Genomic DNA, 115,343 nt, shown 5'->3' on the forward strand with positions numbered 1-115,343 from the left:
GTACCCGGTATCGCTTCGGCTTCGGCTGCAGGGCTGCATGCTGTACTGATCCCTAACGCCATTGATCCAGGCGACGGCAACTGGCGCCGTGTAGATAGCCTAGAAAACGTAGACGTAGCAGAAATGACTCGATGGTTGGTGCAGGTTAGCGCGTGAGCGAATCTTCAGAACAAGCTCCCGGAATTAAACTCGGCCGTATTGGCGGGGTTCCGGTATATCTTTCGAGCTCGTGGTTCATTATCACCGCTGTGATCACCATTTCGGTGGGACTGCAGCTGTCTCGGAGCCAATGGATCCCGGCCCTGAACGCCTACCTGATGGGTTTTGCGTGCGCTGTGGTCATCGCCCTTGCGGTATTGATCCATGAGGTCGCCCACGCCATGACGGCGCGGGCCTTCAAATGGCCAGATGCCCACATTGTGCTCACCCTGATGGGCGGTCACACCCAATTTGGTTCGTTCAAGGCTAAGCCTGGCGCCTCCCTCTGGGTAGCACTATCGGGACCTGTCTCGAACTTTGTCCTAGCTGGCACCGGCTGGTTGGTTCTTGAGAATCTCGAATTGAACGTCTACGCCAAACTTCTTTTGGACTTCTTTGTCTACGCGAACCTGTTGCTCGGTGCCTTTAACGCTTTGCCAGGCCTTCCACTCGATGGTGGACGGCTTGTTGAGTCGATTGTTTGGAAAGCCACCGGGTCCCAGTTCAAAGGCACTATCGCTTCAAGCTGGGTAGGTCGTGTGATTGCGATCGGCGTGGTCTTCTTCTTCGTGGTTTATCCGTACCTTCGCGGACAAGAAGTTCAAATCATCACCGCGGTGGTTGGGCTGATGGTGGCAATCTTCATGTGGCAGGCCACAACTTCGTTGATTGCCCACTCCAAGATGATGCTGAACCTTCCCACCGTGATCGCCTCAGATCTTATGAGCCCGGCCTCGGCCATGGTCTCCCAGGCCATGGTCTCCGACGTACTGACGCGGCAGAATCAACGCGAAGGCTCCATTATCCTTGTTGATGCCAAAGGCATGCCGGTGGGAGTCGTGGATATTCAAGCTCTTTCGCGTGTTGACCCAGCGAACGCTACGACGGTCCCCGCTCTGGCGGTCTCCAGGGCCCTGGGCCAAGGAGCCATCGTGTCCGAGGAGTCGGATGGCCGAGCATTGATCGACTACCTAGCAAGCGTTGACTCTGCAGAGTACGCGGTCATCAACGCCCAGGGGCAGGTTGTAGGACTGCTGCACCAGCGCGATATCGTCAAAGCCGTTACCGGCCGACGCAAGTAAACTTTTAAAGACTGTATAGAGCATTAAGAAAAGGATCACTCCAGTGAGCGAAGCCATCAGCCCGGCACCCCATGGTGCGGCAGCCCGACGTGGACCATTCCGCGTAGGCGACCGCGTGCAGTTGACCGACGAGAAGCGTCGAATCAACACCATCACCTTGCAAACCGGTGGTGAGTTCCATACGCATAAGGGTATGCTCCCGCATGAGGCCATTATCGGCTTGCCCGAGGGCTCGGTTATTGAGAACATCGATGGTTTTCGATACCAAGCGCTACGCCCACTGGCCAAGGATTTTGTGCTCTCCATGCCACGCGGCGCCACGGTGGTTTACCCCAAGGATGCTGCTCAAATTGTCCAGTTTGGTGACATCTTCCCGGGTGCACGCGTGGTGGAGGCCGGCGTAGGATCTGGCGCACTGTCCATTTCGCTACTGCGCGCGGTGGGCGATGATGGTTACCTGCACTCTTTTGAACGACGCGAAGAATTTGCAGATATTGCTCGCGGTAACGTCTCGACCGTTTTTGGCGGGGACCACCCTTCGTGGAAAATCTCCATCGGCGATTTCCAAGACAAAGTAGTTGAACTTGAAGAGCCAGCCAGCGTTGATCGTGTGGTGCTGGATATGCTCAGCCCATGGGAATGCCTTGAAGCTGTGGCCACTGTTCTTGCTCCTGGTGGCGTATGGACCAACTATGTTTCTTCGGTGACTCAGATGTCGCGTGTGGTTGAGGCTATTCGTTCTTCCGGGCAGTTCACTGAGCCTGAGTGCTTCGAAACCCTGGTCCGCGGATGGCACGTTGATGGTCTGGCTGTTCGTCCGGATCACCGCATGGTGGCACACACGGCATTCTTGATCACCTGCCGCCGATTAGCAGATTCCACTGATGCGATTCCAAAGGCTAAGCGCATCAAGGAGCACTCGTACTCTTCTGAAGATTTGAGCGCTTGGACTCGAGATCATGATGAGCAGCAGTGGAGTGCTGAGGCACTAGGCGAGCGTGGAATCTCCGATAAGAAGTTGCGTCGTGCCAATCGGGATGCCCATCAGGCTGTTCGTGTGCGTGAATCCCTGAATTCAGAAGAATCAGCAGACGACTAACTAGCAATACTTTCACATACTGAGACAATGCGTCTCAGTATGTGACTTCGGGCCCTGAGTGTTCTGCACTCGGGGCCCGAAGTTCTTAGGATGGATACAAGACGGTGCGCCAAGCACCGGAAAGCCTCGCTGTTGCTTTGATAGCCAGCGACGTTGCAAGTTGGGAGTTGGAACGTGAACGAACATCACGAGACAGAACAAATGGCCGAGCGTCTGCAAATGACCGAACGCCAAGTTAATGTACTGCGCGATAAGAATCGCAATCTCGACAAGCAACTTTCCGGGCTTAGCGGCAATAACCAGCGACTGGTTGCACTGCTGGAGACTACGCGTGAGCAGATCATTACCCTAAAGTCCGCGTTGGAAAGAGATGGGGACACCCCGTTCAGCTATGGCACGGTCGTAGCCAAGCACCCACGTAAACACCCCGAAGCAGGTCAAGGAATTGAGTCAACGGGTGCCCAAGGCGTTGACGTTGTCTATTCTGGACGCAAAATGCGAGTCGCCGTTAGTCCCTTGATGGACTTCGACTCAGTGCTTATCGGCCAGCAAGTTTTGCTTAACGAAGCGCTGGTTGTTGTAGCTGCCTTAGGTTTTGAAGAAACCGGCGAACTGGTCACCGTCAAGGAACTGTTGGACGATAATCTGGCCGTGGTCATGGCACGAGCCGATGACCAACGCGTTATCGAACTAGCGGACCCGTTGCGCAAAACGCATTTGCGGGTTGGTGACCAGCTCACCGTTGACTCACGCAGTGGCATGGCGGTTAGTCGCGTGCAGCTGACCGACATGCAGTCACTGGTTCTTGAAGAAGTTCCGGAGATTGCCTACTCCGATATCGGTGGTCTGAACTCGCAAATCGAGGCCATCAAAGACTCGGTCGAATTGCCCTTCACTCACCCAGAGCTGTACCGCGAACACGGGTTGAGCGCGCCTAAGGGAATCCTGCTATACGGGCCTCCAGGCTGCGGTAAGACGCTGATTGCCAAGGCTGTGGCACACTCGCTGTCCCAGCGTGTGTTGGAGCGTAAAGAGGGCAACAGTACCCGCAGTTACTTCTTGAACATCAAGGGGCCAGAGCTTCTAGATAAGTACGTGGGCGAGACCGAGCGTCATATCCGGTTGATCTTCGCCAGGGCCCGTGAAAAGGCTCTGCATGGCGATCCAGTTGTTGTCTTCTTTGACGAAATGGAAGCGTTATTCCGTACCCGCGGTACAGGTGTCTCTTCGGATGTCGAGACCACTATTGTTCCGCAGCTGCTGGCAGAAATTGACGGTGTTGAACGCCTGGATAACGTCATTGTTATCGGTGCCTCGAACCGTGAAGACATGATCGACCCAGCCATTTTGCGTCCAGGTAGATTGGACGTGAAGATCAAGATTCGGCGCCCCGATGCAGCTGGTGCGACAGAGATCTTCAGCAAGTATCTAACCACCAAGCTTCCATTGCATCAGACCGAACTGTCAGCTGACTCAGGCGATGCATCAGCGACCATCCGCCGGATGATTGATTCAACGGTGTCCGCGATGTATTCAACGGAGCGGATCAACGAATTCCTAGAGGTCACCTACGTGACCGGCGACAGCGAGATTCTTTACTTCAAGGACTTTGCCTCGGGCGCAGTGATTCACAACATCGTTGACCGAGCAAAAAAGCATGCCATCAAGGCACTGATAACCTCGGGCGAACGCGGTCTGAAAATGGAGTACCTGTTGCGTGCGGTTCGCGAAGAATTTGCTGAACACGAGGACATGCCAAACACCACCAACCCGGATGACTGGGCCAGAATTTCAGGACGCAAGGGGGAGCGAATTAGCAACATTCGCTCTTTGGTTAACCACCAGGCCGCCTCATGAGTGCACGCCGCCTAGTAGGGCTAGAAACCGAATACGGCATTATTCGCCCGCAGATGCCCAAGGCCAATGCCACGGTGCTTTCGGCGCAGATTGTTGATGCCTATGCGCAGTTAGTTGCCGAGCAGAGCACAAGTGCCACAGCAGCCCGTTGGGACTATGCCGACGAATCCCCATTGCAGGATGCCCGTGGTTTTGCCATGGACCGAGATCAGGCACATCCAAGCCAGCTCACCGACGCTGAACCGGGTTTGGACGAGCCTGGGATCTGGACTGCCGAGTCCATCGCTTTAGATGGAAATGATGCGCGCGTAGGGTCAACTCTGTACCAAGAGAAAGATTCCACCGAAGTTGTCATGAACATGGTTCTTGGCAATGGAGCAAGGCTCTATGTGGACCACGCGCACCCCGAGTACTCCAGCCCTGAATCCTTAACTCCACGTGCGGCAGTCTTGTGGGATCAAGCCGGCGATGAGGTGATGCGACGCGCGGCAGTGACGGCGCAACGCTTAGGTGGCGGTGAACTGTTGCTCTACAAGAACAACACTGATAACAAGTCCGTTTCCTACGGTTCGCACGAGAACTATCTCGTTCCTCGCGAGGTCGAATTCTCCTCCATTGTCAAAGGTCTGACCCCGTTCTTCGCCAGCCGACAAATCTTCTGCGGTTCCGGACGAGTAGGGCAGGGCATGCTTGGGCAAAAACCCGCCTTTCAGATCTCGCAACGTGCCGACTTCTTTGAAGCTGAAGTCGGTCTAGAAACGACCATCAACCGTCCAATTATCAATACCCGCGATGAGCCCCATGCAAACTGGGACAAATATCGTCGACTGCATGTGATCATTGGTGACGCGAACCTCGGCCAAATTTCAACGTTGCTTCGAGTTGGAACAACCAATCTGGTGCTCTCGCTGATTGAAGCAAATATGGCTCCGGATCTAGAACTGGCCGAACCAGTTGACGCACTTCAGCAAATTAGCCACGACCCTAGCCTGAAGGCAAAGGTCAGGCTCCGAGGTGGACGTGAACTCACCGCCATTGAGATTCAGCGACTCTATCTAGAAGCCAGTCAAAGGTATTGCACCGAGCGTGGAATCGACGATCCAGACACTGCCGAAATCTTGGAGCGCTGGGAAAATATTCTTGAGCTCCTTGAGCGTGATCCATTTTTAGCCGCGGATCAGGTCGATTGGATTGCCAAGTACAAGCTCATCAACGGGTTTACCCAACGTCACCAGTTGTCATTGGCTGACCCTAGAGTCGCAATGATGGATCTACAGTGGGCTGACTTGCGCACCGACAAGGGTCTGTATTACCGAATGGCAGCCAGAGGCGCGATGCAAACCCTGTTTAGCCAAGAACAAATCAATCAAGCAGTAACTAACCCGCCGGAAGACACCCGCGCATATCTGCGTGGAATGGCCCTGCAACGGTATGCCCCGTATGTGATTGCCGCGAACTGGGATGCATTGTCTTTCGCAGTTCCAGGCGCTCGGCAGATTAGTCGTTTCCATATGGCTGAGCCGCTGTACGGAACGCGAGAGAGCGTGGGCGACTTGTTTGATGCGCAGTTGCAGATTTCAGATTTTATTGATGAATTAGCTCGTCGTCGCTAAACAGCGCAGAATAGACATGAGTCTCAGGTCTTAGTCGAGATTCAAGATTTTAGGAGATAGTAATGACTCAGGAAAGCTTCTCAGCTCGCCGTTCAACTCAGAATCAGTCGCAGGAAACTGAACAGATTCAGGTAAATACCAACGCTCAGTCCGCTGGGGTCGATGACCTGCTTGATGAGATTGACTCGGTTCTTGAATCTAACGCCGAAGAATTTGTTCGCGGTTTTGTGCAAAAGGGTGGTCAGTAGAGCCTTAATGCCCATGGGGCATAGCTCATCTGTCATCAACTCCAAGTAACTGTGCAGTCGAGGGGAAGTAACCACGCGTGGATCGCAGAATTTTCGGTCTTGAAACCGAATTCGGACTGACCTATGTCCCATCGGACGGACGTCGGCTGACCCCAGAAGATGCCGCCAGGCACTTATTTAAGCCAGTGGTGAACTGGGGGAGAAGCTCGAACGTTTTTCTCGAAAACGGGTCACGACTGTATCTGGATGTCGGCTCACACCCTGAATATGCCACGGCCGAATGCGATCAGCTCAAGCAGCTAATTGCCCATGACCGTGCCGGCGAAGCGTTCATGCTTGATTTGGTAGATCAGGCCGAGGACCAGCTGCTAGAAGAAGGCCACGAAGGCCGGATCTACATGTTCAAGAACAACGTTGATTCGGCTGGTAATTCTTACGGTTGCCATGAGAACTATCTGATTCCTCGGAAGATCGAGTTTAAGCGCCTAGCCGACATGCTCATTCCGTTCTTGGTTACTAGGCAGTTGCTCTGCGGTGCAGGGCACCTGATCACCGAAGACGATCAGACAAAGTTTGTCTTCTCTCAACGTGCCGATCACATGTGGGAAGGTGTGTCCTCAGCGACCACCCGTTCTCGCCCCATCATTAATACCCGTGACGAGCCACATGCCGATGCTGAGTACCATCGTCGCTTGCACGTCATCGTGGGCGATTCAAGCATGAGTGAGACAACGCAGTTGCTTAAGATTGGTGCCACCGATCTTGTGCTTCGGCTCATTGAATCTGGCGAAATTTATCATGACCTTCGCCTTGAAAATCCGATTCGTTCGATCCGTCAGATTTCCCATGATTTTGACGGAAAAACCGTCGTCAGGCTGATGGGTGGCGACGAGCCGACTGCACTGCAAATTCAGTGGATCCTTTTTGAGTCAGTCAAAGAATTTGTGGCACGCCACGGCGCCCACCATGATCAAGTGGATACAGTTCTTGAGCTCTGGGAGCGGACACTGACCGCCATTGAGACTCAGAATTATTCATTGATCGACAAAGACATTGATTGGGCCATCAAGCACAAACTCTTGATGGGGTACGCTCAGAAGAACTCTCTGGAGCTTTCATCCTCGCGACTAGCTCAGCTGAATCTGACCTATCACGATATTGACCCTGCACGCGGTCTTTTCCACCTGCTTAAACGCCGGGGACTGGCCAATAGTGTGGTTAGTGATGCCGAGATTCGTCAGGCAGTGGAGAACCCACCTGCAACGACACGCGCTGCGATTCGGAGCAAATTCATTCGCGCAGCACGTGCCAACGGACGCCGTTACAGCGCCGACTGGGTTCACATGAAATATGAGGATGAACCCGGGGGAATAGTGCTGTGTAAGGATCCATTTGCGGTCAACGACCCTGAAGTGGATAGGCTTATTGACTTGATGAGTCAGCGAGCGTAACCAGCGGGCGGAAAGACTTTTCACAGCTACCCTACCTAGGGTGGTAGGCAGTGAGTTTGATACTTGCAGAGCGAGTATCTGAGTAAATTTTCATTTTTTGATTTCAACGAAAGTAGATTCGTGCGAAAAGTATTGGCATTGTGCGCAACCGCTTCGGTTCTAGCCTTAGCAGCTTGCGGTTCAGGTTCCTCTTCAGATTTGTCCAAGATTTCGGTCAAGCCAGCAGCCGACGACAAGACGGCACCTGAGGTTTCCTTCGATACTCCATTTGTCACGGACAAGGACGAGGCAGTAAATATCAAGAAGGGCGACGGCGCTGACGTTAACCCTGGCGATACTGTTTCAATCAAGTCGGGCCTGTACAAGGCGATTGACGGGTTGTCCGCTGGCGAAAACTTCACTGGTGCAGCGACCGACATGACGGTTGATGACACGATGAAGGAGCAGATGCCGGAGCTCTACGAGCGTTTGTCAGACTCTAAGGTAGGCGACTGGATCGCTTACTCCACCGTTGAAGGCACTCAGCAGGCTGATGGTTCGGTCGCAGAACCTGCAGAAGGCGCCAAGGCTGAACGCATCATCGTCTTGCATGTTGAAGACAGCACCACTGCCAGCGGCACCATGAGCAAGGATGACGTCGCCAAGCAGAAGAAGGAAGGCAAGCTTCCTACCGTCAAGGTCACCGACGACAAGCCGACCATCACCATTCCTAAGGACACTGAAGCTCCTAAAGATTTGGCAGTAGACGTCCTTGAAGAGGGTAAGGGCGAAGCAGCCACCGCTACCTCTAAGGTCAAGGCCAAGTACTCGGGTGTTACCTGGGCAGACGGTAAGGAATTCGACGGCAACTTCGGCAAGGATTCCACCGAATTCTCACTTGATCAGGTGATCAAGGGCTGGACCGAGGGCATGACTGGTCTGAAGGCCGGTTCTAAGGTTCTGCTGACCATCCCAGCCGATAAGGCTTATGGAAATACCTCGAGCAACGGTTCGCCAACCGGACCACTGGTATTTTACGTAGAATTGGAATCAGTTACTGCTGCTGACAGCAAGTAATCGTCTTAACCACGACTGAGAAAGGCCGTGACTATGTCGTTCGGAGAACGCAACTACGACCGCACCAAGCCGGAAATCGACTTCCCAGGCACCGACGCTCCTGAAGAACTGGTCATCACCGACCTGGTCGAGGGAACCGGCGCTGAAGTTACTCCTGGCACCACCGTTCAGGCACACTATGTTGGTGTTGCCTGGTCCACCGGCGAGGAATTTGATTCCTCATGGAACCGTGGCGAGACCTTGGACTTCCCAGTTGGAGTCGGTATGGTCATCCAGGGTTGGGATCAGGGCCTGCTGGGTATGAAGGTTGGCGGTCGTCGCCGCCTAGATATTCCGTCCAACCTTGCCTACGGTGAGCGTGGCGCCCCAGGTGCCATCGGTCCTAATGAAGCATTGATCTTCGTAGTGGATCTCGTCGGAACCAAGTAATTCGACGACGTTGTTATGGCCCCGATATAACAATCGGGGCCATGGCTGTCTTAAAAGCTCTCAGTAAGGTAGAAAGTTGGTTAGTCTAAGCACGTGAGCACAAAGCAATCCAGCGGACCAAGCAAGGCAGAACGCCTAACCAGCCTGATCTATGCCCTGGCTACCAAGTCCCGGAAGTTCAACGCCGATCTAATCGGCGAGTACCTCGTGCCAGACGGCTCAGCCGATACCCGCGAGAAGGCCTTAGACCGACTCAAAGACGAGATTCGCAATGACTTTGGTCTGCAGCTGAACAAAGAGTCTATCGACGGCGTGCCGTACTACAGCCTAGATACAACTGACTGGTTCTTACCCCCAGTGAAATTCAGCCCTGCAGAGGCCGGCATGATTGCCCTGGCTGCGAGCCTATGGAAAGACACCAAGCTACAGGCTCTGGGTCTGAACGCGGCGGCACGAGTCACCGGACATCTTGAATCGACGCCACCGGTTTCTCCGCTCGCGGGCTCGCTGGTGCCACGCTTGTCCATGGACGAACCAAATTTCAAAGAATGTGCGCTGGCGGTGTTTAACCGCAAGAGCCTGAAGTTCTCTTACGTTTCTTCGCAAGGCACTCAGACCGAACGCAACGTGGATGTTTGGGGGATCGGGCAGCGCTACGGTAACTGGTACTTCACCGGATTTGATCACAGTCGTGAGGACGTCCGTGTTTTCCGCCTGTCACGAGTGCAAGGAAAATTCACAAATTCCCGGCATAGCGGAACGACGAGCGAATATCATCAGCGGCCCGTTGAATTTTCGATGAATCAGGTGCTGCAAGATTTTGATTTGAAGCACCCGGGACATATTGCCACCATCAAGCTGCACAGCGATGAGGCGATCCCACTACGTGCACAGTCGCTGAACGGGAACAGTGATAACCCGCAACTTCAGATTGGCTATTCGGACCCACAATCATTTGCCGCAGAACTTGCCGCTTATGGGCCGGCCGTCCAAGTCCTCTCACCGGCGCACCTAGCGGAGCAGGTTCAGCTGTGCTTGAGCGCGGCTCGGGCCACCCAGGTCGCACAGCAGGGGATTGATAGCTACTCGCAGGCGAAGTTCCGCCCCAACAGGGCAACCGGGCGTGGAACTACCACCACCCAAGTCATGAGAAATATCGACATGATTCAGTATGTCGCGGCCCATGGTGCGGTAGGAATCGAAGAACTGGCAACACGCTACTCCATGAGCGTTGCCAAGATCCGCGAAGAATTGGCCATGATCATGATGTGTGGTGTCCCGAACGGACAGCACGACGAGTTGATCAACGTCAACGACGGGGATTTAGAGTCTGACACAGTCACTATTTCCAATGCGGCGCTGCTGGCTGAGCCACAAAAACTTGCGCCCATGGAAGCAGTTGCCGTGCTTGGCGGTTTGAACGCACTGGCGAGCATCCCAGAGTTTGAGCATCAAGATGTTCTGGCTTCTGCCCTGGGCAAGGTTAATTCGGCGGTGGCCCGTTTTGAGGGGTGGAACGGCGCGTTGGGCTTCGCTCTGTCCAAGGCTCGTGAGAATGACATCCCGCAACAACTGGTTCAGGCCGTCAAGAAGCAAAACGTAGTTCGCATTGATTACTACTCCGCTAGTTCTCGAACTCACCAACTGCGCGACGTGGAACCTGTACGAATGATCGAAGATGGGTCAGTTCAATACCTGCGGGCGTGGTGCCGAACTCGTGAAAGCATGCTAACTTTCCGTGTCGATCGAGTATTAAGCGCAGAAACGCTTGATGAACAGTTCGACGTCACGCCGCGACACGATGATCAACAAGATGTGCAGCTTCACTATCAGTCACAGGCCGAAGATCTAGAGGTAATTCTCTATGTTGATGCTGATATTCTGCCGGTGATTGAGGCGTTCCATCCAGTTTCATGGTCCACCGGTAAGGTCGAGAATGGCTATCTGGCCACCGTCCGGTTCTCAGATCATCAGGTCGCAGAGCCATTGATCGCTCGCCATGGCGGTAAACTGGCTGTGGTCTCTCCTGACGCTACGCGCGAACAAGTTGTGCTGTGGCTGGACGAGGCCATCGGAATGTATGAGGATTGATAGATGCTTCCTTGGTGGTTTTGGGTCCTATTGTGGACTGTCCTAGCTTTGGCGACATTGCTACTTGCTGTGCTCGCAGGCTTCAGGCTGTTCAAACGCGGCATGTCAGTAGTCGACGCCTTAGGCGCAGCTGCAGATCATGTTAGTGCTGGGCTGAGCCAGCCTGGCACGGTCGTTGCGTACACCGAGAACACGCGACGCTATCCTCACGGCACCGACGCCACGCACGGTGATCCAGAGGAGATTCGTGCCCAGCGCAGCATAGGTAAGGTCGAACGGATCGAGGCCCGCCGGGTACGTCGGGTCACCCGTCGTGCAGAACGTGGCCAAGCTCAGAACATGCGCGATCTTCGCCTGTTCTGACGTAGACTTTAGTTTGAGAGAAGGGAAATCACATGGGTGGTTTACAGGGATGGCACTTAGTCGTCATTATCGTTTTGGCACTGCTTCTTTTCGGAGCTCCAAAGCTTCCAGGTTTGGCTCGCTCGATGGGTCAGTCGCTTCGCATCTTCAAGTCTGAGGTGCGCCAGATGAAGGACGACGATCCCAAATCTGAGACTGTTGACGGCACCGTCAACGAACAGAATCCAAACGAAAAGAACAACTCGTAGACTTCCTCAGTGGCAATAGATAAAGACAAGACACCGCGCACTAAGAAAAAGCGGGTCAAGGACGAAGAAGGGCGGATGTCTCTTAAAGAGCATCTGATTGAAGCCCGGAACCGCCTTTTTATATCGCTCATCGCATTGACGCTGGGCACTGTCGCAGGATTCTTCCTTTACGACTGGCTTCTTGAGCTGATTATCGCTCCGGTTGAGGCCGCTGGCGGGTCAGTGAACTTCACGGCCGTGATGTCGCCATTCGACATCATGATCAAGGTTGCGCTGTTCGTCGGAATTCTGATCTCATCGCCGGTCTGGCTCTATCAGCTCTGGGCGTTTATCGTTCCAGGTCTAAAAAAGAACGAGCGACGCCTCAGTTACAGCTTCGTCGCAGTCTCGGTTCCGCTATTTATCGGCGGCGTTGCGATGGCTTATTTTGTGCTGCCATTCGCACTGCACTTCTTCATCAGCCTGGCTCCGGAGAACTCGCTTAACCTGATCAACATCAACGAGTATTTGCCGTTCATTATTCGGCTTCTGCTCGCTTTCGGTTGCGCAATGCTTGTGCCCGTGCTGATGGTTGGACTGAACTTGGTAGGCGTGCTGCCGGCCAAGGTCATTCTGAAGAACTGGCGTATCACTGTCTTCCTGATTGCCTTGGTCGCCGCAATGGCTGCTCCTGGTGGCGACGCGATTACGATGTTCGCTTTGGCCGGTCCGCTCTTCTTGACCTTTGCAGCAGCTACGGTCTTCTGTCACTTCAACGATAAGAAGCGTGCCAAGAAGCAAGCGGCGTTAGACGCTGAAAACGAGCGGATGGCGCAGGGAAATTCCTCGAACATCCAAGAACCTAGTCCTCTCGACGAACCCAACTCACAGCTGTAATTCATCGGCGAGAAAGAGAACGGCCGCAAGTGACTTCACCCGCGGAACGATACGCGATTTCCAAGACACGGCAGGTCGAGCAGGGCACTGCATTACCTGATTTTCGTGCCAGCATCTCTTTCGAATTGGATCCATTCCAAGCCGAATCCTGCCAAAAGGTCACCGAGGGGCACAGCGTTCTTGTTGCTGCGCCAACCGGTGCCGGCAAAACCGTAGTCGGTGAATTTGCCATCTTCCAGGCATTGCGGGAAAACCGTAAAGCCTTTTACACCACCCCGATCAAAGCCCTGAGCAACCAGAAATATTCGGAACTGGTCAATCGTTATGGTGCGCAAAGCGTTGGCCTGCTCACCGGTGATACCTCAATCAATTCTGAAGCTCAGATTGTCGTCATGACCACTGAAGTCTTGCGTAACATGCTTTACGCCGACTCTCAGACACTGGACGGTCTTGGCTACGTCATCATGGACGAAGTCCATTACCTAGCGGATAAATTCCGTGGCGCGGTGTGGGAAGAAGTGATCATTCACCTTCCCTCGAACGTGCAAATCATCTCCCTGTCAGCCACTGTCTCCAACGCCGAAGAATTTGGTGGATGGCTAGATACCGTGCGTGGACAGACCGACATTATCGTTTCGGAGCACCGACCTGTTCCGCTGTTCCAACACGTCATGGTGGGCTCCAACGTAGTTGACCTATTTGCCGAAGACGTTTCCTTCGACAAGGTGGCAGAAGGCGAAGCGAAGGCCAGCGTTAACCCTGAACTGCGCAAATTGGTCCGTACCCACAATTCCGGTGGACGCGTTCAGCGCGGCCGCGGAAAAGGCAGTCGAGGACCGCAGCGTGGTTCTGGCTTCGGCCAACGAGTCAACCGTCCCTCGGTTATTGGCAAACTAGACCGTGCATCATTGCTTCCAGCGATCTTCTTCATTTTCTCTCGCAAGGGCTGCGATATGGCTGTGCAACAGTGCGCCATGGCCGACCTTCGCCTGACGACTAATGAAGAAGCAGCAGAAATTGCGCAGGCGCTCGAAGAAGTCTCGTATCGGATTCCGAGCGAGGACCTCGACGTTCTCGAATTTTGGGCTTGGCGAGATGGTCTGGTTCGAGGCTTCGCTTCACACCACGCCGGACTACTGCCGATCTTCAAAGAGATCGTGGAAGACCTCTTTGCACGAAACCTCATCAAGGTTGTATTCGCTACCGAAACCTTGGCGCTAGGCGTGAACATGCCAGCCCGTTCAGTGGTGTTGGAAAAGCTAGTCAAGTTCAACGGTGAATCCCACGTACAAATTTCTTCCGGCGAATACACCCAGCTCACCGGGCGTGCAGGACGTCGCGGTATCGACGTAGAAGGCCACTCCATCGTTGTATGGAATCCGGAGCTTGAACCAGAATCCCTCGCAGGTCTGGCCTCAAAGCGTACTTATCCACTGAATTCTTCGTTCCGCCCGACCTACAACATGTCCACCAACCTGCTGGCGCAGTTTGGACGCGAACAAACACGACAAATCTTGGAATCGTCCTTTGCACAGTACCAAGCCGACCGTTCGGTGGTTGGCATGGCACGACAGGTCCGCTCCAAGGAAGAGTCTCTGGCCGGCTACGCCAAGTCCATGGAATGCCATTTGGGCGACTTCACGGAATATCTGAAGTTACAGCGCAATTTAGCCACCATGGAAAAGAACGCCGCAAAGAGCAGGCGCACCGAGCGACGCTCAGCTGCCGAACGCTCCTTGCAGGCAGTAATGCGCGGTGATGTGGTAGATCTGCCAGGTGGCCGTCGATTCGGCCGAGCCGTGGTGATCGAACTTGATACCGCCATGTACAACCCGCGCCACACCGTTCTCACCGAAGAAGGTCAGCTTCGACGTTTGTCCGTTGATGACCTGACCGGTCCGGTAGAGATCATTTCTCGGATTCGCATCCCTAAAGGTTTCAGCGGACGTACGCCCAAGGAGCGTCGCGATCTAACGGCCTCCCTGCACAATGCTGTCTATGAGGAACGTCCACCGCGTCTGGATGCGCAGGGGTTCAATTACGAAGGTGCGGACTCAACCGAGCGCGAAATCAATGAGCTGCGTCTACAGCTCAAAGATCATCCTTGCCATTCGTGCTCCGAGAAAGACCAGCACATGCGTTGGGCTGACCGGTATTGGAAGCTGAAAAAGGATACTGAGAAAGCCCGTCGAGCGATCCGCGGGCGGACCAATACCATTGCTACGGAATTCGACAAGGTCTGCAAGGTTCTGGAGCAGTTCGAATACCTTACTCCTGATGAAGATGATGAAGGTTTCACGCTGACTGATTCCGGCCGGCGTTTGCGAAGGATCTACGGCGATCGAGACTTGCTGACCAGCCAGATCCTAGAAACCGGCAAGCTCACCAAGCTCAACTCTGACGAATTGTGCGCCGTGGTAGCCAGCTTGGTCTATCAGGCACGTCGTGACGGGGACCGTGCAGATCCAAAGATGCCTACCGACAAGATCGCGGACATCTGGAATAGCACGATCAAGATTTGGGGCGAGCTCTCTGACGCAGAGGAAACATTAAGCCTTGATCCAACTGCGCCACCTGAGTCGGGCTTGATCTGGCCAATGTACAAGTGGGCCAGAGGAGCAAGCTTGAACAGCGCATTGCGTGGCACAGATATGGCGCCCGGGGACTTTGTACGCTGGGCAAAACAGGTCATCGACACCCTGGATCAGTTTGCCAAGAACCCTGAGTTGCCTCCGATGCTTGTGCGCAATGCCTATAAGGCTGTCGACCAGGTCAAGCGCGGAGTTGTGGCCTACTCAAATGTCTTGGCCTAACACCTACACGGTTTAGGTGAATCAAAACTAACTAATCGGTGCACGAGAAAAGGGAGCACACTGATGGCAAAAACACTGTACCGAAACGGGGCAGTTTATTCAGCCGCGGATCCGTTTGCGACCGCCATTGTTGTAGATGGCGATACTATTTCATGGCTTGGCGGTGAGGACGCAGCAGACCGCCACGCCGAGAATGTCGATGAGGTCATCGATCTGCGAGGCGCATTGGTGACTCCGGCATTCGTTGAGTCCCACACCCACCTGGCCGCCTTAGGACGCACTCTTTCGGGTGCTGACTTAAGTTCAGCAACTTCGGCAAGCTCTTTGCTGTCCTTGGTTGCCGTTCAGGGTCAGAAATCCAGCAAGGTAGTTCTTGCGCAGGGTTGGGACAATTCCGATTGGGAAGACCAAACTCTGCCAGAGGCTAACGACCTCACCAGCGCCGCCGACGGTCGTGCCTACTATCTTTCGCGCCGTGATGTTCACAGTGCCTTGGTCAACCGGGAACTGCTTGATTTCCTTGGGCTGGGTCACCTGAAGCCTGGCGTGGTAGCCGGAGCTGATCACGACGACGTACGTTTGGCGATTGCCAAGGCACAAAAAGCGGATCATGAATTCCAGCGTTTGGCACTGGCACACTATGCATCGCGTGGTTTTGCCACCGTCGTGGAGATGGCTGCCCCGCACCTTGAGGGTCGCGCTGCCCTAGATCAGCTACTGGCCGATAACCAGCCAAAGCTTCCGCAGGTTTATGGCTTCTGGGGCGAAGCTGTTAGTGACGCAGACACCGCAGACGAGCTCTTCAGCTCGTTCCCTAAGGGACGTTTGCTAGGTATTGGTGGGGACCTGAAAGTTGATGGCTCACTAGGTAGCCACACCGCCTACCTGCGCGAAGACTACAGCGACAAGGCCGGGGAACGCGGCACGCTGTACCTAAACAAGGAAGAAATCGCCGCTCACGTTGTGGCTTGTAGCAGCCGAGGTATCCAGGCTTCCTTCCACGTTATTGGTGATGGTGCACTGGATGAGGTGCTGGACGGATTTGATCTGGCCGCACAAGAAATCGGTGTTCCTAAACTCCAGATGGCCCGGCACCGCCTGGAGCACGTCGAAATGGTTGATGATGTTACGCGTCAGCGACTGCTGCAGTATGCGATCACCGTGTCCATGCAGCCAGTTTTCGATCACGCTTGGGGTGGTTCGAACGGCATGTACGCTCAGAGGCTGGGGCAGCGCGCCGAGTCCATGAATAACCTCTCGGCAATGCTTTCTGCCGGCGTTCCCATGGTCCTTGGCTCTGATGCACCAGTCACCGAGGTTGACGGTTGGCAGGTGGTGCGCGCGGCCATGAATATGTCTAACACCCAGGGACGGGTTTCGGCTCGTGCAGCATTCCTTGCCCAGACTCGATCCACGTATCGTGCGATGGGGGAGATGAACCCGTTGGCCGGACAACTAGCCATTGGCGCGCAAGCAACCTTCGCCGTGTGGACCGCATCAGAACTGGCCGTGCAGACCCCGGACGTTCGCATTAGTTCGTGGAGCACAGATGCCCGCGCTGGTACGCCTATGCTGCCGGTAGTGGACGAGGAAATCCCTGAGTGCCTGCGTACGGTGCGTGCCGGCGTGACGATTTTTGACAACCTCGAAACTCAAAATTAGCTTAAAGTAAAACTTTGACTTCAGCCTTAACATTTTTAGGAAACCTACGTTGACTTGAGTCGTCTAGATAAAGACTGAAGTCATTAGACGGTTGACAGTGTGGGTGGGGTAACCACTAGGCTGAACTAAGCGCCTCTTCGTGATGCACAAGCATTGCGTTCGGTACGACGCAAGTTGAACAACGATCCTCAGTGACCTTAGATAACATTTTGCGTGCCTATGGCGCGCGAGATAGGGCCGAAGTCACTGAGGATCGCTGTTTAATCCAGTGTCTACGGCGGCTTCACGAGCAATTGATGACTATACTTTGAGTTTGGACTATCTCTATCCGTAGCAATATCTGACAATGTTTTGTCTCAACTGCCGGGCAGGGAGAACATTCTTGTTGCATACCCAGAAAGGTGCCGCCGAGTGCGCGTCATTACCATCATCCCGACCTATAACGAGCTGGAGTCGCTCCCGCTAACAGTAGGACGGTTGCGGTCCGCCGTTCCGGATTCGGATGTATTGATCGTCGACGACAATTCACCTGATGGCACCGGTGAACTAGCTGACAAGATGTCAGCTGATGACGCAAACATCCATGTGCTGCACCGTACGGGCAAGGACGGTTTGGGCGCTGCCTACATCGCTGGTTTCGAATGGGCCTTGGCTCGCGACTACGACGTTTTTGTCGAGATGGATGCTGACGGCTCGCACATGCCTGAGCAACTTCCGCGCCTGCTCGAAGCAAGCGCCGCTGGCGCAGACCTGGTGATCGGTTCGCGTTGGGTCAAGGGTGGAGAGGTTGTGAACTGGCCACTGCTGCGTAAGATCATTTCCCGTGGTGGTAGCTTCTACTCCCGCACCATGCTTGGTTTGCCACTGCGTGACATTACCGCAGGCTACCGAGCATTCAAGCGTGAGACGCTTGAAGCCATTGACTTTGACGCCGTCGAATCACGTGGCTACGGCTTCCAGGTTGATATGACTTTCCGCGTAGCCATGCTGCGCAAGAGAATCGTTGAGGTTCCAGTAACCTTCGTTGAGCGTGAACTTGGCGCTTCGAAGATGAGCGGCAACATTGTTTTTGAAGCAATGTGGAACGTGACTCGCTGGGGCATGGGTGCACGCTGGAAGAAGCTCACCTCAAAGAAGTAAATTTGTAGAAGTTGGTGCGCGCCCGGGTAACGGGTGCGCGCCATTTTCTTTTAATCACAGCGCATTGTGAATGCTAGAAACACCTGAGGGGCCGGTGCTGCAACTATTAGTTGCGGCACCGGCCCCTCAAACGATTCTGAAACGGACGCTGCACTCGACGGTGTCCGTTGCTGGGGGAGAAGTTAGGCTGATTCCCCGCGAGCAGCGCGAAGCTGCGTCAGGCGGTCTGCCAGAGTCTTTTCCAGCTCTTCTTCACTGCGACGCTCGAGGAGCATGTCCCAGTGGGTACGAACTGGCTTTTCGTTGCTAGCTTCTTCTGCCCTAGCTTCGCCGTGGACAAGCTTGGCTTCCTTGCCCGTTTTGGTGTGCCAAACGGCTGGAATTTCAGCTTCTGCTGCAAAGACAACGAAGACGGTCTCGCCGTCCTCGGTACGGTATTCCACGCGCTGACGGGCAGCCGGCTCCACACCTGCCTCAGATTCCATGCTCTGTGCACCCAGGCGCATGCCTCGTAGGCTGCGATCGCTCATGTTTTTTCCTCCGCGATGTTTAAAGAATTCGCTACACGTACCAACGTTTGATATCCGGAAATAATTCCAGCCGACAAGCAGCTGACTTTCACTAAGTACCAAAACATCCATTATACGCGTCTGCGGCGAGGCGCAAAGCATGCACCTCGCCGCAGAGCGCGATCTAGTTATTTAAGCTGTTACTACTACACGTCAGTGCGTGGGGCAGCTGGGGAAGTCGGAGCTGAAGCAGCACCGTTTCCACCTAAAGCTCCGCCGATGCCCTTCAAAGCCTCGGTGAGCTCACTTGGGATAACCCACAAGGTGTTTGAGGTACCTTCGGCAAGCTTGGGCAGGGTCTGCAGGTACTGGTAAGCCAGCAACTCTTGATCCGGACGGCCCGCGTGGATTGCGTCGAAGACCTTCTGAATAGCCTGAGCTTCACCATCAGCACGAAGGATGGAGGACTGCGCGTCACCTTCGGCTCGGAGGATCTCAGCCTGACGCTGACCTTCGGCGGTAAGGATCGAGGACTGCTTGGTACCTTCAGCGGTCAAAATCGCAGCACGGCGGTCACGCTCTGCACGCATCTGCTTTTCCATGGAGTCCTGGATCGACAGGGGAGGATCGATAGCCTTCAGCTCAACGCGGGAAACACGGATGCCCCACTTGCCGGTAGCTTCATCCAACACGCCGCGAAGCTGACCATTGATCTGGTCTCGGCTGGTTAGGGCCTGTTCCAAGTTCAAGCCGCCGACCACGTTACGCAACGTGGTGGTCGTGAGCTGCTCGACAGCCTGGATGTAGTTGGCGATTTCGTACGTAGCTGCACGTGCCTCGGTGATCTGGAAGTAGACCACGGTATCAATGGAGACAACCAGGTTATCTTCGGTGATCACCGGCTGTGGTGGGAACGAAACAACCTGCTCGCGCAGGTCCAGCAGGGGCAAGAGGCGATCCACAAATGGGATCAAAATCGTCAAGCCGGGGTTCAAAGTGCGGTTGTACTTGCCGAGACGTTCCACAATGCCAGCTCGTGCCTGAGGCACGATTCGTACGCTGCGCAATAGAACGACAATCACGAAGATTGCCAAAACGACAAGCACAACAGACAAGCCAAAACCATTGTTATTCATGGTCATACTCACTTTCATTGTGCTGGGTGATGAGTGGTAAATAGCAGTTGAGCTAGCTCTAGACGTCCGCTTGATCAGCGGGCTTCGACGTCAGGAAGGCGGTTGCTCCGTCAATGCGGGAAACTACGGCATAGGTACCAGGCGACATTGTCGGCACACTTGGTTCTGCCCGTGCCGTCCAGGTTTCACCTTGAATTTTTGCCGAACCTGACAGGCGCGAAGTTGGTTCAAGGATGAGAGCGTCCGCACCGATAAGTCGTTCGATGTTGGTTCGATAACCGACAGGTGACTTTTTCAGATGTTTCATCGCGATGGGGCGAACGAGCAAAATCATGAGGAGAGAAACAAGGCAGAAAACAACTACCTGTAACCACATGGGGCCACTAAGCAGTGCAACAGTGACACCGCCGAGGGCTCCGACGCCAAGCATGATGAAGTAGAGATCTAGAGAGAGCATCTCGATGATGGCCAGCAGCAAGAACAGCGCGAGCCAAATGACCCACGCGTTACTTATGATCCATTCCGCTGTAGTCATGAAATCCACCTAATTTCTCATAAGACAAGGACCAGAAGCTTTGGCCTTTCTTATATTCTGCCGTACACGCTCCCATAAATGAGTAGTCATTTTGGGGTATCTTCTAGGCGCTCGGAGCGAAAATGTGTACTCCAAAGGATGCGGTGACTTCTTGAGTGCCCAACGCTTCAGCTTTGTCTCGCAACGTATCGGGGGACAGATGGTGGCCTGCCGGTCCCATGAAGGCCAGGTTGAATAGGTCTGAAGAATCCAAGCTCATCGTGTAGCTCAGATTTTCGGATGCGATATGGCGCAACTGTTCGGAGCCGAACTTTTCAGTCAGGGATTCTTGCTTTCCCTCGGCAACAGAAAGCATGCCTAGCGGCTCAATGACTTCTTGGAGATGTCCAGGCTCTCCGGTAACTACTAGGCACAATCCATTGGCCCGTAATACCCGGCGGAACTCAGCAGGATTGTGCGGGGCGAAGCAATTAAGCACGACGTCGCGTGATGCGTCGGCCGTTGGGAGCTTACGCCAAACGTCCCAAACCATCGCCAAAGTAGCAGGCACCTTCGTCGCGCGACGCATCGCGTATCGCGAGATATCCAGGGCAAGAGCATCCTGATGAGTGCTTGGCGAGGCTTTGAGGATTTCAGCTAAGTAGTAGCCGGTTCCGGCACCGGCATCGAGGATTTCCAGTACGTCGCTGTGATGATGCTCGTTGATCAGCGCTGCTAGTCGTTGCGCTAGCGGAGCATAGTGTCCCTTGGACTGGAAGGCATCGCGTGCCTGAACCATTGGGGAAGTGTCTTCAAGGAAGTTCGTCCCCTTCCCGGTAAGGAAGTTGAAATACCCTTGCTTGGCCGCATCAAATCGATGACCGTTTGAACAGATCAACGTCTTACGCTGTTCGTCACTGAAGACCAGCTCTAGCTCGCAGACAGGACAGGTTGCGGTGGTTGAGGCGTTGGTCATTAGAAATTTAGTACCCGTCGGGCAGTAGCGACATCTAGATCATCATGGTGCCAAAGCTCGCTCTCATTGATGAGCGAACGAGTTTCGACTTTGTCTACATAGACCGTGCCAAAGAGGTGGTCAGTTTCGTGCTGAACGATACGTGCCTGCCATCCGCTAAAGGATCTCGACTGTTCTTGCCCCTCACGATCTTCGAAGGTGGCAGTGATGTCTGCTGGCCTGGTTACGACTCCCTGGAATCCGTCGAAGGATAGGCAGCCTTCAAAGAATTCAGCTTGGCGGTCAGAGGTAGCTACGTAGCTCGGGTTGAAGATTTCAAAGTACTCCAACGGTTCCCGCTCACGTTCTAGCGCGCTGGATTCTGGAATTGGATAAAGATCTTCCAACACAGCAATCTGCAGAGGGATTCCAACCTGTGGCGTGGCTAGCCCTACGCCAGGCGCGTCATACATTGTCTGGCGCATCGCCTCGAGAAGTTCTTCAAGCATTTGCGTTGGAAGTTGACCGTTGTAGGCGGTAGCGCGTTGTCGAAGAACTGGATGTCCCAGCTGAACAATCGGCAGTACGCCGTTTTCATCCGCTGCCTCAAGTACTTCGCTAACGAGGTCTTGGATTTCCTGAGCTGTGTAGTCGGTGTTCATCGAGAAGCGCTTGTCCGTTCGTGTTCGCTGCGTTTGAGTTGGGCTAGACGGGAAGTCAGTCGGGCCTTTTCGGTGTCGTGAAGCATGTGGCCAAGCCTGGATAAATCATCTTCAGCGTACAGATGTACTTCGACATCCTTGTCGTAGAAGACGTCTATGAGGTTAGCGAGCCTGCGTTCCTCATCCATTGCCATAGTGTCACTCGATGGAATCTCACTGATGTGCCAATGTGAGTATCTATTGGCGAGTTCTAGATAGTCAGCGGTGTTTCGACGGGTGCGGCACATTTGATCAAAACTGATCCATATCGTGTCGTCCTCGACTCCAGTGGCTTGGATACGGTCATAACCAATCTCAACCCATGTGGCCTGTTCAGAGGCAAGAATTTCCTGGGGGAGTAAGGTCAGTGAGCCGGCTCGGAATCCGGTGCGCTCACCTGAGTGGCCGTTGTCCACGAGCCTATAGTCCAATGAATTATCGAGTTCAAAGACCTCGAAGTTCAAGCGGATGTTCTCGATTATTGGTTTAACTAGATGGTGGAAGGTGTCATCATCCAACAACTTCTCGGGTTCGTAGTTTGAGGTGGTGACCAGTCGGATGCCGTGCTCACGGCAATACTTGACGAGTTTGCCCATGAGCATGGCGTCCCCTGGTTCGGTGCAGTGAAATTCGTCAAAAACGAGCAACTCGACGCCAGCTAATTCTCGCTCGAGTCCTTGGGAGAAGATGGCTCCCATCGGCTGACCCGGGACTCGATTGACCGGGGAATTCAGTTTCTGAAAGAACTCATGGAAGTGAAATCGCTTGGTGGTTCTGGACGATTGAAGCGCGACAAATGTGTTGGTGATTAGTGTCTTGCCGCGGCCTGGTGGCCCGTAGATATATACGCCCTGTCGATCATTGCTGGTATCAGCGTGAATGAATCGTCCCAAGATTCCAACGAGTTCGCGTTGCGCTTGGTCAAGGTCAATTCCTTGAGCGTTGAGGGCATGGAGGATACGGGTGACGCCGAGTTCGGTCACGGGAACATCTGGCAACGAATCGGGCATAGCTAAATTTTGCCACCCTCGCGCTTAGCATCCAATTTCGCAGGTTCGCACGGTGGCGATCCAATCGGTGAAAAGCGCGTGACCAAGTCAGTGGGTCTGTAAAATCTCTAGTCAACTTACCTTTATGTTATGTCATACGGGTTGATTTATGCAGGGGAGTGCTGGCGAGTTTAGTGGGGTGAGCGGAGACTCTAGGCGAATTTCGGCAAGACCTATCGCTTTATCGGCGCGCGTGACCATAATGGACGGACTCGAAAGGACTACCACCTACGGCTCAACGGTGATGATCCTAAGGAATGAATCTAAGGGGCGAGATCGATGACCAGTGACTTTGGCGTCCTGGAGACACAAGAAGGAATGATCCCGAGGGATCTATTGGAAATGAGTGTTCTCGTGCTCAAGACCATGGCTGATCCGTTGCGGCTTCAAATGCTGTGGGTGTTGTGTCGAGGTGACATGTCGTTGCCAGAACTGGCTCAGCAAATTGGTGTGAGTCCAACGGTCGCAGGTCAGTTCTTGACGAAGCTTCGTGCTGCTGACGTTCTGCAAACGTCAAAGGTTGGTCGACACACAATCTATTCAATGCATGACGAACGAACCCGCCAGTTCATTTATCAGACCGTGGACTTTGCTGGACATCGGCTCGCACTACAGGATTCCGAAGCGTAAAAACTTGTTGCTCACGAAGCGTCGTATCCATGTATCTGGGCGGGTGATCACGTACTTCTGCGCAGGTTATCAATAAGCCGATAATCTACATTATGTAAAGTAGTGGAAAACTGGCTGTTCCCCATTGAGGGTCATCTAGGCGTTCAAACGTTGATAAAGCATCTAAACACCGATCACTCAATACCTTCCTCGCGACTGCCTGACGTGTTGGTGAACCTAGATACGCACATGTCCAACGAACGCAGGTCTTGCTGCGCTTGATTCGTGCGGCAGCTCATCGGTTACGACAGTGGTGTGTGCCCGCCAGTAAACGAAACGCTGAACCAGCGACTGAAACCCTAGATCCTTGCCAGTTCACAATCTGGGAGTCGAACGCTCGACAACACCGATCCGGCGACGTATGGGTATGTGTTCGCGGGTCCACGTTAATTGCACTTGCAATGACGTGCACGAGATTGAGAATCTGAGAACTCATAACCAAGACAGTCCGGAACTTACCTTAGCCTCGAGGTGTTGGTTGCTAGGCAGCTATGTGACGGGATCTCTCACAGTCGTTTGATTCAAAAAATTTGTCTCATTCAAAGGCGAGGAGTTCACGCGATAAGGTTGTTGAGAACTCAAACTCGAGTAGTACTCCCCTATCTTTCAAGGACTGACGCCAGACCATGTCACCTAGCGCTCTATACAGAACTGTCGCGCGTGCAGAAGCGATCACTTGGACTCTGTTAATTCTGGCCATGATTCTCAAATACGGAATCAAAGTCGGTGATTGGCCGGTATCAATTGCCGGGTTCATTCATGGATTTGTCTTCCTCTCCTACATCGCCACTGCAGTTCTTGTTGGTATGAACCAACGTTGGAGGAAGCGCCTTATTCTTGGCGCCGCCGCAACGTCCATCGTTCCGTTCCTAACTATCCCCTTCGACAAATGGCTTGAACGCAACGGTAAATTGGACGGTCAGTGGCGCACTACCGCCACGGATCACCCGGGCGATAAGTCCTGGATGGACTCGCTCATGAGGTGGTTAGTGGCCCGTCCAGTTCTCACCGCCGTCATCTTGTTCGTAGTCATCGTTGGGGTGTTTTCCTCCATGCTGGTCATGGGGCCTCCTGGCGGACGCAGCTAATCATCAGTTGACACTATGGCGCACAATTTATGAAATGTGCCCTCATTGCCTCTAGATAAACAGGAAGTGACCTGTCTGAACGCCGTTATGACGTTCAGGCAGGTCACTTCCTGTTTAACGCTAGTTATTTGTTCATGAAAGCGTTCATCTAGATCATTCGAGGAACTATTTTGATCATCAGCAGCACGGCCATCAGCTCTACGAGCGTCTGTGTGACTACAACAGAAGAAGTCAATGCGAATTCAGCGGGCAACGCTAGGGCAATCGGGAGCACAACGAGAGAGTTTCGAGTAACCCCACTGAATGTCAGCGCGCGTAGCGAACGGGTAGTCAGACCGAACGCTTTGCCAGTCAGTACTGAGAGGATCCCGGCTACAAGGGCGAATAAGGCGAAGACGAAGATCGGTGTCAGCAACTCCCCGAGCTGGGATGAAATCGAATGAAATTGTGAAGCAATAACAGCCAGTAATGTCATCATCATGATTGGCGCCATGAGGTAATCGGCAAGTGGTGCGACGCGGCCGGCCCAGCTGAATCGTGAAGCTAATAGTTGCATGGCACAGGCGAGGGCTAGCGGTAGCAGGATTAGCGTGACGAGCGCGTGGAGAAATGGACCCGGTGTGAAAACGGTCAACGACGTTTTCCCAACGATCAGATACATGTAGATAGGTATCAAAAGCATCTGCAGCACGAGCAGCAATGGTGCGGCGGCCAGCAGCTTGTGGTTATCTCCCCCGGCAATGCCAGAAAAGACGATGACGTAATCAACACAAGGAGCCAGCAGCACCAGCACAACACCGATGAGCACAGCAGTCTCGATATGAATAATCCGGGTCACCAGCAGCACAAGGCAGGGAACGAGTACAAAGTTCACCAATAAAAGCGAACCAATGAACTTGATGTCTCGAAGACCATCGAGCAGGCCAAGCAATGGAATGCCCAGAAACGTTGAAAACATTAGGATGCCAAGAAGCGGATTGACGGCTAAGGAAAAGGCTGACGCTGAGCTTGGTGCTACTTCCCCAATGAGACATCCGGCGAGGATAGCAATGAGATAGAGCGCAATCTGATGCTGCTGTATCCACGCGCTGCCCGGCCATGCCTTCATGCTACTAATGCTAGTTGACGTGGGGTTCGGGTATGGCGCCGTAGTCAGCCGCAATGAATCCGCGTCTCGTGTGTCTGAGTCAACAGGCAAGTCTTCGCCATGGCTTTCTTAGCGAAGTGGCTACGACTCTAAGATGAGTGTATGAAGCAAAATCTCAGCAAATGGCCGATGCTGGCCGTCATTGACGTTGTTCTCATTATTCTTTTCGCGACGCTTGGGCGCCGTGAGCATGAACATGGCTTGGGCCTCGGCGGGATCCTGCTGACTGCGTTGCCGTTCCTGATTGCTTACGTCATCATGACGCTTGTGTCCAAGCCTTGGCTGACCATCAACAAGCTCTGGCCCTCGGGAATTCTCGTGTGGCTGGGAACGGTAGCCATAGGTATGGTCGTACGGATCATGATGGGCAAAACTGCGGCGTTCTCGTTCGTCATTGTGACCCTGATTGTCCTCGGGGTCTTCTTGATTGGGCGTCGCGCGGTAACGTCATGGATCGCTAAGCGATCACAACAACAAAAGGCCTAGCCCGTAAGAACCCGCTGCGATCAGCCCGCTGGCAAATGTACCCAGGATGAATTGCTCGGCGGCTCGGTGATCCTTCAATTCTGAGAATCGTCCCAGCCCCTTGATCGCCATGACGATAGCGATGCCTTCAGGCCAGCTAGCCCATAGGGTACTAACAATTGCGGCGCGTTCTAAGAGTCCGATCCATAAACCACCTCGTAGTGGTGATGGGTCGGATTCGTCTTTAACAAGTGTTGAGTCATTCTTGGCTGCTAGGCGGAACACGAGCTCCGTAAAGGGTCCACCGAAGCTGATAGCAAATATTGAGGACAGCACGATGACGTAGAACGCCGGAACGTTTGAGGCCTGTGCCACTGAGTCGGTTACGGCCGCAACGACAGCGGAAACGATTGCTAGGATTCCGGCCGCGACGACCAGAAATTCTCGCGTGCCCGCGCGTTTGCCGATAGATGATCCAAAGTAGGCAGCCAAGCAGGAAAGAATGGTGGCCAGTCCAAGGCTGCTCCACGCGATCCAAAACATCTAAGACTCCCCCAGCATTTTCAGTTGCCTTGTTAGCGACTTGGCCGCTTCATCCATCATGCGGTTAGCTTCAAACCATAACGCGGCAGACAGACGAGATGAGACCGCTTGCTGGGTGATGCCCAGTTCCTTTGCTATTTGCTGTTGGGTTAGACCTTCGTCAGCCAAAGTACCGGCCTCCCACGCGGTCGCTCGTCGCTTGGAAACGATGCAGGCAGTTAGCTGAAGCTCTGCTTCAAGTCGAGTGGCTTCGTGGGACGGGCCATGTACCGCTACGTGAGCGTTGGTATTTTTTGCTCGCTCCACGGCGACGCGGGCGAATTCAAAGGCAGGTCCGCGGCCGGCGCGAGTTTCCTTAGAAAGCGGGGTCTCCACTTGGCCGAAACCTAGTCCGACACTCCAGTCCCCCGAAGCTGCCATCATGACTGCCAGCCTGATTGCTTCGGACGCGTCATCCAATACAGCCTGAACTTCATCACCAGCGGTACGCTCGAATTGGCGGACAACCGCAACGGTGGCGTTCGCCTGCTCGATGAGTGTTTGAACCTTGTCCTCGGAGGATCTGGAACGCCGCTGGTCAATGGTAAGTACAATCATGCAACAATCATATAACTTTGTAAGTGGATATACCAATTTATAATCCTGTAAAGAGCTTTCGATTCGAGTCGGTGCAGGCTCGCTGATTATTCATTTTCGACTAGAGTTGAAACTAAGTAATGGGTCTTCACGATGGAGACCACGTAGTGAAAGGCGCAGCAATGGTCACCGCATTCGTCATGATTCAGACGGCAACTGACAGCATCCCAGAGTGTGCACAGCAGATCTCCTCCATTCCCGGGATCAGTGAAGTTTATTCAGTCGCTGGTGACTGGGATCTGATCGCGGTGGCTCGGGTGCACAAGCATGAAGATCTGGCTGAAGTAATCGCCAATAAGCTCTCCAAGATTCCCGGCATTCGAGGCACCCAAACGCATATTGCCTTCCGCGCCTACTCGGATCACGACCTTGAAGCGGCGTTCTCCCTGGGTCTTGACGACTAATCACAACGCACAAAGGACGCCCCTTAGTTGTTTGTAAACCAAACAACTAAGGGGCTTCCTTGTATGTAGAAGGTGTGGTTACTCCCCTACGATCTCCTGAGTAGTTTTTGACCATGATTCCAGCACGGCCTTGGCTGCGCCTGAATCGATAGAATTGGCTGCCCGGTCCATGGCAGTTCGCATCCGTTCAAGGAAGCTGCCCTCGCTAGAGCTGTCGTAGGCAACCATGCCGGCTGCTGCATTAAGCAATACTGCATCGCGCGCTGGACCAGTGGAACCAGAGACAATGTCCTTTACAACCTGTGCATTGTGTACAGCGTCGCCGCCGCGTAGCTGCTCGATAGTAACCCGGTCGATCCCTAGGTCTGCAGCGTCAAAGGCAAACTGGGTGACCTTTCCATCGCGTATTTCCCAGACCTGGTTAGCTGATGTTGTGGTCAGCTCGTCGAGTCCATCCTCTCCGCGGAATACCAGGCCACGTGAACCTCGGCTGGCTAGAACACCGGCCATGATCGGCGCCATGACGAGGTCCGAACAGCCGACCGCAGAAGCTGAAGGTAGTGCTGGATTGGTGAGCGGACCCATGAAGTTAAACGCGGTAGGGATGCGCAATTGTCGACGGGCCCCGGCCACGTGACGCATCGAGGGGTGGAATACGTTGGCAAAGCAGAACGCAATTCCAACCTTGTCATACACCTCTACAAGTCGCTCGATTGGTACGTCGAGGCGAACGCCTAGAGCTTCCAAAACATCAGCGGATCCGGAGGAAGAAGAAGAGGCGCGATTGCCGTGCTTAACTATGTTGATACCGGCACCGGCGCACACCAGGGTGGCCATGGTGGAGATATTTACGGTGTTCTGACGATCCCCGCCGGTTCCAACAATGTCCAGAGTTTGTTCGTCAATATTTAATGGCCGTGCATTGGCCACCATTGAGTCGACCAAACCGGTCAATTCGGCAACGGTTTCGCCTTTTGAACGCAACGCAACGAGGAAGCCGGCGATTTGAACATCGCTGGCTTCGCCGCTCATGATCTCATTCATGGCCCAAGCGGCCTGTTCGCGACTGAGATCGCCACCGCTGATCAGGGTAGCCAGAAGATCTGGCCACGTTGGGAACTTTTCGTATTCAAGGCTCGTTGACACAAATGAAAGCCTATCTAGCTAGCCGGTAGTAGCCCAATTCGTGAAGCCAGATGGTGTGGCATAAGTCGCTAAATCCCTAGAGGGATCAGGGATAAATAGGACACGCATCTGTTGCTTAAGCGATTGTTTCGCCAGACTCGCCGGTTCAAGCTCTACGAATTGTAGAAAGAGTTTTCTTGATACTTCCGCGTGTTTCCGCGGATGTTGTCCCTATGTGGCGCAAAAAACCTCCGACAACGCCTTTTTGCATTGGTATCTGAGGGGCATTTAGAGACATAATGTCAGTGTGACAACTGCGACTCATGCCCCAAATACGACGGCGCCACATGCGCCGAACCGCCCAAACATGGTGTCGGTGGGAACGATGGTGTGGCTCTCCAGCGAGCTCATGTTCTTCGCCGCCCTCTTCGCCATGTACTTCAGCCTCCGGGCTGCCGCGCCCGAACTCTGGGCGAATGAAACTGCCAAACTCAACGTGCCGTTTGCGCTGGTTAACACCTTGATTCTGGTGTCCAGCTCATTCTCGTGCCAGCTTGGTGTGTTCCGTGCCGAAGAATTCAAGCCTCGTCGTTCCGGCGGACTGTTTAACTTCAAGGAATGGGGAATGATTGAATGGTTCATTCTTACCTTCATCCTTGGTTCCATCTTCGTCTCGGTCCAGGCTTTTGAATACGTCACCCTCGTTCACGAGGGTGTAGCACTAAACTCGAACTCCTACGCTTCGGCCTTCTACATGACCACCGGATTCCACGGCATTCACGTGACCGGTGGCCTGATTGCTTTCTTGCTGATCATTGGTCGTGCAATGTTGGCTAAGAAGTTTGGTCACTTTGAAGCAACGGGTTCCATCGTCGTGTCTTACTACTGGCACTTCGTTGACGTTGTTTGGGTCGCGCTATTCGCGATCATCTACTTCTTGAAGTAGCAGCTTTTAGTAATAGGTTGCCTCAACAAGAAGTACGGCAACATCACACCTAAGAAACTAAGTGAGGAACCAGCAAGTGAAGGCTCTTTCGAAAAAGCGCCGCCACCCGCTCGCCGCTGTGGCCCTGCTTCTGTTTGGATTGCTGATTACCGGCAGTCTCTACACCGCAGCAGGAAACATTAGCGAAGCGAAGGCCGCGGAGACCACCGCAGCATCGCAGTCCGATGTTGACTCTGGTCAAAAGCTTTTCGCCGCCAACTGTGCTACCTGCCACGGCATGCATGCCGAAGGTTCTGACTCCGGTCCTTCGCTGATCGGCGTAGGCGCGGCGGCTGTTGACTTCCAGGTCGGCACCGGCCGTATGCCAATGCAGATGCAGGGCCCACAGGCTCAGGCCAAGCCAGCTCAGTTCGACGACAAGCAGATCTCTCAGTTGGCAGCCTATGTTGCCAGCTTGGGTGCAGGTCCGTCTGTCCCGGATGAAGAGTACCTAGACACCACCGAGGGCGACGCCGCTCACGGTGGAACGGTATTCCGCGTGAACTGCGCAATGTGCCACAACGCTGCTGCAGCCGGTGGTGCACTGACCCGTGGTAAGTTCGCTCCGACTTTGACGGGCGTAACCGAGAAGCACATCTACGAAGCGATGGCTACCGGCCCACAGAACATGCCAGTGTTCAACGACTCCAACATCACCCCAGACGAGAAGCGTGACGTAATCACCTTCCTGAAGACCATTGAAGCTAATGGTTCGGCTGGCGGCGCTGCGTTGGGTTCCTTGGGCCCGGTTGCTGAAGGCCTGTTCACCTGGACCGCTGGTCTGGGTATCATCATCGCCTTCACCATTTGGTTGACCTCGCGTCCTTCCTAAAGCGCGGCGCAAGCCGCAACATCACTACGTACATAAATTCCTAACAAAAGGATGAGAGAGAAACATGGGCGACCATAGTCACGGCAGTCCCGAAAACTCGGGCACCGTTGCTAAGGCTGACGATGTAGCTCAGGATCGTTTCCCAGATCCAGGCTTACCACCCCATCGTCCGCGTCTCGCAGATCGCGATCCGCGCGCAGCCAAGCGACACGAGCGTCAAGTAGCGCTCCTATTTACCATCTCCATCATCGGCACGCTCTTCTTCTTCGTGGCCTACTTCGTCCTGGGCCGCCTAGGCGAGATGTCCTTCGCTGAACTGCGTGTGCAGAACGCTGCTTTGGGCCTCGGCACTGGCTTCGCGATGCTCGGCATCGGTGTGGGTATTGTCCACTGGGCAAAGACCCTGATGCCAGATCACGAGCTCATGGAAATGCGCCACGAGATCACCTCTGAGGCTGACCGCCAAGATGCCGTTGAGATCGTAGACACCATCATCGAAGAATCCGGTATCAAGCGTCGTCCGCTGATCCGCAACACCCTGATTGGCGCCATCGCTTTGGCTCCAATTCCAGCCGTGTTCATGTTCCGCGACCTGGACCGTACCGGTAAGACCGCTCACCAGATGATTGACCAGATGCGCCACACCATGTGGGACACCGGCATTCGTCTGACCCGCGATCCATCGGGCACCCCGATCAAGGCATCGGATGTTCAGATCGGTTCGGCATTCCACGTTGTACCTGAAGGCATCAACGAGACCGAGAACCCTCTCAATGAGAAGGCTAAGGCCGTTGTACTGCTGATGCGTATGGATCCAGCTGAAATGCAGATCTCCGAGGGCCGTGAAGACTGGAACGTTGACGGTATCGTTGCGTACTCCAAGATTTGCACCCACGTTGGTTGCCCAATCGCACTGTACGAGCAGCACACGCACCACCTGCTGTGCCCTTGCCACCAGTCGACCTTCGACCTGACTCAGGAATGCAAGGTTGTCTTCGGACCGGCTGGACACGCTCTACCTCAGCTGCCAATCACCGTTGACGCTGACGGCTACCTGGTTGCACAGAGTGACTTCCACGAGCCTGTTGGCCCAGCCTACTGGGAGCGTGGCTAATCATGAGTGCATCTAACGAATACACCCCAGCGACCACCACCGGTCGTATTGCGAATTTTGTTGATTCCCGCGTTGGTGCCTCAGGCATCGTCAAGGAATTCGGTCGCAAGATCTTCCCAGATCACTGGTCATTCATGTTCGGTGAAGTGGCAATGTACACCTTCGTACTGTTGCTGCTCTCGGGTACCTTCCTCACCTTCTTCTTCGATCCATCAATGGCCCACGTGGTCTACGAAGGTTCGTACGTGCCAATGAAGGGCCTTGGAATGTCCACGGCTATGGCATCCACTATGGACATCTCCTTCGATGTTCGCGGTGGCTTGTTCATGCGTCAGGTACACCACTGGTCGGCATTGCTCTTCGTAGCTTCGCTGTCCGTGCACATGCTCCGCGTGTTCTTCACCGGTGCATTCCGTCGCCCACGTGAATTGAACTGGGTTGTTGGTGGCGTTCTGCTGATTATGGGTATGGCCGCTGGTTTCACCGGTTACTCCCTTCCCGATGATCTGCTTTCCGGTAACGGTCTGCGCATTATCGATGGCGTTATGAAGGCACTGCCAATCGTTGGTACTTACCTGTCGATGTTCTTCTTCGGCGGCGAGTTCCCAGGCGAGCATGTCATCCAGCGTCTTTACTCACTGCACATCATGATTGTGCCTGCAGTGATCATCTTGCTGATCGTCATCCACCTGTTCATGGTTGTGACTCACAAGCACACTCAGTACCCAGGCCCAGGTCGCACCAACGACAACGTTGTTGGCTTCCCAGTTGGTCCGGTTTACGCTGCAAAGGCCGGTGGATTCTTCTTCATCGTCTTCGGCATCGTTGCCCTGATCGCTGGCCTGTTCCAGATCAACCCGATTTGGAACTACGGACCATACGACCCATCCCCTGTTTCGGCTGGTACCCAGCCTGACTGGTACATCGGTTTTGTTGACGGCGCCCTGCGCTTGATGCCAGGTGTTCTTGGAAACTTCAGCTTCGAGTGGAACATCCCATTCCCATGGGGTACCAACACTCTGGTTCTTTCGGTTCTGTTGCCTGCACTGGTTCCTGCTGGCGCAATCTTCATGGTGATGTTCGCATGGCCTTGGATTGAGCGTTGGGTAACCAAGGACAACCGCGAGCACCACTTGCTGGATCGTCCGCGTAACGCTCCGTTCCGTACCGCCATGGGTATGGCCGGTGTGACCTTGTACAGCGTGATGTGGGCAGCTGCATCCTCTGACTTGATCGCAACGCACTTCCATGTGTCACTGAACGATGTGACCTACTGGTTGCGTACACTGTTCTTCCTAGGCCCAATCTTCGCCTTCTGGTTGACCCGTCGTATCTGCCTCTCGCTGCAGCGCAAGGATCGTGAGATCGTATTGCACGGCCGTGAAGCTGGCATCATCCAGATGTCCCCTGAAGGTGCATTCACTGAGAAGCACGAAGAGGTCGACGTGTACAAGCGTTACCTCTTGACCAACTTCGTGGATCGCCAGTACATCCCGGCAGAGCCTGACGCCGCTGGCCACGTCTCCGGTTCGGAGAAGCGCCGCGCAATGATCTCGAAGTTCTTCTTCGAAGATCGTGTTGCTCCTGTTACCCCATCGGAACTGGAAGCAGCACATGCTGCTCACGGTCACCATGAGGTTGAGGGCAACAAAGCAGACTCGATCGAGAAGTAATTCCGACTCGCGTTAGTCACTAAATGAGGGACACACCAAACGGTGTGTCCCTCATTTATTTAACTCCCAAAGCCACAGCGTCCCCCCTGCGCGCCGGTAACGGGGATGCATGAGCCACCGGGTGCTTCGGTGTCTGCGCAGGCTCGTGAAGCGGACCAGGGGCGTCTGAGGAACTGGTGAAGGCTGACCCACCTGCCTCAACGCGACACGGATGCTAATTTCAGGCAGCGAGCAAGTCTGGACCAGGGCAACAGTCCCGATTGGACGTGATGACCAACTCGTCCGTAGTTAGTCTAGGGTGAGCCCGGGAGCAGGCAGCTGAGCCAGGCAGTTCTCTCAGCGTGACTCCCCCAGCTGATTCATCAAAAGCAGCCCACAGCCTTCTAGCTACGAGACGGGAAAGTTTTAGAGCAGTGGTGTCAGTACGCCTCGGTGTAACGCGGCGTACGGGTTCCAACACGCTGTAGCGGTACAAAGAGCTTGTAACGGTCCGAACGGTAGAGCGAGACCGAGTAGTCGGCCAGTCGCTCGCCAATATACGCATAGCGGGTGATCTGCAACAGTGGGAAGCCTGGCTCTACGCCCAGCAAATGCCCCTGTGACTTGCTTGCTGCTGTACTTTCGACCTGATCCTCACCCCACTCCAAAAGGATGCCGTAGCGCTCGTGCAGCGCCTGATACAACTTTGATGGCGGTTCGCCGTCGACAAAGCCTGGAACTAGATCCGCCGGCATATAGTTTTCGTCCAAACTCATGGGAGTACCGTCGGCCAACAGCAGGCGCTTAAACTGCACCACGGGTGCCCCCTCCTCAACCATGAGTTGCAGGGCAAGGTTCGGGCTGGACTTGATCTCCGCGAATGCGAGAACGTGAGCATCCGGGACCATGCCACGGCGCATCATGTCTTCGGAGTAGGAATGCAGCCTGACCCGTAAATCCAGTTTCTCTGGCACAACAAATGTTCCAATGCCAACGACACGCTTGAGCACCTGTTCATCAACTAGGGCATCAATAGCTTGCCTGATGGTCTTACGGGCCACCGAAAAGTGTTCAGCGAGTTCTCTCTCGGGCGGTAGCTTGTACCCTGGCTTGCAGGCTTCGCGCGCGTGGGTCCGCAGGATTTCTCTGATCTGCCGGTATTTGCTCTGCTTGCTCTGCGGATCAAGGTGAGCCTCAACTTTCGGCTGTGGTGCATGGCGCATGCTTGACCCTTCTATTCGAGCTAAGCCGAGACTGTGGTGTCGACCCTACTGATGTTAAAAGACTAATGGGGTGACAAGCAATTGCTTGTCACCCCATTAGGAGTACTGCTTAGTGTGCGTGGTCTCCACGGCTGTATTCGTAAACCCAGCCGGTCAAACCTACAATCGACAAACCTGCGCCGATGAAGAAGACCCACCAGCCAACGGCGATGCCCAAGAAGGCGATCGCTGCGGAACCGGCAAGTACCAGTGGCCACCAGCTCCATGGCGAGAACATTCCGATGTCACCGGCGTTCTCGTGGATCTCACCATCAACGCGGTCTTCGGGACGAAGCCCGACGCGCTTGGCGGTGAACATCAGGTACCAACCAACCATGGCGGACAGGCCCACGAGCATTAGCAATGCCATGAACCCAACCCATTCGCTCCAGTTGGTCATGTAGCCGTAAACGACTGCAATAGGGGCGAAGAAGAAAACGCCACCTAGGAAAATCCAGGATTCAACTTTCATCGTTACAGATCCTTCTGGTCAGCAGGGCCAAAGATCTTTGCAGCCGGCGATTCAGGGGTAACTCGACCGCTCAGTTCCGGGTGGTGCAGGTCCAGAGCTGGACGCTCTGAACGGATGCGTGGAATCGAGTGGAAGTTGTGACGTGGTGGTGGGCAAGAAGTTGCCCACTCCAGCGAAGCACCAAAGCCCCATGGATCGTCTACGTCGATCTTTGCACCATTGCGGAAGGTGGTCCATACGTTCCAGAAGAACGGAATCATGGATGCACCAAGAATGAATGCAAATACGGTCGAAACCTGGTTCATGGTGGTGAAACCATCTTCAGGCATGTAGTCGGCGTAACGACGTGGCATACCCATTACACCCAACCAGTGCTGGATCAGGAAGGTTCCGTGGAAGCCGATGAACAGCATCCAGAAGTGAATCTTGCCAAGACGCTCGTTGAGCATCTTGCCGGTCCACTTTGGCCACCAGAAGTAGAAGCCAGCGAACATTGCGAAGACAACGGTACCGAAGACCACGTAGTGGAAGTGTGCCACCACGAAGTACGAGTCAGAAACGTGGAAGTCCAGCGCAGGTGCCGAAAGGATAATACCGGTCAAACCACCGAACAAGAAGGTGATCATGAAGCCGATGCTCCACAGCATTGGGGTTTCGAAAGTAATCGAACCGCGCCACAGGGTACCGATCCAGTTGAAGAACTTCACACCGGTTGGTACAGCGATCAGCATGGTCATGAAACCGAAGAACGGAAGCATTACCGAGCCAGTGACGTACATGTGGTGTGCCCACACGGAAACCGACAATGCAGCGATCGAGATGGTCGCGAAGACCAGACCCTTGTAACCGAAGATCGGCTTGCGGCTGAAGACCGGGAAGATCTCAGAGACGATACCGAAGAACGGCAGCGCAATGATGTAAACCTCTGGGTGTCCGAAGAACCAGAACAGGTGCTGCCATAGGACTGCACCGCCATTATCAGGATCAAAGATGTGAGCACCAAAGCGACGATCAGCACCTAAAGCGAACAGCGCAGCTGCCAGCGGTGGGAAGGCCATCAGGACCAGCAATGAAGTGATCAAGGTGTTCCACGAGAAGATCGACATGCGCCACATGGTCATACCAGGTGCACGAAGGCAGATGATCGTGGTGATGAAGTTGACGGCACCCAAGATGGTACCGAAGCCCGACAGTGCTAGACCGAAGACCCAAAGGTCTCCGCCAACGCCTGGCGAGAAGGTGGTGTTCGACAGTGGAGCGTAAGCGAACCAACCGAAGCTTGCTGCACCCTGTGGGGTGAGGTAGCCGGCCAGCGCGATTGCCGAGCCCATAGCGAAGAACCAGAAAGCCAAAGCGTTCAGACGTGGGAAGGCCACATCTGGGGAACCGATCTGCAGTGGCATCATGACGTTAGCAAAACCAGCAAACAGCGGGGTTGCGAACATCAGGAGCATGACGGTGCCGTGCATGGTGAACAGCTGGTTGTATTGTTCCTTGGTCTGCAGGATCTGCATACCTGGCTGGAACAACTCTGCACGAATCAGCAGCGCCATAACGCCACCTACACAGAACAGAATGAACGAGCTGATCAGGTACATGTACCCGATCTTCTTGTGGTCAGTCGAAGTAATGTAGTCGACGAAGATGCGACCCTTCGACTTTGGAACCACGGCCGAGGTAACCGACTTGAAGTCGTCAGAAGCGTATTCAAATGTTGACATAGCGATTACTCTCCTTCCCCGTGCTCTACAACTTTGCCGTTTACTGCGTCAGGCTGACGGTCGTACTCTTCACCGATGTGTCCATCGTCCATCTTTGCAAGCTGAGCCTTGAATTCGGACTCGCTTACAACCTTGACGTTGAACAGCATTTCGGAGTGGTACTCACCGCAGAGCTCGGCGCACTTACCGTCATAGTTACCTTCAACCTGTGGGGTGAGGTAAATATGGTTCGTCTTGCCCGGGATCATATCCAGCTTCTGCAAGAAGGCTGGTACCCAGAACGAGTGGATGACGTCGCGGCTGTTCAGATCTAGCTGTACCGACTTGCCAGCTGGCAAGTACAAGGTTGGCAGCTCTTCACGAGCACCTTCTGAACCGTCGGTGTGCAGGTGAGCCTGAGTGCCGGTGAAGTGCTTTTCAGATCCCTGGTAGGTGTAGTTGAAGTCCCAAGACCACTGCTTGGCACGAACGTCTACGACGAGCTGAGAATCAACCGGCTTGTTGATGCTCTTCTCAAGGGTGTTGTTGAAGCTAAAGAAGACTAGAACAAGGACCAAAGGAATGGCCGTGTAGAAGATCTCCAGTGGCATGTTGTAGCTCAGCTGACGTGGGTAACCCGTGTCAGTCTTACGGCGGCGGTAGGCGACGATGCACCAGAGCATCAATCCCCAGGTCAAAACACCGATGACTACCACGGCGATCCACGAGTGAACCCAGAAATCCTGGATTGCACCGGTGTGGTTGGTGGTGTCGCGCTCCACGTTGGGGAGCCAACCGCGTTTTGCCTCCGCTGAACATCCCGTCAAAAGCAGTGCGCCAGTGCCGACTAAAGCCAAAACTTTGGCTTTAGCAGACCCGCGACTGCCGGTTCGGTCTTGCGAACTCACAGACGGCCCTTCCTCTTTGTTGGTGCAGAATGTGGTCTTCATAAGTCACCTCGTGGTTAAACGAGTTGCACAGTGAGGTGGCTCACGAAGAGGAAACATAGTTTTACTACTTAACGTAGAGCTTACCCTCTCAGGGGTCAGAATGCCGAAAAACGCCGCTGTTCTAACGAGAAATTTCTTCAACGTTTGAACAGCGGCGTTAGTTCCCTATGACCTAGTGGAAGGAGTCTCCACAGGCGCAAGAGCCGGAAGCCGTAGGGTTATCGATGGTGAAGCCCTGCTTCGAGATAGTGTCCTCGAAGTCAATGGATGCACCAGCAAGGTATGGGACGCTCATCTTGTCTACGATGACTTCTACGCCATCGAAGTTACGCACAGCGTCACCATCGAGCATGCGCTCATCAAAGTAGAGCTGGTAGATCAGGCCCGAGCAGCCGCCTGGCTGAACGGCGATGCGCAAACGCAAATCGTCGCGGCCTTCCTGCTCCAACAATGAGCGCACCTTGTCTGCGGCCACATCGGAAATGTTTACCTCATGGGTTGGCAACTCGGTTGGGTCACCCTTGGTCTGGTCAACAGTTACAGTCATGATTTCCTCCCATTACTGCTAGTTATGGCTTCAGCTTCAAGGATTGCCCTCAAAGTTCAGCCTCTGCTCTTGGTTCTATCCTACGTCGCAACAGCTAAGATTTCTCCCCCTGTGTCACTTCGTATGACGCGCCTCATAGCCCTTCGACGTTGATCCTTGCCAGTAGAAGCGCTTCGGCCTCGATAGCGTGCTGGAAGTCTCCGATGTGCAGTGACTCGTTCGCGGAGTGCGCCCTTGAATCAGGGTCCTCAACACCGGTCACAAGAATCTGCGCCTTCGGGAAGACTTCGAGCAAATCAGCGATGAATGGGATTGAGCCACCTAAGCCCATATTTACCGGTACAACACCCCAAGCTTGTTCCAACGCCCATCGGGCGGTGTCATTAGCCGAAGCATCAAGATCAGCCTTATAAGCATTTCCGGCTTCGGTTGCCTTGAAGTCCACCTGTGCACCGCGAAGATCGACACCCATTACGTGCTCTTCTAGGGCGGACAGAGCCTTTGCTGGATCTTGTCCCGGAGCCAATCGCATCGAAACCTTAAAACGCGTTTGCGCAATGAGGGTATTCGACGACTGATCAACGCTAGGCATATCCATTCCAATGACGCTCAGCGCTGGTTTATTCCACAGGCGATCGGTGATCTTCCCGGTACCGGCCAATTCGAACGAATCCAGGACGCCCGAGTCATTGCGGAACTGCTGCTCGTCGAAGTCGACGTCCGCAGTTTCATTGGACACCAAGCCCTGAACGGCGACCGAACCATCTTCATTGTGGAAGGTGGAGATGAGCTTTGCAGCGAGTAACGGCGAGTCCAGCACTGGACCGCCAAACATGCCCGAATGAACGGCGTGCTTCAGCGAACGAACGGTAATCTCTGCTGCACACATACCGCGCAATGAACTGGTCAACGCCGGGGTACCCACGGCCCAGTTACTGGAGTCGGCAACAACGATCACGTCGGCTGCCAGCTTGTCCTGGTGTGCTTCGAGGAAGTTGCGGAAGGACGGCGATCCAGCTTCTTCCTCACCTTCGAAGAAGTAGGTAACGCCAACACCAAAATCGCTGACCAGATCAAGCACCGCGCGCAATGCGGCGATGTGAACCATGATGCCGGCTTTGTCGTCGGCAGCGCCGCGGCCAAAGAGGCGGTCCCCTACCTTGGTGGCTTCGAATACCGGCGTGTTCCAATCCGCGTCGTTGCCTGGAGGCTGCACGTCATGGTGGGCATAAAGCAGAACGGTTGGCTTGCCGGGAGCTGCCTTGCGTTGAGCGACAACTGCAGGAGCGCCCATCGTGCCATCGTCAGCTGGTTCGCGCAGAATCTCTACCGATTCCATGCCTGCGTTCTTAGCTAACTCGGCGACCGCTTGTGCGGACTTCTCTAAGTTCTGCGGATCAAAGGACTCCCAAGCGATGCTCGGGATAGAAACCAAAGTCTTGAGCTCTTCGAGGATCTGCTCGAAGTTTGAATCAATGTGGTTCTTGAGTGACTGAATATCGACGCCATTCGTTGCGGCGTCGAAGGTTGAATTTGTGCTCATGTCTTCAGCCTAGCAATTCCTCGCGTATCGAATGTCACGTGGCTAACTATTTCCGGCTAAGATGGTGGGGTGTTTGGACGTAAAAAGGATGATCCTCAATCCCCCGTAAATGTACAGCCCGCAGAGCAGGCTCCGGATTCAACGGATGGCCGTAAAGCGGGACCAACGCCCAAGCGCAGTGCGCAGCAGGCAAACCGTCAGCGCCCCTTGGTGCCTACTGACCGCAAGGAAGCCAAAGAAGCAGAGCGTCAGCGACGCATCGAAGCTCAGAACCGCCTTCGCTTGGCCAATGAGACAGGTGAAGAGCGCTACCTGATGCCACGTGATCAGGGTGAACAGAAGCGCTACACTCGCAACTTCATTGATGCTCGTTGGATGTTCGGCGAGTTCATGATGTTTATCATCCTGGCCTTCTTGGTGATCTCGCTGGTATTCCAACGGAATCTGCCGGTTCAGATGATCGTTCAGATCGCCCTCTGGGTTGTTATCGCCTTGATCATCCTTGAAGCGATCTTCACTTCAATCGTGCTCAAGCGTCGCCTAGTGGCAAAGTTTGGCCATATGGAACGCGGTATCCGCATGTACGCAGCGATGCGTGGAATGCAGTTCCGTAAGCTTCGTTTGCCGAAGCCACAGGTCGCCCGAGGCGCCAAAATCGACTAATTTCGGCTGTACCAGCCACTAAGGGACAAGCTCAAAAGAGCTTGTCCCTTTTCTAATATCCTTTAGCGGCCAGTTACAATGTTTAAAGTGTGTATATATTTTTACAAGGTTTTACTAAGGGTTAGTGGCCTGGCCCTAAAAACCTTGTACTCCCCCGAGCAGACGCATTCCTTATCGACTTGTAGTCGCGGATACAAAAAAGCAGTGGAGAACAAGTTCAAACTCGTTCTCCACTGCTTCACCAAATCATGCTTTTTCCAGCGCAGCTGATTACAGAATGCGCTCTAGGCTCTTGTTGATCGAGCGCGCCCAGAACGGTCCTTCGTAAAGGAACGCGGTGTAACCCTGAACGAGGTTTGCGCCTGCGTCCAGTCGATCCTTAACGTCTTGGGCATTCTCAACACCGCCCACAGCGATCAGTGCCATCTGTTCAGGAACCAAGGAACGCAGCTGGCGAAGTACTTCGAGGGAACGCTGCTTCAAAGGAGCACCTGATAAGCCGCCGGCGCCAATTTCCTGAACCTTCGCAGAATCGCTCTTTAGCCCATCGCGTCCAATGGTTGTATTGGTGGCGATAATTCCGTCGAGCTCAAGTTCCACTGCCAACTGGGCAACTTCAGAAACGTCTTCGTCACTCAGATCCGGTGCAATCTTGACCAGCAACGGAATATGACGACCGGCTACGTTATCTGCCAGCTGTCCAACTTCACTGAGCAGTGGTCGCAACGACTCCACACTTTGTAGCAAGCGTAGACCCGGAGTATTTGGGCTGGACACATTAACCACGAGGTAGTCCGCGTGGATGGCCAGCTGACGTGTTGACGCGAGGTAATCCCCCACTGCATCTTCAAGTTCGACAACTTTAGTCTTGCCGATGTTCACGCCGATCACCGGACGGGTAGCGTCGTAATCACTTTTCAGTGCTTGACGAGCATTGGATACTCTCGCTGCAACGCGTTCGGCGCCTTCGTTATTGAATCCCATACGGTTGATCACCGCACGGTCTTCAACCAGACGGAAGAGTCTCGGCTGCGGGTTACCTGGCTGCGCCTGACCGGTAACCGTACCGATCTCGACGTGTCCAAAACCAATGTCGCTGAGCGCAACGATCCCGGTAGCGCCCTTATCAAAACCAGCCGCGAGTCCAAACGGTGATGGGAAGTCAATGCCCATGACGGTTCGCTTCAGCTTAGGTGCCGGCGCGAAGAATTTACGCGTCACTTTGGTGAGCCCTGCGCGTTGCGCAATCTTGATGGCGTTGAATGCAAAATGGTGTGCCTGTTCAGGATCCATTTTGGTGAACACATGTTTGAAGACCAGAGGGTAAATGCGCATAAAATCATTTTCCCGTGAAGAACCTCAAACAGCCAACTCGAGATGGGTAGTATTCAAGATATGAAGTTGCCGACGAGTCCCTCGAGCGAATCGTGGCCCGATTATCTTTCCTCAACACTTTCGGGCCAATGGACCGCAGATCCTATGGGAGAAGACTTTGAGCAGCTCACTTTAGATTTTGGTGTTGATGACGAAGGTCCGGCTGTTGCAACTCTGGTTCGCTACGTTCCGCCAGGGCGGCGACATAAGCTCGGCAGGAAAGCCCAAGGCATTGTGCTTAGCATCCACGGGTGGAGCGACTACTTTTACAATCGAGAGCTGGCAACTTTTTGGCACGCTCATGGTTACCACTTTTACGCGTTGGACCTACGACGGCACGGCCGCAGCCTGAGGTCTGAACATCAACTGCCAGGGTACGTGGATGATCTTTCGATCTTCGACCAAGACATCGAAGCGGCCCTAGACCTAATGAGTACCGAGCATCACGGCCTTCCGGTGGTAGCCCAGGGCCACTCAACCGGTGGCCTGATCTTGAGTTTGTGGATCGCTCGAACCAATCCAAAGATCAAGGCACTTGTACTGAATTCACCCTGGCTCGAATTTCAGGGAACCGCCTTTTTGCGCATTCCTATTCATGGGCTGATGGAAGCGCTCACCAGAACAAATCCACGTCGAAAACTGATGGGCCCAGAATTTGATCACTACTGGCAGTCGCTGAGCACCCAGGCACAAGGGCAATGGGACGTTCACCGGCTATGGCGACCTCGGCTCGCTTTTCCCAATACGGCCGGATGGCTCAAGACCATATTTGAAGGCCACGCCATGGTCGCCAAGGGGCTGGGGCTAAAGCTGCCCATCTTGGTCATGACATCGGACCGGACGCGCATCGGCACTAGTTACTCCCCCGAGATGCAACATTCCGATTCAGTACTCGATGTTCAACAGACAAGACTCCGGGCGGCAAAGCTAGGTAGCTTTGTCACCCTATGTGAAGTTCCCGGTGCCATGCACGACGTCTTTACCTCGGCCGAGCCTGCACGAGCTTGTGCCTACCAAGACCTTGGTCTGTGGCTTCGAATGGTTGGTACCGCTCGGGCATAAAACCTAGCTCTGAGGCTTGTCCACTGCGCCGCCATAACGACGATCGCGTTGGGCGTATTGCTCTACCGCGGTAAAGAGGGTGCGGCGATCAACATCAGGCCAGAGCTGATCCAGGAACACCATCTCGGCGTACGCGGATTGCCACAGCAAGAAGTTACTGGTTCGCTGCTCTCCGCTGGTGCGTAGGAACAAGTCCACGTCAGGTAATTCAGGGGCATACAGGTACTTGGCGATAGTCTTTTCGCTGACAGCGCTGGCACGAAGCTTTCCGTCAGCAACATCCTTGGCGATTTCGCTCATCGCGTCGCCGATTTCGGCGCGTCCGCCGTAGTTCACGCACATGGTCAGCTGGCAACCTAGGTTTGCTTCGGTCGCTTGCTCGGCAACGCGCAGTTCATTGATCACTGATTTCCACAGTCTAGGTTCGCGACCGGACCAACGGATTCGTACGCCCCACGAATTCAGGGTGTCGCGTTGGCGACGAAGCACATCGCGGGAGAAGCCCATGAGGAAGCGCACCTCTTCGGGACTACGCTTCCAGTTTTCGGTGGAGAAAGCGTAGACAGAAACGTACTTGATGCCCATTTCCACGGCACCAGCAATAACGTCCAGCAGGGCAGCTTCGCCAGCGCGGTGTCCCTCGGTACGAGGCAGTCCACGTTCATTGGCCCAACGTCCGTTACCGTCCATCACGATGGCAACGTGTTCAGGAATCAGCTCACGTGGAACCGTTGGCATGACCGGGTTCGCAGGGTGTGCATAGGGTGCGACGGGGCCTGGTCGGCCGGTAATCTTGGGAAGTTTTTTCAATTTCTCTCCACGAGACGTAGGGAAGTTACTGCGCGCTCAAGGTGCCACTGTAAATAGTTTGCCACGATGTCCGCGGCCTGCTTGCGTGCGCGAGGTCCGGCTTGGGCAACGGTGCCCCAATCGCCGGTCAGCAGAGCTTGCAGGTATTGGATGGTCACCGGATGTGGGGACAATGAACCAGCCGGGCGGCAGTCGGTACAAACGACCCCGCCTAGCTGCACATGTACCGCTTCATGCGGCCCGGGCTTGCCACAACGGACACAATTGGTGAACGACGGTGCCCAACCTGCAATTGAAAGCGCCCGCAAAATGTAGGAATCGAGCACTGCTCCAGAATCCACCCGCTGTTTGGAGAGCAACGCAATGGCACCATGGAACAGCCGGTACTGTTGGGCGATATTATCGCTTTCGGCCTCAAGAAGTTTTTCAGCGATCTCGGCCATCGCATTAGCTACCGTATAACTTGGATAGTCAGCCACCAGCAGGTGCCCATAGGAGTTTTGAAGCTGGGCCTGAGAAACGATATCTAGGTTTCTGCCCATCACCAGCAGCGCCTCGACCTCCATAAAAGGCTCGAGTGTTGCGCCGAGTCGCGAGGAAGTACGGCGCACGCCTTTGGCAACTGCTCGCACGATCCCTTTGGGCGTGAGCAGGGTGATAATTCGGTCCGCTTCACCCAGTTTGTGGGTACGTAAGACCAAACCACGAGTGTGGTAGCTCTTAGAGGCGAAACCTGATCTGGACACGAAGAATATTCTCCCACTACCCAGATCAAACTGCGCAATCAGCAAGGGAGCGAGTGTCGCAGGCAATCAAAACAGCGCACGGCGGGCACGAAGTTTTTTGACTTCGTGCCAGCCGTGCGCTGAAGAGGCTTGTGGCTAGGCGGCGTCGCGGATTGCGCGGTTCACTGCCGAAACCACTGCCTTCAGGGCAGCAATGTTGGTGTTGGTGTCCATACCAATGCCCCACAGGATGCGATCTCCCACAGCACATTCAACAAAGGCTGCTGCGCTAGCATTGCCACCTTCACTCAGTGCGTGCTCGGTGTAGTCCAAGACGCGCAGATCCACACCGTCTTCGTTGAGCAGCTTGACCAGGGCGGACAGTGGACCGTTGCCCTGAGCACTACGCTCGTGGGCTACACCGTCAATAACCAGCTTGGTATCCAGCTGGAAGCTGCCGTCTTCAGCCGAGGTTGCTATGACTGAAGCGATTTCGTAGTAGCCCCATGGATCCAAATCTGAATCCTTGGATACTGGCAGGTACTCATCTTGGAAGACGTTCCAGATGCGCTCCGAGGAGATTTCGCCACCTTCGGTATCGGTGGTGCGCTGGATGACACCAGAGAACTCGATCTGCGCACGACGTGGCAGATCCAGGTTGTAGTCGTTCTTCAGCAGGTAGGCGACGCCACCCTTACCGGACTGCGAGTTCACACGAATCACAGCTTCGTAGGAACGACCAATGTCCTTCGGGTCGATCGGCAGGTACGGTACAGCCCAAACCAAGTCGTTGATGTCCTTGCCCGCGGCATTTGCCTTGGCTTCCATGGACTCCAGACCCTTCTTGATCGCATCCTGATGTGATCCAGAGAAAGCGGTGAAGACCAGGTCGCCACCGTAAGGGCTGCGTTCTGGAACTGGCAGCTGGTTGCAGTATTCAACAGTGCGACGGATGTGGTCCATGTCGGAGAAGTCGATTTCTGGGTCAACACCCTGACCGAACATGTTCATGCCCAGGGTCACCAGGTCCACGTTGCCGGTGCGCTCACCGTTACCAAACAGGCAGCCTTCGATGCGGTCTGCGCCGGCCAGGTAGCCCAGTTCAGCTGCGGCAACACCGGTGCCACGGTCGTTGTGTGGGTGTAGCGAAAGAATGATCGAATCGCGGTTGGCCAGGTTGCGGTGCATCCACTCAATGGAGTCGGCGTACACGTTAGGGGTGGCCATTTCCACGGTGGCTGGCAAGTTCAGGATCATCTTGTTTTCTGGAGTGGCCTCCAGTACCTCGGCCACCGCCTCGGAGATGCGCTTTGCAAAAGCCAGCTCGGTACCGGTGTAGGACTCAGGCGAGTACTCGTAGGTGATCTTGGTGCCGGTCAGCTGCTCTTCGTACTTCTTGCACAGACGCGCGCCCTGAACTGCGATGTCCACGATGCCGTCCTCGTCCTGACGGAAGACTACTTCGCGCTGCAGGATCGAGGTGGAGTTGTACAGGTGAACGATGGCCTGCTTGGCGCCTTCCAGCGCTTCATAGGTGCGCTCGATCAGGTGCTCGCGTGACTGGGTCAAAACCTGGATGGTGACATCATCAGGGATGCCGCGTTCGATCAGCTGACGCACAAAGTCAAAGTCGGTCTGCGAGGCGGACGGGAAGCCGACCTCGATTTCCTTGTAGCCCATCTGGACGAGCAGGTCGAACATTTTGTGCTTGCGCTCAGGACTCATCGGGTCGATCAGCGCTTGGTTTCCATCACGTAAGTCAACGGCGCACCAGCGCGGGGCCTTGGTGATGTACTTATCGGGCCAGGTGCGATCGGGAAGGTTTACTTCGATCTGGTCCTGGAAAGGAACATACTTGTGGATTGGCATGTTCGAAGATTTCTGCATGTTCTGCATTTCGGTGTGTCCCCTAGACAAAAATAGTGCTTAGTTTGTGGGGCCAGACAAGAGCTACTCCGCGACGAGGGGTCGGCCTGTAGACCACTAACGGTCCTTTGGATCCTCGCAGCGGCACAGTAGAAGTAGAAGCTCGAAATGCACGATTTGAGCATAACACCGAGCGTTCGGCAGGGTTCAAACTTATGTCGGACTTGTGTCACATTGTGGACAAGATGCCTCCGGTTGCCGGGCTTAAAGACTTCATCCCTGCCGGTCCAAAGACCGACAGAGATGAGAGTAAGGATGAAGATTTCTAGCTATGCCTAGAAGCCCAAACGTCCCAACTGCTTAGGATCGCGCTGCCAGTCCTTGGCCACCTTGACGTGCAAGTCGAGGTAAACCTTGGTGCCAAGCAGCTTTTCGATGCCCTTGCGCGCGTTGGAGCCAACCTCGCGCAGACGCGAGCCACCACGGCCAATAACGATGGCCTTCTGGCTGGATCGCTCAACAAACAAAGACACGTGAATATCGATCAGCGGGTTGTTCTCGGGACGACCTTCACGAGGGATCATTTCCTCAACAACAACTGCCAACGAGTGTGGAAGTTCGTCACGAACGCCCTCGAGTGCTGCCTCACGGATCAGTTCGGCGACCATCTTGGCCTCAGGCTCATCGGTCAGCTCGCCGTCTGGGTACAGTGGTGGGCCCTTTGGCAGCTGCTCAACAAGTACGTCAGCGACTTCCTGAACCTGGAATTCCTTCACTGCCGAGACCGGGACGATGGCCGAGAAGCCGTTCTCCCCAAAGTTTTGGGTTCCCATTTCGGCTACGGCAATAAGCTGCTGCGCCAATTGTTCGCGGTCTACCAAGTCAGCCTTGGTGACCAGGGCGACGATGGGTTTGCGCTGCAACTGCGCGAGCTGGGTGGCGATGTAACGGTCGCCCGGGCCAATTTTTTCGTTGGCTGGGATGCAGAAGCCAATCGCGTCAACCTCGGAAAGGGTATCTGCTACCAGATCGTTCAGGCGCTGCCCGAGCAGGGTACGTGGACGGTGCAGGCCCGGGGTATCAACCAAGATCAACTGGGCATCTTCGCGGTGCACAATGCCACGAATGGTGTGTCGAGTGGTCTGTGGTTTTGCCGAGGTGATGGCAACCTTCTGGCCAACCAACGCGTTGGTCAGCGTCGATTTTCCGGCGTTAGGTCGTCCCACAAAGGAGGTGAAGCCCGAACGGTAGTTCTCGGGCCACCCACTGGTGGAAAGCAGGTTATGGTTTTCGCTCATGTGCGGAATCCTCGTTGTTCTCATTATGGTCGGATGCGTCCGTCTCCAGACGCTCTACATGGATTTTGCCAATGCGGTTTCGTCGCCCGGCGAGGGCAACTACGGTCAACCGCAGACCGTGCACATCGGCGGTGGAGCCGAGTACCGGCACCGATTCTAGTGCCTTGGACAACAGACCGCCGACCGTGTCGACGTCTTCCTCGTCAATGTGCATTTCGAAGTGATCGGCGATGTCATCGATGGATGCGGTAGCTACAGCAAACAACGACCCATCTGGGTTTTCGATCAGTTCGGCCCTCGATCGATCATACTCGTCGTCGATCTCGCCGACGATTTCTTCCAGTAGATCCTCGAGCGTGACCAGTCCGGCCGTTCCACCGTACTCGTCAATGACCACGGCAAGATGGATTGATTCTTGCTGAAGTTCTTGAAGTAGCTCAGCGGCCGATTTTGACTCCGGAACAAACCGCACCTTGCGGGCTAGATCGCTCAGCGTTTGGGCTTGTTGCAGTCCGTGGATCTCGCGGATCAGGTCCTTGAGGTAGATGATGCCCAGGATGTCGTCGGTATCTTCACCAATCAATGGGATGCGTGAGTAACCCGAAGCGATGAACAGGTCGATCGCGCTATGCAAGGACTGTTCTGAGGTGAACACCACCATGTCGGTACGTGGGACCATCACCGAGCGCACGCTGGTTTCTTCCAGGTCGATGACCGAAGAAATCAGCTCGGCTGATTCCTCATCAAGGTCTTCGCCTTCGGAGGCACGATCCACGAGGTCCCGCAATCGTTCTTTGCCAAGGTAGCCTGCTTCATCGGTACCGCCGGGGCTTAGCGCTTTGGCGATTGAAGCCAGCCAGTTGGTTACCGGGCCGAGAGCAATACGTAGCAAGCGCACCAACGGCGCGGTATTTTGCACCACGCCTTGAGCGTTAGAGCGTCCGTAGCGTCGAGGTGAAACGCTGACCAGCACAAACCCGAGGGCAGCCATAACAATGGTTGAAAGCAATCCGATGAGCCAGACGCTGTCGATCCATTGGGCAACGAGCAACGCCACGGCAACTGCTGAGGCTGTTTCAAACCAGATGCGCCAGAACTTGATGGCTTGCGCGTGTGTTTCGGTGTCATCCAAGATCGCCGAGAGGGCCTTGGAATTTGATTCGGAACGTAGCCGTTCAGCTGCGTGCCGAGATAATGCGTAGAAGGCTGAATCCGCGGCGGTCAGCACGGCAGAGCTTGCCATAAAAACCAGGGCGAGAATCAGCAAAAGTATCTCCACGGGGTTATTCCACCGTTTCCTTCGGTGCAGGGCGTCCCGTGTAGGCCTCGAGCAAATTGCGTTGCAAGGTGAACATCTCTTCTTTTTCTTCTGGCTCCATGTGATCGAAGCCCATCAAGTGCAACAGACCATGGGTGGTAAGCAGCAAGATCTCATCGTGCGTGCTGTGCCCGCCGGCTTCAGCCTGCGCTTGGGCCACGGTAGGGCAGATGACGATATCGCCGAGGATGCCGTTCTCCCCCGGTGCCTTCGCGGTGCCTGGACGTAGCTCGTCCATCGGGAAGCTCATCACGTCGGTGGGACCTTCAAGGTCCATCCATTCCACGTGCAGAGCACTCATGGCATCTTCGTCGATAAAAACGACAGATACTTCGGTCTCAGGATGCAGGAACATTGACTTGAGCACCGAGTCCGCCAAGTTGGATACGTCTTGCAGGTCAACGTCGTACTCAGTTTCGTTATTTACTTCAATGCTCATTTGCTGCGCCGTCCTCGGTTGTGGTCTTTGCGTCGGGTGTCATCCCAACTGTCGTAGGCAGAAACAATGTCTGCGATCAAGCGATGGCGGACAACATCTGATGCATCCAGACGGCACATGCTGATGTCGCCGATGCCTTCAAGTACTTCGCTGGCCATGCGCAGACCGGAGACTGTGTTACCAGGCAGATCTACTTGGGTGATGTCTCCGGTCACTACCATCTTGGAGCCGAAGCCCAGACGGGTGAGGAACATCTTCATTTGTTCGCTGGTCGTGTTCTGCGCTTCGTCGAGGATTACGAAGGCGTCGTTCAAGGTGCGTCCACGCATGTAGGCCAAGGGAGCTACCTCAATGGTTCCCGCCTCCAACAGTTGTGGAATCGTTTCAGGATTCACCATGTCGTGCAACGCGTCGTAGAGCGGGCGGAGATAAGGGTCGATCTTGTCGGTTAATGAACCGGGCAAGAAGCCTAGCTTCTCCCCTGCCTCAACGGCTGGACGAGTCAGGATGATGCGGCTTACCTGCTTGTCCTGAAGTGCAGCTACTGCCATAGCCATGGCGAGGAAGGTCTTGCCGGTACCGGCTGGACCAATACCAAAGGTGATGGTCGAGTCTTCAATGGCATCGACATAGCTTTTCTGATTGACCGTTTTTGGTCGAATGGCTCGGCCGCGTCCGGAAAGAATCTTTAGGCCTAACACATCGGTAGGTGCATCGGGATTGCCAGCGCCGAGCATCTTGATGATCTGCTCAATGGTTTCGGCGCTCATACGTGAGCCACGCGTAGCCAGCGAACGAGCTTCTTCTGTTACTCGTTGAGCTTTGCGGACTTGCTGAGGATCACCAACCAGAACCAGAGTCTGGCCATTGGGGCGGAAACCAACCTGAGGATAAGCACCAGAGAGAATTCGCAAGAGCTCATCATTTGGTCCCAAAGTGGCGATCATGAGTTCAGCTGTTTCAAAACTGATGGTCAGCGATGCGGAATCGATTTCCGCTTGCGTCTTATTCTGTTCAACCTGCATGCAGTGCTTGCTGCCCCTTTTGTGAGCTTGGCGGTGGTGCTACTTTGTCCTTGGTCCCATTCTATCCAGTCATCAAGAATTCGGGTGAAAATTCAGGTCTCAGCGTAAGTGTGAGACCTGAAAGTACCCTTGAATGAATCTATTCGGAGCAGGTCGCGAAGATATAGATTTGGTTACGGATTAGTAGGGAGGGTACTTTTTGGGTCGTTTTGGACAAATCTTATGGCAAGCTATGACAGCGGCTCCAAAATGTTTTGGTGCCCCATAGACAATATTTTCTTCTGGATTGATACGTAGTGCAGTCAAAGTTCACGCAGAAGATTCCACGCCGGATCGGCATTCTTGGAATCACTGCAGCTCTCGTCGTCGCCGCTGGTTGCGGTCTGGCGAATCGTGAGAGTTCTTTTGAGATGCCTGCCAGTGCGAGCTCGGACTCACTGAATCTGCCGGTATCCACCGACGCCAATGAACAGATGGACGTACTGACTCGTTTACCGGTCTACTGGTTAGAAAATACAAAGTCCGGCGTGTTCTTGTACCGCGAGTACATGGATGACACTCGGCATAACGAGCCGATCGGTGATGCGATCTGGACCTTGCTCTCGGCCGATCCCGCTGGTCCCCACCGATACACCCTGATGAAGCCCTCAGATGAGGTCGGTGTATCGATCAGCAATACCAATGTCATCACCTTAGATTTGCCGGCGAAGGTCTTCAACGCCCACCTGGACGAGGGTTTGTCTGAACGCTCCATCCAGCAGTTGGTCTTTACCGCAACGGCGGCCGCGGCCAGCTCCGGACTCCTCGTAGGAGAAACACCGGCGACGGTGAAAATCCTTGTTGATGGCAAGCCGAACGCCAACGTTTTTGGTGGGCATCGCCTCAAAGACGTTTATGAACGCAATGCCAAATTCATGGCACCAATCTGGGTGATCGACCCACAGTTCGGCACCAGTCTGGAAGACGAAAAGGTCACGATCAACGGTCGCACCACAAAGTTTGATATCGGTACGTTCTATTCGCTTCAGAAAAAGGACGCCGACTCAAAGCTCACCGTGATCACTGCGCAAAAGCAGGTCATCGCCGGAAAGATCCAAAAGGATGGGTCATTTAGTATTGTTGAACGGCTTTCGGCTGGCTCTTACAAACTCAATTTCTGGGGCATGGAATCCGGTTCGGACGACAAAGTTGGCGAAGTGTCCAGCGAATTCACCGTCAAGTAGGACCGAACCATCTTTGGCTTGAAATAACTTGACCTAGCAAAAAAATATCGCGAGTACCTGTTGGTACTCGCGATAATTTTTTTGACCTAGATTTCGCCGAGTAAATGCCGAATAAGCACCAACGCTGCCGGCCCAGCTGTGGAGGCACGAAGTACGTGCTGCCCCAGCAAAGCCGCGTGGGCCCCAGCTTCCACGAAGGCCTGCAACTCGGTGTCCGAGATGCCACCTTCTGGCCCGACAATCATCAGCACCTTTTGGCCTGGCTGCGCAGTTTCCTGCCACTTGGACACATGAACTGCTACCGACTGCTCCGCCTGTTCGTGCAAAACCAACACGAGAGCACCAGCGCTGGTTTCAGCAGCGATATTCTTAGCCAGCTCCTTAGAGCTAGCCAGCGACAAGACCTCAGGCTCGAAGGCGCGCCGTGATTGCTTCTGTGCCGAACGGACCTGGGCTTGCCACTTAGCTAAGGCCTTCTCGGCCTTTGCCGCATTCCACCGCACGATGGATCGATCAGCTTGCCACGGGCGAACCGCCAGCACACCAAGCTCCACGGCCGATTCAACGGCCTGCAAGTCACGATCCCCCTTGGACAGAGCCTGCACCAGGGTCACCGGGTGATCGCTGGTGGCCTCTTGAGATCTGCTGACTACCGTAGCGCTGAGGAAATCTTTACCCGTGGTCTGGACTTCTACGCTTAAGCGCAGACCGCGCCCGTCAAGCAGGTCCAGCTGTTCACCGGCGGTGACCCTCTTGACGGTCACCGCATGGTGGGCTTCGGGTCCGGTGAGTTCCAAAGTGTCACCGGGCACCGCGTTTTGTGCCAGATCAGCGTCGATGACAAAGCTGTGGTTGCTCATCTTTAGCGCTGGTTCAGCTTGTCACGCAGACGCGAGAACATGCCGCCGGAGTGCTCAACACGTCCTGCGCTCATTTCCTCACCGCGCAGCTTTGCCAGCTGTTCGAGCAAGTCGCGCTGGGCAGCGTCAAGCTTGGTTGGCGTTTCTACCTGCAGGTGGACGATGATATCGCCGCGCTTGCCACCGCGTAGACGAGGAACACCAAGACCTGGAAGGGTGATGGTGTCGCCGTCTTGTGCACCGGAGTCAACATTGATCGGCTGTTCGCCATCAAAGGTTTCCAGCTTCAGTTCTGAACCGAGTGCTGCCGCGGTCATTGGCATGGTGATCTTGGCGTGAAGATCACTCTGTGCTCGCTCGAAGATCTTGTGGCGTCGTACATCGATCTCAACAAACAGGTTGCCGTTCGGGCCACCGCCCGGGCCAGCTTCACCCTGTCCACGCAGCTGGATACGAGTTCCCGAATCCACGCCGGCAGGAACGTTCAGCGACTTCGAAACGTGTTCGCGAACGCGGCCTTCGCCGTTGCACTCCAAGCAAGGGTCCGGGATGGTGGTACCGAAGCCGCGGCAAGCAGCACAGGTTTCCACCGTCATCATTTGGCCCAGGAAGGAACGCACTGGGCGCTGAACCTGACCGGCACCATGGCAGATGTCGCAGGTGACCGGGCTGGTTCCCTCGCGGGTGCAAGAGCCGTTGCAGGTCTTGCAGGTGACCGCGGTTTCCATCTCCAATGGGTACACGGTGCCCTTGACCGCATCTTCCAGATCGATGGTGATGGTGATCAGTGCGTCTCGGCCTGGCTGGGTGCGCGATGCTGGGCCTTGGGCCTGTCCGCCACCGAAGAACTGTTCAAAGATGTCGCCGAATCCGCCGAAGCCCTGTCCGCCGCCACCACCAAAGCCTGGGTGGCCATTACCGTTTTCATCTCCGGTCGAATCGTAGTTCGAACGCTTGGTCTGGTCAGAAAGGACCTCGTAGGCGTGCGTCACAGCTTTAAACTGCTCGGAGGCATCCGCGCTTGGGTTCACGTCCGGGTGTAGCTTACGTGCCAGCTTGCGGTAGGCACTCTTGATTTCCTGCGGGGTCGCGTCCTTGGCAACGCCCAAGGTCTCGTAATGCGAGCTCACGTTGTTCGCCGTGTCCTTTCCTAAAAATGCAAAATTCAAAAAATGCTGGGTGTGATACCAGCGTTGTTAGTTCGCCAAAATCTTCGACAGGTAACGGGCTACAGCCCGCACCGAGGCCATCGAGGTCGGATAGTTCATTCTGGTTGGGCCGAGCACTCCAAGCTTGTTGCGCACGTCCGAACCATAAGTAGTAGCAATAACCGCGGCCTCAGAGAGCTGACCATAGTGGTGTTCGGTGCCGATGGCTACGGCCACACCACGAGAATCGGCTTCTAGCTCAGAGAACAATTTAAGTAACACTACTTGTTCCTCCAGCGCTTCAAGCACTGGGGTGATGCTCAGCGGGAAGTCGCCTTCCACTCGGGCCAGATTTGCCGTTCCCGACATGATGATGCGTTGAGTATTGGCAGCTTGAGCCATTTCCTCCAACGCAAGCAAAACGCTGTCCACCAATGGATCCGACTGTTGCTGGGCGCTAAGCCCTGCACGGGTTAGCCTTCCACGCAACTCTGCCAGTTGCACACCCTCGAAGCTGTTCAATAACCACAGCTTCAAATCGGCCAGTTCAGTCTCCGAGTACACTCGCGACACAGCCAGCATTCGCTGATCCACGGTCCCATTGGACGCGATCATGACCATCAATACCTGAGCACTGCCCAAGGCAACTAGTTCAAGATTTTTCAGCGAAGCCATGTCGTAGTGCGGCACCTGGATCATCGCGACCTGGTTAGTTAACCGGGCCAATAACCGAACGGTGCTCTTGAGCATCTCGTCGAGGTCATTGGAACTATCGAGGATCTTGTTGATCGCATCGCGTTCAGCCCGAGAGAGCGGTTTAAGTTCGCCGATCTCGTCCACAAAACGCCGGTAGCCCTTTTCGGTGGGGATGCGTCCCGAAGAGGTATGCGGGGCAGCAATCAGCCCCTCCTCTTCCAGCAACGCCATGTCATTTCTGATGGTCGCTGCGCTGACGCCGAGGTTGTGCCGGTCGAGCAGCGCCTTGGAGCCAACTGGCTCCCGGGATTGGACGTAGTCTTCTACGATTGCTCGCAGAACATCCAAACACCTTAGCTCACTCACCACAGCACCTCCTAACAATCCCCATGTGAAGGGTTTGGCACTCTAACCTGTCAAGTGCCAAGTCTAATACGTTCAACGGTTGCTAGCATTGGTTTTTGAGCGTATTCGATCACAGCGAAAGGCCGTACGTGGCAAATTACTCCTGGGGACCGCAAGATCTGAGTGCACCAGCACCCAAAAAACTCCGCCAGGTCCCCATTGAACTGGGCATGATTCTCGAAGATGTCTCTTCCGGCTGGGTGGGTGAAGTCATACGCACCGAAAAATCTGGTGGCATGCGAATCATTGTTTTGGAGGACCGCCACGGCAAGTCTCGCTCATTCCAAGCAGGGTTTGGCTTTTTCCTTGAGGGCGAACCCGTGGAGATGATTGACCCGGTAGCAAAAGTGGCCGCACCTAAAAACCTGGTTTCCGCTTCTGGCTCCCGAGCCGTGTCCGGGCTCAAGGCAAGAGCGGCTCGTGCCAGTCGGATTTGGGTTGAAGGTAAACACGATGCGGAACTGGTTGAAAAGGTTTGGGGCCACGACTTACGTGTTGAAGGCATCGTTGTTGAGCCTCTGCATGGTGTGGACGATCTAGCCGGTGCGATCCGTGACTTCGCCCCATCCCCCGAACGTCGCCTTGGTATCCTCGTGGATCACCTCGTGGCCGGTTCCAAAGAGTCCCACATTGTGGCGGAAGCGCTAAAAGTTCCCGGCGCAGCAAATAACGTTTTGATTCTCGGCCACCCCTACATCGATGTGTGGCAAGCGATCAAACCCGCCACGTTGGGGATCAAAGCGTGGCCGGTGATCCCGAAGGGTACCGATTGGAAGACCGGTATCCTCAAGGCCTTCGGCTGGCCTCACGAAACTGCCGAGGACATCGGCATTGGTTGGCAGCGGATCTTGTCGACGGTTTCACACTATGGGCAGCTAGAGCCTCAACTGTTGGGCAGGATTGAAGAACTAATCGATTTCCTCACCACCGAAGATTACGGTTACCTTACAAATAACTAATAGTTGGATTAGCACGTCGTAAACTCCCAGCCTGCGGCGCAGACCCGGCTATGATTGGTATGACCAACAACCCCACAGCAAGGAATAATAGTGACTTCACGCCAGACGCAGTCTTCGGATGACTCCCGCTTTGAGGGCTCTCAAACTTCTGCGCAGCCATTGACTCCCACTGAGGATCGTCTGTGGTCAACGATGGCTCACTTCGGCGCAGTTCTTGGCTGCATCCCGGCTGCTATTATCTTCGCTGTGTTCCGGGATCGTGGTGCGTTTACCGCTCAGGAATCCAAGGAAGCATTCAACTTCACCTTGCCGCTGACCGTTCTGGCTATCGTGTTAAACGTGCTGACCATCGTGCCGATTGTTGGCTGGGTCTTCTCTGTACTGGCCGTAGCGCTTTGGGTATTCATGACGGTTTCGGGTGCCCTTGCGGGAATCCAAGCCAACAAGGGCAACCCTTACCGTTACAAGTACAACTTGCGCTTGATGAAGTAGAACTTTGCAGATTTAGAAATCGAGAAGTTCGCGCACTACGAGGTCGGCTAATAGCCGGCCTCTTTGCGTTAACACCAAAGTTCCGCCAAAGGCAGCCTTAGGATCGATCAGTGAGTCCGCGATCAAGCCAGCAATCTTTTTGCGGCCAACTTCATCTAGATCGCTGATCTGCATACCGGAACTCAGGCGCGTCAGCAGCATGGTGCGTTCTAGCTGAACTGCATCGGCATCAGGGTACTCTCGACCGTGGCCTGGAGAGATCCCTGCATCCATGCGCTGCTGATAGGCCGCAGGATGCTTCACGTTCCACCAACGCAGACCGCCAACATGGGAGTGAGCGCCAGGGCCTGCTCCCCACCAGTCACCGCCCGTCCAATAGGCGATGTTGTGCTGGCATGCATTGGCTGGCGTTTTAGCCCAGTTACTGACCTCGTACCAAGAGAAACCGGCGGCCGCGAACATGTCATCGGCCATTTGGTACTTCTCTGCGTGGTCATCGTCGTCAATATTAGGTACTTGCCCGCGACGAATCTGCGCCGCAAGTTTGGTTCCTTCTTCGATGATCAGCGCATAAGCCGAAATATGATCTGGCTCGTAGCTCAGTGCTGCCTCGATGCTGGTGCGCCAATCCTCCAAGGACTCCCCCGGAGTTCCATAGATCAGATCAACACTCACATCTAGACCGGCTTCACGAGCCCAAGCAACAGCTTGAGGCACACGCTTTGGGTCGTGGGTGCGTTCAAGGACCTTGAGTACATGAGGAACTGCGGACTGCATGCCGAAGGACACGCGGGTGAAGCCGCCGTCGGCAAGCTCCTGCAGGCTTTCACGCGTCACCGAGTCTGGGTTAGCTTCGGTGGTGACTTCTGCGCCCGGCTTCAGACCAAAATCGTTGCGGATCTGTGCGAGTACCGAAACCAAATCGCTCGCTGGCAACAAGGTTGGTGTGCCGCCGCCAAAAAATACCGTTTCGATCTCGCGGTGAGGCTGGCCGGAACGGTCCATCACTTCACGAGCAAAACTGATTTCTTTGCCCACGGTCGCAGCGTAGGTTGCTTGGCTAGAGCCAGAACCGAGTTCGGTGGCGGTATAGGTATTAAAGTCGCAGTATCCGCAACGAACCGTGCAAAACGGAATGTGCACGTAAAAGGACATGGTCCGCTCCTGCGCCCCATGAGCACATGAGGCGGGGAGCAGACCATCGGCCGGAGCCGGATCGCCGTCAGGTAAAACTGAAGGCATTTACTTCTTTTTCGGTTCGTCGGTGGACAAAGCGGCGATGAAGGCTTCCTGTGGAACTTCCACACGGCCAACCATCTTCATACGCTTCTTGCCTTCCTTCTGCTTTTCGAGCAGCTTGCGCTTACGGCTGATGTCGCCGCCGTAGCACTTGGCCAGAACGTCCTTACGAATAGCGCGGATGCTCTCACGGGCAATAATGCGCGAACCGATTGCGGCCTGGATCGGTACTTCGAACTGCTGGCGAGGAATGAGCTCACGCAGTTTTGAAGTCATCATGGTGCCGTACGCGTAGGCCTTGTCGCGGTGCGTAATAGCGGAGAATGCATCCACCTGATCGCCCTGCAACAAGATATCGACCTTCACCAGATCGGCGACCTGCTCTCCGTCAGCCTTCCAGTCCAGTGACGCGTAGCCACGGGTCTTGGACTTGAGCTGGTCGAAGAAGTCGAACACGATCTCTGCCAGGGGCAGGTGGTAGCGCATTTCAACGCGGTCTTCAGAAAGGTAGTCCATACCGCGCATGGTGCCACGGCGAGACTGGCACAATTCCATAACCGAACCGATGAACTCGCTGGGTGCCAAAATAGTCGCTGCGACCATCGGCTCGCGGACTTCCAAGATCTTTCCATCAGGGAATTCCGAAGGGTTGGTCACGGTGATCAGTTGCTTGTCATCGCCCATGACCTCGTACACCACGTTGGGTGCGGTGGAGATCAGGTCCAGATTGAATTCATTTTCAAGTCGCTGGCGGGTGATTTCCAAGTGCAGCAGCCCCAAGAAGCCGACGCGGAAGCCGAAGCCCAGCGCGACGGAGGTCTCTGGCTCGTAGGTCAGCGCAGCATCGTTGAGCTGCAACTTATCTAGTGCGTCGCGCAGTACCGGGTAATCGGTACCGTCCATTGGGTACAGGCCCGAGAAAACCATTGGCTTGGCTTCGTCATAACCGCCGAGGGAAGTCGCGGCCGGCTTGTGGAAGTTGGTGACGGTATCGCCAACCTTGGACAAGCGAACGTCCTTCACACCGGTGATCAGATAACCTACTTCACCAACACCCAAACCCTTGGTTGGCTCAGGATTTGGTGAAGAAACACCAATCTCCAACAGCTCGTGGGTGGTGCCGGTGGACATCATCTGGATTTTCTCGCGAGGAGAAAGGTTGCCATCAACCACTCGGACGTAAGTAACCACGCCACGATAGGTGTCATAAACGGAATCGAAAATCATGGCCCGAGCTGGAGCATTTGCATCGCCCACCGGAGGTGGAAGCTGCTTGATCACTTCGTCGAGCAATGCCTCGACGCCTTCGCCGGTCTTGCCAGAAACCTTCAGTACGTCCTCTGGCTCGCAACCAATGAGGTTGGCCAGTTCGGCAGCGTACTTTTCAGGCTGCGCGTTAGGTAGATCGATCTTGTTGAGCACCGGAATGATCGCCAAGTCGCCTTCGATGGCCAGGTACAAGTTCGCCAGCGTCTGGGCTTCGATACCCTGAGCTGCGTCAACAAGCAGGATGGCACCTTCGCAGGCAGCCAAGGAGCGCGAAACTTCATAAGTGAAGTCAACGTGCCCTGGAGTGTCGATCATGTTCAGCGCGTAAGCGGTCCCATCTTCGGACTCCCATGGCATGCGAACAGCCTGGGACTTGATGGTGATGCCGCGCTCGCGCTCAATATCCATACGATCCAGATATTGGGCCTTCATGTCGCGGGCCGAGACAACGCCGGTCAACTGCAACATACGGTCGGCCAAGGTCGACTTACCGTGATCGATATGGGCGATGATGCAGAAGTTGCGGATAAGCGACGGATCGGTCGCGGCAGGCACCTGAGCGGCGCGGGCCAATGGAGACACCTAAACAGACCTCACTAGCTGACTAAAAGACGTAGTTGGATTAGCTTCCATTCTGTCATGATTTCCGAGTCATCACGTATTTCGACGTTCCACAGCTGGTAGTTTGTCGTTCATGGCACTGAATCCAGAGAAAATACTCCGTCTTGTAATGCGCGTGATCAAGCAGATCAATAGGACTCGCGCACGTACCTCAGGAAGCAATAGCAACTCGAATTCCGGCTCACGCAGCAACCACACCACCACAACGCCACGCAACCAAAATGGTGGCGCGGCAATTGCCGGCAGTTACCCCGGTGACTACCGAGGCACAATCAATTACGAGTACCAGCCATCGATGGACGGCAACGCCGATCCAGGCGAGATCGTGTGGGGTTGGGTTCCTTATGAAGAGGACTACTCGCAAGGTAAGGATCGCCCAGTGCTGATCGTCGGACGCGATGGCGGATGGCTCTTAGGCCTGATGCTCACCAGCAAAGACAGGAACAACTCGGGCCGACAGGACCCTGACTACCTCGACATCGGAACCGGCGATTGGGATCGTGAACAGCGCCCAAGTGAAGTGAAGCTTGATCGCATCATTCGTTTGAAGGATCAGTCGATTCGTCGCGAAGGCGCAATCTTGGACAAGGAACGATTCACCATTGTGGGGAACGCCCTAAACGAACGTGGCTAAGTACTCGTTGTGAAGCTGTACTTCTGGTAAAGTTAATCCTTGTGTGTCGCGCAGGTTGGGCGACACGCCCCCTTCGGGTCGCCATAGGTGCCCCACACCGCTCAGTCGATGGCCTGAAGGATGAACCCTCTACCGACCGTATTTCGCGATAAACGAGAGAGTTTATTAAAGTGGCAAACATCAAGTCCCAGAAGAAGCGCATCCTTACCAACGAGAAGGCACGTCTGCGTAACGTAGCTGTCCGCTCGGAAGTAAAGACCGTAATCCGTAACGTCAACGAGGCAGTAGTCTCCGGTGACAAGGAAAAGGCAACCGAGGCATTGCGCCTGGCTGGCAAGAAGCTCGACAAGGCTGTTAGCAAGGGTGTTCTGCACAAGAACAACGCTGCAAACCGCAAGTCGGCAATTGCCAAGAAGGTTAGCGCCCTCTAAGCCACGCTTAGACTTCAGCTGGCCCCTCGAAACTTCCGAGTTTCGAGGGGCCAGTCTTTTTAACCTGTCTTGTTTAGCTACCGCTCCCCTAACGTCCGCTACCGGGCGCAGAAAAGTCATCAAACCTACCGGGAGCGCCTCAAGAGGTGAAGCGAAAGTTAGATAGGTAGTTCTACGTTTTAGCGGTTGGGTGCTTTGCCTGCGATGAACATAATGGCGTGTTCCAACGCGTAACCCGGCGAGCGACTTCCACCCTTGACCATTCGATCAGTGTTGGCGATTTCTTCAATGCACAGAGCAAGATCGCTACGTTTCCAACCACGAGCTTGCTGTTGTGCCTGTTGAACCTGCCAAGGAGCCATACCTAGCTCAGAGGCCAAGGTCGCAGCAGGCTCATTCACGCCGAGCACTTTGGCCAGCTGGCGAACCTTCATCGCCAGCGTCGCCACAATGGGGATCGGATCCGTTCCCGTGCCCAGCGAATGGCGCAGAGTGCGCAGTGCGGCTTGAGCATTACCGGAGATCGCAGCATCGGCGACTTTAAACGCCGTCGCTTCCACACGACCGCCGTAGTAACGATCCACGATGTCCTGGTCAATGGTGCCAGTCGTATCCTGAATCAGCTGAGAACAGCTCGATCCAAGCTCTGCCAATGAGTTACCAACCGCAGAGACCAAGGCCTTAACCGCATCATTGGTGATTCTGCGCTTCGCTGCCTTGAACTCTGACTGGACGAACTCAATTTTCTCGGCGTCTTTTTTAACCGGCTGACAGTTCACAATCAACGCGCCTGCTGCCTTGATGGCATCGATGAGCTTCTTACCGCGTGTGCCACCTGAATAATGCAGGATCAGTACGTTCTCTGGAGCCTGATCTTTAAGATAGTTGGTTGCATCCTTGAGGAAGTACTCGTTCATCTGAGCCAGTTCATGAACTTCGACCAAGTTGGCGCTGGAGAACAGCGAGGAGCTGGTAGCCAGTAGCAGTTCGCCTGGCTCGTACTTTGCTGCGTCGAGCCGAGTGACTTGAATATCCTCTCGCTGTGCAGCTTGGGAGCGGAGCAATTCAAAGGCGCGCGCAGCGAGGTAATCTTCGGAACCGGTAAGTAAGATTAGCGGTTGCGGCGTGATATCTCGCCATGAGATTCCGGGGTTTGCTTGGGCGCGTGCCATCGAGCTCCTTCGTACTTCGGTCGATATATTGATCCTACCGAACTGGTGAACCTAAGGAGGAACTCAGAACACCTTGCTCCGCAAATGTGAGAAGCACGGTACCTGACTGGTCAGTTCTAAAAACTTTCGCGCCTACTTCTTGGGCCGCCTTCAGGGTTTCGGGATGTGGGTGTCCATAGGAGTTGTCCTTGCCATCAGAGATGAGCAGCACCTCAGGAGAAATGTCCTCAATGATCTCGGTGCCACCGTTTCGTGCCCCGTGGTGGGACGCCTTAAGAACTGCAGCCGGACCCTGTGGAAATTTCTGCAACAGCTGATGCATTGCTTCCGTCTCCATATCTCCGGCCGCGAAGAAATCTATGTTCCCAGTTGCCCGATGAAAATGGAACCGCATAACAAGCGAAGTGTCATTGGGCTCGGCCGTTTTTGCCGCTCTGGAATCTGGGCCAAGTACCTGGTAACTGATGCTTCCGTAGGTCTGCGAGAATCCTGAAGCGATGACTTCTGCTCCGGGCCACTTGTTAATATCGAATCCGGCCGAAACCACCCGGCGACCGATCTTGATGCCAGATGACTCCAATTGCACGACTCCCCCGAAATGATCAGCGTGCGAATGCGTGATAAACACTGTTGGTAGTTCGTTGATGTTCAATCGTCGCAAGCATTGAACAACTCCACTGTCTGGCGGGCCAGCGTCTATTAACCAGCCTTGGTGATTGCCTAGATTGATCACCAGGGCATCACCCTGACCAACGTCGCACATGGCAATGTTCCAGTCGGAATCCACGGGAACGCGGTAGAACAGGGTCGCAGGAAGAACAAGTGCTGCGACAAAGACCAACAGTGCACCCGCGAGTCCCAAAGAAACGTGGCGGATCCTGACCTGCTCAGTCTCCCGACCGGTGATGAGCAGGATACACAGCACCGTGGCTAGGAATATTGCCAGAATGATTCCGGGTAGGCCTGTTGGCCAGGGCCGAGCTGCGCCAGGAAGTTGGGCCGAGAAGTGGGCAGTTCTGCCAATTAGCTCAGCTGGTAGCCCTGGAACCCATAGCAAAATATGTGCGACGGACGGCAATGGAGTACACAGCAAGAGGCACACCATGCCAACCGCAGTGATCAAGGGCAGCAATGGACCGACCACCAGGTTTGTAGGTAGCGAATACAGGCTGAAGTTTGAGTTCAGGGCGATGATCACCGGCAGACAAGTGAACTGTGCTGCGCAACAAATGGCGGTGAGCTCGGCTAACCAGGACGGAAGGAACTGAATAAATATTTCGGTCAGGGCCGGCGAGAGCATGATGATACCGAGCGTCGCCAACACTGACAGGGCAAAGGCTGGTTCCACGCCTAACCCGGGGTCAACCAACAACAAGATCGTTGCACTGAGCGAAAGGATTCCCAGGGAAACCTGTCCCCTGCCGGCCAGCAAGGAAAGCACCGCAATGCTGCCCATCAAGCTGGCTCGAAGCACACTTGGATCCGGGCCGACAAACCAGGTGAACAGCGCCACCGCACCAATCATCAGTACGGCGCTAGGTATCCGAGCAATCGAGAACACCCGGAGCAGTGACAGGACAATGGCAGCGAGCAATGCAATATTTGACCCGCTTACTGCCGTCAGGTGGCTCAGGCCACTGGTCTTCATCGCGGTGGACAGTTCCTCGTCTTGCCCCGAGCGGTCTCCGTAGAGCATGCCCGGAAGCAAGGCACGAGCGTTGCTGGGCAAATCTTGCAGCGAGTGTGTGAATCGCTGCTTCAGGTAGTCTGCCGCAGTTAGTTTTGCTAGCGATATCACCTTGGGTTCGCTGGTTGCTCGAGCCCACCAGGCAAAGGTTCCAGCGTCGGCCGGCTGAAGGTTCACGATGGTTTCAAATTCCCCGGTCTGCACTGGCATCGGGTACTCAACGGTGAGGTATACCGGCACTTCACATTGCACCCACGCATCATCGCGCCAGTAGCGTTGGATGCTGGCGCTGCCTTTAAACACGCCTTCGACGGGTTTAGGCGAGCTATCTTCAAAGCTGAGAATGGCGCGACGTTGCTGTTCGGAACCGCTCGGAAGTGTGCACGGGCTATGGGTGGTACCGAGAAAACTTACGGCAAGCAATCCAAGCAGCAGCACGATTGGTCCGGTGAACCACGGAGTGGAATGCGCACCGTCATGTCGCCGGCGCAGCAACAGAGCCAGCAGCAAACCGAGGACAACGATCAACGCGACCAGCAACGCTGGCGGCATCGTGAAAGAGGCGGCCATCCAAGCGCCTGCCAACAACCACAGCCCACGAAAGTCGGTATTCACGGCACCACCAATTCCGTGAGCTTTTCGAGCATGGCCGGCCCAATTCCGGACACCGCGTCCAGCTCTTCTACGGTATTAAACGGTCCGTTTTTGGTGCGGAATTCAATAATCCGTTCCGCCAAGGCCGGTCCGATGCCAGGTAGTTCTTGCAGCGCCTCGGAGTCCGCACTATTGATCGAAACTTTGGCGTCTTGGGATGGCGCAGGAAGTTGTTGAGCGGAGGTATCTCCACCGGTGCCGGGCATGATAATTTGCTGGCCGTCGACGAGCTTGGCAGCAAGATTCACCAGTGCCGGATGAGCATTGTGGCTCAGGCCGCCAGCTTTTTTCACCGCATCGGTGATCCTCGAGCCTTCAGGCAGCTCGTAAACCCCCGGCTTTTTGACTGCACCGACCACATGCACGGTGACTTTAGGACCAGCAGGACTTGAGGATGCGGTCGAGGTGGTGGAGCCACTGGCGGTGGGGTTGGCGTCAAGTGGAACGGTTTCTAGTTCATGCGTAGCCGGTGGCGGGGCCAGAAGGATCGAGATCGCGATCCAGCCAAGCACCACGATGACCAGGGCGAGCACTGCCACGCGCGACACAGCAAACCGCAGGCGGCCGGGACGCGGCGCGTACTTGCTGAAAAAATCGTGACGGCCCATGCCCCACAGTATGGGTTAGGGCGTCCGGTGCCCCGCAGCTTCACTATCCGGTTGTGGATCAAGCGCTGCGACGGCCACAGCCAACACACCCATGCCGGTATGCGCGGCGAGGACCGCGGGCAAGGACTCGATCACCACTGGCTGGCAGCTAAAGGGGGCCAGCTCGGTGGCGATTTCGGTGGCCAGTTCTTCGGCGCCAAAATGCATCACCCCGAGCCGCGCGTTGCTACCCACTTCGCGAGCATCGCGTAAGGCCAAGCAAACTAAGCGGGCCTGCGCACGAGCAAAGGACCGAGGTTTTTCCAGCGCGGTGATGCTGCCCTGATCAATGGTCAGGATCGGTTTGACGTTCAGCAGGTTGCCAAGCACCGAGGACAGCGCGCTAATCCGGCCACCGCGGCGCAATTGCTCCAAGCTGGGCACGGCAAAGTACACGGTGTTTAGGGTTGACTGTTCGGCAATGGTTTTTAGCACCACGAGCGGGGCGCCGGCATCTCTGGCGTCGAGCACGTCGGCCAACGCAAATCCCAACGGCAGGGCCACGGTTTGTGAGTCCACCACGCACACCGCAGAGCCAAAACTTGCTGCGGCCAATCGGGCAGCGTCGGCGGTTCCGGATAACGCGCCAGAAAAGTGAATGGAGAGCACTTGATGACATCCGGCATCAAGCAGGGCGCGGTAAGCGCGAGCAAATTCGCCAGGTGCCGGGCGCGAGGTTTTGACACTCTTGCCCATGGCCAGACCCATCATCAGCGCCTGAGGGTCATCACCCTGCAGGTGGTTGTCCACGATGATCGGGACGGTGACTTCAATTAGGCCGGCACGATCGCGGTAAGACTGCGGAAGGCAGGAGGCAGAATCGCTGACGATGCCGATCAGCGGACGCGAAAGCCCGCGCGGGGCCAGCCATTTAGGCAGCCAACCCGCGCGCGAGCTTTTCTGTCGTTCGTTCATGTACCGAGCCTACGGTGCAGGAACCACGTTCACCAGTTTCGGCGCACGCACAATGACCTTTAGCGGTGCCTTGCCATCAAGCATCTTCACCACTGCCTCATGGGCTAGCGCCTGCTCGCGCAGTTCATCTTCGCTAATGTCTACCGATACCTCAAGACGTGCACGAACCTTGCCCTTGATCTGCACGACGGCGGTGACGGTGTCATCTACCAGCAGGTTTTGATCAACGGTTGGCCAGGCGCTAGTGACAACGCTTGGGGCGTAACCCAAGGCTTCCCACATGTCCTCGGCGGTGTACGGTGCGAACATGCTCAGCAGCTGAGCAACTACGGTGGCTGCTTCACGTACTGCAGGATCCGCTGCGCCGGCACCGGAGTCGATGGTCTTGCGGGTCGCGTTGACCAGCTCCATCGTCTTGGCGATGACCACGTTGAACTTGCCCGAATCCAGCAGCTGCGCCGATTCGTGCACGGTGCGGTGGGTGACCTGGCGCAGGGCCTTGTCGCCCGAAGCGTAGTCCACGCCGGCTTCGCTGGTGGTGTCCTGGGCGATGCGCCAAGCGCGAGCCAGGAACTTCTGCGAACCCGATGGGGATACGTCGGCCCAGTCCACGTCGTCCTCTGGCGGCGAAGCGAAGACCATGGTCAGACGCACTGCGTCCACGCCAAACTTGTCCAGCTGTTCGCCCAAGTCAACGCCGTTGCCTAGCGACTTGCTCATCGCCTTGCCACCGTTGAGCACCTGGCCCTGGTTCAGCAGCGCGCTGAAAGGCTCGTCGACGTCGATCAGACCTAGATCATGGACGACCTTGGTGAAGAAGCGCGAGTAGAGCAGGTGCAAAATTGCGTGCTCAACACCACCGACGTACTGTCCCACTGGCATCCAGTCACGCACGGCCTGCGGATCAAAGGGTCCCTCGGTGTAGTTCGGGGAGACAAAGCGCAGGAAGTACCACGAGGAGTCCACGAAGGTATCCATGGTGTCGGTGTCGCGCTTGGCTGCGCCGCCACACTTAGGGCAGGCCACGTTGACCCACTCTTCAACGGCAGCCAGCGGGCTGGTGCCCTTAGGAGCCAACTGCTCGCCGCGCAGGTTATCTGGCAGGCGAACCGGCAGCTGGTCATCGGGAACCGGGACCTCGCCACAATCAGCACAGTGGATGATCGGGATCGGCGTACCCCAGAAACGCTGGCGGCTCAACAGCCAGTCACGCAGGCGGAAGTTGATCGTGTGCTTACCGGTACCGGCAGCTTCCACGATGCTGATCGCCTTGCTGATGGCTTCGGTCTTGCCCAGTCCGGACAGCTCGCCCGAGTTGATCAGTTGGCCTTCGCCAGTGGCGGCGGTGCCGGTTTCATTCGGATCGTCCAAACCGGTTTCAACAACTACACGCACCGGCAAGTTGAAGGTGCGAGCGAAGTCCAGGTCGCGCTGATCGTGCGCAGGAACCGCCATGATGGCTCCGGTGCCGTAGTCGGCCAGCACGTAGTCGGCAGCCCAGATTGGCAGCTTTTCGCCCGAGAGCGGGTTGATGCCGTAACGGCCGGTGAACACACCGGTCTTCTCACGCTCGGTGGACTGGCGCTCAATTTCGCTCAGCGCCTTAACCTGCTCCTGGTATTCCTCCAGGGCGCCACGGTGCTCATCGGTGACCAGTTCACTGGCCAGATCGGCATCCGCAGCGACCACCATGAAGGTTGCACCGTAGAGGGTGTCCGGGCGGGTGGTGAATACCGGAATCTTCACCGCGGCCTTGGCTTCGGTGGCTTCGATCTCGAAGGTCACTTCTGCGCCTTCAGAGCGGCCGATCCAGTTCTTCTGCATCAACAGCACACGCTCAGGCCAGTGGCCCTTGAGCTGTTCCATGTCGTTGAGCAGCCGATCGGCGTAGTCGGTGATCTTGAAGTACCACTGGTTCAGGCTCTTTTTGGTCACCGCGGTGCCACAACGCTCACAGGCGCCATTAACAACCTGCTCGTTGGCGAGCACCGTCTGGTCCTTAGGGCACCAGTTCACCGGGTGATCCTTGCGGTAGGCAAGGCCCTTTTCGTAGAACTTGTTAAACAGCCACTGGGTCCAGCGGTAGTACTCAGGATCGGAAGTATGTACTCGACGATCCCAGTCGGCCGAGATGGCATAGCGCTTAAAGCTAGCGGCCTGGGTGTCGATGTTTTTGTAGGTCCACTCTGCCGGGTGGGTGTTGCGCTTGATCGCAGCATTTTCTGCTGGCAGGCCGAAGGAGTCCCAGCCGATCGGGTGCATCACGTCGTAACCGCGCAGGCGCCAGTAGCGCGAGACCACATCGCCCATGGCAAACGCTTCCGCGTGGCCCATGTGCAGGTCCCCCGATGGGTAAGGGAACATGTCCAAAACGTAGCGACGTTCCCGACTGCCATCATCGGCGGGCTTGAACACTTCTAGCTCGTCCCATACCGGCAGCCACTTGGACTCGATGTCCTTGAAGTCGTAGGTCCTAGGTTCGTTCGTCGATGATGTCACGCTGCTCTTCTCACACGCCTTGCAGAAAATTTCCGATAGGAAAAAACTTGTTTTTGGTTCCAGACATAACAAAAGCCCCCAAATTTCCACTCGGGGGTACGGCCTGTTGGCCGTGCTTAGGCTAGGTTGTGCTGGCAATTCATACCGCGATTCTATCGCATTGGGCCCTGTCCCGGGTGCATCGGTGAAGGGCAAGATTGAACACAGCTGAATTTTCTGGGCCGCACTGATTGTCCACAACCGGTGCCCGATCGCAGCCGCGCTGTTTTTTGAGTTCGATCATGGACCCATGAACAGCTCAGCACTCATCGCCGCACTACGCACCGCGTGTCGCTCCTGCCTCATTTTCGGGCCGGAGCTCACCGCCGGGATGCTGCTACGCGTGGGTTACCTACTGCTTGTTTTGTTCACGGCGTTAGGGTCGCTGGCGCATCGCACCGGCGATCCGCGCTTGATCCTCGCCCACGGCGAATTGGTGGAGCGCTTCGCCCAGCAAATTCACCTGTCTCAGCTCACGTTCGCCCTGGACGCCGAGGTCAGCGGCGCCCATGCGTTGAGCTTGGAAACTTATGCTGCGCTAAGACGCGCCGCGCCGCCTAATTCACCGGCGACTTCACCGATGGCTACCGCGCCGGATGGGGTGTTTGAGGGTGACTTCGAGGGATGTTTCGACGACGAGATTTTTGCTGGCGAGCCGCACTTTATTGCCGGCCGTCCCTGTTACAAAAACGCGGGCGAACTTCTGGCGGCGTGGACGGGTATTAGTTACTTTGAAGCGCAGCAACGGATCGACGACGCCCACCTGCTGATCGGTCGACGAACCGCCGAGGGCACTATTTGCGTTCCTCGCCTGCCTGAACTAGCACAGCTTTACAGCCAAGGGAGAACGAACCGACGAGCAGTGGTGTCTGTGGCTCGCCAACTTAACAGCTTGGAGCCACCGGACACCACCTTCGAAGGGACCGAATGCGAAATCGTGGCGCGAGGTACCGATGGCAACACGCTTGATGCGTGCGCTGCCAAGCACTTGAGCGGGCTTTCGCCGCTGGAAGCTCGCAAGCAGATCAACGCCGAAATCAAGATCTACAAAGACCTCAATGGCAAGAAGCTACCACCAAAGCTTGGGCTGTTTATTGGCTCGGTCGTCAATGGGGTGCATTGTTTTTCGCTACGCACCAACGCGAGTGACGCACAGCTGATCCGTTCCATTGCAGCCCGCGCTGGCAACCCGCGGACCCAGGCTGGACGAGCCGATCGCCAGTCCGATCAGGACCGGACGGGGAAAAACCAGGACGGCGCAAACGGGTCTGATGCCAATCACGACGTTCCAGACACCGCAGCCGACGACCATGGCACACCAGATTGGCTGCGCAGCGAGGAACCCATGCCACCGTGGGCCGATTCCGACCCCGAGGCCGACACCGCTGATACCGATTCGACCGGTTCCACCGAGACTCAGGAATCAGCAACCACCGGTCCCGACGTTAATGTACGGCGGCTCAACGCGCTCATGTCCCTCCTCGCCGCGCCCTACGTGGGCGGAAAACGAAAAGTCGTGGTTCCTAAGTTTATCGTTTACCTCTGGCTAGCAGATTTGCAGAATCTGGCCGATGCTCATGGCATGACCTCCAACGGGGTGGACATTCCGCCCGGCGAACTGCGGCAGTTGCTGTCCAAAGCGGACATCATCCCGCTGGTGCTCGGCGGCAATAGCCAACCTTTAGATATGGGGCGCAAGATGCGTTACCACAAGGGCCCGATTCGCGAAGCGATCATGGCTCGCGATCGCGGCTGCATTGTGCCCGACTGCACCGCGCCTCCTGATCAAGTGGAAACCGATCATTACGAGATTCCGTGGTCCGAGGGCGGCGAAACCAGTGTCTGGTCCGGTGCCGGAATGTGTACCGGGGATCATCACAAGCGCCACGCTGGGCAGATCAAAGTCATCAACGTGGAGGGGCTTCCCCATGTGATCCTGCCCGAGCATGAGGATCCCGAACAGAAGCCACGTCGCAACACCTATTGGGGCGCCCGCCAAGCAGGTGAGTCTCCGCCGCGCCGTCATCCCGTTCCTCCCGACCAGCTAGAGCAGCCCGACCAAGACGCCTAAAGTCAGACACAGAACCCTGGCTCAGACGCACAACGAGCATAAAAAGTACGACGCTCGAACCAGCAAATGTGGTTCGAGCGTCGTCGTTTTTCTCCGGTAAAGGTCAACCGTTGGCGAATTACGCCTTCGTGTCCTCGTCTACCCAATCGAAGGTGCGGGTTACCGCTTTCTTCCAGAGGCGCAGATTACGTTCACGGGTTTTTTCATCCATTTCAGTCTCCCAACGCTTGTCCTCAGACCAGTTGGACTCCAGCTCGCCGAGGTCCTTCCAGAACCCAACAGCGAGACCTGCTGCATAAGCTGCACCCAGCGCCGTGGTTTCAGTGACCTTCGGGCGGACCACTGGCACGCCCAAGATGTCTGCCTGGAACTGCATCAACGCTTCGTTGGCAACCATTCCGCCATCAACCTTGAGTTCGGTCAGTGGCACCTCGGCATCGGCGTTCACCGCATCGAGTACTTCGCGAGTCTGGAACGCGGTGGACTCCAAAGCTGCACGAGCGATGTGGTTTTTGTTGGCGTAACGAGTTAGGCCCACAATCGCACCGCGTGCGTCCGAACGCCAGTAAGGGGCGAACAAACCCGAGAAGGCAGGGACAACGTACACGCCACCGTTGTCATCAACCTTGGCTGCGAGCTCTTCAATTTCTGGTGCCGAAGAGATCATGCCGATGTTGTCGCGCAACCACTGAACCAACGAGCCGGCCACAGCAATCGAGCCTTCCAGTGCGTACACCGGAGCTTCATCGCCCAGCTTGTAGGCCATGGTGGTCAGTAGACCATTGGTTGAGTTCACGATTTCGGTGCCGGTGTTGAAGATCAGGAAGCAACCGGTGCCGTAGGTGTTCTTCGCGGTACCGGCGGTAAAGGCTGCCTGTCCGAAGGTTGCTGCCTGCTGGTCACCGAGAATGCCGGCAACTGGCACTTCACGAAGTAACTGCTTGGTATGCACGGTGCCGTACACCTCGGAAGAGGAACGAATCTCGGGCATCATGGAGGCCGGAACACCAAAATCAGCGAGGATCTTCTCGTCCCACTGCAGGGTCTTCAGGTCCATGAACAGGGTGCGCGAAGCGTTGGTCACGTCGGTGACGTGCACACCGCCATCAGTGCCACCGGTCAGGTTCCACAAAACCCAGCTATCAGTGGTGCCGAATAATAGGTCGCCAGCTTCAGCCCGCTGACGAGCACCGTCGACATTATCGAGAATCCACTTGATCTTGGTGCCAGCGAAGTAGGTTGCCAGCGGCAGGCCCACGGTTTGCTTGTAGCGGTCCAGCCCACTGTCGGCAGCTAGTTCGTCGACGATGTCCTGGGTGCGCGTATCCTGCCAAACGATCGCGTTGTACACCGCTTCGCCGGTGTTCTTGTCCCACACGACGGTGGTCTCACGCTGGTTGGTGATACCGACGACCTCGATGTCGTGACGGGTCAGATTGGCCTTGGACAGTGCCTGGCCGATCACTTCGCGCACGTTGTTCCAGATTTCTGCTGGATCATGTTCCACCCAGCCGGCGGCCGGGAAGATCTGTTCGTGCTCTAGCTGGCCAACCGAGTGCACATCACCTGCATGATTGAAGACAATCGCGCGGGAGCTGGTTGTGCCCTGGTCAATGGCGATCACAAATTTTTCGCTCATGATTTACTGCTCACTTTCTAGAACATTAGAGCGGCAACAAGACCGCCAAGAATACCGCCGACAGCTGGCCCGGCCAATGGAACCCACGAGTAGGCCCAGTCCGAGGAGCCCTTGCCCTGAATTGGCAAGATGGCGTGGGCAACGCGTGGACCAAGGTCGCGGAACGGGTTGATGGCGTAACCGGTGGCACCACCCAAAGACAGGCCGATGGCTACAACCAACAACGCAACTGCCAGTGGGCCAAGCTCATGCGGAGTGTGTCCCAGTCCGGCGATCACAAAGACCAAGACGAAGGTACCAAAGATCTCGGTGACCATGTTCCAGCCATAGGAACGAATTGCTGGACCGGTAGCGAAGACACCCAGCTGGGTGCCCGCGTTCTGTGGATCATCCAGGTGCTTCTTGTAGGTCAGCCAAGTGCCTACGGCGCCAAGGAAGGCACCGATGAACTGCGCCAAGAAGTACAGCAAGGTGTTGGCCAAGGTTTTGGCAACGCCGGGTGCGTATTCTGCAACATCGGGGTTGACCAACAGACCCAAGGTAACAGCCGGGTTCAGGTGGGCTCCGGAGATCCCCGCGATCCAGACACCACAGTAAACGCCAAGGCCCCAGCCGAAGCTGATAGCGACCCAGCCTGCGGCACTACCGAGGGTTCCTTTGAGGGCAACGTTCGCGCAGACGCCGCCACCCATCAACAGGAGAATAAATGTGCCGACAAGCTCGGCAAGAAACACGTGAGTGGACATCTTTGACCTCTTAGTGATTTCGACTGCCGGCGGCTCCTTGCCGCCGACCACGTGGCAGATTAGCTCAGGATGACTCCATGGCGTTCTGCGAGAACCGAGAGCGAATGGTCGATTTCGGCTTGTAGTTGAGATTGATCCCAACCCATTGGGTCAGCTAGGTAATGTGCTACCTCGTTGACCAAATCCTTTGTCACCAGGCCACGGAAGGCCAGGTTGGTGCGGCGAATAAATACGTCAATCAGGCGTCCGACCTGCTCGTTTTTAGCCAGGTAGGCGATTTCTTGAACTGAGAGCTCGTTGGTGTTTTCCAGCAGCTGCTCATTGTCACCCAATTGTGCCATCACCTGATCAGCACGGGTACCGTAGCGTTCAAACAAAATGCGCAGGCGGTCATGCGAAGCCTTTGACTCGCGAGCTGCGTACCATGCCGACAGAGCCCCATCGTTCATCGGGAAGTTCTTACCGCCGCCGATGGCAACTCCAGCGGTGGACTGCACCTGGCGTTCACCCAAGAACTCTAGCGCCTTGCTACCAAGGGTCTCGCTCAGCGCGCGGAAGGTAGTCCACTTGCCGCCGATCAACGAGAGCATCGTGGTCTGGTCTGTCAGGCGAGTTTCCTTGACCTGGTAGTCGCGGGAGACAAATCCTGGCGCCGTGTCATCGTGGTTCGGCAGCGGGCGGACTCCGGAGAACTTGTAGACGATGTCCTGCTCGTTGACCTTGATGGTCGGGAAGACGTGGCGAATCAAGTCGAAGAAGTACTGGACTTCTTCGTCGGTGCACACCGCTGGCTCGTTCATGTCGTGCTCGAGGTCGGTGGTACCAACCAATACACGGCCGAGCATTGGGTAGATCAAGACAACGCGGCCATCTTCGTGTTCGAAGAAGATCTCACGCCCGCCGGTAGCCTCAAGCAGCTCAGGGTGATCGAGCACGATGTGCGAACCCTTGGTGCCACCAGTCCACTTGGTCTCTCGGCCCAGCTCCTTGTTGGTCAAGTCGACCCAGGCGCCGGTGGCGTTGATGATGACCCCGGCGTCGAAGTCGAATTCTTCGCCCGTGAGTACGTCGCGCAACTTCGCGGTACCACCATCCACACCAGTAAGTTCGATGTAGTTGCTGGCACGGGCGCTCTGGTGAGCATCCAGACCTTCACGCAGGACGTCCAAGGTCAGGCGCTCAGGGTTGTGTACCGAAGCGTCGAAGTAGGTGGCGGTGTACTTCACGTCGTTGCGAAGCTTTGGCAGGTCCGCGCGGGCGGCCTTGCCCGACTTGAATGTGTGCCATGGGGTGTTGCGTCCACCAATGCCGGCGAACACGTCGTACATGATCAAGCCGGCTTTGATGAGTGCGGCGCCGCGCTCGGTTGGCTTGCCGGACTTGTGGGTGAGGAAGCGCGTCGGCGCGCTGAGGATTCCGGAGAAGGTGGAGAAGATCGGGATCGTCGTCTGTAGCGGCTTCACGTAGTGTGGTGCGATTTCCAGCAGCGAGTTGCGTTCCTGAACGGATTCGTGGACCAGCCGGAATTCGCCGTTTTCAAGGTAGCGAATGCCGCCGTGAATCATGTGCGAGCTGGCCCCAGAAGCACCTTGGCTGTAGTCACCACGCTCGATCAGCGCCACATCGATGCCCTGCATCGCGAGGTAGCGGAAGGTCGCTACGCCGTTGATGCCACCGCCAACAACCAATACCCGCGCCTGCGGGCGTTCGCGCAGTTTGGATAGCTGTTCACGAATCACGATTTGTGCCCCTTAGTAACAATTGAATAAGTCTGAGGCTAGTCTTGTAACAGAACGGCCATTCGGTCAAACAAATTGCACAAATGTGCAGAAACGGTCAGATTGATGATGAAAACACCGTCCGGAGGAACCTATAAACGGGGTGCGCCTGGCACATCCGTGCACACGACTCCCCGAGCCAAGGACGCGCTGCGAGCAGCCCAGCTGTATTACCTGCAGGATATGAAAATGGAGGTCATCGCCAAGGAGCTGGGCACCTCACGTTCGACGGTGTCCAGATTGCTGACCCACGCCAAGCGAACCGGCATGGTTTCGATCAGCATCACCCCCAGCGCAAATATGTCCGCACTTTTGGGCAATCAGCTCAGCGAGCATTACGGCATCAACTTCAACGTGGTGCCAACTGATGGCTCAATGGATGACTCCGAGCTGCTCTCTCGTGTGTCTGCTCATGCCGCATACCTTTTGGCTGACATCATTTCCTCGTCGATGACCGTCGGGGTGGCCTGGGGTTCAACAATGCAGGCAGTGTCCACAGCGCTCGCTCCCCACCCGACACATGACACCAAGATCGTCCAACTTAATGGGGCGGCAAACCCGGTGACCAGTGGCGTGAGCTACGCCAGCGATATTCTCACCCGCTTCGGCCATGCGTTTACCGCCCGAACCGAACAGTTCCCAGTTCCGGCCTTTTTTGATCGCGCTTCGACACGCGAGGCGATGTGGCAGGAAACCTCCATCAAGCGCGTGCTGAAAGTGCAGCAGGAAATGAACGTGGCCGTGTTTTCACTCGGTTCGGCTGGCTCCGCGGTGATCTCGCAGGTTTATCGCGGCGGATACCTGACCAAAAATGAGACTCAGGAGCTACGCGTCATGGGTGTCGTGGGGGACGTGGCCACGGTGTTTTTTGACAAGGACGGCAACAGCTCGAACATTTCGCTTAATTCCCGCTCCACCGGCCCGACCCTGGACTCGCTACGCAAAGTCCCTACACGCTTCTGCGTTGTCGCCGGTCGCGGCAAGCTCGAGGCGGTGCGCGGAGCGCTAAAGGGTGGGCTGATGACTGACTTGGTCATCGATGAGGGCACCGCGTTGGCGTTGCTCGACGGGTAGGATTTCACTTATGCACCAACGACAACAGCTAATATCCACGCACCAGATTAATGGTTCGACGCTCAAGGTCTTCATCACCACGGCGCGCAAACCGGCACAGGGCGTAATTTTTGCGGTACATGGCTTCCGCGGGGACCACCACGGTCTGGCCCGCATCGTCTCCCACCTTGAGCACTACACGGTGATTGTGCCCGATCTGCCCGGTTTTGGTGCGTCCACCTCAATGCGCGACATTGAGCACGATGTTTCTGGCTATGCGCAGATACTCAATGAGCTGGCTTCGCAATTGCACCTTGATGGCCGGGTGCACTTACTTGGGCATTCCTTTGGCTCGATCGTCGCCGCAAAATTGGCTACGCAGCGAGAATTTGCATCGCTGGTTTTGCTTAATCCCATCTCCGAACTCGCACTGGATTCTTCGCAGGCGCTGCTGGCCAAGCTCACCAGCGCTTACTACGAGGTGTGCGCCAAACTGCCCGCCGCCGTGGCAGAACCTGCGCTGCGATCGAAGCTTTTCAGTGATGCCATGAGCTTGGTGATGACTAAAAGCAAGGATCCGGCGATCCGCGCCTATGTTCGCGATCAACACCGCGCATACTTTGGTGGATTCCAAACGCGCAGCATCCTGGCGCAGTCCTATCGTGCGTCGATCACCGCCACGGTTGGGGACTACTCCCCCGAGCTTAAACTGCCCACCCTTATGGTGGGCGGGATGCAGGACGAACTGGGCACCCCGGCAACTCAAGAACAGCTGCGGCGTAGTTTTGCCAACGCGTCGTTGGTGATGCTGGAAAATGTCGGGCACCTGATCCACTACGAGAAGGCGCTAGAAACTGCCGACGAAATCGCACGTTTCCTAGCGGCAGTGGCCACCGCGGATTCTGCGCCCAGCGGCGAACCGCTCGCCTAGAGCACATCGTAGGGGTCGATCGTTATAGTCACGATCGGGTCCTTCGCTGCAGACATGCTCGAGCGCAGATGGCGCAGGGCGCCAGTGACCTCGTGTCCATCGGCGTAGGAGAAGAACAGTACGTAGCGGTGCTGAATTGGCGGACCGTCGATCACCGTCGGGCCATGAATTTGCACCCGGGCACGGGTTTCAACGTCGAGGGCCGCGATCAATCGTTGCGCGCCAGGACCGGAAATGATCGCGCTACGTACTGCTGGCGGTAAACCAACCTCCCGGCGTTCAGCCAATTCGCGATCGGCAAATCCGGCCGGGTCATAACGTACCAGCGAGGCCCCGGCCGGGCTGGGGTGCCCGGTGAGGACTACGACGCCGTCGCTTCGGGCCATGGAGGCGGCGGTAAACCAGCGGGCGAGTACTTCTTCGGAGTTGCGCAAGGAGTCATGGGCGAGCATCTTGTCGGCGTCGAGCAATAACACCGCTGCGTAGCCGCCTTCAACCAACGGTTCTACTCCTGGTGTGGCCACCACCAGCGCCGGTTTATCAGGTATTTTTTCGACCGGTTTTGCTCCGGTGGAGGAAATAACGCTGACCTTCGGGAAGGCCAACCCGAGTTCGTCGGCGGTGCGTTCGGCCCCGATGCTGGCTGCTCGGATGCGTGGTGATGAACAATTCTGGCACCGGTAGTCGTGGAACTGCTCGCCACACCAGCGGCAGGCCACATGAGAATCCTTGCCGGCGATGTGTAGCGGTCCCTGACACCGAGTGCAGCGCGCTAGTGTGCGGCAGTCCTGGCAGGCCACGGCCGGGACAAAGCCGGTGCGTGCTACCTGCACCAAAACCGGACCGGTTTCTAGCGCCTTGCTTGCTTCCCGCCAGGCCAGTGACGGAATTCTGGCGCGGGCTAGGGTCGGATCGCGCTCGAGTTCAAAATCGTTGGTTGTTGCCGTGACCCGTGCGGTGAGTTCCCGCAGCGCTGCTCGCGGCATTTTCAGCTCGGTCGCCCAGCCCGTGCTGACCAATCGCTGTGCCTCAACCGATCGGGAGGCACTAGCGATCAGCAGAGAAATGCCGGCTTGGGTGCTGCGCAGTAGCAACACCTCGCGGCTGTGCTGGTACGGGGCGCGCTGTTCGCGGTGCGATTGGTCCGCATCCTGCCACAGAATCATCAATTCGAGCTCTGGCACGTGGCAGAGTGCCGCCGAACGGGTGCCGATGACGATCTGCACGTGTCCGCCGATGGCACGCAGGAAGTTCCGGTAACGCGGGGTTGGCCCGTCGTCGGCTTGCAACCGGGCATAGGACTCCGGGCCAAAATGATCGTCGAGGTACTGGCTGAGGATTTTTACATCCCGCGCATCGGGCACAATGAGCAACACCCGCTTGCCGCGTTGAAGCACAGGCCGGGCCGCGTCCATCAAGAACCCGGGCCAAAAACCGTGCATGTTGGGTACCCAAGTTGCCACAGCTCGCAGCAGCTGCCCACTTGACCACACCTCCATCGCCCTAGGCCCATTTTCGTAGCGCTCGATCTGGTTCTGCGTCTCCTGCAGTTCCGGGTTAACGGTGGCCAGTTCCTCTTTTTCTACCTTTGCGGCGCGCGCGGGAACCGCCGAGCGCACCACATCCCACAAAGTTCCAGCATAGCGGGTGGCCACCTCGCCGGCTGCGTGGAGTACTTCAGGGAACAGCGTGACTTGTTCGCTGACGATTTTGCTCAGCGGCTTAAGCTTCATCGCCGTTGCATGGTCCTCGAGAATTTCGACGATGAACCCGGCGGGCTGTTGGTGCCCAAAAGGGACCTTGACCCGGATACCCGCAACGGCCTGGGTGGCCATGGAGTCGGGAATTTCGTAGTCGAAGAGCCGGTCCAAATGTGGAACCGAAGAATCAATCAGCACCCGAGCAACCCGCGTACGGCGGGTCAGCTCGGGTGCTGCGATCAGAGCGTCTTGCTGCACTGCGTAGATCCTAGGCGTTGAACCAGTTGCGCAACGCGTCCACTCGGTCCAGCTTCTCCCAGGTAAAATCGTTGTCGTCGCGGCCAAAGTGGCCGTGGGCAGCGGTTTTGCGGTAGATGGGGCGCTTCAGATCAAGATCTTCGATGATGCCCAGTGGGCGCAGGTCGAAAACCTCGTTGATGGCCTTGGTGATCTTCGCCGGGTCAACGGTTTCGGTACCGAAGGTCTCGACGTAGAGTCCGACGGGACGAGCCACACCGATAGCGTAGGCAACTTGGACCTCGGCACGACGTGCCAGGCCGGCAGCGACCACGTTCTTAGCTACCCAGCGCATGGCGTAGGCGGCCGAGCGATCAACCTTCGATGGGTCCTTGCCGGAGAAGGCGCCACCACCGTGGCGAGCGAAGCCGCCGTAGGTGTCAACGATGATCTTGCGTCCGGTCAAACCGGCGTCTCCTACCGGACCACCAATAATGAATGGACCCGATGGGTTCAAGATGACATTGGTCTTGGACACGTCCAGGCCTGAGCGTTCCAGAATCGGGGTGACCACCTCTTCATACAGGTCAGCCTTGAGGGTGGCCAGCTCGTACTCAGAGGCATGCTGGCTGGAGACAACCACGGTGTCTACCGAAACCGGCTTATCCCCGTCGTAGCCGATGGTCACCTGGGTTTTGCCGTCCGGGCGCAGCAACGGCATGCGGCCGTTTTTACGCACCTGGGTAAGACGCTCGGACAGACGGTGCGCGAGGAAGATCGGGGTCGGCATCAGCGAGTCGGTTTCATCCGAAGCGTAGCCAAACATCAGGCCTTGGTCCCCGGCGCCCTGCAGGTCGCGCGGGTCCTTAGCGGTACCTTCGCGCGACTCCAGCGAGTTGAAGACGCCGTCGTGAATCTCTTGGGATTGCTGGCCGATCGACACGGAGACACCGCAACGCGCGCCGTCAAAACCGTTGGCCGACGAGTCGTAGCCGATGTCCAGAATGGTTTTGCGGACGATCTCAGGGATCTCGACATAACCGTTGGTGGTCACCTCACCGGCCACGTGCACCAGTCCGGTGGTGGTCAGGGTCTCGACGGCGACCTTGGAATCGGGGTCCTGCGCCAGCATGGCGTCGAGGATCGCATCCGAAATCTGATCGCAAATCTTGTCCGGGTGTCCCTCGGTCACGGATTCCGAGGTGAAAAGACGAAGTTCAGGGGTTGTTGAAGTCACCTTGTTACTCTATCTGGTCTGGTGGACCGTTAAGCAGTTGTTGCGACAATACGTGACCAAGCCGCACATGGCTCAGCTCACTATTCTTGCGCAGCATGTCCTTTTGTTGCGTGGGAAATCTGTTCGATGACTACCCGGGCCACCTCTAATTTGCTTCCGGCAGCATGGACCGAGTCGCTCGAGCCGGCAAAAAGCACGTGAATGCTGTTGGTGTCCTGGCCAAAGGTCAGCGTGGCACCAACTTCATTCACGACCAGCATCTCGCATCCCTTACGGGCGAGTTTGGCGCGTCCATAGTCAAGAACCGTGCCCTGCTCATCGCCCGTTTCAGCGGCGAATCCCACGATGAAGGGCGGAAGCTGGGCGTTGGTGGCACGTTGCGCCACCACTTCGGCCAAAATATCTGGGTTCCGCACCAGTTCGATGACGGGGGCGGAATACTCATCGCGCTTCTTGATTTTCGAATTTTCGATCGTTGCCGGTCGGAAGTCAGCGACCGCGGCGTTCATGATCAGCACGTCCTGACCAGGTGCATGGGTGAAGACCGCCTCGTGCAAGTCCAGTGCGCTGGAGGCTTCGATCAGCGTCACCCCGTGCGGGGCGGGCACCTCCAAATGGCAGGCGATCAGTGTGACTTCGGCGCCAGCTGCCCTTGCAGCTTCTGCCAGAGCCACACCTTGGCGTCCCGAAGAACGGTTGCCCAAGAACCGCACCGGGTCAAGTGGTTCACGAGTACCGCCGGCGGTAATCAGCACCTTGGTCCCGGCGAGTCTCGCATCGCCGAGTAGGTCCTGAACGGAAGCGAAAATTTCTTCGGGCTCAGGCAGGCGTCCGGGGCCAGAATCCTTGCCCGTGAGGCGCCCGGTGGCCGGATTAATAATCCGCACTCCCCTGTCGCGCAGGGTTTGTACGTTAGCGACCGTGGCTGGGTGCTGCCACATCTCGGTGTGCATGGCCGGAGCCATCACTACCGGAGCGCGGGTAGCCAGCAAAGTGCCGGTGAGCAGATCGTTGGCCAAACCGGCGGCGGCCTTAGCCATCAGGTCTGCGGTGGCTGGGACAACAAGGACCAGATCGGCCAGCTGACCTAGTCGCACATGGTTCACGTCCTGAACCCCGTCAAAAACATTGGAGGTCACGCGGTTGCCCGACAGTGCTTCCCAGGTGGCGTCGCCGACGAAGTTTTCGACGTTGCTGGTGGGGATCACGTCAACGTGGTGTCCGGCTTCGCGCAGTAGACGCAGGAGCAGGACCGACTTATAGGCAGCGATTCCTGCCGAGACGCCTAGAACGATTCGCTTCACTAGGGACTTCCTTGAAGTGTCGGTGCTAATTGACGAGCCGCCGGCTGGCAGAAACTGCCACGGGACTCAACGGCTTGTGCTTAAAGGTGCTTAACCAAAAAGAAGGCGCCCTAATCAGGGCGCCAACTTTTGAATTAGTCCTCGACGACCTCTGCAGGAGTGACCTTGAGTAAGGTTTCATCCAGTTCGCGCAAGGCGATGGTCAGCGGCTTCTCGTTCAGCTTGGTCTCGACCAATGGACCAACATACTCGAACAGGCCTTCGTTCAGCTGTGCGTAGTAAGCGTTGATCTGGCGTGCTCGCTTAGCCGAGTTGAGCACGATGGCGTACTTCGAGTCGTTGGTCTCAAGCAACGAGTCGATCGATGGGTTAATGATTCCCTCTAGGTTGGACACAGGACTCCCTATTAGTCGTTCTTAAGCCCCATGAGGGCTACAAGCTCTTCGGCGGCACGTGCCACATCGTCATTAACGATGGTCACGTCGAATTCAGATTCCGCCGCAAGTTCTAGTTTAGCGGTTTCTAGGCGACGTTGCTGTTCTTCGGGCGATTCAGTGCCACGTCCCACAAGGCGACGTACCAATTCATCCCACGAAGGCGGGGCCAGGAAGACAAATTTTGCCTCCGGCATCGACTCCTTCACCTGACGTGCACCCTGCAGATCGATCTCTAACAGGACCTTTTTGCCGTCAGCCACTGCATCTTCAACCGTCGATCGGATGGTGCCGTAGCTATTCTGGCCGTGGACTACAGCCCACTCCAGCATTTGCCCATCTTCGACGAGCTCATGGAAACGATCAGGGCCCACAAAGAAGTAGTGAACTCCGTCCTGTTCCCCTGGTCGAGCGTTTCGTGTCGTTGCGGACACCGAGAGCCAGACATCTGGGTAGTTGTCACGGATGTAGGTGGAGACAGTTCCCTTACCTACGGCCGTGGGGCCGGCTAGAACAGTTACCGACGCAGCGGTCATTGACTACACTTTCGTTTTTGGCGGGCTTTGCTTGAAGTGCTCGGTGATTGCGGTGCGCTGCTTGCGCCCCAGTCCACGCAGTCGGCGGGATGGGGAAATGCCAAGGCGTTCCAACAAGTTTGCCGCGCGTACTTCGCCGACGCCCGGCACCGATTCCAGAAGGTCCATGACACGCATGCGTCCCACGGCTTCATCTTCGTATACCAAGTCTAGTACGTCGGTGATGGAAATTTTGCCGGCGCTGAACTCAGCCTTGATTTCCGCACGACGTGTGCGGGCAGCAAGGGCTTTGGCGCGGGCCCGGATACGATCTTCGTCAGAGAGTTCTCGCAGTACCATCGTTCAGCCATCCTTAATGTGTAGTTGACTAAGGCTATGTTGAGAAACATAGCTTTCAAACGCTGCTTTTGCAAGACTAAACGCGTCGTGGCTACCAGAAACTCTAGTAGCCACGACGCGTTTGTGTCACGAACCTATTTTTCAACTACCCCGCGGCGATCAATTCATCGCGTACGCTGCGTGCTTTCTCGCGAAGGGCCGCTACATTCGGCCCGACTTTGAGAATGTCTCGACTGCTGGTGCCCAGCACCTGCGAGTAGCTCGAGGCGAATGACTTGGCGATATCTTTCGCGGTCGCACCCTGAGCACCGAGGCCCGGAGTGAGCAGCGGAGCTTTGCTGGCACTCAGGTCGATGCCCAGTTTTTGTGGTGCGTCCCCGATGGTGGCGCCAACTACCAAACCGACGTGACCCAAATCTACTGCAGCAGCATTTTCCCGGGTGACTTGGTCGATAATTGATTTAGCAACCGAGTTTTCACCACCAACGTGCTGCACCGAGGGGCCTTCTGGGTTGGAGGTCAGCCCGAGGACAAACACTCCCCTGCCGGTGGCGGCAGCCAGATCGAGCGCCGGACGCAGGGACTCGTAACCCAAGTATGGGCTCAGAGTTACTGCATCGGAAGCCAGCGGAGATTCATCATCGAGCCAAGCGGTCGCATAGGCGGCCATGGTCGAACCAATATCCCCACGTTTCGCATCGGCCAAGGTGAGCAGCCCGGCAGCCTTGGCCGCAGCCAAAGTTTCCTCGAGGGCAGCAAAACCGGCCGAACCGAAACGCTCGTAAAGGGCAACCTGCGGCTTGAGGATCGCGGCGGCACCGGCCATGGCTTCCACCACGGTCAGTGAGAAAGATCGCACACCTTCGGCTGTATTCTCCAGCCCCCAGGCTTCCAGCAACGCCGGATGCGGGTCGATTCCCACACACAGCGGGCCGTAAGCCTGCATGGCAGAACGCAGGCGGTCACCAAATGGGATCGGGCTAGGCATTGCGCGCCGCATTCAGGTGAGCCTCGTGCTCCTGCAAGCTGGTGACATCCCACGCGTATTCGCGCAGGGCGTCGATCGCCTGAACCGAGGCGCCAAATTCGGCCACCGTGGTGATCACCGGGGTGCCCACTGAGGTAGCTGCAGCGCGGATCTCGTAACCGTCGCCACGGGCGTCGGAACCCGAAGGGGTGTTCAGGATGAGTCCGATTTCGCCAGCGTTGATCAGATCGACGATCGAGTCGCCACCTTCATGCAACTTGCCCACAACCTTGGTTGGGATGCCGTTGCGACGCAGAACCTCGGCGGTGCCACCGGTGGAGATGATCTCAAATCCGTTGTCCGACAGGTGCTTGACCGGAAGGACGATCGAACGCTTGTCGCGGTTGGTCACCGAAACGAAGACCTTGCCGGAGGTTGGCAGTGGGTTGTTCGCGGCGGCCTGGCTCTTGGCGAAGGCCGTGTCGAAGTACTTATCGATGCCCATCACTTCACCGGTGGAGCGCATCTCTGGGCCGAGCAAGGAGTCAACTACCTTGCCCTCTGGGGTGCGGAAGCGAGCGAATGGCATAACCGCTTCCTTGACCGCGATCGGCGCCGAATCTGGCAGGTGTGCGCCGTCGCCCACCGCTGGCAAGTAGTTGCCACGCAGTTCGGCCAGGGTCTTACCCACGCCGATCAACGCTGCAATCTTGGCCAGCTGCACGCCGGTAGCCTTCGAGGTGAACGGCACGGTGCGCGAGGCACGTGGGTTCGCTTCGATCACGTACAAGATGTCCGATGCGAGCGCAAACTGGATGTTGATCAGTCCGCGCACACCAACACCCTGGGCGATAGCCAAGGTGGCGGCCTTCACGCGGTCGCGCACATCTGGGCCGAGGGTGATCGGAGGCAAGGTGCAGGCCGAGTCGCCGGAGTGAATACCGGCTTCCTCGATGTGCTCCATAATGCCGCCGACGTACAGATCGGTTCCGTCGTAGAGTGCGTCAACGTCGATCTCGATGGCGTCTTCGAGGAAGCGGTCAACCAAAACCGGGTGGTCGACGGTAATTTCGGTGGCGTTGGTGATGTAGCGCGAGAGGTTGGCCTCGTCGTACACAATCTCCATGCCGCGCCCGCCCAGCACGTAGGAAGGGCGAACCAAGACCGGGTAACCGATGGAGTCGGCGATTGCCTTGGCATCGGAGAAGGACACTGCGGTGCCGTTCTTTGGTGCGATCAGCCCGGCGTTATCCAGTACACGCTGGAAAGCGCCACGGTGTTCGGCCAAGTCAATAGCCTCAGGCGAGGTGCCAAGAATAGGAATTCCGGCAGCCTTCAGCTCGGCAGCAAGCTTCAGCGGGGTCTGACCGCCCAGCTGTACAAACACGCCCAATACACCGCCGGTCTGCTCTTCGGCGTGGATTACTTCCAGCACGTCCTCGAGGGTCAACGGCTCGAAGTAGAGGCGATCGGAAATGTCGTAGTCGGTGGACACGGTTTCCGGGTTGCAGTTGACCATCACGGTCTCGTAGCCTTCGGCGCGCAAGGCCATCACCGCGTGCACGCAGGAGTAGTCAAACTCGATGCCCTGGCCAATTCGGTTTGGACCCGAGCCAAGGATGATGACCGACTTCTTCTCGTGCGCCACCACCTCAGTCTCTTGATCGTAGGTGGAGTACATGTACGGGGTGAAGGCTTCAAACTCGGCCGCGCAGGTATCAACGGTCTTGAACACCGGGCGGACACCTAGGGCGTGGCGAATACCGCGAACCACGGCCTCGGACTTGCCGGTCAGCTGTGCCAGCTGAGCATCGGAGAAGCCGTGGTGCTTGGCTTCGCGCAAAATGTCTTCAGGCAGGTGCTTATTGGCGGCAACCAGCTGTGCGGTCTCGTTGATCAGCGCCAGCTGATCCAGGTACCAAGGGTCGATCGACGTCACTTCGTACAGGCGCTCGATCGAAACACCCGAGTAGAGCAGGCGTTGGACCAGCGACAGGCGCTCGGTGGAGCCCTTGACGATGGAGGCCAGTACGGCTTCGTGCTCGGATTCGTCAATGGTCTCGAAGCTCAGCTCCGAGCCCTTCTGCTCTAGTGAGCGCAGGGCCTTTTGCAGTGCCTCGCTGAAGTTACGGCCCAGGGCCATCGCTTCGCCGACCGACTTCATGGTGGTCGTCAGGGTCTTGTCCGCTGCCGGGAACTTCTCGAAGGCAAAGCGTGGGACCTTGACCACAACGTAGTCCAGAGCCGGTTCGAAGGAGGCCGGGGTCTTCTGGGTGATGTCGTTCGGGATCTCATCCAAGGTGTAACCCACGGCCAGCTTGGTGGCGATCTTGGCGATCGCAAAGCCGGTGGCCTTGGAAGCTAGTGCGCTGGAGCGTGAAACGCGGGGGTTCATCTCGATAACCACTACGCGGCCGGTGTCCGGTTCAATAGCAAACTGGATGTTACAGCCACCGGTGTCCACGCCAACTTCGCGGATGACGGCGATCGAAATGTCGCGCAGGTTCTGGTATTCGCGGTCGGTCAGGGTCATCGCTGGGGCGACGGTGATCGAGTCGCCGGTGTGTACACCGACCGGATCGAAGTTTTCGATGGAGCAGACGACTACAACGTTGTCGTTCTTGTCGCGCATCATCTCCAGTTCGTATTCCTTCCAACCCAGGATGGACTCCTCCAGGAGCACCTCGGTCGTTGGCGAATACTGCAGGCCGGCACCGCAGATGCGGCGCAGGTCTTCTGGGTTGTAGGCCATGCCCGAACCCAAGCCACCCATGGTGAACGATGGGCGGACAACAACTGGGTAGTTCAGTTCCTCGACGGCAGCAAAAGCTTCGTCCAGGGTGTGTACGATGACCGACTTGGCCGATTCGGCGCCGCAGCGCTCCACCACGCCCTTAAACTTCTCGCGGTCTTCACCGAGCTCGATGGCTTCGATGTTCGCGCCGATCAGCTCCACGTTGTACTTTTCCAGGGCGCCGGACTTATCCAGTGCGATGGCGGTGTTCAGTGCGGTCTGGCCGCCCAGGGTTGGCAGGATCGCATCCGGGCGTTCCTTGGCGATGATCTTTTCGACGACCTCTGGGGTGATCGGCTCAACGTAGGTGGCGTCGGCGAATTCCGGGTCGGTCATGATGGTGGCCGGGTTGGAGTTCACCAGAACAACTCGCAGCCCCTCTTCCTTGAGCACACGAAGTGCCTGGGTGCCGGAGTAGTCGAATTCAGCGGCCTGTCCGATAACGATCGGGCCCGAACCGATGACGAGAACTGATTTCAGATCGGTGCGCTTAGGCATTACTTGCTGTCCTTTTCTGCGGCGGAATCCAACGCGGTGATGAAGCGGTCAAAGAGGTAGGCGGCATCGTGGGGACCAGATGCGGCTTCTGGGTGGTACTGCACTGAGAAGGCTGGAATGTCCAAGCAGTTCAGGCCTTCCACCACGTGGTCGTTCAGGGAGTAGTGCGAAACTTCGACCTTGCCAAAACGCTCAACCGGGGCCAGCTGTGAGCCCTCGATCGGCGCGTCAACGGCGAAGCCGTGGTTCTGGCTGGTGATTTCTACCCGACCGGTGGACTTGTCCAGGACCGGCTGGTTGATGCCTCGGTGGCCGAAGCGCAACTTGTAGGTATCAAAGCCGAGCGCGCGGCCCAGCATCTGGTTGCCGAAGCAGATTCCGAAGTATGGCAGTCCGGCGTCGAGCACCGAACGAACTAGCTCCACCTGCTTGGTGGCGGTGGCTGGGTCACCAGGTCCGTTGGAGAAGAACACGCCGTTGGCGCCGGTGGCCTTGATATCTTCCAGGGTGGCATCGTGCGGCAAGACGTGCACACGCAAACCACGCTCGGCCAGGCGGTGCGGGGTCATCGACTTCATGCCCAGGTCGATCGCGGCCACGGTGTGCTTGATGGCACCGGTGTAGCCGTGATCGGCTGGCTCAACGATGTAGGCCTGCGCGACGGAGACCTCAGCGGAGATGTTTCGGCCGGCCATCGGTGGCTGTGCCTTGACGATCTCGATAAGCTCGGCGTCGGACTTGGCCGCAGCATCGCCGGAGAACACGCCGGACTTCAGCGCGCCAACTTCACGCAAGTGGCGAGTCAGTGCACGGGTATCCACACCGCGGATGCCCACGATGCCATATTCTTTCAGGTCATCGTCCAAGGTGCGCTCGCTGCGCCAGTTGCTTGGTCGACGAGCAGCATCGCGCACTACATAACCGGCAGCCCACATGCGGGTGGACTCCGGATCCTGCGAGTTCACGCCGGTGTTACCCACGTGTGGGAAGGTCTGCACGATGATCTGGTGTGCGTAGGAAGGGTCAGTCAGGGTTTCCTGGTAGCCGGTCATGCCGGTGGTGAACACTGCTTCACCCAGGGTTGTGCCCACGGCGCCATAGCTGCGCCCGCGGAAGATGCGGCCATCTTCGAGTACCAACACGGCTGGTAGGTTGCTCAGAGAATTCACTTATTTGTCTCCTGCTCGGCTTACGTCGGTGTGCGACGCCAGCAACTGATAAATCTTTGGGGTGTCCTCGGCATAGCGGGGACGGAATCCGGTGTCGAAGGTGAATCCTTCGCGATTCCAGGTGATCACGATCAGCCCGTTCTTCTCGACAAATTTGCCGATCATCCCGCTGGACCGCTTAACGTTTTCGAAGTGCTCCCACCCGATGTGCAGATCGCGGCTGCCGGATCGGATCAGGTGAATGCCGTGGCTTCCCAATTCCAAGGTGGCATTGGTTCGCACGCCCAGATCATGCACGGCAATGCGGTCCAGCCAGTCATCAAACTTGGTGGTGGCCACATACATTCCGGTGAAGCTGTGTTCGAGCGTATCGGCAAACTCAGCGTAGGGCTCCGGGATGTCCGATTGGCGGGCTTTGAGGTTCCGCCAGCCCAGCAAAATCATGGTGATGCCGGCTGCGATGATCAGCACCGTAATGATGATCGGGCCTAGTGCTCCCTCAGGCATGGACCGGCCTTGGGGTAGCGAGCTTGGAGTCGAGCACCGTGGCGTGACCGTGCAGGAAGGTGGCGCGTATCGAACCCGGTAGCTGCATTCCGGCAAACGGTGAGTTCCGGCCCTTGGTGGCCATAACGCTCGGGTCAACCGTCCACGTAGCAGCCGGATCAACCAGAGTCAGGTTGGCTGGCTCCCCTACCGCGATTGGTCGGCCCTGATCGGCAACACGGCCGATCTGCGCAGGCACGGTGGAGGTAATCCGGGCCACATCGGCCCAGGAGAGCAACCCGGTATCCACCAGCGTGTGCTGGACGATGGACAGCGCGGTCTCCAGACCGGTCATGCCCATGGCCGCAGCTCCCCATTCACAATCCTTGGATTCGGAAGGGTGCGGGGCGTGGTCGGTGCCGATCACGTCGATGGTGCCATCGGCGAGGCCCGCACGGAGTGCCTGCACGTCGGCTTCGCGACGCAATGGCGGGTTGACCTTGTACACCGGATCGTAGGTGCGAACCTTTTCGTCGGTCAGCAACAGGTGGTGCGGGGTGGCTTCGGCGGTGACGTTAATTCCGCGAGCCTTGGCCCAGCGGATGATTTCTACCGAGCCGGCGGTGGAGACGTGGCAGATGTGCAGGCGCGCACCCACATGCTCGGCAAGTAGTACGTCGCGTGCGATGATCGACTCTTCGGCGACCGCTGGCCAGCCTGGCATGCCCAAGATGGAGGAAACTTCGCCCTCGTTCATCTGGGCACCCTCGGTCAGACGTGGTTCCTGGGCGTGCTGGGCGATCACTCCGTCGAAGGCCTTCACATATTCCAGTGCACGGCGCATCAACAGTGGGTCCCAGACGCAGATCCCGTCGTCGGAGAACATCTTCACGGCAGCGCGCGAATCGGCCATGGCGCCGATTTCGCTCAGCTGCTTGCCGGCAAGGCCTACGGTGACCGCACCTACCGGACGGACATCCACCCAGCCGGCCTGACGGCCCAGTTCGTACACTTGCTCAACCACGCCGGCGTTGTCCGCCACCGGGGTGGAGTTGGCCATTGCGTGCACGGCGGTGTAACCACCAAGGGCAGCAGCCTGAGAACCGGTTTCCACGGTTTCAGCGTCTTCGCGGCCTGGTTCGCGCAGGTGGGTGTGGGTGTCAACCAGACCTGGCAGGAGCACCAGGTTCTTCGCGTTGATGACCTGTACGTTCTCGGTGGCTTCGATGCTGCCGATCTGCGCGATCTTCCCGTCAACGATGAGCACATCTTGCACGGTGTCACCGAGTACGGCGGCCTGTTGGATCAAATAGTTCATGGGGTCTTCTTTCAGATCAGGTCGCCGGAGAGGAGCATATAGAGGCTGGCCATGCGCACGGCCACACCATTGGTGACTTGGTCGAGCACCGTGGAGCGCGGTGAATCGGCGGCAGCCGAGGAGATTTCCAGGCCACGGTTCATCGGGCCCGGGTGCATGATCAACGTTTCGGCGCCCGAAGCGTCAAGGGTGGCCAGGCGGGCATCGTCCAGTCCCCAGTAGCGTGAATATTCGCGTGGGTTCGGGAAGTAGGCAGCGTTCATGCGCTCACCTTGGACGCGCAGCATCATCAGTGCGTCGATCCCGGACGCGATCACTGCGTCGAGGTCGTAGCTGATGGTGCACGGCCAAGCGTGGGCGCCCACTGGAAGCAGGGTTGGCGGGGCCACCATGGTGACCTCAGCGCCGAGGGTGTTCAGCAGCCACAGGTTGGATCGAGCCACGCGGGAATGCAGAATATCCCCGACGATCGCGACCTTCAGACCATCAAGGCCTTTGCCCAGCGGGTTAACACCTTCGCGTAGTGCCACCTGGCGGCGCAGGGTGAATGCGTCCAGCAGCGCCTGGGTGGGGTGTTCGTGGGTTCCGTCGCCAGCGTTGACGATCGGCAGGCCGATCCAGTCGGTGGCAGCAAGTCTGGCCGGGGCACCGGAATCTGGGTGGCGGATGACTACTGCGTCGGCACCGATAGCCAGCAGGGTTTGGGCGGTATCCTTCAGTGATTCGCCCTTGGAAACGCTCGAACCCTTCGCAGAGAAGTTGATGACGTCAGCGCTCAATCGCTTGGCGGCAGCTTCAAAGGAGATGCGGGTTCGGGTGGAGTCCTCAAAGAAGAGGTTGACCACGGTGCGTCCGCGTAGCGCGGGAAGTTTTTTGATGGCTCGGGTGCCGGATTCGCGCATTTCTTCGGCGATATCCAAGATTGAGATGGCTTCTTCGCGGGTTAGATCCGCGGTGGATAGCAGGTGTTTCATGCGGCGCCCTCGATAATCACTTCGTTCTTGCCATCAATTTCTGCAAGGTGCACACGCACCTTTTCGCTCTTGGCCGTGGGCAGATTCTTGCCTACATGGTCAGCACGGATGGGTAGTTCACGGTGGCCTCGATCAACGAGGACTGCAAGGCGCACGATGCGCGGCCGTCCCCAGTCGGAGAGGGCATCCAGCGCTGCGCGAATGGTGCGCCCTGAATAGAGTACGTCGTCGACCAGGACCACAACTTTTCCGTCGGTCCCGCCGGTCGGAAGGCGGGTTGGGGCCGGGGTGCGTGTGGTGGAGTGGCGCAGATCGTCACGGTACATGGTGATGTCGAGCTGACCTACAAGAGTTGCTGGGTCCAAATGTTCAGGCGCGGAAGCTGCGATGCGTTGCGCTAAGCGCTGCGCCAGCGGGAAACCACGGCTGGGAATGCCCAGGAGCACAAGGTCATCTGTGCCCTTGTTGGCTTCGATAATTTCGAAAGCCACACGAGTGAGTACACGATCAATATCGTCGCCGGTCAGAACCGTGCGCGACACATCTGGCACTGAATTTTCATTCATGCTGTGCACCTCTCCCTTCTCCGCCTCACGGGACGGCATTTAAAGGAATATTGCTAATTCAAATTATCACGATCCGGGGCCGATTCCCTAGCGGAAAGCTATGCATGACACTGAATGGCCAGTGAAATGCATCACTCGATGTATAGCTCTGCGCCCACGCACCCTGAGAATTAGGCACCTTAGCCCCCGCAGCAGCTAAGTGAGGCTGCCAGTATTGGCCTTGGCACACCGTGATCGAGAGATTAATACAAGCCTGATGCTGGTAATAAAGTGGCGTCCCACTCCCCCGTGGCAGCGTGCGGTAAGCGCAAAAAAGCCTGGGCCCGATCTCACAATGGAGATCGGGCCCAGGCTAGAAAACTGAGGATCGCGGTTAGTTGACCAAAGTATTAGTCAACCAAGGTGTCCTTGACGCTTTGGATTCGACCCAAAACGCCGTTGACGAATTCAGGTGACTCGTCAGTGGATAGCTCGCGAACGTTAACCACGGCTTCTGCCACGGCTACGGCGTCGGGAACATCGTCGTTGTAGAGCAATTCCCACACACCGATGCGCAGGGCGCAACGGTCAACGGCAGGCATACGCTCAATGGTCCAGTCCTTGACGTAGCTCTCTAGAACTTCGTCAATACGGTCCAGATGGGCCATGACGCCTTCGAGGATCGTCAGCGAGTACTCGTTGAGTACGATGTCCGAGTTTTCCCGGCGAGAGATAGCGACACCCATTGGATCAACGTCACGGGCTTCAGCTTCAAACAGGAATTCCAGGGCTCGGCGACGGGCTTTGGCGCGGGCTCTCACTAGTTGACACGACCCAGGTAATCGCCGGTGCGGGTATCAACCTTGACCTTGGTGTTCTGCTCTACGAACAGTGGAACCTGAATTTCCTTACCGGTTTCCAAGGTAGCTGGCTTTGTGCCAGCCGAGGAGCGGTCGCCCTGCAGGCCTGGCTCGGTGTAGGTGATTTCCAAAACAACCGAAGCTGGCAGTTCCAGGTACAGTGGGCTGCCGTCGTGCATGGCGATGGTCAGTTCCTGGTTTTCCAGCATGAAACCGGCGGTCTCGCCTACGGTCTCGCCTGGAACGGTGATCTGGTCGTAGTCTTCCAAGTTCATGAAGACGTAGTCATCGCCATCTTGGTAGAGGTACTGGTAGTCGCGACGGTCAACAGTTGCGGTCTCGATCTTGGTGCCAGCGTTGTAAGTCTTGTCGACTACCTTGCCGGTCATCACGTTACGCATCTTGGTACGGACGAAAGCGCCACCCTTACCTGGCTTGACGTGCTGGAAGTCAATGATGGTCCAAAGCTGGCCCTCAATCTTCAGCACCACACCATTTTTGATGTCAGTTGTATCCGCCACGTTTCCTCAATCCTCTATTTACACCAGCATGCACTGGCATTATCAAAAAACCATCTATAACTTTACCCTACCGACCGCTTCTGCGTTAGGGTTTGACCCGGTGGCGCTCGTTACTGCCTGGCTTACTGCTCGACGCGCTCTTCGGCAATGTTCAAACAAATGCTCGATGCATTCACCAAGTAGGCGTCGTCGCCGAGCTCGAGGCGAAGGTCCATAGCCTTACGGAAACGAGTCGCCGCAGCCTTGTAGTCGCCCTTGGCGTAGAACGAAAGTCCCAAGTGGTGATGCATCAGTGGCTCGTAATCGGTGCCAGCAAATTCTTCGGCCAGCTTGCGCAGGCGGTTGATCGCACGATCAAAATCACCCTGCATGCGGGTTAGCTCGGTGTCCAATACACGAAGGTGTGCGTTGGTTGGGTCAATCAAGCGGGATTCGGCGATCAGCTCGCCGGCTTCAGCCAGGTGGCCTCGGGCCAGCAGGATCATGACCTGATCGGTCGGCGAACCAACCTGCATCTGGTGCTCGGCGGCCTGCTCGTCGGCGACATAGGGCTTGAGGGTTTCAGGATCGACCAAAACGCCTTCGACCGAAGTTCCGACGCCCTGACGGTTTACCGATGCGACGTCAATGGCGTATGCGGTGTAGTCACCCATTTTCATTCCCCGATTTCCTGGTAGGCCGCAAAGAGCAGCGAATTATCCGGTACTTCGTAAATCCGTGGCTTGCCAATGGCTTCAAGAACAACAAAGCGCAGCTGGTCGCCACGGGCCTTCTTATCGCGCTTCATTCCATCAAGCAGTGCCGCCCAACGGTCGTTGCGGTAGGTCGTTGGCAACCCCAGTGACTTCAAGATGTTCACGTGGCGATCGGCAACCTCATCGGAGGTGTGCCCCACCGAACGTCCCAGTTCAGCAGCGAAGCACAGACCGATGGATACGGCTGCGCCGTGACGCATCTGGAAGCGCTCGGCAAGTTCGATAGCGTGGGCCAAGGTGTGACCGTAGTTCAAGAACTCACGATCGCCAGCTTCCTTCAGATCCCGGCTGACCACGTCAACCTTGACCGCGATGGTGCGCTCGATCAGTTCACGAAGGCGTGCGTTGCCTGGCTCGATAGCCTCGGCTGGGTCTTCTTCGATCAATTCCAGAATGCGTTCATCTGCGATGAAGCCGGTTTTGACGATTTCGGCCATGCCCGTAACCAGTTCGTTCTTAGGCAACGTCGCCAAAGCATCAAGGTCAGCCAATACGGCGGCAGGTGGGTGGAAGGCGCCAACCAGGTTTTTGCCTTCTGCTGTATTGATTCCGGTCTTGCCGCCCACGGCTGCGTCAACCATCGCCAACAGCGAGGTAGGAATGTGGATGACCTTCACGCCGCGAAGCCAGGTGGCTGCAACAAAGCCAGCGAGGTCGGTCACCGCGCCACCGCCTACGGAGATCACTGCGTCGGTGCGGGTGAAATCGTTCTTGCCCAGCACCTCCCAGCAGAATGATGCAACCTGGATGTGCTTGCCCTCTTCGGCATCCGGGATTTCAGCGGTTAGTGCCTCAAGGCCAGCATTGGCCAATTCGTCACGAACTACGTCGCCGGTGGTGCGCAAGGCGCGGGGGTGAATAACCAAAACCTTTTTAACCGAAGATCCAAGTAGCTCTGGCAAGTGAGACAAAAGTCCGTTGCCAACAAGTACTGGATACGATTCGGCGGGGGTGTTTCCCGAGACCTTAAGAGTGGTCGGTGCCAATGGCATCAGTCTATTCCTCCTGATGGTGATGATTTTTCTAGCGTACGCGTGCAAATGAGCAGAACTTGCATCTCGTGGTCCTAATCACAGTTGCTCAAGTTGCGGCAAAATCTCTTCGACAATTTGTAGAACGGACTTGCCGTCCACCACAACATGCACGTCAGCTAGCATTTCGTAAATGGGGCGACGCTTTTCGTAGACCTGTGCCCAGACGGTGAGTGCTTCGTCACCTGCCAGCAAAGGCCGGTTGGAGTCTTGGCGAATCCGTTCCGAAGCGGCCTCTTGGCCAAGCTCGAGATAAACCACGGTGCCTCGGGAAAGTAGCTGCTGGTTTTCTTCACGCAACACCGCGCCGCCGCCGGTAGCGACCACTCCGGTGAGTAATCGGGCCAGGGCCTGAACCTCTAAGTCGCGGAAGTGCTGCTCACCGTGTTCGGCAAAAATTTGCGGAATGGTCCCGTGATGGGACACCACCGCAGCATCGGAGTCGGCAAAACTAGTGGATAAGGCCGTGGCCAGCGACCTGCCCACGGTGGACTTGCCACTGGCCATCGGACCAATGAGGTAAATCATTACCGAATGCTTCCTAGACGCCGGTCGATCCCAGATTATCCGGGATGTTAGCTAGGTAGGAGTCGATATTGCGCTTGGTTTCGGTCACCGAGTCGCCGCCAAATTTCTCCAGCAGGCTCTGTGCAAGAACCAGCGCGACCATAGCTTCGGCAACAACACCGGCGGCTGGAACCGCGCAGACATCCGAACGCTGGTGGTGGGCGGTGGTCTCTTCGCCGGTGGCCGTATCGATGGTGCGCAACGCACGTGGAACGGTCGCAATTGGTTTCATACCAGCGCGTACACGCAGTACTTCACCGATGCTCATGCCACCTTCGATGCCGCCTGCGCGGTTGGAGTTGCGCTTGATGCTGCCATCTTCGGCGTAAACAATTTCGTCATGGGCAGCGCTGCCACGTCGGGCTGCGGTAGCAAAGCCGTCGCCCACTTCAACACCCTTGATGGCCTGGATGCCCATCAGGGCTGCGGCCAAACGGGAATCTAGTCGGCGATCCCAATGTACGTAGGAGCCGATACCCGGAGGCAGGTTGTAGGCCAAAACCTCAACCACACCACCCAGGGTCTCCCCTGCCTTGTGCGCGTCGTCAACTTCGGCAACCATAGCTTCGCTGGTCGCGGCGTCAAAGCAACGCAATGGATCGGCGTCCAGTGCGGCAACATCGGCGGCGGTAGGCAACGGAGCACCTTCTGGGGACGACACAGCACCAACAGCGGTGGTGTGCGAGACCAGTTCGATGCCAAGATCGTTCAAGAATCGTGAGGCAACCGCGCCCAGGGCCACACGGGCCGCGGTTTCACGGGCGCTAGCACGTTCTAGAATCGGACGAGCGTCCTCAAAACCGTACTTCTGCATGCCGGTGAAGTCGGCGTGGCCTGGACGGGGGCGAGTCAGTGGCGCGTTGCGCGCCATGGATGCCAGCTCGTCCAGATCAACGGGGTCAGCGTTCATCACGCGTTCCCACTTAGGCCATTCGGTGTTCCCGATTTCGATGGCCACCGGGCCACCCTGGCTCTTACCGTGGCGGACTCCGCCAAGGAAAGTAACCTGGTCCTTTTCAAACTTCATACGCGCACCGCGGCCATAGCCTAGACGGCGACGCGCCAACGCTTCGCGTACTACTTCGCTATCTACCGATACTCCGGCAGGTAGTCCTTCGAGAATTCCAACAAGTGCCGGGCCATGCGATTCGCCCGCGGTCAACCAACGCAACATGTCCTCTATTTTGCCATGACATGACGTATTTACTGGTGTCGAGTCAGGCCCAGAGAGTCAAACATCGCATTTGTGACGTCAACACGACGCTGCTCATCCCATGCCTCGTGCGCAAAGAGGCGGACTTGTTCCACTGCTTGATGCACCAACATGTGCAACCCGGAAATCACCGGTCCAGCCCAGTTTTTCGCCAACTGCGAGGGCCACGGATCGTAGGCGACGTCTAGCAGGATGCCGGTTCCCGGACCAAGGGTTGAGACCCAAGTATCGGCCGCGCGTGGCGGCAGGGTACTAAAGACCAGCGGCAGTTCTCGGAGCTGAGCTCCAACTTCTTCGGTGATGCCTGAGATTTCGTGGAAGACCGGGTTGAGCGACAGCTCATTAGCTAGGTCCAGGGCCCGGGAGGCGCTGCGAAGAGAGCGAACCACCAAAAAGACTTGCTGTACGCCCAGCTCAGCGCAGGCCTGCAAGGCTGCCAACGCGGTATTGCCCGATCCGAGGATCATGGCTTGGCCGCAAGGAGCCTGGGAAAAATCCTGAACCGCGCGGATAAGCCCGTCAACATCGGTATTTTCCCCAAACAGTGTTCCGTCGTCACGCACCACAATGGTGTTCAGCGCACTGAGGCGTTGGACTCGGGTGGAAACTTCGTCCATGTAGGGCAGGAACACGTCTTTGAGCGGCATGGTCACCGAGCAGCCGGCCCAATCTTCAGTACGCAGTCGAGCTATGTGCGCAGCGCTTTGGCCAGGCTCCAGATCGATCGCCTCGTAGCTCAGATCGGCCCCGAGTAGCTGGTAGGCACGCTGATGCAATACTGGTGACTTCGAGTGGCTCACCGGGTGGCCCAGAACCGCAGCCTGCTTCATCTTTTCCTGCACTTTCTGCTGTGGAGTTACTGCGGGTGGTGTCTAGCAGACGCCGGGATTTTCTGAGCACCAGGTTCGGAACTGTGCCTGGTTCTGCTGGTGTTCTGCATAGGTGGAGGCAAATTTGGTTTCGCCGGTACTGATATTGACCGTCACCCAGTAGTAGTAACCGTTATCTTCCGGATTAGCTGCCGCCTTGATCGCAGCATCTGCGGGAGAGCCGATCGGCGTCGGAGTTAGGCCGGTATGTACATAGGTGTTGTACTTGTTGGCCTTGTCCTTTTTCTCCGACGGACTGAACTGCAGGCTGTAGCGCTTGAGACCGTAGATGACCGCCGAGTCCACCTGCAATAAGCCGTGGGTTTCCTTATTGCCTGGGTCCAAACGATTTTCGATCGCTCCGGCTACGGTGGCGTAGTCCTTCTCGCGCGCCTCGGCTTGGAGGATGGAGGCAACGGTTAAGGTCCGGTAACCCTGTTTCAGATCGGTGATTCCAGCGTTTTTCAACGTTGTTTTGGTGCCCTTAACCATCTTGGCGAGAACGGTTTTGGCGTTGGTGCCCAGCTCAAAGCGGTACTCCCCTGGGTGCAGCCAACCTTCAAGGTTGGGCACAGATGAGGGAAGCCCGAACTTTTCTGGCTGATTGGCCAGCTTTTTCAAGTCCGCTAGTTTCAGCCCTGAGCTCTTGGAGATCTCGCTCAGTGCTGCGTCAAGGCGGAGGTTAGCTTTCAGCCCAATGTAGAAGACCTTGCCCGGCTTGTTATTAACCAAAACCTTGGCCGCGTCCGCTGCCGGCATCTGCGACTTAAGCAAGTAGGTGCCGGGGTGAATGAACTTGTTTGTGGATTCGGAATCCTCAATTGCTTTAATGAGCAGCTTGTCGTTGGAAATCACGTCCATCTCTTCAAGCTTGCGCGAGATCACTCCCACGCCCCAGCCATCTTGAACGGTGAATTCCACGGCGGATCCGCCTGGGCCCGGATAGTCGTCGGGGTTAAATTGCTTAACCAGAGCCTTAACGAAGAACAGGGACCCTGCGACGATCAGGGCAAAAATAATGACGGTGGCCAGCATGACGACGTTGCGCTTGCGCCGGGTTTTTTTGCGTCGTTCGCGCTTAGACACGGAAGGGATTTCGCCGGTCAAAGAGCTGGCAAACATCGTTTCTGATGCTTGCTCTCCCGTGGTTTGGGTGCCCTGCGCAGGTGCCAAGGCGGGGAGGAACCGGGTGTTGGTATTCTCCCCGTCCTGGCTTTCTGGTGCGCTCGTGCTTGCCGAGGCAGCGGCGGTTTGCTGTGCAGCGCCACCGCTGTAGTGATTCAGGCCGGTTAGTTCCGGAGCCGAAGGTTCTGCGATCGGCGGACGTTGGCCCGCCGAGAAGCTTTCGTATAGCGCGCGATGTGTATCGCGTTGGCGCTCATGACGGGCTTCTTCTCGCATTGACTCTCGTTTCTCGGGGCGGTTCGTACTAAACCTAGGATCGCTAGGTTTACTTCAGTACGATCCGGCTGGCCCGCACGCGGACGTTGTTCCGGCGCATTTCCAGCACCTGCTGCAGGATTTCAGTGGCTGCAACTTGGTCGACAACCTTGCGATGATCCTCCATCTTACGTCCCGAAGCATGCAACGCGCGGTGCGCATTAACCGTGCTCAAGCGTTCGTCAACCAGAAAAACCGACAGCTCGATATTAGCCTCTGAAGCTTCTTCTGCCAAAGCAATAGCGTAGTCACGAGCCATTTTGGTGGATTCTGTGGTGTTTCCGGCCAGCGATTTTGGCTCCCCGATGAACACCTCGGTGGCATTTCGATCGGTGATGATGCGCAAAAGCATTCGACGGTCCGAATTTTTCTTCACATCGCGTCGAAGGGTCATCACAGGGGTCGCCAGAATGCCCGATGGGTCAGACGCGGCAACGCCGACGCGGGCTAGGCCCACGTCGACGCCGAGTGCAACATTAGCCATTAGCTAAGGCCGCCCGGATAGCATCCAGTGCTTCGTCAATCTTCGAAGCATCCTGGCCGCCGCCCTGAGCCATATCGTCCTTGCCGCCGCCACCGCCGCCGAGTACACCGGTCGCGGTACGGACCAAAGCCCCAGCCTTAAATCCATTGGCACGTGCGTCATCGTTGGTCACTGCTAGCACCAGTGGACGGCCGTTGGATTCGCCGATCAAGACGATCACCGCCGCTTCACTGCCTAGCTTGCCGCGCAGATCCAAAGCCATGGTGCGTAGCGCATCAGCCGAATCGATCTGGCCGGCGTTGTGTGCCAGCAGACGGGTCGAACCGATGGTGACGACCTTCTCCAACAGCGATGCGGACTGTGCAAGCATTGCCTGGCTCTTGAGTTCAGCGATCTGCTTTTCAGCCGCCTTGAGCTTGGCAACGGTGTCGTTAACACGCTCGGAGACCTGGTTAGAAGGCACACGGAACAAGCCCGAAAGCTCAGAAACCAAAGCACGCTCAGCTGCGCCGTGACGGAATGCTTCCATACCGACCAGCGCCTCAACACGGCGGTTGCCCGAGCCCACCGAAGCTTCGGAGAGCAAGGTCAGCTGACCAATGCGGGCGGTGTTATCCACGTGGGTACCACCACACAGTTCGCGCGACCAAGCACCGTTCATTTCAACCACGCGAACGTCGTTGGAGTACTTTTCGCCGAACAGGCTCATAGCGCCCAGCTTCTTCGCCTCTGCCAGAGCCATTTCGTTGGTGACAACCTGGTAGTTCGAAGCAATTGCGAGGTTCACAACCTCTTCAACTTCGCTGCGAGCTGCTGGCGAAAGCGCCTCTGCCCACGAGAAGTCGAAGCGCAGGTAGCCTGCCTTGTTGAAGGAACCAGCCTGGGTGGCCGTTGGGCCAAGCAGCTCGCGCAGTGCAGCGTGCACCAAGTGAGTGGCGGAGTGTGCCTGCTCGCCGGAGCGACGGCGTACCGCGTCAACTTCGGTGCGGACCAAAGCCTCGGCTGGAAGCTCGCCCTCACGCACGATCACCTTGTGTACGTTCAGACCCTTAACCGGAGCCTGCACATCGGTGACCTCGAGAACAAAGCCATCACCGGTGATCAGACCGCTGTCGCCAGCCTGTCCGCCGGACTCAGCGTAGAACGGGGTCTCGTTGAGCACCAGGTCAATTTCCTGACCCTGCTCAGCGTAAGGAACAACCTGGCCGTCGCGGATAATGCCACGGATCGACGACTCACCCTGAAGGGTGTCATAACCGGTGAAGTGCACATTGCCGGCCTCAGCCAGCTGGCTGTAGACAGAAAGGTCAGCGTGGCCGGCCTTCTTGGCCTTAGCATCCTTCTGCGCGCGGGTGCGCTGTTCGTTCATCAGTTCGCGGAAGCGCGGCTCGTCAACGGACAGACCAGCTTCTGCTGCGATCTCTAGGGTGAGGTCGATCGGGAAACCGAAGGTGTCGTGCAGGGTGAAAGCGTCGTCACCTGAAAGGTTCTTGCCCTCGTCCTTAGCGTGACCCAGCGCTTCATCAAGACGGGTGGTGCCCGAAGCGATGGTGCGACGGAATGCGCGCTCTTCAGCGTAAGCAATGCGCGCAATACGCTCGAAGTCGTTGGCTACCTCTGGGTAAACACCCTTCATGGCATCGCGCGAGACTGGAAGTAGCTCTGGGAGTACTTCGGTATCCACGCCCATCAGGCGCATGGCACGCACGGCACGACGAATCAGGCGGCGCAGCACGTAGCCGCGGCCTTCATTGCCCGGAGTGACCTGGTCGGAGATCAGCATCAGCGAGGAGCGGATGTGATCGGCGATCATGCGCAGGCGCACGTCGGTGGCGTGGTTAGGGTCAGTTGGATCCTCGGTGGAGGTGTAGGTGGCGCCAGCGAGTTCTGCAGCCTTGTCGAGCACCGGACGGACCTGATCGGTCTCGTACATGTTCTCCACACCCTGCAAGATCATCGCAAGGCGCTCAAGGCCTAGACCGGTGTCGATATTGCGCTTTGGCAGTTCGCCGGCAACATCAAAATCGGTCTTGGAGCGTACGGCCGAAAGGCGGTACTGCATGAACACGAGGTTCCAGATTTCGATGTAGCGGGTCTCGTCGACAGCTGGGCCGCCTTCTTGACCGTACTGTGCACCGCGATCGTAGTAGATCTCCGAGCAAGGACCGCCGGGACCGGGCTGGCCGGTGTTCCAGTAGTTATCTTCCTTACCGGTGCCTACAACGCGCTCGGTCGGGATGCCGATCTCTTCTTCCCAGATCCGTCGTGCTTCAACGTCCTTCTCATCGCCGTCTTCATAGACGGTGACCCAAAGGCGTTCCTTGTCCAGACCGTAGCCACCATCCTCGAGCGAGTTGGTCAGCAGTTCCCAGGCGTAGTGAATGGCTTCACTCTTGAAGTAGTCACCGAAGGAGAAGTTACCGCACATCTGGAAGAAGGTGCCGTGACGTACGGTCTTACCTACTTCTTCGATGTCGCCGGTACGGATGCACTTCTGCACCGAAGTCGCACGGTTGTACGGAGCCTCTTCGCGGGCGGTGAGGTACGGAATGAAAGGAACCATACCGGCCACAGTGAACAAGAGTGAAGGGTCGGCTGATACCAGCGAGGCGCTGGGCACCGCGGTGTGGCCCTTCGAGACGAAAAAGTCGACCCACCGACGGGCAATTTCCTGCGTTTTCATCGTGTTACGGATGATCCCTTCACTTAGCGGCGTCCACGCCCAAGGCGGAACGTAATTCTTCTTCGCGGGAGCTCATTCCTTGATGGAAGGCTTCCAAATATTCCGCGACGCGGTCAGTGTATTTGCTGACCTGGCGATTAAGCGCTGCCCCGGACTTTACTTCAGCGTATTTCTTGGTGGCGAGCATTCCTACGCCCACACCAATAGAAACCCACAAGAGCTTTTTCATTCTAGTCTCCTTGGCGGCCATCAGCTGGCCGACGGTCTGATCATGCGTCGATACGTGTTCGATCGAACAGGCTCTGACTTAGCGGCTGCGACGTGCCTTGCCACTTGGCTTGGTGTTCATTGCAACCTTCACGCCTTCGGTGAACGCGGCGACCTTGATCAGCGGCTTGCCTACGGTGGCAGCAACTAGCGAGGACAGCGCGGAAACATTGGCACTGGTATCAGAAACGTTATTGGTGATCGTGTCGACCTTTTTGAGCTGGTCATTGGTGGTGGCGACCGTGTTGGCGACCTCCCCTAGCAATGGGGTGGTTCCGTCTGCCACGTCCTTGATCGTGGTGCGAAGCTCATCAAACACCTTGCCCAATTTAATGATCGGCACTGCCAGCAGTACGACCAGTACTACAAACGCGCCGGCGGCGATAAGCCCTGCAATATCCGAACCCGACATGTGCTTCCTCTTCTGCTTTGGTTTTTGGTGCCAGTCCACCTTATCGAAGTCTGAGCTCCAACAGGTAGTTAAGCGACAAGCCCGCAACCGAAATCGGTTGCGGGCTTGGAACTAGCGCACGGATTTAGCGTGCGTAGTCTGATGCGTATTAAGAGGGATAGATGTTTTGGCCTGCGCTTATGCGGAATTCCGGGGCAAAACCGTGAATTTCGTTGGTGCCCAGAATTGCCTCAGTACAGTCATTTCAAGCCTGAATCAGCCGCCTACCGGGAGCCAACCGCCACAGAACCGCCACAACTCCCCTACCATTCCCGATCCACCATTATGCTGAGGCGAACTGCTCCATCGGGCACCAACTCGGAGGCTTGGTCTCGGGCTGCCTCGTAGTCATCGCCGACGGCTGACGTGGCCATGATTTTCCCGTCTTGCAGGTAATTTACTTTTACTTCCACATGGCGAATTCTAGTCGGTTTCTGGAAGGGCTGCTGTCCACGGGTCTGCCCGGAAACTGATCTTGGCGTCTTCGCGTTCGTGCCAGGTGTGATTGTCTTCGGTGCTGCGCCAGATGCTGTCGGCTCGCTTGATTCGAGTTGCCGAGGTGGTGGGTACCCACTTCACGTCTAAGCGCCCGTTGTAGACCCAGCGGGCCCCGTTTGGTGGGTATTCAATGAACAGTTCGCCTTGCACCCATCCACGCAACCTAGCGTGGATCTTCCCCAGCTCAGTGTCGAACACTTGAACGTACGGGTACTCGCCAGTCATGTATGTACGCATGCGCTCGAAACGATTATCAGCAAACTGAGGCATACGACAATTTTAGTGGTGGATATTCGATTGACGTAACTACGTAGTGCGCTTATGCTTAGCTGGGTAAGCATGAGCGCGCAACTTCACTCGTAGAAAACCGCTTTCGCTCACTAAATAGTGCTTGACCTGCACGTACTCACAGCGCGCAGGCTCGTCTAGATCGAGATAGAGGGAATCAAGATTTCAGCTAAGCATGAGTTCGACAAAGATTCAGCCACAACGAACGGTTCTAAGGGCGGAAAAGCTAGAGCTGCCAAAACCACGGCAACCCAGAGAAGCCTTATCGCGCAAAAGGCGGCCGACGCGAGGTGGGGGAAACTAGTTCATAAGGCGGAATTTGTCGGATCCATAGACATCGCCGGATTGTCCTTGGAATGCGTTGTGCTGGAAGACGGCCGGCGCGTCATATCTCAGGGTTCAATTCTAGAATCGCTAGGCCGATCATCCTCAAGTGGCCGGCGAACAAGAAATGACAACCGTCCACCTTTTGCCGAAGCAGGTAACCTGGTTCCATTCTTCACAGAGGACCTCATCAACCTGTTCGACCGTCTCGAATACCGTCAAGAAGGGTCGAATCTTACTCGTCTCGGTTACGGGGCAGAGATCCTTCCACTAATATGCGACGTTTATCTAGCCGCCCGAGAAGCTGGAGTGCTCACTACGCAGCAGCAGGCTACCGCGAAACACGCAGAGATTCTTGTGCGTGGTTTGGCCCGCGTCGGAATTGTCGCACTCGTTGATGAAGCGACTGGGTACCAGTCGAAGCGTGCTAAAGATGAACTGGCTAAGATCCTCGAAGCCTATGTGAACGAGGAATATAGGAAATGGGTCAGGAAATTCCCTGAAGTTTTCTTTGAAGAGCTCTATAAACTACACAGCTGGGACTTCAGGCCGGGGAATCACAATCACCCTGGCTACGTAGGTAAGTTCATCAACCAATATGTGTACGATGCATTGCCCGATGGAGTCCTCGAAGGGTTGCGCGAGGTGAACCCCAAGAACTCGTCGGGCAACAGAACGAGACGGCACCATCAACATCTGACTGAAGAACAGGGACTGTCGCATCTTGAAGATCAGATCAAAGAGACCGTGACTCTAATGAAGCTTGCCGATTCAAAAAAGCAGTTCCACGCAAGCTTCAACAAACTACACCCGACCAATCCGGAACAGTTCGAGTTGGATCTGAACCTAGACTGATCGAATGGTTAAATAAAGTAAACCGCCCCACTCGTAATGAGTGGGGCGGTTTACGTTTTGGCCAGGCTCCCGGAGTACGGCCGTCTCCGGGAGTCCAGCGGTGCGGTGGTCTTGCCCTGCCACCGCGCAGGGGGTTTATTCGGCTACGTGGTCGCCGGGGTCTTTGCCAGTTGGTACAAGGTAGCCGGCAATGATGACTAGCAACGTGGTTACCGCGCCTTGTACTTCACCGGGTGCGTCAATGCCGAGCAGTCCGAGGATGTAGAACACGATGGTGGTTACGGCTGCCGCTGCGGTTGTTGCGCCGGTGACTGGTCCGATAGTGCGTGATGCCATGGTTAGACTCCTAGTCGTCGTTGTTGTCGTTGAGCCAGCGCTGGATGGCTTCGTAGGTCATCTTCTTCGGCTCGCCGTCGAGGATGCCCTTGTAGAACTTGCGGTCTTTGAGGTAGCGCTGGAATTCGTACCAGAACCACTGGCCCGGCTTGCCGTCCACCTTCAGCGGAGTGCCCTTGGGTACGCCCCACTTCGCGACAGGGGTCTTGATGTAGTACGGCTTTCCGTTCGGGTCGCGTACGTCGCGCAACCAGTTCTGCAAGTCGGTGTAGCCGAGTTTCCGGATCTTGCCGTCCCACTGCTTGTTCGACTTATAGCCGAGCTGGTGCATGAGAATCTGGATAGCACCCTGCTCCCACGACTTGTAGTTGCCGTTGATCTTGAGCTCGGCATAGTCGGTCGGGAAAGTGGTGGAGCCGTTCGGAGTGTTCGATGGCGACTGGTCTTTGACCTTCTTCACCTTCGCGGTTTCAGGCTTGCCGACTGGCTTCACCTCACCCTTCACAAGTCCCCACGAGCCGGACTTGGCCGCAGCGGAGGTGTGTTTGATCGACACATGAACATGCTTGGTGTGGGCGTTGGCGCCTTCGTACTTGCGCCACCTGGTGCCACCCCAGATGCGGTAGTTGTAGATGCAGTAACTGGTGCGGTTGTCGTAGATGACGGCGTTCAGGAAGTCAGTGACGCTGATGCCGTCCTTGTCAACGTCGATGGCACGGACGATGCCACCGTCTGCATAGTCCGGGTTGTGATCGGAGACGCGTGCCTGGTGAGAGGTATCGCCCACCCAGCCATCTGACGCTTTGTCACGATCAGGCCATCGGGTATTAGTTTCGCTGCGGAGATCCACGAGCGAAGGGGCAAGGTAGAAACTCATTGCCAAGTCCTTTCGGGCATAAAAAAGGCCCCGCTGTGAGATGCAGGGCATAAAAAATGGACTAGCGTTTGCTAGTCTTTGTTGGTTTGTGGTTTTTCTGGGGGTGTAGGCCATGCGCCGATTTGCTCGATCGTCGCACCGTGTTCGATCGCTATCCGGCGCACGTGTGAACAATGCTCAGCGGTTAGCCGGCGATAAGTAGCCTCCCACTCGCGCCACGCTTCAGCAGTAGCTACACGTTCAGCAAGAGACAAGTTCTCTTTACGTTCCGATTCAGCACGGCCTGACCGCCACTTAGCGAACTCTTGAATCCCGACAGTGAGGAAACCGCCACTGCCCACCATGATGGCGAGCGTCGCCCAAATTTGAGGGCCATCCATAATGGCCTCCTACTTGCCAGGCTCATACGAATACGGTTTGATCCGCCAGTACCTATTCACAAAGTGCAGTAAGCCGATGAGCACGAAAACAAGCTGTGGAATCCGGTTGCCTGACTCAGTGATATGCAATGAAATGAGGATGCTTGCGTATAGTGTGATTGCCGTAGCGCAGGCGATGATCGCTGGTTTCTCAATCAACCATTTCCCGGTCGGTGCTGAGTATGCACCCATCGCACCACCGACCAGCGCGAACAGACCCCACGCTAGTGTGATGCCGTTGCCGAATGCGCCCTCGATACTGCGTGGTGGATCCAATATTGTCACCAGCCCGCCAGTGAAACAGAGAACGTAAATGAGTGTTTGAACAACGGACACAAGGCGAGGTTCCTGGATACGATTCCAGAGGCTCACCGTCCAATGCGGTTTAGACATAAGATTGCCTCTTTCGTAAATAGGGCGCGCCTACACTGCGTTTCCTGGCAACGTTGAAGGCATGTTCTCTTTCGTGTACCAGTGAATGGTGAAGTAGATCTGCGCGCCCGTTGTCACTCCGAGAATTTGAAGGTTCCCGTCTGACCTGACATTTACGCGCTCTCCGGCAGGGTTCCCATCACCATAGACTGCTTCGTTGAATAGCCGAATGTCTGGTGGGCGGAACCCTGCTGGGACTTGCATCTGATATTGGTTCGCGCTCACATATGGCACGCCCCATACGGATAGTTCGACCCAATTGCCTGATCGAGTTAGCGTTACTTTTCCGCCAGTTCCACCCCATAGGGAACGAACGTCTCGCGGCCCTGTTTCCTTGTTTAGTAGCACGTGCGCCTCACCTTCGTAGGTTCGCGTAACTGCATAGATAGGCAGGTCAGTCAGGTTGACTGGTGTCGTCAAGTTCGGCACACCGACAATAATCGAGTGCTGGACACCGCTAAGACTATGCATGGTCACACGGTAGGCCCAAGGGATCGTATCCCCCTCGGGCGTCGGCTCCACAGCAACGAGTGTTGCTACTCCGGCGTTCAGTTCCACCTGCTGCGGAGAGGGCAAGACGGTGGACGGCCCTGCGTTGAATGGTTGGGTTGGTTCGATACTTACCGAGCCCATGAGGTTGTCGGCTGTTCCTCCGCTGCCGTCGCGCAGGTTTATGTTGATATTTCTCGCCATTGCTTCCCGTTGTTTCTATCGGGTCTGGACGGAGAATTTCGCCCAGCGCATTTCGGGGACCATTGATCCACATCGGAAGCCGACTTTTGTGTTTCCACGCAGCGGGTCGTAGTACTGTGCCGAAGGCGTGTACTGTGTGATGTACTGTCCGTCCAAGAATATGGTCAACGCTCCGGAACGTGCCACAACACGAATCGTGTGCCATCCTGCGCTGATACTCTTGGGAATTTCGAGGCGTAGTCCCGTAGCTCCTGCGATGGTCGTGTAAACGCCGATTCGTTGGGTTGATCCCGCGTCGATGAATACGCCCATACGGTTGTCGTTGTCTTTAGCCCAGAACACTAAACCGGAGAGAGTAGAAATATTGCCTGGATGGTAAATATCGAGGGTTGCGTCAAAGTCGTGCGCTACCGATTCAATAAGGCAAGTTCCAGGTGAAACGATGCCTACTGAGTTGCCCATGACTTCAAATTCTCCCGATACTGCACGCCACGGTTGCCCCGTGTCGGCTACACCCAGTGGGCCATTGGCACGCAGGAAGTCATCTTTCACGACTACCTTGTACTTGGGCGCTTCCACGGGGGCTTCTAGTGCACGTCCGATAAGTCGCGCTTGCATGTCATGGCCGGGCGGGGTGAGGTGCACTTCGTCTGGCTTCAGGTAGTCGAGCGGGTCAGTTCCGGGGATTCCTATGGCTTTAAAGTCGTAGGAAACATCTACGAATGCCACGTTGGAGCGTGTTTCGGCGAGCTCGCGAAGTACTTTTCGGTATGCGTCCCAGTAGCTCGTAATGTCCTTGTTCTGCCGTTGGTGGGCGTGAATGAGAACATGAACGTGCGGCACGGTAACTACTGCATCAATCTGGTCGAGGACAGCGACTAGACCGTTTCGGTATCGTTCCTCCGTGAAGCTCAGGTTTGCGTCATTAGAGCCGACCATGTGGGTGATGAGGCTCGGCTGAATCTGTCCGATGCGCGTAATTTTCGATGCTGGCATGTAATCTTCGACGGTAGTTCCAGACTGGCCGAAGTTGTAACCATGCAGACCGGGCAGGTCGTAGATTTGAGTGGTGTGATCACCCACAGGCGTTTCTCCGCCAGGACCCGAAGCGTACTGCGCCTGCATGCCGGTATGGAGTTTATTTACCCACCTATCTGCTGGTCGCTGATCAGATCCTTCGGTGGAGGATGAACCGCAGTAGACGTGCGAGACAGGACCGATTTGGGCGCGTGCATACCCTGCGAACATGGCTCCAAGTGCCGGGTTCGTGGTTTTTTGAATAACGCCGTATACGCTATCTCTCGCCGGTCCGTTAGCAGTGATCGCAGCAGAAATGACATTACCGGCTGGTGCACCGATTAGCGCTGCTGCTGCTTCAGCAGCGATCCGTGAAGCTTCGGAATCTTCTGCTGCGTTCCGTGCATCTGATGCGATGCTGTTGAGGTCGCCCTCAACTGGTGGGGTCCACTCGTAGACTGGCAGGCTATTGAAGTTGATAGCGGTAGTTCCGTCTGGAACTCCTACGACCCAAGTCCAAGTCTTTTCTGTGTTTGAATCGAAAACGGTTACCCGGTGCGCCCATTCAGGAATTGGGCCGGGAGGTGTGATCGACGCATCGGTGGCCACCGCTATACCATTGACCAGCGGGATGGTGCGCTCAAAAGGCATAACCCAGGAAGCACCTAGTTTGTATGGGCGAGTCGCTTCGATGGTGATTTTACCGTAGAGGACTTCCACGGCTGATCCCCCACCACGGCGGAAGTTGAAATTAATTTGACGGCCCAATGCTGGACTCCTTCTTTAGTTGAGTCGGAATACGACTGTGGCGACGGGGTTGTTTCGTGCCGCCCCGCTTTGTTGTGCGATTGCGACGATTCCGCCTGCTGTGATTCGGACTACGCCTACATATCCGCCGTCGAAGTAGGCTGCACCGGTTGCTCGGCCTTGGGTTGGCCCTATACCAACCGGTAGGCTGCCAACGATTTCGAGGCTTCCTGATGCCAGAGAGCCGCCTAAGTCGATTTGGACGATGACGATCTTGCCGTATCTCGTGTAGGCCATAGTTCCGCTCATGCCAGCCAGAGTTACCGGAACGTCGACCCATCCTGTGTCGAACACTGTTGATCCTGCTGGGGAGAGCGCTTTGATCCAGTCGTTAATGCCCGACCACCAGCGCCTGATTCCGCCGATTCCTGACCACGGGTTGTCGGATGCTTCGGGGCTTACTGGTGCGACGATCTGTTTTGGTGTGCTCAAAGTGTTCCTCCGAAGTCTTGGCCCCATTCGTCTAAGTCGTTGAATGAGCGGATTTGTTGTGCTTGCAAGAAAGCGTCAAGTGCCGTAAAGCTGTCCAAACTGTTGGGCTGCATGAACTGATCCCAGTCATCGAACGTCACTGCCACCAATGTGAGATCAAGCTCTTGGCTGTACTGAGAGTGGTCGCCATTCAAAGTGATGCCGGTTATGAGCGCCTTAGATCGCAAGTTAGTGATCGGGTCGATAATCCGGACCAGATCACCTAGCTGCCGTGCGAGGTTAGGCACGACGCGCATTCCTTGCAGCACAGGTTGAGCTACTTCTGTTTGTGAAGCCGCCCAGTGCAATACCGTTTGAGCTGCGTCAGCGTCTTGAATCCACGCGCCGGTTGATAGCTCTAAAGGGCTGACCGCTTGGTTGGCTGAGACACCTTTGGATATTGTTACGGGATCTCCGGCTGTTACTAACAGGCTGGTGCGCAGGGTGATTGCAGGGTTGCCGTTTCCGTCAACCATCCAGATCGCCGAAGTGTTCTTGTTGGTGATAGTGATCTTGATGCGCGAGCTGCTGACCATGCTGGTCTTGATACTCACTGAGTCATCGGCGGGTCGTGAACCTGAGCCATCGAGGGCAAATGATGCAGCCCAGCGCGATAAGCTACCCTCGGGATACCGGGTATCCCATAGAGGAACCCACCGTGAGAGTCGGTCTGTGGTTCCGTCGATGTCTACGAATAAGACTTTGGGCGTGCCCACCCTGATAAGTAGTGGACTGTCTGATTCCCAGATTGTTGTTTCATCAGCTGATTTTGTGACAATGGTCGGCTTGTAGGTTAGCTCCACTCGGTCCGCTTGGTCGGCTGGGTCTATGATCCATCCAAGAGTTTCGACCTGTTCCAGCGCTTCGATGGTTTCACCATAGTTACCAGTTCCGCGCAGTAGATCACGTGACCGGAAAATTAGTGTGCCAGTCTCATCCATCCATACGGCGCCACCGGTTGACGAAGCGATCTCTTGGAGTAGATCCCATCCTGGTGCAACTGGTACGTCTAACAGTCCGGTGAGTATCGACCCTGTGGAATTGATTTTCGCTTTGTTCCCGCGCCCGAAAATCTCTGTGGCGGTCGTGGTACTGAACTGCACGCCACGGGCCACCGCGTCTCCCACTCCACGAACCTGGCCTCGTGGTGGGGATACGCGTACTGGGGTCCATGTTTTACTGCTGTATGCCCCGTAGCTCGTTCCCTCAGCACGTGCCCTCATGGAGAAGCCCTTGAGGTTCACTTGGAACTGGATACGTCGCCAACCTGAACTAGCAGACGGTGCACCTAGTATGGGAACCTGTAAAGTCTCCACACTGTCGCGTGTTGCAGTGACCGATGCTGCTGCCACCGTAAAGGTAATGTTGTCGCATCCAGGAACTTTGAGGACAACACTCCCTAGCCCGTTATGGTCTAGCGTTACGTACCATGCGTCAGGGTCATCCGAAGCATTAGCCAATACTGTTGCACCTGATGCGAGTCCAATCTGCCCGTCGTGGTCAGCCCATGCCAATTCCCCAGTCACGTTTGTGTTTGGGTTAGTTGCAGAACGGTCGGGGACACTGGAACCCATGAGCGGGAAGCTGAGCAGTGTTGTCGAAATAGGCTCAGGAACCGCGTAATATCCACCGGCTCTTGCTACCTGATGCACAACCCAAGCAGCGTCAAGCCGGTCCGTTTCCGAGTACGTCCACTTCAGGGTGAATGGTTTGCGCAGCCGCAGGGAATATTCATCAAGATCTAAAGAAACTTTCGCTTCAGTCGAAGCTCCACTAATCGGCGCGACCGTGAACTCACCCAACGCAATACGACGATCAGGAACTGTTGTGTAACCGCCAAATTGCGACGCATACACGGTGCACCGGCCACCCGGCCCGAGGCGGTATTGACCAAACCCCCAAGGCGACATGTGGGCAGGTAGCTGAGGAATACTCACCTGACCAGAAGCGATACTGTGCCCAGAAGCGCCTCGCACCTGAGTCGGCAACATACCCCCGGTAAGCTGCCGAGAAATAGACCAATCCCCTACAGGGCTAGTTCCCTGTGGCGCTTCCACTGATTTTGGCGGCCAGGTTGATTCGTGAAACTCACTGAATATTTCAGGGATGATTTCTAGCGCCGATTCGCCAGGCCAGTTTGAGGGCTTCTGCTGCAAAGTTTCCTCCTAAATATTGGGTCGGCCAACCTCCATGAGGGTTACCTCATAGTCAGATCGAGAATTGTTATCAAGTAGCATCTGGAGGACGCGCTGAGGGTCCTGCACTGCTACACGGCAGGGGGTTCCTGCTGATGCGTAGAAGTCACCGCGAGGCGGTCCTTCGTGGATGGTCGCCCCTGATGTGCCTGTGTTTGTTATTTTTAGGGTGATTGTTGAGTCGGAGAGAGGTGTGAAGCTGGCGGCGCATTGGCGGTATCCTGACCCCGTTGGTGCGCTGATGTTGATCATGGTTCCCGTGCCCAAGCGGTATTGCGCCACGGTGGTCCCTGCTTCTGCCTGTGACCAGACTGCGACCGTGTACACCATTCCACGTAGCGTTGGTACGGTGATTTCTCGGCCTGGCTGAATCCCACCCATCGGAACGCCATCCACGATGACCGCCGATTCTCCCCCCGCGCTTAGGCGGGCAGGGATCATGTTTTCTCTCGCTTTAGCAACGTCATAAAGCCAGCAGTCCCCCAGCAGCCCGTTTGATGCGTAATTGAATAGTTTTGCCCACGCCGGCTTCTGCCACAGTCTCCCCACTGTCCAAGTGCGGGGTGCTGAACGCCCTATTTGCGCGTACCTCACCCCGCCCGTGGTAACCAGTTCAGATCCCCTGCGATCAGAGGACACCTCGACACCAGCGGACACTTCCACTGGTTGCATTGCTCCGAGTGGTCCAAAATAAAAACCGCTCACGGGGGATCCTCCTACTTGTGTGTTCCGTTGAATCGCTCGCCAGCCTGAACCAGAGTTCCGGCTTGCTTGCCACTTACTTGAAGAGCGGCGCTGAGCTGAATGCTGGACATTGCTTGAGCTAACTGTTGGTAGTCGATAGCCACAGCTGGAGCTGATTGCGATGACGCGTAACGCGACACCTCAACAGACGGCGGAACCATGAGCGCCGGTGGAGTCATCAGGTTCTCGGCAGCAGATTCAACATCGCTAACCTTAGACAGCAGACCAAGCTCCACGCCGTCGCCAGCATCCACGCCAGCCTTGAACAGTGTGCGTGAAGGTGAGTGCATGTCCAAGGACTTACGGAATGCTTTCTCTGCGTTCTTGCCGAGCTTGTAGAACGCGTTTTCAACAACGTCATTCTTCTTCTCCAAGCCGTCCACCAAACCCTGCGCGGCATCAATACCGCCCTTAGACATGGCCTTCGTCAAAGACTCGCCCGTGTTCAACCCGTACTTCTCAACAGACCTGAACGAACTCAAGAAGCTCTTACGTTCGCCATTGTTCATGGACAGCATTGCGTCGGCCAGCTCGAACGTTCCCGATTGGGTCCATTCGTCGATTACCTGCTGGATCATGTTCTCGTTGAAGCCCAACTTTTGAAGCTTCGACACCTTACCGGACAGCTTCTTAGCACCGGACGCGAGAGACTTACCAAAGGACAGTAGACCCTTCTTGCCTACGTACTTCTGGTATCCCCACTTGTCCGTCTGCCCTGTCAGCCCACCGAGATCGAACGCGCCAACCATCGAGGATTGGACACCCTTCTGAGCTGATAGGAGATCGTCACGCTTCGAAACAGCCTTGTCCAGCTTCTTCGTCAAAGACTCAGAACGCTTCTCCAAGCTGAGCAACTGAGACTCCATGCCATACGCAGTAGACCGCAAAGAAGACCGCTTACCCTTAGACAAGTCCTTGTTGCTCGACTGCTCAAACAGGCGATCAACAACGCTCATACCAGATCCTGAAGTGAAGCTGTCCGTGATTTCGCCACGCTTCAAATCACGTCGCAAATCAAACCGCGCCTCAGACAAACGACCCTGACGCTCACGCTCAGCCTTAGCCGCCTCCTGCGCCTTCTTCCGTGCATCGTCAGCACGCTTCTTAGCTTCCTTAGCAGCCTTATCCGAAGCCTTCTTAGACGCATTACTAGACTTCTTAGTAGCCGAAACTTCAGCCTTGAGTTGCTTCAACTCGTACTTAGCGTCGTACAAGTCAGCCTTGAGAGCTGCCTTGCGCGCCTTGTTCTTTTTGTCCCCAGGCATCAACGAGAACTGACGTTGCAACCGGTCAACCTTCGACTGAGCCGAACCAACACGACCGCCTGATGCGAGGCCAGCAAGGTGCTGTACTGCAGGGTCGTCGCGGTTGATCGCTGACAGGATGCCGTTGTATTTGTCGGAGCTCTTGTTGTTGATGATCCATTCGCGGTCATCCACCCAAGCGATTGGGTTTCCCTTAGAGGTCATCGCTAGGATTTGGTCAGTACCCAGCCCGGTGGAGGGAAGTTGCCCGCCCTCGGTGTAGCCAGGCAAACTGGCCCGACCGCCGTTAGCATTCTCAGTCAGCCCGCCACGACCACCGCGCCCCGTGGAAGTCTGACCTCCACTGACGACTACGCGGGTGTGGATGGTTGACCAACGGTCAGCGGCCGCTGCGTTCAGCGCCGCAATAGCTCCACCAACAATTGGGTTAGCGGTGATCGTTGCAGTTCGAGCCTGAGCGACCGTATCCAACTCTCCGTCTGCCGTACCAGTGTTCGTAGCTTGCGCCTTGATCTGAGCTTCACGGTACTTATTAGCGACAGCGTCAGCTTTCTTGCCGGTCACCTCAGCTGTGCCGTTGTCAGTCACTTCGATGCGACCGTCAGGCAACGTGGTGACCTTGTAACCCATAGCTTCAAGAGCAGCAATAACTTGCGGGCTGTTCTCGTCGATCTGGATCTTGCCGTCAGGTGTAGCCTTGACGAGCTCGTGAATACTAATCAGCTTGGCGCCGATGTCGTCAGTGTTCGAATCGAAGCTGATGTACACAGAGCCGGGAATTAGGTTCAGCGAGTCAGCCAACGCCGCGGCCTTTTCGCTACTCATACCCATTGCTTCAGCATTAGCTATGAAAGCTTCGCGACCTGCAGCGATGGTTGCCCCGAGTTCGCCGGCGCTTGCACCCGCTTCCCGTTGCGCTTCCATAGCCGACAGTGTTGACGACGCGATACCGTCGAGGGCCGACTGGTTGGCGCGGCCCTTCTCAGTGGTGATGTCGAGAGTCTTGCCGTTCTCAGCGATAGAAGCTGTGGCGGCATCGAATGACTCTTGCATTCCGCGGAGTGCTTCACGTTCGTTGAGTACGACCATGCCAGCGTTGACCATTGCTTGGTAGAAGTCATCGACGGCTTGTGCGGCTTCTTCAGCGGACACTGCAGTGTCACCGAGTGCGCCTTCAACGCTTTGCATTCCCTCGGAAGCGCCAGGCGCGGAAGTTTGGATTCGACCGAGAGCCAAGTCAACCAAACCAAGCTCGTTGTTAGGGTCAATCTGAATACCGTTCTCGGTTGCCAAGTTAGTCAAAGCCGACTTCAGCTCGGGTGAGCTGTTGATCAGCGTTGCGACGTTTTCGTCGGTGAGCTCTAGCTCAGACTGCAACCCTTGTAGCGCTTCGATGCCTAGATCGGATTCGCCCATGTCGAATGCACGAGCGATACCCTTCGCGGCTTCTTGGAGCTGTAGCGCATCTTCAGTAGCGGCGCGAACGTCACCGAAGGAAAGGTTCTTTGAGAACCATCCGGTGATACCGGTCATTCCGTCGGTCATGTCTAGTGCTTCAAGGGCACGCTTAGCGTTGGCGGCCTCAATACTGACGGTGCCGTAGTAGTCCTTAGCATCCTTGGCAGCGTCACCAAATACCTGCCCGGACAGGCCGTCTAGTTCGTCGAGGTTCAGCGTGTCCTTGACGTTGCCGCCGGTAGCGATCAGGTTGAAGTACGCCTCAACGTCAGGCTTTCCGGAGCGGACAGCATCGTTGATGCCTTCAATGACTGTCTTGCCGATAAGGATGCCAGCACCGACTGCGGTGATACCGCCCAGCGTCTTGCCGAGC

At 56.2% G+C, this 115,343-nt stretch carries 109 protein-coding genes (2 of these 109 only partly in view); 35 read left to right on the plus strand and 74 right to left on the minus strand.

The features are described from left to right. The 16 genes from ACT3RW_RS07805 to ACT3RW_RS07880 all read left to right on the plus strand — a co-directional run. Nucleotides 1–156: the 3' portion of an HAD family hydrolase gene (locus ACT3RW_RS07805; protein WP_444613378.1), read on the plus strand. It extends 558 nt beyond the left edge of the window; the window shows 156 of its 714 coding nt (coding positions 559–714); its start codon lies off the left edge, out of view; its stop codon occupies nt 154–156. Next, nucleotides 153–1,280 carry a site-2 protease family protein gene (locus tag ACT3RW_RS07810; protein ID WP_444613379.1) on the plus strand — a complete coding sequence of 376 codons (1,128 nt, stop codon included), beginning with the start codon at nt 153–155 and terminating at the stop codon, nt 1,278–1,280. The genes ACT3RW_RS07805 and ACT3RW_RS07810 overlap by 4 nt, the downstream gene beginning before the upstream one ends. A gap of 43 nt (nt 1,281–1,323) precedes the next feature. Continuing rightward, nucleotides 1,324–2,379: a tRNA (adenine-N1)-methyltransferase gene (locus ACT3RW_RS07815; RefSeq protein WP_131088183.1), complete on the plus strand. Its 1,056-nt coding sequence runs from the start codon at nt 1,324–1,326 to the stop codon at nt 2,377–2,379. Between the two features lie 201 nt (nt 2,380–2,580). Next, the gene (gene arc, locus ACT3RW_RS07820; RefSeq protein WP_131089762.1) at nt 2,581–4,236 is read left to right on the plus strand and encodes a proteasome ATPase; all 1,656 of its coding nucleotides are present in this window, start codon (nt 2,581–2,583) and stop codon (nt 4,234–4,236) included. Further along, nucleotides 4,233–5,849, plus strand: a complete 1,617-nt coding sequence (dop, locus tag ACT3RW_RS07825; RefSeq protein WP_262197794.1) for a depupylase/deamidase Dop — start codon at nt 4,233–4,235, stop codon at nt 5,847–5,849. Before arc ends, dop begins: the two co-directional genes overlap by 4 nt. Before the next feature lie 62 nt (nt 5,850–5,911). Then, nucleotides 5,912–6,097 (plus strand): ubiquitin-like protein Pup, encoded by a 186-nt coding sequence (locus ACT3RW_RS07830; protein ID WP_131088185.1) that lies wholly within the window; start codon nt 5,912–5,914, stop codon nt 6,095–6,097. 77 nt (nt 6,098–6,174) lie between these two features. Then, complete coding sequence (gene pafA / locus ACT3RW_RS07835; protein WP_444613380.1) at nt 6,175–7,548, plus strand: Pup--protein ligase; 1,374 nt, start codon at nt 6,175–6,177, stop codon at nt 7,546–7,548. A 120-nt stretch (nt 7,549–7,668) separates the two neighbouring features. Then, on the plus strand, nt 7,669–8,604 hold the full coding sequence (locus tag ACT3RW_RS07840) for an FKBP-type peptidyl-prolyl cis-trans isomerase (RefSeq protein ID WP_131088187.1): 936 nt from the start codon (nt 7,669–7,671) through the stop codon (nt 8,602–8,604). A gap of 33 nt (nt 8,605–8,637) precedes the next feature. After that, the gene (locus tag ACT3RW_RS07845; RefSeq protein ID WP_131088188.1) at nt 8,638–9,033 is read left to right on the plus strand and encodes an FKBP-type peptidyl-prolyl cis-trans isomerase; all 396 of its coding nucleotides are present in this window, start codon (nt 8,638–8,640) and stop codon (nt 9,031–9,033) included. Nucleotides 9,034–9,126: 93 nt separating this feature from the next. Next, a complete protein-coding gene (locus ACT3RW_RS07850; protein ID WP_444613381.1) occupies nt 9,127–11,124 on the plus strand; it encodes a helix-turn-helix transcriptional regulator in 1,998 nt (665 codons plus the stop codon). Nucleotides 11,125–11,127: 3 nt separating this feature from the next. Further along, nucleotides 11,128–11,487: a hypothetical protein gene (locus tag ACT3RW_RS07855; RefSeq protein WP_131088190.1), complete on the plus strand. Its 360-nt coding sequence runs from the start codon at nt 11,128–11,130 to the stop codon at nt 11,485–11,487. Between the two features lie 32 nt (nt 11,488–11,519). Next, a complete protein-coding gene (gene tatA, locus ACT3RW_RS07860) occupies nt 11,520–11,735 on the plus strand; it encodes a Sec-independent protein translocase subunit TatA (RefSeq protein WP_131088191.1) in 216 nt (71 codons plus the stop codon). A 9-nt stretch (nt 11,736–11,744) separates the two neighbouring features. Further along, nucleotides 11,745–12,611 (plus strand): twin-arginine translocase subunit TatC, encoded by an 867-nt coding sequence (gene tatC, locus ACT3RW_RS07865; protein ID WP_131088192.1) that lies wholly within the window; start codon nt 11,745–11,747, stop codon nt 12,609–12,611. 29 nt (nt 12,612–12,640) lie between these two features. Beyond that, nucleotides 12,641–15,424 carry a DEAD/DEAH box helicase gene (locus ACT3RW_RS07870; RefSeq protein ID WP_444613382.1) on the plus strand — a complete coding sequence of 928 codons (2,784 nt, stop codon included), beginning with the start codon at nt 12,641–12,643 and terminating at the stop codon, nt 15,422–15,424. Nucleotides 15,425–15,487: 63 nt separating this feature from the next. After that, nucleotides 15,488–17,086, plus strand: coding sequence for an amidohydrolase (locus ACT3RW_RS07875; protein WP_444613383.1), 1,599 nt, complete (start codon nt 15,488–15,490; stop codon nt 17,084–17,086). 411 nt (nt 17,087–17,497) lie between these two features. Next, a complete protein-coding gene (locus ACT3RW_RS07880; RefSeq protein WP_444613384.1) occupies nt 17,498–18,226 on the plus strand; it encodes a polyprenol monophosphomannose synthase in 729 nt (242 codons plus the stop codon). 182 nt (nt 18,227–18,408) lie between these two features. Here ACT3RW_RS07880 and ACT3RW_RS07885 read toward each other — a convergent pair whose 3' ends face one another. The 6 genes from ACT3RW_RS07885 to zapE all read right to left on the minus strand — a co-directional run bounded on the left by ACT3RW_RS07885 (nt 18,409) and on the right by zapE (nt 23,051). Then, nucleotides 18,409–18,756 (minus strand): RNA polymerase-binding protein RbpA, encoded by a 348-nt coding sequence (locus tag ACT3RW_RS07885; RefSeq protein WP_131088196.1) that lies wholly within the window; start codon nt 18,754–18,756, stop codon nt 18,409–18,411. 185 nt (nt 18,757–18,941) lie between these two features. Continuing rightward, nucleotides 18,942–19,871, minus strand: coding sequence for an SPFH domain-containing protein (locus tag ACT3RW_RS07890; protein WP_444614628.1), 930 nt, complete (start codon nt 19,869–19,871; stop codon nt 18,942–18,944). A gap of 58 nt (nt 19,872–19,929) precedes the next feature. Beyond that, a complete protein-coding gene (locus ACT3RW_RS07895) occupies nt 19,930–20,406 on the minus strand; it encodes an NfeD family protein (protein WP_444613385.1) in 477 nt (158 codons plus the stop codon). 103 nt (nt 20,407–20,509) lie between these two features. Further along, a complete protein-coding gene (locus tag ACT3RW_RS07900; RefSeq protein WP_444613386.1) occupies nt 20,510–21,361 on the minus strand; it encodes a putative RNA methyltransferase in 852 nt (283 codons plus the stop codon). Further along, nucleotides 21,361–22,002: a peptide deformylase gene (gene def / locus ACT3RW_RS07905; RefSeq protein WP_444613387.1), complete on the minus strand. Its 642-nt coding sequence runs from the start codon at nt 22,000–22,002 to the stop codon at nt 21,361–21,363. Before def ends, ACT3RW_RS07900 begins: the two co-directional genes overlap by 1 nt. After that, nucleotides 21,999–23,051 carry a cell division protein ZapE gene (gene zapE / locus ACT3RW_RS07910; protein ID WP_444613388.1) on the minus strand — a complete coding sequence of 351 codons (1,053 nt, stop codon included), beginning with the start codon at nt 23,049–23,051 and terminating at the stop codon, nt 21,999–22,001. Before zapE ends, def begins: the two co-directional genes overlap by 4 nt. A gap of 318 nt (nt 23,052–23,369) precedes the next feature. On the opposite strand from zapE, the gene ACT3RW_RS07915 reads away from it, so the two are divergent. Both ACT3RW_RS07915 and ACT3RW_RS07920 read left to right on the plus strand, forming a co-directional pair. Next, a complete protein-coding gene (locus ACT3RW_RS07915; protein WP_131088201.1) occupies nt 23,370–23,720 on the plus strand; it encodes an ArsR/SmtB family transcription factor in 351 nt (116 codons plus the stop codon). 665 nt (nt 23,721–24,385) lie between these two features. Continuing rightward, nucleotides 24,386–24,847, plus strand: coding sequence for a DUF3817 domain-containing protein (locus ACT3RW_RS07920; protein WP_131088202.1), 462 nt, complete (start codon nt 24,386–24,388; stop codon nt 24,845–24,847). A 148-nt stretch (nt 24,848–24,995) separates the two neighbouring features. Here ACT3RW_RS07920 and ACT3RW_RS07925 read toward each other — a convergent pair whose 3' ends face one another. After that, nucleotides 24,996–25,955 carry a bile acid:sodium symporter gene (locus tag ACT3RW_RS07925; protein WP_444613389.1) on the minus strand — a complete coding sequence of 320 codons (960 nt, stop codon included), beginning with the start codon at nt 25,953–25,955 and terminating at the stop codon, nt 24,996–24,998. Nucleotides 25,956–26,096: 141 nt separating this feature from the next. Here ACT3RW_RS07925 and ACT3RW_RS07930 point away from each other — a divergent pair, with 141 nt between their 5' ends. Continuing rightward, nucleotides 26,097–26,480, plus strand: coding sequence for a DUF3054 domain-containing protein (locus tag ACT3RW_RS07930; protein ID WP_131088204.1), 384 nt, complete (start codon nt 26,097–26,099; stop codon nt 26,478–26,480). Here ACT3RW_RS07930 and ACT3RW_RS07935 read toward each other — a convergent pair. Then, the gene (locus ACT3RW_RS07935; RefSeq protein WP_131088205.1) at nt 26,460–27,002 is read right to left on the minus strand and encodes a hypothetical protein; all 543 of its coding nucleotides are present in this window, start codon (nt 27,000–27,002) and stop codon (nt 26,460–26,462) included. The genes ACT3RW_RS07930 and ACT3RW_RS07935 overlap by 21 nt on opposite strands. Further along, nucleotides 27,003–27,599, minus strand: a complete 597-nt coding sequence (locus tag ACT3RW_RS07940; RefSeq protein ID WP_444613390.1) for a sigma factor-like helix-turn-helix DNA-binding protein — start codon at nt 27,597–27,599, stop codon at nt 27,003–27,005. A gap of 161 nt (nt 27,600–27,760) precedes the next feature. Here ACT3RW_RS07940 and ACT3RW_RS07945 point away from each other — a divergent pair, with 161 nt between their 5' ends. Beyond that, nucleotides 27,761–28,042: an Lrp/AsnC family transcriptional regulator gene (locus ACT3RW_RS07945; RefSeq protein ID WP_131089764.1), complete on the plus strand. Its 282-nt coding sequence runs from the start codon at nt 27,761–27,763 to the stop codon at nt 28,040–28,042. A gap of 78 nt (nt 28,043–28,120) precedes the next feature. On the opposite strand, the gene trpD is transcribed toward ACT3RW_RS07945, so the two are convergent. Next, the gene (gene trpD, locus ACT3RW_RS07950; protein WP_131088207.1) at nt 28,121–29,188 is read right to left on the minus strand and encodes an anthranilate phosphoribosyltransferase; all 1,068 of its coding nucleotides are present in this window, start codon (nt 29,186–29,188) and stop codon (nt 28,121–28,123) included. Between the two features lie 286 nt (nt 29,189–29,474). Between trpD and ctaE the strand changes: the two genes are divergently transcribed. From ctaE to qcrB, 4 genes are all read left to right on the plus strand, one after another. Further along, nucleotides 29,475–30,113 carry an aa3-type cytochrome oxidase subunit III gene (gene ctaE / locus ACT3RW_RS07955; protein ID WP_262197783.1) on the plus strand — a complete coding sequence of 213 codons (639 nt, stop codon included), beginning with the start codon at nt 29,475–29,477 and terminating at the stop codon, nt 30,111–30,113. A 76-nt stretch (nt 30,114–30,189) separates the two neighbouring features. Then, complete coding sequence (qcrC, locus tag ACT3RW_RS07960) at nt 30,190–30,984, plus strand: cytochrome bc1 complex diheme cytochrome c subunit (protein WP_131088209.1); 795 nt, start codon at nt 30,190–30,192, stop codon at nt 30,982–30,984. A gap of 64 nt (nt 30,985–31,048) precedes the next feature. Next, nucleotides 31,049–32,098, plus strand: coding sequence for a cytochrome bc1 complex Rieske iron-sulfur subunit (gene qcrA, locus ACT3RW_RS07965; RefSeq protein ID WP_131088210.1), 1,050 nt, complete (start codon nt 31,049–31,051; stop codon nt 32,096–32,098). Nucleotides 32,099–32,100: 2 nt separating this feature from the next. Next, nucleotides 32,101–33,771 (plus strand): cytochrome bc1 complex cytochrome b subunit, encoded by a 1,671-nt coding sequence (gene qcrB, locus ACT3RW_RS07970; protein WP_131088211.1) that lies wholly within the window; start codon nt 32,101–32,103, stop codon nt 33,769–33,771. Between the two features lie 419 nt (nt 33,772–34,190). Here qcrB and ACT3RW_RS07975 read toward each other — a convergent pair whose 3' ends face one another. From ACT3RW_RS07975 to ACT3RW_RS08000, 6 genes are all read right to left on the minus strand, one after another. After that, nucleotides 34,191–34,973, minus strand: coding sequence for a GntR family transcriptional regulator (locus tag ACT3RW_RS07975; RefSeq protein WP_444613391.1), 783 nt, complete (start codon nt 34,971–34,973; stop codon nt 34,191–34,193). Nucleotides 34,974–35,082: 109 nt separating this feature from the next. Continuing rightward, nucleotides 35,083–35,484 (minus strand): cytochrome c oxidase subunit 4, encoded by a 402-nt coding sequence (locus ACT3RW_RS07980; protein WP_131088213.1) that lies wholly within the window; start codon nt 35,482–35,484, stop codon nt 35,083–35,085. 2 nt (nt 35,485–35,486) lie between these two features. Continuing rightward, entirely contained in the window at nt 35,487–37,205 is a 1,719-nt protein-coding gene (gene ctaD / locus ACT3RW_RS07985; RefSeq protein WP_131088214.1) for an aa3-type cytochrome oxidase subunit I, read from the minus strand. Between the two features lie 5 nt (nt 37,206–37,210). Next, nucleotides 37,211–38,092, minus strand: coding sequence for an aa3-type cytochrome oxidase subunit II (gene ctaC, locus ACT3RW_RS07990; protein ID WP_131088215.1), 882 nt, complete (start codon nt 38,090–38,092; stop codon nt 37,211–37,213). A gap of 214 nt (nt 38,093–38,306) precedes the next feature. Continuing rightward, entirely contained in the window at nt 38,307–38,681 is a 375-nt protein-coding gene (locus tag ACT3RW_RS07995; RefSeq protein WP_131088216.1) for a HesB/IscA family protein, read from the minus strand. A 133-nt stretch (nt 38,682–38,814) separates the two neighbouring features. Beyond that, complete coding sequence (locus ACT3RW_RS08000) at nt 38,815–40,224, minus strand: dipeptidase (RefSeq protein ID WP_131088217.1); 1,410 nt, start codon at nt 40,222–40,224, stop codon at nt 38,815–38,817. A 69-nt stretch (nt 40,225–40,293) separates the two neighbouring features. Between ACT3RW_RS08000 and ACT3RW_RS08005 the strand changes: the two genes are divergently transcribed. Beyond that, entirely contained in the window at nt 40,294–40,887 is a 594-nt protein-coding gene (locus tag ACT3RW_RS08005) for a DUF3043 domain-containing protein (protein ID WP_131088218.1), read from the plus strand. 270 nt (nt 40,888–41,157) lie between these two features. Here the strand turns inward: ACT3RW_RS08005 and ACT3RW_RS08010 are convergent, their stop codons facing one another. Beyond that, nucleotides 41,158–42,222 carry a quinone-dependent dihydroorotate dehydrogenase gene (locus tag ACT3RW_RS08010; RefSeq protein WP_131088219.1) on the minus strand — a complete coding sequence of 355 codons (1,065 nt, stop codon included), beginning with the start codon at nt 42,220–42,222 and terminating at the stop codon, nt 41,158–41,160. A gap of 60 nt (nt 42,223–42,282) precedes the next feature. Between ACT3RW_RS08010 and ACT3RW_RS08015 the strand changes: the two genes are divergently transcribed. Then, nucleotides 42,283–43,323, plus strand: coding sequence for an alpha/beta hydrolase (locus ACT3RW_RS08015; protein WP_444613392.1), 1,041 nt, complete (start codon nt 42,283–42,285; stop codon nt 43,321–43,323). 3 nt (nt 43,324–43,326) lie between these two features. Here the strand turns inward: ACT3RW_RS08015 and ACT3RW_RS08020 are convergent, their stop codons facing one another. The 7 genes from ACT3RW_RS08020 to ACT3RW_RS08050 all read right to left on the minus strand — a co-directional run bounded on the left by ACT3RW_RS08020 (nt 43,327) and on the right by ACT3RW_RS08050 (nt 50,804). Further along, a complete protein-coding gene (locus ACT3RW_RS08020) occupies nt 43,327–44,061 on the minus strand; it encodes an isoprenyl transferase (RefSeq protein ID WP_131089765.1) in 735 nt (244 codons plus the stop codon). A 68-nt stretch (nt 44,062–44,129) separates the two neighbouring features. Beyond that, nucleotides 44,130–44,879, minus strand: coding sequence for a DNA repair protein RecO (gene recO / locus ACT3RW_RS08025; protein ID WP_444613393.1), 750 nt, complete (start codon nt 44,877–44,879; stop codon nt 44,130–44,132). A gap of 135 nt (nt 44,880–45,014) precedes the next feature. After that, nucleotides 45,015–46,754, minus strand: coding sequence for a 2-isopropylmalate synthase (gene leuA, locus ACT3RW_RS08030; RefSeq protein ID WP_262197769.1), 1,740 nt, complete (start codon nt 46,752–46,754; stop codon nt 45,015–45,017). A gap of 305 nt (nt 46,755–47,059) precedes the next feature. Then, on the minus strand, nt 47,060–48,022 hold the full coding sequence (gene era / locus ACT3RW_RS08035; RefSeq protein WP_131088223.1) for a GTPase Era: 963 nt from the start codon (nt 48,020–48,022) through the stop codon (nt 47,060–47,062). Beyond that, on the minus strand, nt 48,006–49,301 hold the full coding sequence (locus ACT3RW_RS08040) for a hemolysin family protein (RefSeq protein ID WP_131088224.1): 1,296 nt from the start codon (nt 49,299–49,301) through the stop codon (nt 48,006–48,008). Before ACT3RW_RS08040 ends, era begins: the two co-directional genes overlap by 17 nt. Nucleotides 49,302–49,305: 4 nt before the next feature. Further along, the gene (gene ybeY, locus ACT3RW_RS08045; RefSeq protein ID WP_131088225.1) at nt 49,306–49,779 is read right to left on the minus strand and encodes an rRNA maturation RNase YbeY; all 474 of its coding nucleotides are present in this window, start codon (nt 49,777–49,779) and stop codon (nt 49,306–49,308) included. Further along, entirely contained in the window at nt 49,776–50,804 is a 1,029-nt protein-coding gene (locus ACT3RW_RS08050) for a PhoH family protein (protein ID WP_131088226.1), read from the minus strand. The genes ybeY and ACT3RW_RS08050 overlap by 4 nt, the downstream gene beginning before the upstream one ends. 296 nt (nt 50,805–51,100) lie before the next feature. Here ACT3RW_RS08050 and ACT3RW_RS08055 point away from each other — a divergent pair, with 296 nt between their 5' ends. Then, nucleotides 51,101–52,027, plus strand: a complete 927-nt coding sequence (locus ACT3RW_RS08055) for a GerMN domain-containing protein (RefSeq protein ID WP_444613394.1) — start codon at nt 51,101–51,103, stop codon at nt 52,025–52,027. 86 nt (nt 52,028–52,113) lie between these two features. Here ACT3RW_RS08055 and ACT3RW_RS08060 read toward each other — a convergent pair whose 3' ends face one another. From ACT3RW_RS08060 to hrcA, 3 genes are all read right to left on the minus strand, one after another. Then, entirely contained in the window at nt 52,114–52,887 is a 774-nt protein-coding gene (locus ACT3RW_RS08060) for a 16S rRNA (uracil(1498)-N(3))-methyltransferase (RefSeq protein ID WP_444613395.1), read from the minus strand. Nucleotides 52,888–52,889: 2 nt separating this feature from the next. Next, the gene (gene dnaJ, locus ACT3RW_RS08065) at nt 52,890–54,017 is read right to left on the minus strand and encodes a molecular chaperone DnaJ (RefSeq protein WP_131088229.1); all 1,128 of its coding nucleotides are present in this window, start codon (nt 54,015–54,017) and stop codon (nt 52,890–52,892) included. A 66-nt stretch (nt 54,018–54,083) separates the two neighbouring features. Next, a complete protein-coding gene (hrcA, locus tag ACT3RW_RS08070) occupies nt 54,084–55,097 on the minus strand; it encodes a heat-inducible transcriptional repressor HrcA (protein WP_444613396.1) in 1,014 nt (337 codons plus the stop codon). A gap of 128 nt (nt 55,098–55,225) precedes the next feature. On the opposite strand from hrcA, the gene ACT3RW_RS08075 reads away from it, so the two are divergent. Together ACT3RW_RS08075 and ACT3RW_RS08080 are read left to right on the plus strand one after the other, a co-directional pair. Continuing rightward, entirely contained in the window at nt 55,226–56,095 is an 870-nt protein-coding gene (locus ACT3RW_RS08075; protein WP_444613397.1) for a DUF3097 domain-containing protein, read from the plus strand. Between the two features lie 90 nt (nt 56,096–56,185). Beyond that, complete coding sequence (locus tag ACT3RW_RS08080; RefSeq protein WP_131088232.1) at nt 56,186–56,587, plus strand: DUF4870 domain-containing protein; 402 nt, start codon at nt 56,186–56,188, stop codon at nt 56,585–56,587. Between the two features lie 12 nt (nt 56,588–56,599). Here the strand turns inward: ACT3RW_RS08080 and hemW are convergent, their stop codons facing one another. After that, entirely contained in the window at nt 56,600–57,829 is a 1,230-nt protein-coding gene (hemW, locus tag ACT3RW_RS08085) for a radical SAM family heme chaperone HemW (RefSeq protein WP_444613398.1), read from the minus strand. Next, nucleotides 57,830–59,677: a translation elongation factor 4 gene (lepA, locus tag ACT3RW_RS08090; RefSeq protein WP_131088234.1), complete on the minus strand. Its 1,848-nt coding sequence runs from the start codon at nt 59,675–59,677 to the stop codon at nt 57,830–57,832. 112 nt (nt 59,678–59,789) lie between these two features. Here lepA and ACT3RW_RS08095 point away from each other — a divergent pair, with 112 nt between their 5' ends. Together ACT3RW_RS08095 and rpsT are read left to right on the plus strand one after the other, a co-directional pair. Then, complete coding sequence (locus ACT3RW_RS08095) at nt 59,790–60,350, plus strand: type II toxin-antitoxin system PemK/MazF family toxin (protein WP_444613399.1); 561 nt, start codon at nt 59,790–59,792, stop codon at nt 60,348–60,350. Nucleotides 60,351–60,520: 170 nt separating this feature from the next. Beyond that, the gene (gene rpsT / locus ACT3RW_RS08100) at nt 60,521–60,781 is read left to right on the plus strand and encodes a 30S ribosomal protein S20 (protein WP_131088236.1); all 261 of its coding nucleotides are present in this window, start codon (nt 60,521–60,523) and stop codon (nt 60,779–60,781) included. 179 nt (nt 60,782–60,960) lie between these two features. On the opposite strand, the gene holA is transcribed toward rpsT, so the two are convergent. From holA to leuS, 5 genes are read right to left on the minus strand one after another with little or no spacing between them, the layout of a single operon-like run. Further along, nucleotides 60,961–61,953, minus strand: a complete 993-nt coding sequence (gene holA, locus ACT3RW_RS08105; protein WP_131088237.1) for a DNA polymerase III subunit delta — start codon at nt 61,951–61,953, stop codon at nt 60,961–60,963. Nucleotides 61,954–61,987: 34 nt separating this feature from the next. Continuing rightward, on the minus strand, nt 61,988–64,255 hold the full coding sequence (locus tag ACT3RW_RS08110; protein ID WP_444613400.1) for a ComEC/Rec2 family competence protein: 2,268 nt from the start codon (nt 64,253–64,255) through the stop codon (nt 61,988–61,990). Then, complete coding sequence (locus ACT3RW_RS08115; protein ID WP_444613401.1) at nt 64,252–64,902, minus strand: helix-hairpin-helix domain-containing protein; 651 nt, start codon at nt 64,900–64,902, stop codon at nt 64,252–64,254. Before ACT3RW_RS08115 ends, ACT3RW_RS08110 begins: the two co-directional genes overlap by 4 nt. 15 nt (nt 64,903–64,917) lie before the next feature. Next, the gene (locus ACT3RW_RS08120; protein WP_444613402.1) at nt 64,918–65,856 is read right to left on the minus strand and encodes a DegV family protein; all 939 of its coding nucleotides are present in this window, start codon (nt 65,854–65,856) and stop codon (nt 64,918–64,920) included. 9 nt (nt 65,857–65,865) lie between these two features. Then, nucleotides 65,866–68,355, minus strand: a complete 2,490-nt coding sequence (gene leuS, locus ACT3RW_RS08125; protein ID WP_444613403.1) for a leucine--tRNA ligase — start codon at nt 68,353–68,355, stop codon at nt 65,866–65,868. A 289-nt stretch (nt 68,356–68,644) separates the two neighbouring features. Between leuS and ACT3RW_RS08130 the strand changes: the two genes are divergently transcribed. Beyond that, nucleotides 68,645–70,465, plus strand: coding sequence for a hypothetical protein (locus tag ACT3RW_RS08130; RefSeq protein WP_444613404.1), 1,821 nt, complete (start codon nt 68,645–68,647; stop codon nt 70,463–70,465). A gap of 118 nt (nt 70,466–70,583) precedes the next feature. On the opposite strand, the gene glpK is transcribed toward ACT3RW_RS08130, so the two are convergent. Genes glpK through ACT3RW_RS08145 form a run of 3 tightly spaced genes read right to left on the minus strand, consistent with a single transcriptional unit; the run spans nt 70,584 to nt 74,589 of the window. Further along, on the minus strand, nt 70,584–72,104 hold the full coding sequence (gene glpK / locus ACT3RW_RS08135; RefSeq protein ID WP_444613405.1) for a glycerol kinase GlpK: 1,521 nt from the start codon (nt 72,102–72,104) through the stop codon (nt 70,584–70,586). 17 nt (nt 72,105–72,121) lie between these two features. Continuing rightward, nucleotides 72,122–72,850, minus strand: a complete 729-nt coding sequence (locus tag ACT3RW_RS08140; protein WP_131088243.1) for an MIP/aquaporin family protein — start codon at nt 72,848–72,850, stop codon at nt 72,122–72,124. Nucleotides 72,851–72,909: 59 nt separating this feature from the next. After that, entirely contained in the window at nt 72,910–74,589 is a 1,680-nt protein-coding gene (locus tag ACT3RW_RS08145) for an FAD-dependent oxidoreductase (protein WP_444613406.1), read from the minus strand. 159 nt (nt 74,590–74,748) lie between these two features. On the opposite strand from ACT3RW_RS08145, the gene ACT3RW_RS08150 reads away from it, so the two are divergent. Both ACT3RW_RS08150 and ACT3RW_RS08155 read left to right on the plus strand, forming a co-directional pair. Continuing rightward, nucleotides 74,749–75,702, plus strand: coding sequence for a sugar-binding transcriptional regulator (locus tag ACT3RW_RS08150; RefSeq protein WP_315973677.1), 954 nt, complete (start codon nt 74,749–74,751; stop codon nt 75,700–75,702). Nucleotides 75,703–75,712: 10 nt separating this feature from the next. Then, nucleotides 75,713–76,612 (plus strand): alpha/beta fold hydrolase, encoded by a 900-nt coding sequence (locus tag ACT3RW_RS08155; protein WP_444613407.1) that lies wholly within the window; start codon nt 75,713–75,715, stop codon nt 76,610–76,612. On the opposite strand, the gene ACT3RW_RS08160 is transcribed toward ACT3RW_RS08155, so the two are convergent. The 27 genes from ACT3RW_RS08160 to ACT3RW_RS08290 form a co-directional block, all read right to left on the minus strand. Continuing rightward, the gene (locus ACT3RW_RS08160; protein WP_444613408.1) at nt 76,609–78,570 is read right to left on the minus strand and encodes a primosomal protein PriA; all 1,962 of its coding nucleotides are present in this window, start codon (nt 78,568–78,570) and stop codon (nt 76,609–76,611) included. The two genes, ACT3RW_RS08155 and ACT3RW_RS08160, sit on opposite strands and share 4 nt — an antisense overlap. Nucleotides 78,571–78,580: 10 nt before the next feature. Next, nucleotides 78,581–79,786: a methionine adenosyltransferase gene (gene metK / locus ACT3RW_RS08165; RefSeq protein WP_262197758.1), complete on the minus strand. Its 1,206-nt coding sequence runs from the start codon at nt 79,784–79,786 to the stop codon at nt 78,581–78,583. Nucleotides 79,787–79,866: 80 nt separating this feature from the next. Beyond that, entirely contained in the window at nt 79,867–81,090 is a 1,224-nt protein-coding gene (gene coaBC, locus ACT3RW_RS08170; protein WP_444613409.1) for a bifunctional phosphopantothenoylcysteine decarboxylase/phosphopantothenate--cysteine ligase CoaBC, read from the minus strand. Between the two features lie 134 nt (nt 81,091–81,224). Next, nucleotides 81,225–81,485: a DNA-directed RNA polymerase subunit omega gene (gene rpoZ, locus ACT3RW_RS08175; protein ID WP_131088250.1), complete on the minus strand. Its 261-nt coding sequence runs from the start codon at nt 81,483–81,485 to the stop codon at nt 81,225–81,227. A gap of 11 nt (nt 81,486–81,496) precedes the next feature. Further along, a complete protein-coding gene (gene gmk / locus ACT3RW_RS08180) occupies nt 81,497–82,060 on the minus strand; it encodes a guanylate kinase (protein ID WP_131088251.1) in 564 nt (187 codons plus the stop codon). Between the two features lie 3 nt (nt 82,061–82,063). Then, on the minus strand, nt 82,064–82,399 hold the full coding sequence (gene mihF, locus ACT3RW_RS08185; protein ID WP_131088252.1) for an integration host factor, actinobacterial type: 336 nt from the start codon (nt 82,397–82,399) through the stop codon (nt 82,064–82,066). 145 nt (nt 82,400–82,544) lie between these two features. Continuing rightward, nucleotides 82,545–83,387 (minus strand): orotidine-5'-phosphate decarboxylase, encoded by an 843-nt coding sequence (gene pyrF / locus ACT3RW_RS08190; protein ID WP_444613410.1) that lies wholly within the window; start codon nt 83,385–83,387, stop codon nt 82,545–82,547. Beyond that, nucleotides 83,380–86,658 (minus strand): carbamoyl-phosphate synthase large subunit, encoded by a 3,279-nt coding sequence (gene carB, locus ACT3RW_RS08195; protein WP_444613411.1) that lies wholly within the window; start codon nt 86,656–86,658, stop codon nt 83,380–83,382. The genes pyrF and carB overlap by 8 nt, the downstream gene beginning before the upstream one ends. Continuing rightward, nucleotides 86,658–87,827 (minus strand): glutamine-hydrolyzing carbamoyl-phosphate synthase small subunit, encoded by a 1,170-nt coding sequence (carA, locus tag ACT3RW_RS08200; RefSeq protein WP_444613412.1) that lies wholly within the window; start codon nt 87,825–87,827, stop codon nt 86,658–86,660. The genes carB and carA overlap by 1 nt, the downstream gene beginning before the upstream one ends. Beyond that, a complete protein-coding gene (locus tag ACT3RW_RS08205) occupies nt 87,828–88,334 on the minus strand; it encodes a PH-like domain-containing protein (RefSeq protein WP_242632439.1) in 507 nt (168 codons plus the stop codon). After that, nucleotides 88,327–89,631 (minus strand): dihydroorotase, encoded by a 1,305-nt coding sequence (locus ACT3RW_RS08210; RefSeq protein ID WP_444613413.1) that lies wholly within the window; start codon nt 89,629–89,631, stop codon nt 88,327–88,329. The genes ACT3RW_RS08205 and ACT3RW_RS08210 overlap by 8 nt, the downstream gene beginning before the upstream one ends. Before the next feature lie 11 nt (nt 89,632–89,642). Continuing rightward, nucleotides 89,643–90,605: an aspartate carbamoyltransferase catalytic subunit gene (locus ACT3RW_RS08215; protein WP_444613414.1), complete on the minus strand. Its 963-nt coding sequence runs from the start codon at nt 90,603–90,605 to the stop codon at nt 89,643–89,645. Then, nucleotides 90,602–91,171, minus strand: coding sequence for a bifunctional pyr operon transcriptional regulator/uracil phosphoribosyltransferase PyrR (pyrR, locus tag ACT3RW_RS08220; protein WP_444613415.1), 570 nt, complete (start codon nt 91,169–91,171; stop codon nt 90,602–90,604). Before pyrR ends, ACT3RW_RS08215 begins: the two co-directional genes overlap by 4 nt. Before the next feature lie 389 nt (nt 91,172–91,560). Then, entirely contained in the window at nt 91,561–91,971 is a 411-nt protein-coding gene (gene nusB, locus ACT3RW_RS08225; RefSeq protein ID WP_131088259.1) for a transcription antitermination factor NusB, read from the minus strand. Then, nucleotides 91,971–92,531, minus strand: a complete 561-nt coding sequence (gene efp, locus ACT3RW_RS08230) for an elongation factor P (protein ID WP_131088260.1) — start codon at nt 92,529–92,531, stop codon at nt 91,971–91,973. Before efp ends, nusB begins: the two co-directional genes overlap by 1 nt. Nucleotides 92,532–92,653: 122 nt before the next feature. Beyond that, nucleotides 92,654–93,184, minus strand: coding sequence for a tetratricopeptide repeat protein (locus ACT3RW_RS08235; RefSeq protein ID WP_131088261.1), 531 nt, complete (start codon nt 93,182–93,184; stop codon nt 92,654–92,656). A 2-nt stretch (nt 93,185–93,186) separates the two neighbouring features. Next, nucleotides 93,187–94,278 (minus strand): 3-dehydroquinate synthase, encoded by a 1,092-nt coding sequence (aroB, locus tag ACT3RW_RS08240; protein WP_444613416.1) that lies wholly within the window; start codon nt 94,276–94,278, stop codon nt 93,187–93,189. 78 nt (nt 94,279–94,356) lie between these two features. Next, the gene (locus ACT3RW_RS08245) at nt 94,357–94,845 is read right to left on the minus strand and encodes a shikimate kinase (RefSeq protein WP_131088263.1); all 489 of its coding nucleotides are present in this window, start codon (nt 94,843–94,845) and stop codon (nt 94,357–94,359) included. A gap of 13 nt (nt 94,846–94,858) precedes the next feature. Further along, on the minus strand, nt 94,859–96,058 hold the full coding sequence (gene aroC / locus ACT3RW_RS08250; protein WP_131088264.1) for a chorismate synthase: 1,200 nt from the start codon (nt 96,056–96,058) through the stop codon (nt 94,859–94,861). Between the two features lie 29 nt (nt 96,059–96,087). Then, nucleotides 96,088–96,927 (minus strand): shikimate dehydrogenase family protein, encoded by an 840-nt coding sequence (locus ACT3RW_RS08255; RefSeq protein WP_444613417.1) that lies wholly within the window; start codon nt 96,925–96,927, stop codon nt 96,088–96,090. Between the two features lie 42 nt (nt 96,928–96,969). Then, a complete protein-coding gene (gene mltG / locus ACT3RW_RS08260) occupies nt 96,970–98,367 on the minus strand; it encodes an endolytic transglycosylase MltG (protein ID WP_444613418.1) in 1,398 nt (465 codons plus the stop codon). A 49-nt stretch (nt 98,368–98,416) separates the two neighbouring features. Next, nucleotides 98,417–98,890 carry a Holliday junction resolvase RuvX gene (gene ruvX, locus ACT3RW_RS08265; protein ID WP_444613419.1) on the minus strand — a complete coding sequence of 158 codons (474 nt, stop codon included), beginning with the start codon at nt 98,888–98,890 and terminating at the stop codon, nt 98,417–98,419. Further along, on the minus strand, nt 98,883–101,573 hold the full coding sequence (gene alaS, locus ACT3RW_RS08270) for an alanine--tRNA ligase (RefSeq protein ID WP_444613420.1): 2,691 nt from the start codon (nt 101,571–101,573) through the stop codon (nt 98,883–98,885). Before alaS ends, ruvX begins: the two co-directional genes overlap by 8 nt. A 19-nt stretch (nt 101,574–101,592) precedes the next feature. Beyond that, nucleotides 101,593–101,802 carry a hypothetical protein gene (locus ACT3RW_RS08275; protein WP_131088269.1) on the minus strand — a complete coding sequence of 70 codons (210 nt, stop codon included), beginning with the start codon at nt 101,800–101,802 and terminating at the stop codon, nt 101,593–101,595. 78 nt (nt 101,803–101,880) lie between these two features. Continuing rightward, nucleotides 101,881–102,252: a DUF948 domain-containing protein gene (locus ACT3RW_RS08280; protein ID WP_444613421.1), complete on the minus strand. Its 372-nt coding sequence runs from the start codon at nt 102,250–102,252 to the stop codon at nt 101,881–101,883. Between the two features lie 302 nt (nt 102,253–102,554). Further along, nucleotides 102,555–102,704 carry a hypothetical protein gene (locus ACT3RW_RS08285; RefSeq protein WP_444613422.1) on the minus strand — a complete coding sequence of 50 codons (150 nt, stop codon included), beginning with the start codon at nt 102,702–102,704 and terminating at the stop codon, nt 102,555–102,557. A 10-nt stretch (nt 102,705–102,714) separates the two neighbouring features. Continuing rightward, nucleotides 102,715–103,059, minus strand: coding sequence for a hypothetical protein (locus ACT3RW_RS08290; protein ID WP_444613423.1), 345 nt, complete (start codon nt 103,057–103,059; stop codon nt 102,715–102,717). Between the two features lie 651 nt (nt 103,060–103,710). On the opposite strand from ACT3RW_RS08290, the gene ACT3RW_RS08295 reads away from it, so the two are divergent. Beyond that, nucleotides 103,711–104,256, plus strand: coding sequence for a P63C domain-containing protein (locus tag ACT3RW_RS08295; protein ID WP_444613424.1), 546 nt, complete (start codon nt 103,711–103,713; stop codon nt 104,254–104,256). Between the two features lie 135 nt (nt 104,257–104,391). Here the strand turns inward: ACT3RW_RS08295 and ACT3RW_RS08300 are convergent, their stop codons facing one another. The 10 genes from ACT3RW_RS08300 to ACT3RW_RS08345 all read right to left on the minus strand — a co-directional run. Next, nucleotides 104,392–104,592 carry a hypothetical protein gene (locus ACT3RW_RS08300; protein ID WP_444613425.1) on the minus strand — a complete coding sequence of 67 codons (201 nt, stop codon included), beginning with the start codon at nt 104,590–104,592 and terminating at the stop codon, nt 104,392–104,394. Between the two features lie 10 nt (nt 104,593–104,602). Beyond that, on the minus strand, nt 104,603–105,469 hold the full coding sequence (locus ACT3RW_RS08305; protein ID WP_444613426.1) for a hypothetical protein: 867 nt from the start codon (nt 105,467–105,469) through the stop codon (nt 104,603–104,605). 71 nt (nt 105,470–105,540) lie between these two features. After that, the gene (locus ACT3RW_RS08310; RefSeq protein WP_444613427.1) at nt 105,541–105,849 is read right to left on the minus strand and encodes a hypothetical protein; all 309 of its coding nucleotides are present in this window, start codon (nt 105,847–105,849) and stop codon (nt 105,541–105,543) included. Nucleotides 105,850–105,858: 9 nt separating this feature from the next. Beyond that, a complete protein-coding gene (locus ACT3RW_RS08315) occupies nt 105,859–106,281 on the minus strand; it encodes a hypothetical protein (RefSeq protein ID WP_444613428.1) in 423 nt (140 codons plus the stop codon). Nucleotides 106,282–106,311: 30 nt separating this feature from the next. Further along, nucleotides 106,312–107,013: a hypothetical protein gene (locus ACT3RW_RS08320; protein ID WP_444613429.1), complete on the minus strand. Its 702-nt coding sequence runs from the start codon at nt 107,011–107,013 to the stop codon at nt 106,312–106,314. 15 nt (nt 107,014–107,028) lie between these two features. Continuing rightward, nucleotides 107,029–108,798, minus strand: a complete 1,770-nt coding sequence (locus tag ACT3RW_RS08325; RefSeq protein WP_444613430.1) for an SGNH/GDSL hydrolase family protein — start codon at nt 108,796–108,798, stop codon at nt 107,029–107,031. A gap of 15 nt (nt 108,799–108,813) precedes the next feature. Further along, entirely contained in the window at nt 108,814–109,269 is a 456-nt protein-coding gene (locus ACT3RW_RS08330) for a hypothetical protein (RefSeq protein ID WP_444613431.1), read from the minus strand. Beyond that, nucleotides 109,266–111,464: a hypothetical protein gene (locus ACT3RW_RS08335; RefSeq protein ID WP_444613432.1), complete on the minus strand. Its 2,199-nt coding sequence runs from the start codon at nt 111,462–111,464 to the stop codon at nt 109,266–109,268. Before ACT3RW_RS08335 ends, ACT3RW_RS08330 begins: the two co-directional genes overlap by 4 nt. 9 nt (nt 111,465–111,473) lie before the next feature. Further along, the gene (locus tag ACT3RW_RS08340; RefSeq protein WP_444613433.1) at nt 111,474–111,944 is read right to left on the minus strand and encodes a hypothetical protein; all 471 of its coding nucleotides are present in this window, start codon (nt 111,942–111,944) and stop codon (nt 111,474–111,476) included. Nucleotides 111,945–112,219: 275 nt separating this feature from the next. Further along, nucleotides 112,220–115,343, minus strand: the 3' portion of a protein-coding gene (locus ACT3RW_RS08345) for a phage tail tape measure protein (RefSeq protein ID WP_444613434.1). The gene runs 1,394 nt beyond the window's last position; the window shows 3,124 of its 4,518 coding nt (coding positions 1,395–4,518); its start codon lies beyond the right edge, outside the window; its stop codon occupies nt 112,220–112,222.

The organism is Glutamicibacter sp. AOP5-A2-18, assembly GCF_052446055.1.
GTDB lineage: Bacteria > Actinomycetota > Actinomycetes > Actinomycetales > Micrococcaceae > Glutamicibacter.

Excerpts from the sequence above, each read along its gene's own strand:
- arc (WP_131089762.1), top strand. The coding sequence starts at position 2,581 with ATGGCCGAGCGTCTGCAAATGACCGAACGCCAAGTTAATGTACTGCGC.
- dop (WP_262197794.1), top strand. The coding sequence starts at position 4,233 with ATGAGTGCACGCCGCCTAGTAGGGCTAGAAACCGAATACGGCATTATT.
- ACT3RW_RS07830 (WP_131088185.1), top strand. The coding sequence starts at position 5,912 with ATGACTCAGGAAAGCTTCTCAGCTCGCCGTTCAACTCAGAATCAGTCG.
- ACT3RW_RS07845 (WP_131088188.1), top strand. The coding sequence starts at position 8,638 with ATGTCGTTCGGAGAACGCAACTACGACCGCACCAAGCCGGAAATCGAC.
- ACT3RW_RS07855 (WP_131088190.1), top strand. The coding sequence starts at position 11,128 with ATGCTTCCTTGGTGGTTTTGGGTCCTATTGTGGACTGTCCTAGCTTTG.
- tatA (WP_131088191.1), top strand. The coding sequence starts at position 11,520 with ATGGGTGGTTTACAGGGATGGCACTTAGTCGTCATTATCGTTTTGGCA.
- ACT3RW_RS07875 (WP_444613383.1), top strand. The coding sequence starts at position 15,488 with ATGGCAAAAACACTGTACCGAAACGGGGCAGTTTATTCAGCCGCGGAT.
- ACT3RW_RS07885 (WP_131088196.1), bottom strand. The coding sequence starts at position 18,756 with ATGAGCGATCGCAGCCTACGAGGCATGCGCCTGGGTGCACAGAGCATG.
- ACT3RW_RS07890 (WP_444614628.1), bottom strand. The coding sequence starts at position 19,871 with ATGAATAACAATGGTTTTGGCTTGTCTGTTGTGCTTGTCGTTTTGGCA.
- ACT3RW_RS07895 (WP_444613385.1), bottom strand. The coding sequence starts at position 20,406 with ATGACTACAGCGGAATGGATCATAAGTAACGCGTGGGTCATTTGGCTC.
- ACT3RW_RS07900 (WP_444613386.1), bottom strand. The coding sequence starts at position 21,361 with ATGACCAACGCCTCAACCACCGCAACCTGTCCTGTCTGCGAGCTAGAG.
- def (WP_444613387.1), bottom strand. The coding sequence starts at position 22,002 with ATGAACACCGACTACACAGCTCAGGAAATCCAAGACCTCGTTAGCGAA.
- zapE (WP_444613388.1), bottom strand. The coding sequence starts at position 23,051 with ATGCCCGATTCGTTGCCAGATGTTCCCGTGACCGAACTCGGCGTCACC.
- ACT3RW_RS07915 (WP_131088201.1), top strand. The coding sequence starts at position 23,370 with ATGACCAGTGACTTTGGCGTCCTGGAGACACAAGAAGGAATGATCCCG.
- ACT3RW_RS07920 (WP_131088202.1), top strand. The coding sequence starts at position 24,386 with ATGTCACCTAGCGCTCTATACAGAACTGTCGCGCGTGCAGAAGCGATC.
- ACT3RW_RS07925 (WP_444613389.1), bottom strand. The coding sequence starts at position 25,955 with ATGAAGGCATGGCCGGGCAGCGCGTGGATACAGCAGCATCAGATTGCG.
- ACT3RW_RS07930 (WP_131088204.1), top strand. The coding sequence starts at position 26,097 with ATGAAGCAAAATCTCAGCAAATGGCCGATGCTGGCCGTCATTGACGTT.
- ACT3RW_RS07935 (WP_131088205.1), bottom strand. The coding sequence starts at position 27,002 with ATGTTTTGGATCGCGTGGAGCAGCCTTGGACTGGCCACCATTCTTTCC.
- ACT3RW_RS07940 (WP_444613390.1), bottom strand. The coding sequence starts at position 27,599 with ATGATTGTACTTACCATTGACCAGCGGCGTTCCAGATCCTCCGAGGAC.
- ACT3RW_RS07945 (WP_131089764.1), top strand. The coding sequence starts at position 27,761 with ATGGTCACCGCATTCGTCATGATTCAGACGGCAACTGACAGCATCCCA.
- qcrA (WP_131088210.1), top strand. The coding sequence starts at position 31,049 with ATGGGCGACCATAGTCACGGCAGTCCCGAAAACTCGGGCACCGTTGCT.
- qcrB (WP_131088211.1), top strand. The coding sequence starts at position 32,101 with ATGAGTGCATCTAACGAATACACCCCAGCGACCACCACCGGTCGTATT.
- ACT3RW_RS07975 (WP_444613391.1), bottom strand. The coding sequence starts at position 34,973 with ATGCGCCATGCACCACAGCCGAAAGTTGAGGCTCACCTTGATCCGCAG.
- ACT3RW_RS07980 (WP_131088213.1), bottom strand. The coding sequence starts at position 35,484 with ATGAAAGTTGAATCCTGGATTTTCCTAGGTGGCGTTTTCTTCTTCGCC.
- ctaD (WP_131088214.1), bottom strand. The coding sequence starts at position 37,205 with ATGTCAACATTTGAATACGCTTCTGACGACTTCAAGTCGGTTACCTCG.
- ACT3RW_RS07995 (WP_131088216.1), bottom strand. The coding sequence starts at position 38,681 with ATGACTGTAACTGTTGACCAGACCAAGGGTGACCCAACCGAGTTGCCA.
- ACT3RW_RS08000 (WP_131088217.1), bottom strand. The coding sequence starts at position 40,224 with ATGAGCACAAATTCAACCTTCGACGCCGCAACGAATGGCGTCGATATT.
- ACT3RW_RS08010 (WP_131088219.1), bottom strand. The coding sequence starts at position 42,222 with ATGCGCATTTACCCTCTGGTCTTCAAACATGTGTTCACCAAAATGGAT.
- ACT3RW_RS08015 (WP_444613392.1), top strand. The coding sequence starts at position 42,283 with ATGAAGTTGCCGACGAGTCCCTCGAGCGAATCGTGGCCCGATTATCTT.
- ACT3RW_RS08020 (WP_131089765.1), bottom strand. The coding sequence starts at position 44,061 with ATGCCAACGGTTCCACGTGAGCTGATTCCTGAACACGTTGCCATCGTG.
- leuA (WP_262197769.1), bottom strand. The coding sequence starts at position 46,754 with ATGCAGAACATGCAGAAATCTTCGAACATGCCAATCCACAAGTATGTT.
- era (WP_131088223.1), bottom strand. The coding sequence starts at position 48,022 with ATGAGCGAAAACCATAACCTGCTTTCCACCAGTGGGTGGCCCGAGAAC.
- ybeY (WP_131088225.1), bottom strand. The coding sequence starts at position 49,779 with ATGAGCATTGAAGTAAATAACGAAACTGAGTACGACGTTGACCTGCAA.
- ACT3RW_RS08050 (WP_131088226.1), bottom strand. The coding sequence starts at position 50,804 with ATGCAGGTTGAACAGAATAAGACGCAAGCGGAAATCGATTCCGCATCG.
- ACT3RW_RS08060 (WP_444613395.1), bottom strand. The coding sequence starts at position 52,887 with ATGAGCAACCACAGCTTTGTCATCGACGCTGATCTGGCACAAAACGCG.
- hemW (WP_444613398.1), bottom strand. The coding sequence starts at position 57,829 with ATGCCTTCAGTTTTACCTGACGGCGATCCGGCTCCGGCCGATGGTCTG.
- ACT3RW_RS08095 (WP_444613399.1), top strand. The coding sequence starts at position 59,790 with ATGGCACTGAATCCAGAGAAAATACTCCGTCTTGTAATGCGCGTGATC.
- holA (WP_131088237.1), bottom strand. The coding sequence starts at position 61,953 with ATGGCACGCGCCCAAGCAAACCCCGGAATCTCATGGCGAGATATCACG.
- ACT3RW_RS08115 (WP_444613401.1), bottom strand. The coding sequence starts at position 64,902 with ATGGGCCGTCACGATTTTTTCAGCAAGTACGCGCCGCGTCCCGGCCGC.
- ACT3RW_RS08120 (WP_444613402.1), bottom strand. The coding sequence starts at position 65,856 with ATGAACGAACGACAGAAAAGCTCGCGCGCGGGTTGGCTGCCTAAATGG.
- ACT3RW_RS08130 (WP_444613404.1), top strand. The coding sequence starts at position 68,645 with ATGAACAGCTCAGCACTCATCGCCGCACTACGCACCGCGTGTCGCTCC.
- glpK (WP_444613405.1), bottom strand. The coding sequence starts at position 72,104 with ATGAGCGAAAAATTTGTGATCGCCATTGACCAGGGCACAACCAGCTCC.
- ACT3RW_RS08140 (WP_131088243.1), bottom strand. The coding sequence starts at position 72,850 with ATGTCCACTCACGTGTTTCTTGCCGAGCTTGTCGGCACATTTATTCTC.
- ACT3RW_RS08155 (WP_444613407.1), top strand. The coding sequence starts at position 75,713 with ATGCACCAACGACAACAGCTAATATCCACGCACCAGATTAATGGTTCG.
- gmk (WP_131088251.1), bottom strand. The coding sequence starts at position 82,060 with ATGACCGCTGCGTCGGTAACTGTTCTAGCCGGCCCCACGGCCGTAGGT.
- mihF (WP_131088252.1), bottom strand. The coding sequence starts at position 82,399 with ATGGTACTGCGAGAACTCTCTGACGAAGATCGTATCCGGGCCCGCGCC.
- pyrF (WP_444613410.1), bottom strand. The coding sequence starts at position 83,387 with ATGCCTAGCCCGATCCCATTTGGTGACCGCCTGCGTTCTGCCATGCAG.
- carB (WP_444613411.1), bottom strand. The coding sequence starts at position 86,658 with ATGCCTAAGCGCACCGATCTGAAATCAGTTCTCGTCATCGGTTCGGGC.
- ACT3RW_RS08205 (WP_242632439.1), bottom strand. The coding sequence starts at position 88,334 with ATGCCTGAGGGAGCACTAGGCCCGATCATCATTACGGTGCTGATCATC.
- ACT3RW_RS08210 (WP_444613413.1), bottom strand. The coding sequence starts at position 89,631 with ATGAACTATTTGATCCAACAGGCCGCCGTACTCGGTGACACCGTGCAA.
- ACT3RW_RS08215 (WP_444613414.1), bottom strand. The coding sequence starts at position 90,605 with ATGAAACACCTGCTATCCACCGCGGATCTAACCCGCGAAGAAGCCATC.
- pyrR (WP_444613415.1), bottom strand. The coding sequence starts at position 91,171 with ATGAATGAAAATTCAGTGCCAGATGTGTCGCGCACGGTTCTGACCGGC.
- ACT3RW_RS08235 (WP_131088261.1), bottom strand. The coding sequence starts at position 93,184 with ATGGGTGACTACACCGCATACGCCATTGACGTCGCATCGGTAAACCGT.
- aroB (WP_444613416.1), bottom strand. The coding sequence starts at position 94,278 with ATGCCATTGGCACCGACCACTCTTAAGGTCTCGGGAAACACCCCCGCC.
- ACT3RW_RS08245 (WP_131088263.1), bottom strand. The coding sequence starts at position 94,845 with ATGATTTACCTCATTGGTCCGATGGCCAGTGGCAAGTCCACCGTGGGC.
- aroC (WP_131088264.1), bottom strand. The coding sequence starts at position 96,058 with ATGTTGCGTTGGTTGACCGCGGGCGAATCGCATGGCCCGGCACTTGTT.
- ACT3RW_RS08255 (WP_444613417.1), bottom strand. The coding sequence starts at position 96,927 with ATGAAGCAGGCTGCGGTTCTGGGCCACCCGGTGAGCCACTCGAAGTCA.
- mltG (WP_444613418.1), bottom strand. The coding sequence starts at position 98,367 with ATGCGAGAAGAAGCCCGTCATGAGCGCCAACGCGATACACATCGCGCG.
- ruvX (WP_444613419.1), bottom strand. The coding sequence starts at position 98,890 with ATGGCTAATGTTGCACTCGGCGTCGACGTGGGCCTAGCCCGCGTCGGC.
- alaS (WP_444613420.1), bottom strand. The coding sequence starts at position 101,573 with ATGAAAACGCAGGAAATTGCCCGTCGGTGGGTCGACTTTTTCGTCTCG.
- ACT3RW_RS08275 (WP_131088269.1), bottom strand. The coding sequence starts at position 101,802 with ATGAAAAAGCTCTTGTGGGTTTCTATTGGTGTGGGCGTAGGAATGCTC.
- ACT3RW_RS08280 (WP_444613421.1), bottom strand. The coding sequence starts at position 102,252 with ATGTCGGGTTCGGATATTGCAGGGCTTATCGCCGCCGGCGCGTTTGTA.
- ACT3RW_RS08290 (WP_444613423.1), bottom strand. The coding sequence starts at position 103,059 with ATGCCTCAGTTTGCTGATAATCGTTTCGAGCGCATGCGTACATACATG.
- ACT3RW_RS08300 (WP_444613425.1), bottom strand. The coding sequence starts at position 104,592 with ATGGCATCACGCACTATCGGACCAGTCACCGGCGCAACAACCGCAGCG.
- ACT3RW_RS08305 (WP_444613426.1), bottom strand. The coding sequence starts at position 105,469 with ATGAGTTTCTACCTTGCCCCTTCGCTCGTGGATCTCCGCAGCGAAACT.
- ACT3RW_RS08310 (WP_444613427.1), bottom strand. The coding sequence starts at position 105,849 with ATGGATGGCCCTCAAATTTGGGCGACGCTCGCCATCATGGTGGGCAGT.
- ACT3RW_RS08315 (WP_444613428.1), bottom strand. The coding sequence starts at position 106,281 with ATGTCTAAACCGCATTGGACGGTGAGCCTCTGGAATCGTATCCAGGAA.
- ACT3RW_RS08320 (WP_444613429.1), bottom strand. The coding sequence starts at position 107,013 with ATGGCGAGAAATATCAACATAAACCTGCGCGACGGCAGCGGAGGAACA.
- ACT3RW_RS08340 (WP_444613433.1), bottom strand. The coding sequence starts at position 111,944 with ATGATCCCTGCCCGCCTAAGCGCGGGGGGAGAATCGGCGGTCATCGTG.